Below are 112,706 nucleotides of genomic sequence, written 5' to 3'. Positions count from 1 at the left end.
TTCTTCGATTGGCGTGTCGCTTTCTTAGCGATCGGCCTGCCCGGCGTTATCCTCGCGGTGATCGTAAAACTGTATGCGACCGAACCGATGCGTCGGGCGGAACCGGGCGCGGTCGAGGAGACGAAGACCCCATCCATCGGCGCAGGTTTCCGCTCGATCTTCGGCAATCCGGCAGCCGTCTGGCTCGTCGCGGGCGTCACCATAACCTCGATGATCGGATACGCACTGACCGGATGGACCCCGGCCTATCTCATACGCTCATTCGGGCTCAACACTTTGCAGGTCGGCAATATCGTGGCGCCATTACTCGCCATCGCGGGCGTCGCAAGCGGTCTCGGCAGCGGCTGGCTCGCCAACCGATTGTCCGCAAAGTACGGCCTCAAGGCGCAACCGTTGATGGTTGCCGCCCTCAAGACCATCGCCCTGCCGTTTCTGATCTGGTTCTATGTGGCCGACAGCGCGCCCCTCGCGGTGGGCGTCTACTTTATCGCCGTGCTGTTCCAGTCCTGTTACTTGGGACCGACCTTCGCGCTGATCCAGACGCTTGCACCCTTGCGTATGCGTGCCGTCTGGGCTGCCATTACGCTTCTGGTGATCAACCTCATCGGGCTGGGCCTCGGACCGACCATGGTCGGCGTCCTGTCGGACTATTTCACACCGGAATACGGCCAGGAATCGCTTCGCCAGGCACTGTTCGTCATTGCCTGCGCGACGCCGTTCGCCATCTTTTGCTATTGGCGAGCAGCCAAGTGTCTGGAGAAACAGAACCCGCATCGCCCTTCGTCGGAGGCCGGTGTCGCTAACGCCTGAGCCGCCGGGGGCGCATTAGCGCGAGCCTTTAGCTGCAAGATCGCTCTTGTAGTCGATGTCGACAAGCATCCCCGTGCTGGCCGGCTCCATCATCACAGCATCCGGATTGGCCAGGATGCGTGCGCCCCGGTCCCCTCCCAGTTGCCGCAACTGGTCGAATGACTCCCGCCCGAAGGCTGCGGGACATCCCGCATTGCCGTCCGGTTGCCGGGTGAAAACCGGCCCCGTTCTTTCGGCCAGCGCTCTCAAGTGCGTCGGCGCGACCATGGGCATGTCCCCAAGCGTGATGACAATGCGCTGGCTAGCTTTCGCGGCAGCGACTCCCGCCGCGATAGATGTGCCCATTCCCCGGTCTGCATCGGCATTTACCAACGGCTTCCACCGATCTCCCGGCTCTATCGAGGTCCTTGGCGAGTTCACGATGTAGAGGTCCTGGAAACCTGCTTCTTCCGCCGCCATTGCAGCCCAGGTCCACAGCGGCTTGCCTTTGTATTCGGCCAAAAGCTTGTCGCCGCCAAACCGCTCGCTACGCCCTGCGGCGAGCAGGACCAACGCGATGCCGGAGTCAAGCAGCGTCATGCAATCTTTCATAGCGAGAGACCACTTCCGCCAACGCGGACAGGGCGAGCGCATGGGGAGTCTTGCAGGATGGGATCAGGCCAAGGGGGCTATGGATCCGAGCGATTTGCTCCTCCGCCATCCCGCGGCCGGAAAGACCGAGGGTGCGTGCGATGCGGGCATTCTCGCCGCCTTGCGCGCCGATGTAGAAAGCTTCGGATGCAAGGACCTGTTCGAGCAGGGGCAATTCCCACTCGTGATCGTGGAACAGGAACAGGCAAGCCGTCCATCGGTCCGGGCGGCATTCTGCGGCTCGCTGCCCCAATTGAAGGACCGATTTATCGTAAGGTGTGAGCTCGATATCGAGGGCCTTGGCCAAAACCTCGAGATACTCCAACTCTGGCCCTTCGCCGAATGCGGCAATTCGAAGGGAAGGCAGATAGCGGCGCTCCGCAAGGAGACTGTTTTCAGGAAGGGATATGCTCGAAGGCAGACGCTTCTCAAGCTTCATCATCGCCGCGCGACATGTGCCGCGATCGGGTGAGGGATCGACTAGGATGTCCAGACCGCCGCCGCACGGTAGGCGGAAATCGATTTTCTCGGATCCTGCGCCGTAGCGAATTACCGCGGGCTTCCCGAGCTCGCGCATGTCCGAAGCCAGCTGTGCTTCGAGGCATCCATCGGCCAGGCTGCCGATCGTCGAGCCGTCCGGCAACACTGCCAGTTGCGCTCCGATCCTGCGCGAAAAGCTGCCTTCGATACCGACCACCGTACATAGTCCCGCGCCTGCTTCGCACGCTGCGGCAAGCGCCTCGTGATCGGCGCTACGGGGTGCACGGCTGGCCAGCTGGTCGAGCATCAGTCGGGCATCGCCGCCAGCACACGGTCCGGTGTCATCGGGTAGTCGAAGATGCGCGCTCCGCAGGCGTTGTAAATCGCATTTGCAATCGCCGCCGCGCCGCCGCACATGCCGAGTTCGCCGATCCCTTTCGCCTGGATCGGACTCGCGGCCGGGTCCCGCTCTTCGACGAGAACGACTTCGAGGTCCGGCACGTCCCGATGCACGGGCACGTGATATTCGGCGAGATCGCAGTTGACGAGATGTCCGTCGCGCGGGTCGAATTCGAGCGCTTCGGTCAGGGCCACACCGATGCTCCAGGTGATCCCTCCAAGGCATTGTGACCGTGCAGTCTTGTGGTTGAGCACGCGGCCGAAGCCGAATGCGCCCAGCATTCGGTCGACCCGGGTTTCGCCGGTGAAGCGGTTCACCCTCACCTGCGCGAAGAAGGCGCCGAAGCCGGAAGCGGTAAATTCGTCCTTGATGTCGCCCGGTTCGTAATGACCTTCGCGCGACAGGTCTGCGCCGTCGAGCACCGAGACCAGGCTGTCGCCCGAAGCGGCTTTTCCGTTCGACAATTCCAGTTCGGTTTCGTCGACGCCCAGTCGTTGGCCGAGTTCTTCCCTGATCGCCTTGCACGCGACGTATACGGCCGACCCGATCGAGGCAGCGCCCCAGCTTCCACCCGATCCGGGACCGCGCGGATGCTTCGTATCGCCCAGTTCGACCAGCACTTGGGCCGGATCGAGGCCCAGCATCTCACCTGCAAGCTGGGCGAGGATCGTATAGGTCCCCGTACCGATATCGGTCATGTCCGTTTCGACGATGGCACTGCCGTCGGCTTTCAGCGTGACGCGTGCCTTTGCCTCGGCGATATTGTGAACGCGTGCGGCGCTCGCCATGCCGGTGCCCACCCACCACTCGCCCTCGCACGTGTGGCGCGGGCTGCGGGGGGCGCTGTCCCAACCGAATGCGTCGGCCCCCTGCCTGAGGCATTCGGCCAACTTGTGCGATGAGAAGGGCAGGCCCTCTTCCGGGTCTTCTTCAGGAATGTTTGTCAGGCGCAATTCGACCGGGTCGATACCCGCTTTCTCGGCCAGCACATCCATTGCGCCTTCGAGCGCGGGCATGCCGACCGCTTCGCCCGGGGCGCGGACCGACCCTGCGGTCATCTGGTGGATGCGCGCGACCTCGAGCGTCAGGTCACGGTTCTCTCCGCCGTAAAGGAAGTGCGAGGACTGCAGGACCGGCTCTGCAAAAGTTTCTCCGGGCAAGTTGGAGACGAGTGCGTGATGGCCGAAGCCGATCAGCTTTCCGCTCTCATCAGCCGCAAGCCGCAGGCGTTGTGTCGTTTCCGAACGGCGCATCACGCATTGGAACACCTGTTGCCGGGACATGACGACCCGGACCGGCCGCCCGACCTTCTTGGACGCGATGGCAGCTGCGACCACATCTTCGCTGATACCCAGTTTCGATCCGAATCCGCCCCCGACGAAGCGCGAGACGAGACGGACATTTTCCTCTTCCATCCCGAGCGCGTCGGAAAGTTCGGTGATATTGTAGTTCAGCATCTGGAGCGATGCGTAGACAGTCAGCTTGTCGCCGTCCCAATGGGCTATGGATGCGTGTGGCTCCATGGCAGCCGAGGCATGACCCTTGGTGGTATATGTGACATCGACCGAATGGGCAGCAGTCGCCATCGCATGGTCGAGATCGCCTTGCCGGACGGTCTCGTCTTCCTGCTCCTCTGCTTCGACCGCCTGCGGATCGAGCGGCGCACCCGCATCTTCGCGATATTCGACGACAAGATGCTTGGCCGCATGGCGAGCCTGCTCGAAGGTTTCGGCGACGACCAAGGCGATCGGTTGGCCCCAATAGCAGACCGTGCCCGGTTCCTGTTGAGGAGCCTCGTCGGCCGTGCCCTGCGCGGCGCGGGTGGTCATTGCCGGATCGTCGATCACCGCAATAACGCCGGGCATCGATAGCGCGGCGTCCTTGTCGATCGAGACGACCTTGCCCCTCGTGATCGTGGATGTAACCAGCACACCTTCGGCGCAATCGGCGATCGGATATTCGGCGGAATAAGGAGCGGTGCCCGTCACCTTGGGCATGCCCTCGACGCGGGAGATACCCTTGCCGAGAACGCCCTGTTTCATCCCGTCGAGGCGATTGCTGTCGTCGGGCTTGTCTTGCTTGAGATGCACGGTCATGCCGCAGCCTCCGTTGCCTGTTGCAAGACCGCGTGAAGCGTTCGCCGGGCCAGCGGTATCTTGAAGTCGTTTTCACCGTAGCCGCGGGCATCTTCCAGCAGGATGTCGGCGGCCTTATCGAACACATCGTCGGAAGCGACCTTTCCGATGAGAGTTTCGGCAATGCGCTCGTCGTGCCAGGGCTTGTGTGCAAGTCCCCCGAAGGCGAAATCGGCCCGGGTGAATTTGCCATCGTCCATCTCGATGATGGCAGCGACCGACACGAGTGCGAAGGCATAGGAGGATCGTTCGCGAACCTTGCGATAGATCTGCGTTCCGCCGACCGGCGGCGGAAGGGCTACGGAGGTGATGATTTCGCCCGGTTCCAGAACGTTTTCGCGCCAGGGCGTGTCGCCGGGAAGGCAATGGAAATGGCGAACCGGCACCCTGCGCGTATCGCCGCTGGGGGCTGCTATCTCGACCTGCGCATCAAGGGCACTTAGCGCGACTGCCATATCGCCGGGATATGTCGCGATGCATTGGTCGCTGGTCCCCAGCACGGCATGAAGCTTTGCTATGCCGTCAATGGCGCCACAACCGCTTCCCGGTTCGCGCTTGTTGCAGGGCTGGTCGATATTCGTGAAGTAGAAACAGCGCGTACGCTGGCAGAGATTGCCGCCTGTCGTGGCCTTGTTTCGCAACTGCTGGGTCGCGCCAGCGAGTATTGCGCGCGCCAAGACGGGGTAGTCGGTGCGCACCCGCGGGTGAATGGCCGTTTCCGTATTGGTAGCGAGGCCGCCGATCCAAAGACCGCCATCGTCTGTTTCTTCGATCCCACCGAACCCGATGCGATTGATGTCGGCAAGCGCATCGGGCGTTTCGACCTGCAATTTCATGAGGTCCAGCAGGTTGGTCCCGCCCGCGATGGGAATCGCTCCCTCGTCTCGGGTGAGCCGGGCTGCATCTTCCAAGGTCCTGGCGCGCGCGTAGGAAAACGGTCTCATGCGCTCTCCCCCGCCACTTCGCGAATGGCCGCGACGATATTGGCGTAGGCGCCGCAGCGGCAAAGGTTGCCGCTCATGCGTTCGCGGATTTCCTCGCCGGTGGCGGTCATGTCGCCCTCGAGGGTTTCGCTGGCATCGCTGGGCCAGTTGTTGGCAATTTCCTGGAGCATGGCTGTCGCCGAACAAATCTGCCCGGGGGTGCAATAGCCGCACTGGAATCCGTCATGTTCAAGGAAGGCTTTCTGGAGCGCCGATGGATTGTCCGGGGTGCCGAGGCCTTCGATTGTCGTAACCTCGTCGCCATCGTGCATCGCTGCGAGCGTCAGGCAGCTGTTTATCCGGATGCCATTGACGATGACGGTGCAGGCCCCGCACTGGCCATGGTCGCACCCCTTCTTGGTCCCTGTCAGGCCCAGATCGTGGCGGAGGAAATCGAGCAGCGAGGTTCGCGGATCTGTCGGCAGGGGCTGCAGCTTGCCGTTGACGGAAATTGTATCGGACACAAACGCCTCCTTTGCCTTCCTAACTATCGGGAGGCCGACGGTGTCCGATGGCCGGAAAATAATTCACGTCACCGGCTGTTTCTTGGAGTCAGGGGTAGTGAGGGAACGGGTCGAGCGCCGCTCTCGCCTAGCTTGGGCGAGCGATCATCGTTCGTGCATTTTCCTGAAAGGCGACGTCACGGAGCGTGTCTGCCAGCGCGCTCTGGCCCGGCTCGATCATGCTGTCCCCGATCATGACCGATCCGGAGAGCGGCATAACCTGCACTGGCCCTGCAAAGCGGGACTCAATGTCCTGCGAAGGCTGCCCGATAACTTGTGCGAGGGTGAACTGCGGCCCGTCGACCAGCAGGATTTCCTGGTCGGAGGGGACCGTTTGCGAGAGATCGTCGGGATAGGGTTGCCCCTTGGACACCGCCAGACCTTCGTCGAGGTGCAATTCGCGCGGACGACCGTAGTCGTAGAGCCGATAAGTGATGTCGGTATTCTCCTGAACCTCCAGCAATGTCAGTCCCGCACCGAGTGCATGGACCGTGCCTGCCGGGATATAGAAGAAATCGCCGGTTCTGACTTCGCGCCAGTGGAGCAGATCCTCGATCGTGTCATCGAGCGCCGCTGCGCGCATTTCATCTGCAGAAACTTCGCGAACGAAGCCTACTGCCAGCTTGGCGCCAGGCTGCGCGTCGAGGATGAGCCAGCATTCCTCCTTGCCGCACCCGGTCGGGCTGGCTTCCCCGTTGGGGTGCACCTGGACCGACAGCTTTTCATTGGTGAAAAGGTATTTCACAAGAAGTTCGGTCATCGCCGTCGACGGCTGGAACCATATCTCGCCTATCCGCGCCGATTGGTCGTCCCGCGTAAAGGGTGCGGGCAGGTTGTCCATCCCCCACACTTTCTCGACGGTCTTGATCTCAAGGCGTCCCGAACTCATTGGTTTGTCGCCCCTTCCAGCTTCCCGACTCCCTGGGCGTAATCGCGATTGAGGACCAGGATTTCATCCCCGTCGACGACCACGATCGCATTGTCGAAGCCGATCAAGGACACTCGGGGGCCATCCGTGTCGATCATCACCGATTTTGCCGATTTCACTTCGGCCGCGCCGGAGATGATGGTGTCGGAGGAGCCTTGGGCTGAGCGCGCCTCGAACAGCGCATTCCAGTCGCCGATGTCGGACCACCCCATGTCGGCTGCGACCACTGCGGCCTGGGCGGTGTTTTCCATCACGGCGTAATCGACGCTTTCGCCCGCTATTGCGTCAAAGTGCTGCGCGTCGGGATCGAAGCGATTGCCGGACCAGCTGCCGCCTTCGACTGCAAGGGCAACCGCCTTGGCCATATCGGGCCGGTGAGCGGCCAGTTCATCCAGAAATGTGCCTGCCTGGAAGGCGAATATCCCGCCGTTCCAGACGTAGTCGCCGGATGACAGGAATTCCCGCGCGCGTTCGAGATCGGGCTTTTCTACGAACCGCTCGATCCGGTGGCCATTGCCCAAGCTGTCGCCAAGCTTGATGTAGCCGTAACCCGTTGCGGGCCGGTCGGGCGCGATGCCGAAGCTGACGAGATTGCCATCGGCGGCCAGCGATGCGGCGTGGCGTGCGCCGGCAATGAACGCCTGCTCATCGGCGATGTGATGGTCGCTCGGGCAGACCAGCATAATGGCATCGCGCGGTAGCAGGCTTGCCGCGAGCGCGATCGCTGGGGCGGTATTCTTTGCTGCCGGTTCGACGACAAGTCGATGCTCTCCAGCCTGCTCGGCGATGAAACGCGTATGCGCCTCGCCGGCGACGATCATGGGCTGTGCGAAAAGAGAGGAATCCGAAGCACGGTCGAGAGCCTGCTGGAACAGCGTGCGATCGCCAAGCAGAGGGAGGAAGGGTTTGGGGTGGCTGCGGCGGCTGCGAGGCCACAAACGTGTTCCGCTCCCGCCGCTGAGGATAATGGGATGTATCGTTGGCATGATTGGGTGGCGACTAGCAGCGCTTCATGCCCAAGTCATCGTTTACTTGCCTTGGATTGCGACCAGTCGTTACGGCATCGAATATGTTCTCACCCAAGCTTTCCATCTTCGCCCGTTTGCCAGTGCCGGGAGAGGTGAAGACCCGCCTGATACCCGCGATGGGAGAAGAGGGCGCTGCGCGGATTTACGCTCGGTTACTCGCGCACACGGTGCAAACCGCCAAGGACAGTGGACTGGATTTCGAATTGCGAGTCACCGGAGGGGAAATCGCGGCATTCCATGACCTCTTCGGTGCCAATACCGCGGTTGTCGACCAGGGCGAGGGCGATCTGGGTGCGAAAATGGCCGCGGTAGAAGGCCCCGCTCTCCTGATCGGGAGCGATTGCCCCGGTATCAGCGTACCCTTGCTGCAGGCCGCGGACGGTGCGCTGGAAGATCGCAGCGTGGTTCTGGGGCCTGCAAATGACGGGGGCTACTACCTGATCGGATTTCGTGAGCGCATGCCTTTCCTGTTCGAGGATATGGAATGGTCGACTCCCAAGGTCCTGCCGGAAACTCTCGTGCGCCTCGCAGCGCGCGGTATCGGGCCGGCGATACTTCCCGAACTGGCTGATATCGACACGGCCGAAGACCTTGCAGCCTGGCCGGAATACGAATGAGCACCACGCTCCTTGTGCCGGTGCTTGACGAAGCCAAGGCTCTCCCGGCGCTCGTCGCCCGCTTTGCCGAACTTGTGCCGCCGCCTGCCGAAATCCTCCTCGTCGATGGCGGCAGCGTGGATGAAACGGTGCGGATCGCGAGGGATGCAGGATGGCGGATCCTCTCCGCGGAACGGGGCAGGGCCAAACAGATCAACGCGGGTGTCGAAGCTGCTCTGTCGGAGTACGTCTGCGTCGTCCATGCCGATACTCTGCCGCCCTGTGACATGGTGAAAGTCATCGAGAGCACGCTGGCGGATCGCCGTATTGCGCTGGCCAGTTTCACCCCTGTCATCCGCGGACCGGAGAAGATTCGCTGGGGCACGACCCTGCATAACTGGGCCAAGACCTGGTACGCGCCGCTCCTGACCCGGCCGCATCGCTTCTTTCAGGGCGTGCGCCTGCTGTTCGGCGATCACGCGATGTTCTTCCGACGCGAGGACTTCCTGGCCATTGGCGGCTGCACGCCAGGCGATGCGGTAATGGAAGAGGCCGACCTTTGCGTGAAGCTCGCGCGGCTAGGGAAAGTCCGGATGGTCCCGCGCAAGGTCTACACGTCGGACCGCCGAATAGCCGAATGGGGCGCGCTCAAGGCCAACTGGATCTACTTCAAGGTCGGGATGCTGTGGGCGTTCGGCCTGCGTTCGCGCATGGCGAAACACTATCCCGACGTCCGCTAGTCCCGCTTGAGGAAACCCACCTCGATGCAGTGCTGAATGAGACGGCGGATATAGGCGCGCCCGGTTTGCGGGCATTGCATTCCCAGAAATTCGCGCAGGTTTGCATTATCAAAGTGGGGATCGCGCTGGAAGTAGCTCGCGTAAAGTCCGGCCACGCGCTTGAACAACCGCCGCTCCAATGCAGGCAGGGTGGCGGGGTCGAAATTGCGGGGCTCGACCAGCTCCGGTTCCTGGAATTGCGGGAATTCGCCAATGGCGCCAGTGAATTCCGCAACGGGCAGCGGCTGGGCAGAGACGAGATGGAAGGTCTTTCCTGCGGCTTGTTCCATGGCTTGCGCCAGCGCCGCGATGCCCGATGCCACATGATCGATCGGCACAAAGTCGAGCGTTGCGTCCATGCGGGCAGGCATATGTCTCACCCGTCCTTCCGCAATCAGCTTGAACGCAGCATAGGTGGTGTCGAACTGGCGGATCGCCCCGCTCTCATGCGCACCGACAACGATGGAAGGGCGGGCAATCACCCACCTCAGACCTGACGCGCGGACCAGCCGCTCCCCTGCGGCCTTGCTCGCTTCGTAGCCGTTGGCGAAACCGGTCTCCGGCAGAGGATCGCTTTCGAGGATCGTGCCATCCCGCCTGCCGCACACATAGGCAGTCGAAACATGCAGGAAGTCCATTTCGCCTTTCCGGGCGAGCGACAGGGCGTGCTTCGTACCATCCACGTTGACGGCAGCGTAATCGGCTTCTTCGAGGTCGAAGCGTACCGTCGCCGCACAATGGACCAGCAAGTCATGGGATGCGGCTGCTTGGGCAAATTCGTCCTCTCCCCAACCGAATTGAGGATGGGAAACGTCGCCCGCGATCGTCGCGATTTCGACCGGCGATCCGTCGTTGGCGCGGATATCGCGATTACGGTGGACCAGCCCTGTTACCTGGTGTCCCGCACGCACCAGTCGCGCGCAGATCTCGCCGCCGAGAAGGCCGGCCGCGCCAGTGACCAGCACTCTCATGTGCCGCGCTTTTGCATGATGTAACCGATGGGAATTTTCCGCCGAATAGGAAGGATATTGCGAGAAAGTTCGCATCTTCAGCAAATTCGGTTACGGGACAAGCAATGAAATTTACTCATGACGTTATCGTGATCGGGGGCGGAGCCGCTGGCCTTACAGCCGCCGGAGGCTGCGCGCTTTTCGGGCTCGACGTGGCCTTGATCGAAGGCCGCAAGATGGGGGGCGAATGCCTCAACGACGGCTGTGTACCGTCCAAGGCCCTCATCACCGCAGCCAAGCGCGCCGCAGAGGCACGCGACAGCGAACGCTATGGCGTAACGCTCGCCGCGCCGAAGGTGGATTGGAGCGGGGTAAAACGGCACATCCGCGAGGTGATCGCCGCGATCGAACCGCATGACAGCGAAGAACGGTTCGAAGAAATGGGCTGCGAGGTCATTCGCGACTGGGCGCGTGTCACCGGGCCACAATCGGTCGAAGTCGCCGGCCGTACGCTCACCGCACCGCGCATCGTGATCGCGACCGGGTCCAAACCCGCCGTGCCCCCCATCGATGGCGTCGACGAGGTGCCTTACCTCACTAACGAGAACATCTTCGACATCGAGGAGCTGCCCGATCATCTCGTAATCGTTGGTGGCGGTGTGATCGGGATGGAGATGGCGCAGGCTTTCCGGCGCCTTGGCAGCGCGGTGACCGTGGTGGAACCGGGCGAGCTAATGGGCCGCGACGACCGCGAAAGTGTCGCCATCGTGCGCGAGACGATGGAAAGCGAAGGTGTACGCTTCGTCAAAGGCCTGGCTTCTGCTGTGAAAGGCTCTACCGGAGCCGTCGAGTTGACGGTCGGCGATGAAACAATCGCCGGCTCCCACCTCCTGATTGCCACTGGCCGCTTGGCCAATTGCAGGGGCTTCGGTCTGGAAGACATCGGCGTCGAGATGGGGAAGGGCGGGATCATCACCGACCAGCGCCGCCGCACTTCGGTTAAGGGCATCTATGCTATCGGTGATTGCCGCGATGGTCCCCGTCTCACCCATGTGTCGGGCTATGAAGGTTCCAACGTGGCGCTCGAAATCACACTCGGCGTGCCGACCAAGGTGGATTACACCGCGCTTCCCTGGTGCACCTATACAGAGCCGGAAGTAGCCCAGATCGGTCTCACCGAAACCGAAGCGCGCGAAAAACACGGCGATGCGATACGCGTCGTGACCGAAAGCTTCCACGACAACGAACGCGCCCTGACCGAAGGCAATGACAAGGGCCAGGTGAAGGTCATGTTCAAGGGCAAGAAGGTGGTCGGCGCCAGCCTTGTCGGAAAGAACGTGGGCGAGTTGCTCCTGCCGTTCAGCCAGACGATTACCGGCAAGAGCAGCACATTCGCACTCGGATCAGCGATCATCGCCTATCCGACACGAAGCGAGATTACGAAGGCCACCGCATTTCAGGCGTGGGAGCCAACGGTCTTCGGTCCGATCCCGAAGAAATGGGCTGGTTTCCTCGCCTCGTTGCGCCGCCGGCTGGGATGAGCAGGCAAGCCAAGATGCGCAACGCCCCCGTGGGGCCGTCCCCGTTCGCCGTCGAAGGTGAGCGACTGCCGGCGGAGAAGTTTTCCGATCCGCAATGGACGGCCAAGGGCGAGCCGCGCGCAAGCGTTCCCCTGTCGCGGCTGGACACGCTGTGGCTGAACACCGGGACGCTGTGCAATCTCGCCTGCGCGACCTGTTACATCGAGAGCAGCCCCACCAACGACGCGCTGATATACCTCGGCGCCGATGACGCCCCCCGCTTCCTCGACGAAGCGGAGGCAATGGGGACGCGCGAGATCGGGTTTACCGGGGGCGAACCCTTCATGAACCCCGACTTCCCGGCGATGCTGCAAGACAGCCTCGCGCGGGGCTTCGAGGTCCTGATACTCACGAACGCCATGCGGCCCATGCGACGGCACGAGGCGCTGTTGCTGGACCTGCTCGACACCTATCGCGAGAAGCTGACTTTACGGGTTAGCCTCGATCACCATACGCAGGCCGTTCACGAGGGCGAACGCGGGGCGAACAGCTGGGCACCTGCGATGGACGGGTTGGCGTGGCTGTCGGCGAAGGGTTTTTCGATCGCTGTCGCGGGTCGCCTGCTGCCGATGGAGGGCGAGCAGGATTCGCGCGCAAACTACGCGCGCCTGTTCGAGACCGAGGGGATAGCTATCGACGCGTTCGATCCCGCTCGGCTCGTGCTCTTCCCCGAAATGGACGCAGGCAAGGACATCGCCGAGATCTCGACCGGGTGCTGGGACATACTCGGCAAGTCTCCGTCCGATATCATGTGCGCAAGCAGCCGCATGGTGGTCCACCGCAAGGGCAGGGACGCGCCGGAAGTCGCAGCCTGCACGCTGATCCCGTACGATCCGGATTTCCTGCTCGGCGCTACACTTGAAGAGGCCAGACAGGATGTCGCTCTCAACCATCCCCATTGCGCGCGCTTCTGCGTTCTGGGCGGGGCCAGCTGCTCGGCCTAGGAGCTTATCTGTCGCATGGTCGTTGGTGGGCCATGTTCTTCGATGAAAAATGGCTCGATATTGCCGCGCGCGGCTCCATCCTCACCGCCTTGGCATTGGTCTGGATAGTCCTGCTGATCCGCATTGTCGGATTGCGGTCGCTGTCGAAGATGACCAATTTCGATTTCGTGATGACGGTCGCCCTCGGCTCGTTGCTGGCCAGTGCGAGCCAGGTCACCGAATGGGGCGCCTATGTCCAGATTCTTGTCGGGATCGCGATGCTGTTTGTCGTACAGGTTTCCGCGGCTGTCCTGCGGCGCCAGTCGGAGAGTATCGAGGCGGCCATCCAGAATTGCCCTGTCTATTTGATGCGCGACGGCGTGATTGACGAAGAAGCGCTCGCCAAGACGCGCGTGGCGCACAGCGACCTGATCGCGAAACTGCGCGAAGCCAATGTCATGCATTTCGACGAAGTCCGCGCAGTCGTCCTGGAAGCGACCGGCGACGTTTCGGTTCTGCACGGCGAGACGCTCGACGAGCGCCTCACCCAGGATGTCGAGGAAGCCTAGAGGGTATTCTTGTCGAGGTATTTGGCCAGCGCCACACCGCCCGTGATCAGGAACGGCACGAGGACGATGCTGAGGGCGACCTTCGCCAGGACCTGCCCGATCAGCAGCGGTGTGATGTCGAACTGGCCGTAGAACGCCAGCGTCACGAAGATTACCGAATCGATTGCCTGGCTCAGCGCGGATGCGATCGCACCACGGGCCATGAGCCCCAGCGTATTGGCTTCTCCGGTGCCGCGCAGGCGGGAGAAAATCCACACGTTGAGGAGCAGCGAGACGATATATGCAGCGGGCCCTGCGGCCATGATACGCGGCGTCTGGGCAAGGACGGTGTTGAACGCGTCGAGATCGGTGCTGCGATATGCCAGCATTTCCGGCGAGGCCGGGAGCGACATGACCAGTAAGATCAGCGCCGCCGACACGGCCAGCGGTAGGAAACCCCACCATACCAGCCTGCGCGCCAGTTTCTCTCCGTAGAGCTGTGCGATCGTGCTCGAGATAACGACCAGGCCGAGAAAGGCGAAGATGCCCGATTCGACAGCCAGCTGGGTCGGCCAGAGCTGCACCTGCTTGAACGCAAGGACGCCCGCGATAACGGTCAGGCCGCCATACAGCACGAGGAATACGAATAGGCCCAGCGGCATTGCTGCTGCGGCAAGGCGGGATTCATTAGCCGGTTGGTCGGTCATGTCTGGATTGGGCCGATCTTATCAAACTGGTGACAGCCGAAGCTGGCGGAGCGCGCGAAAATTGACTAAGCGGAGCCGCCGCGCAAGGTAGCGGCTGATTTCATCCGCAACTAGTCGCATCGCGAAGGGGTCCGCAATGCCGCCTTTCATAATTAATATTCTCGGTATCCTCGCGATACTTTTCATCGCCTTCCTGATCTCGACAGGCAAGCGCCGCATCAAGCTGCGTGTCGTCGGGGCAGCCTTCGCGCTCCAGGCGTTGATGGCCTTGCTGGTCTTGCGCACCCCTTGGGGCGTCGAGGCGATCGAGGCGATGTCGAACGGCGTCATCGCACTGCTCGATTATTCGAAGGCCGGTATCACCGCGATCTTCGGCCCGATGGAAGCGAACCCCTTCACCAACACATTCGTGATTGCCGCTCTTCCGGTCATCATCTTCTTCGCAGCCCTGGTCTCGATCCTCTACCACTGGGGCATCATGCAGCGCCTGGTGCGATGGGTCGGCGGTGCGATCGGCTGGATCACCGGCATCAGCAAGGTGGAAGCGCTGGGCAGCGCGGCGAATATTTTCGTCGGCCAGTCCGAAAGCCCACTGGTTGTACGCCCCTATCTCGCCTCGCTCACGCCAAGCCGCCTGTTCACGCTTATGAGCGTCGGCATGGCCGGCGTCGCAGGCACGATCCTGGCAGCCTACGCCAGCTTCATCGGTGCCGAGGCGGTGCCGTTCCTGCTGGCCGCCGCCTTCATGTCCGCACCTGGCGGCATCCTGATGGCCAAGATCATCATGCCCGACGACGAGAGCGATCTGGCAAAGGACGCGGCAGAACTGTCGGATGTGAAGCTGCCCGATGCGCGCATCAGCGGCGACGGACCCGCGGCCCTCACCGAAAGCGGCCGCCCGCACGAAGTCGAAGTGGCCGAGACATTCGAAGAGGGCCACAAACCCGCGAACGTCATCGAAGCAGCTGCGCAAGGTACGCAGACCGGTGTGAAACTTGCCGTCGCCGTCGGCGCGATGGTCATGGTTTTCGTGGCGCTGGTGGCTCTTGCGAACGGCATACTCGGCGGTATCGGCGGCTGGTTCGGTTATCCCGATATCAGCTTCCAGCAATTGCTCGGCTTTGTGTTCGCTCCGGTCATGTACCTCATCGGCATTCCGTGGGACCAGGCGGGGGCGGCTGGCGGGCTGTTCGGCACGAAGATCGTGCTCAACGAATTCGTCGCCTTCATCCAGCTTGGTGGAATGGACGCCGGCATGCTGACCGATCGCAGCCGCGCAATCGTGACATTCGCGCTGTGTGGTTTCGCGAATTTCAGCTCCATTGCGATCCAGATGGCGGTGACGGGCGGCCTTGCGCCAAATCAAAGACCCGTCATCGCAAAACTCGGTATCCGCGCGCTCGCCGCCGGTAGCCTAGCCAATCTGATGAGCGCAGCACTGGCGGGACTCTTCCTGCCGTATTAAGGGCCGCATTCATTATGACCGACTCGAACACCGATATTGCGGTTGTGTCACTGGCACAGCCGCTCGCATCCATTGCCGACGAACTGGGCCGTAGCTTCCAGGAATACGGCTTCGCCGTGGTCCGCGATCACGGCATCCCGCAGGACCTGATCGACCGGGCCGAAGATATGTCGAAGCAATTCTTCGCCCTGCCTGACGATGTGAAGAAAGCTTATCACATCCCGGGTGGTGGCGGCGCGCGCGGCTATACGCCCTTCGGCACGGAGAAGGCGAAGGACGCCAACGTCCACGACCTGAAGGAATTCTGGCACGTTGGACGCGAACTGCCCGAAGGACATCCTCTTTCGCAATTCATGGCCGACAATGTCTGGCCCAGTGAAGTTGACGGTTTCCGCCAGACTTTCAGCGAGCTCTACGCCGCCTTCGAAGAGGCGGGCGGGCGCGTGCTGGAAGCGATTGCGCTTCACCTCGGCCTGCCGCAGGACTTCTTCGCCGCGACTGTCGAAGACGGCAATTCCGTGATGCGCCTGCTGCGCTACCCGCCGCTCGAAGGCAAGGAAGCCGAAGGCGCGATCCGCGCGGCTGCGCACGGCGACATCAACACCATCACCCTCCTACTCGGTGCGGAAGAGGCGGGTCTCGAATTGCTGACCAAGCAGGACGAGTGGAAGGCTGTCGACGTGCCCGAAGGTGCGCTGGTCATCAATGTCGGCGACATGCTCGACCGCCTGACCAACGGCAAGCTGCGCTCGACGACGCATCGCGTGGTCAACCCGCGCGGCGAAGCGGCCTATCGGGCGCGCTACTCGATGCCGTTCTTCCTGCATTTCCGGCCCGATTACACGATCGAGACGCTGGAAAGCTGCATCGACCCGGAGCGCCCCGATGCGCATCCCGAACCGATTTCGAGCCATGATTTCCTGATGCAGCGCTTGCGCGAGATCAATCTGGCCTGATTGCTGCGGCGCAACAAATCTCGAAAGGGAAATTGCGCCGCCGCACATCAATTCATAAAAATTTCCCCGGTGATGCAATTTTGCAACGCACCTAAGCTTCTGTTTTTCAACGCTTAACCGGTAAGTGTTGCCATGGTGAATCAGGGGTGTGGGTTGCTGTCTTGACTCTGTCATAAAACCACCGCTTTGCGGAAACATGCACGGCCTAGCGGGGCTGGGCTTCCAACAAAGCAAATTCACACCCGAAGAGACGAAGGGGTCTTCTCGATGAAGTTCAAATATCTTCTCGCGGCCAGCGCGGTCAGCCTCACGGCTACCGCTGGGATGGTCGCTGCTCCTGCTGCTGCGCAGGAAGTTACCTCGGCCATCCAGGGCGTCGTTACAACCGAAACAGGCGATCCGGTTCCGGGTGCCGAAGTCGTGTTGACCGACACGCGTACCGGTCGCGAGACCCGCGTGCAGACGACCGCCAGCGGCTCGTTCAGCTTCCGCAACCTTGAAGTCGGTGGTCCGTTCACCGTCGTTGCCAACGCGGCAGGCTATCAGGGTGAGCAAGCAGAGGGCGTCTTCGTCACGCTGTCCGACACGGCATCGCTCCGTTTCGAACTGGCATCGGCGACCGCAGTCGAAAGCGAAGACGTCATCATCGTTACTGCACAGTCGATCATGACCAGCCCCCGCGCGCTCGGCCCGGGCAGCGCCTTCGGTCTCGAAGTTCTAGAAGAACAGCCCTCGCTCAACCGCGACATCCGCGACGTCATCCAGACCGACCCCCGTGTTGTCCTTGACTCGTCCTTCCCGGACAGTTCTTCGAACCGCGGTACGGTTTCTTGCCTCGGTGCCTCGACCCGCGTGAACTCGCTGACCGTCGACGGCGTTCGCCAGGATGACGGCTTCGGCCTCAACGACTCCGGCTTCCCGAGCGAATCTCAGCCCTTCCCGTTCGAAGCACTTTCGGCCGTTTCGGTCGAATTCGCTCCGTTCGACGTCCAGTACGGTTTGTTTTCGGGTTGTAACATCAACGTTGTCACCAAGTCGGGCACCAACGAATTTCACGGCGGCGCCTTCTTCTACTATAACGACGACAGCCTCGTCGGGAACACGGTAGACGGAGAAGAGGTCAGCCTCGGAACTTTCGAGACCAAAAAATACGGCGCATACGTCGGTGGCCCGATCATCCGCGATCGCCTCTTCTTCCACATGACCTACGACCGCGAAGACGGCACTGCCGGCCTCGACGATGGTCCGGCCGGTTCGGGCTTCACCAACGAAGCCGACGAGATTACGCAGGCCGAAATCGCCGAGATCCAGCAGATCATGCAGGATGTCTACGGCTATGAGGCTGGCACCATTCTGTCGTCGATCCCGCGCAGCACGGAACGTTTCCTTGCGCGTCTCGATGCCAACATCTCCGACGATCACCGCGTTGCGTTCAACTACCAGCGCACCCGCGAAGACTTCGTGACTCCGCAGAATACCAATGCGCGCTTCAACGAACTCGGCCTGTCGTCGAACTACTACCAGTCGGGTAACGAGATCGACTCCTACTCGCTGCGTTTCTTCAGCGACTGGTCGGACAATTTCTCGACCGAAGTCCGTCTCTCGCGCATCGAGAACAAGGACCTCCAGGACAGCCTCAACGGTGTCGACTTCCAGCAGTTCGAAGTCGTGACCCCGAGCGGCGGTTCGGTCTTCCTCGGCCCCGACAGTTTCCGTCAGGCGAACGACCTGCGCACCAAGACCACCCAGGCGAAGGTTGCCGGTTTCCTCACCGCAGGCGATCACACCTTCACCATCGGCGGTGAATATGACAACTTCGACGTCTTCAACCTGTTCATCCAGGATGCGAACGGCACCGCCGTGTTCGACAGCTTCGATGCGCTGCGCAACCAGACGCCGGACGATTTCGACTTCCGTGGCTCGCCCACGGGCAACCGCGACGATGCGGCAGCGATCTTCGATCGTTCGATCTTCAGCTTCTACATCCAGGACGAGTGGCTCGCCACGCCGGCCCTGACGCTGCAGGCCGGCCTCCGCTACGACTTCTATGATGGTAACGGTCGTCCGGTTTACAACGAGACCTTCGTTGAGCGTTATGGTTTTTCCAACTCGAACGCTTTCGACAAGCTCGATGTGCTGCAGCCGCGCTTCGGCTTCCGCTACGACGCAGGCAATCTGGGCCTCGCAGGTGACACGGTCATCCGTGGCGGCGTCGGCATCTTCTCGGGCGGTGACCCGTCCGTGATCTTCTCCAATAGCTTCACCAACAACGGTGTCGCTCTGGACGATATCGACGAACGCGACCTGCCTGATGGCTTCACCACCGACGGCTTCAGCCCGCCGACTGGCGCGCAGGCCCTGCTGGTTGCGGGTGACGGCGAAGTGAACGCCATCGATCCCGACTTCGAAATCCCGCGCTTCCTGCGTGCGAACCTCGGCTTCGACCACATCTTCGACTTTGGCCCGCGCCTGATGCTCGACTATATCTACTCGAAGTCGTACGATCCGCTCTTCGTGCAGGATTTGACTTTGGCACAGACCGGTACTGCCCCCGACGGCCGTCCGCTCTATCGCCAGGTCGATTTTTCCGACCCGGATTGCGCCACCAACCCCGGCGTCTCGTCGGTCTGCCGCGGTCGCTTCACCAGCGACTATCTGCTGACCAATGGCGAAGGCGGCGAAGCGCATGTCTTTAGCGCATCGCTTAGCGATCGCTGGTATCAGGACAACGGCCCGCTCGGCATCGGAGGTAGCTGGACGCTCGCATATTCGTTCCAGGATGCGACCGAAATCCAGCCGCTCACCTCGAGCCGTGCCGTTTCGAACTACGGCAACTTCTCGAAGATCGACGTGAACAACCCGGAAGCCGGCAATGCAAACGCATCGCGTGCGCACAACGCCATCTTCCGGTTGAACCTGGAGAAGGACTTCTTCGGTGAGAACACCACCGACCTGACCTTCTTCCTGAAGTATCGCAGCGGTCAGCCTTACAGCTACAACTTCGACACTTCGGTTGCTCGCGGCTTCTTCTGCTCGGACGGCACGGACATCAACCCGTTCGGCGACAGCCGCTGCTTCGAAGACCGTGTGCTCCTCTACGTGCCGGCTGAAGGTGATGCGAATGTTACCTATGCCGACGGCTTCGACCTTGAGGCGTTCAACTCGTTTATCGCCGAAAGCGGCCTCGACGAGTATCGCGGTCAGATTGTCGGCCGTAACGAGTTCCGCTCGGACGATTACTGGGATCTGGACCTGCGTCTGTCGCAGGAACTCCCCGGTTTCTTTGGCAGTGACCGGTTCAAGTTCATCTTCGACGTCGAGAATGCTTTGAACCTGATCAACAGCAGCTGGAATACGCTGCGCCAGGTTGGCTTCGAGTATAATCAGCCGGTGGTTGCGACGACGATCGATCCCGTGACAGGAAACTACGTTTTCGAATCGTTCGATGACCCGCGTGACCCGGATACTGGCGAAATCGAGCAGCGGGCGGCGCGCTCGCCGTCAGTATGGCAGATCCAGTTCGGTCTGACCTACGAGTTCTAATTACTAGTATCCCGTAATATCGAAGGGCGGCTCCCACAGCGGGGGCCGCCCTTTTTCTTTGGCTAGGTCAAACGCTCAGGCGGTGGCCAGCAATTCTTCGGCTAGTTTGCGCCGTACGATCGGTTCGACGCCCGAACGCAGCGCCCGTTCGAGCGCAGCAGCCTTCTTGCCCAACGCTTCTTCGCCAAACATGCCGGCGGTCCCGGCGAGTTTGTGCACGGTTCTCGCCAGCTCTTCGACATGCATACCTTCGAGGATGTCCTGCTCGACCGCGGCAGTTACAGCCGCCAGAGCTTCCGACCGCCGCTCCCTCCAGCGCTCCAGCAGTTCTGCGGAAGGTTTCCTCTCGGACGCCTTGATAGGCGCTACGGGCCGGCTTCCGGCTTCTTCTGTCACGATGCGCACGGGCAGCCACCGGGCGAGGGTTGCGGTCAATTCCTCGAAGACGAGTGGCTTTGCAAGATGACCTTGCATTCCGGCCTCCTGTGCGGCGGCGATGTCCTCCGGGAAAGCGTTGGCGGTGAGCGCAATGATCGGAAGCTGGTTGCACGAAACCCCGTTCTTGCGAATTGTATGTGTGGCGGTGTAGCCGTCGCAGCCCGGCATCTGGATATCCATCAGGACAAGATCGAAGGGCGCTTCGCTCTGCGCCGCATCGAGGGTCATTTTCACGGCTTCCGCGCCATCGTGTGCCACGGTTACGCGCTGCCCCAACTCCTCAAGCATGGCCGTCACCAGCATCCGGTTTACATCGTGATCTTCTGCCAGAAGCACGCTGGCCGAAGGCGGTGGCGCAAGCCTGTTTGCGGCGCGTCTCTCCGGTGTATCACCTACCACCTGATCGATGTCGACTTCCTGCAAGGGGATGCGCAACGTAAACCGCGATCCGACGCCAGGCATGGAGTCGACCGTCAGATTGCCGCCCAGCAATTCGGCAAGCTGGCGCGAAATCGAAAGGCCCAGCCCCGTTCCGCCGAACCGCCGGGTGGTGCTGGATTCTTCCTGAATGAAGGGATCGAAAATGTTCTCGAACCGCTTGGGATCGATGCCGATCCCGCTGTCTTCGACCGAAATTGCCAATTGCGCACCGTCTTGCAGAACGCTTACCGAAACGGCGCCGTTCTGGGTGAACTTGACTGCATTGCCGATGAGGTTGAGCAGGACCTGCCGCAAACGCAGCGGATCGCTTTGTATGTGCGTCGGAATGTCATCGGGGCACGAGACGGTTAGTTCGATGCCTTTCTGGTTTGCGCCTGCCATGTGGAGGCGTGCGCAATCTTCCACGAGACGGGGCAGGTCGAACGTCTCGTAATTGATGACGAGCTGGCCGGACTCGATCTTCGAAATGTCGAGAATATCGTTAAGCAGCATCATCATCGAACGGCCGGAGCGCGCGATAAGATCGGCGTACCGTTCCGCATCCGGATCCAGCTTCATCCGCGTCAGCAGGTCGGCGAAGCCAAGGACGCCGTTCATCGGAGTGCGTATTTCGTGGCTCATGTTCGCCAGGAACTGGGCCTTGGCGCGTGCGGCGTTTTCCGCGTGGCGCATGGCCCGCTTCAGCTTCCCTTCCAGCTCCACGCGTTCGGTTACGTCACGGGCGGAGACGACGATGCCCTCCTTGTCGCCCGTGGCGTGGTCGTAGGCGATAGCGCAGTCGGCTTCGATGTAGACGGGCTCTCCATCGATGCCGTCCAGGAATCGCCGGTAGGTGAAGCGCTCGCTGCGACTTTTTCCGGAAAGAAGTCGTTCCTCGGCCCGGGCGACCTTGTCGCGCGCTTCGGGGTGCACCCTCTCCCCCGTAGTCATGCCGAGGAAATCGGTCGGTGGAGCGCCCAGAACCCGTGCGACGGAGGGCGAGGCATAGGTGCACACGCCATGAAGATCATAGCGCAGGATGGCGTCGGTTATATTTTCGGTAAGCAGGGCCAGCTGCTTGCGTCTGGAGACAATCTCGTCGGTCAGTCGCTTGCGTGTGGAAAGGATTGCGGCGACCGGGAAGCCCACCAGAACCGACGATGCGAGGAAGGCCTCAAGGACGAGCAACTGGGCATGGAGGGGCATGGTCAGCAGATTGATCGGACCCGTCCCCAGTTGCGTGGCCAGAATAGCTATCGTCGCGACTTTCATTACGGAGAAAGCCGTCCCGAGCGCACCCAATCGGAAGGCATGGCAGATGATAATCGGCGGGACGAGGAAGAGGAGCGGGTAGGAGGTTTGGATAAACACCATCAAGGTGACCGAAGTGCCCACCATCGTAAGCCCAATCCATTCCGCCGCTTCCCTGCGTGTGGGCCAGCGCGGTTCGGACAGTGCGTCCCACGCGACGAGGACCGCAGGAGCGATAATTACCATCGACAGCGAATCGGATGCTGCCCACTGCAGCACGCCGGACAGCGATGTTATATTGCCCCCGGCGAGCGCGAGTGATGCAACCGTTGCAGAAGCCAGCGGTGCAATCAGGCCGGCGCCCAGCACGAACCAGAGCAAGTCGCTGATATCGTCCATCGTCGGGTGCGCGCTGGCGAATTTGCGGACCAGGTGCAGGGCGATGACAATTTCGACCAAGTTCGCGGTCGACAGGATGGCAGCAGTCGAAAATGGGTCGCCGACAAACAGATTGGCGGTGAGATTGCTGGCGAACAGCGCCAACAGGACGGTTTGTTCATTCCGGACATTCAAGCGCAGCAATGCAGCCACGGCCAGGGCGTTCGGCAACCAGACCACTGCAATGCGGCCGTCTCCGCGCGTCAGTTCGATGCTGATAAAAGCAAGTACGCCAAAGACGGCGAAGCCGACGATAGACGCGATCAGGCTTTTTCGATCGGGCAGGACGGATCGATTGAGGAAATCGGCTCTCGTAGGAAGACTTGCGATATCAGCATCTCCTCGTAGGTTCGGCAATGAACCTTTCGGGCCGTGGAACGCGGCCGCCCGATTTCCCGTTGAGAGGCAATGAGCGAAGCACACTCCCGGTTCAGCACCCAAAAGAGACGGCCCAACGGCTGGGTTATCCTGCTTATATTGCTGATTCACATCGGTATCTTCTACGCACTGATACGTAGCCTCGCGCCCGGCGTTGTCGCCACCGTGGAACGTGAAGTTGTCTCCGCCTTCACGGTGACCGTCACGGCGCCGCCCGAAGAAACGCCGGAAGTCGAACCCGAGCCCGATGAGGGAGCACAGGGCGATCCCGGTCGCGAAGCAGTGCCCCAACCGGTCACTGCCCCGACCCCCAAGCAACAGGTTCGGGAAGATCGTCCTGTCCCGCGTGCATCGTCGACCGGTACGGCGACCGATTCAGGCGCAACCGATAGCGGTACCGGGACTGGCGCGGCGGGGAGCGGCCTCGGAACAGGTGCTGGCCGCGGCGGCGGCGGGCAGGGCGGTGTGGCCGCAACCAAGCCTGTCCTCGTGCGGGCCATCACAGATGCCAGCGCTTTCCCCATACCGCCTGGCGGTCGGGAAGCGCGCATCGGCAAGTCGGTCATCGTCAAGCTGCGGGTTTCGGCAGAAGGCCGCGCCACGAGCTGTTCAGTCTACCGGCCGAGTCCGTTTCCCGAGACCGATGCGAAAGTGTGCGACCTCGCGCTTCAACAGCTGCGGTTTGAACCTGCGCGCAACGCCGAGGGGCAGCCGGTTGCCGCGCCCTTTTATTACCAGCAGCGGTTCTTCAACTAGGGCGCTTCAGCCGGCCGCAAGATCGGACAGCAGCTTTTCGAGCTCTTTCTTGCCATAAGGCTTGGTCAAGAGCCCCCGCGCGCCCAGCTCTTCGACGCGGTCCTTCATTTCGCCATAGCCGGTAGCCATCCAGAACGGAGTCCCGCGTCCAGCCAGCTCTTTGGCGATTGCCTCGCTGTTCTCGCCGCCCAGATTGTAGTCGAGTATGGCGGCTTCGAATTCGTTTTTCGCCAGCGCCTCCATTGCGCCTGCGACCGAACTTTCCACGCGTACCTGCGCCACGCCGAGTTCCTTGAGGCAATCTTCGGCATCGAGGGCGATGATCATGCTGTCTTCGACCAGCAGCACGCTGCCGGGGGCAGGCTTTGTGTCGCTGTCTGTTTCGGAGTTTGAAATACCATCCGCTTCGCTGTCCGCAGGTCCGCTAGTGGCCTCTGCAGCCCCGTCCCACTCGACGAAACGGTCGGGAACCCGGAAACTCGCTTCGACCCCGCTAAGCTTGTAATCAACCCGGGCCTCGCCGCCTAATTCGTGCGGAATCGACCGCTCGATGATGGTGGATCCGAAGCCGCGCCGGGACGGGGGCTTCACTGGCGGGCCCTGGCTTTCCGTCCAGTCGATTACGAGCGAATCGTCGTAGTCGCGCCGCGTGGTGATCTCGAGCAGGCCGGTGCTGTCGCTCAAGCTTCCGTATTTGGCCGAGTTCGTGATCATCTCATGGAGGACGAGGGCGAGCACCGTATAGGCTTCAGGGTTGATCTGGGCCTCGGGGCCTCTCACACGCAGGCGGTCGGTTTTCCCTGCTAGGTACGCCTTCGCCTCGCTGTCGATCAATTCGCCGAGCGGCGCCGATGACCAATTGCCCTTGGTGATATTGTCGTGTGCGAGCGCCAACGCGGAAACCCGACCACCGATTATCTCGGTAAAAGTCTCGATATCGCGTGCATCGCCGCGCGACTGGTTGATCAGGCCGCGGATCAGGTTGAGGATGTTGCGCACGCGGTGGTTGAGTTCCGCGATCAGCAATTCCTGATGCGCTTGCGCCTTGCGCCGTTCTTCCAGGTCCTTGTCGGTCAGGCGCAGGATGATTTCCAGCAGGCTTACGCGCAGCTGGTCTGCCATCTGTAATTCGCCTTCGGTCCAGGGGTTGCTTTTGCCTTCGACCGTTTCCTGCCACGCTTCAAAGCTCTTGCGCGGGGTCAGGCGCGCACCGTTCGGACCCATTTCGACCGGCTTGTCGGGATTGCCCGCCCAGGTGACGACCTGAGCGAGGCTGGAGCGCCAAAGCACGAGATAGTCGCGCGGCGAGCGCGATACGGGGATGATCAAGGCTCCCACAGCGCGGTCTGCAAACCGCTCGGCGCGGGGGAAGCGAGCCGGTAGCTCGTCCACCGCCAATACCCGGCTGGTGGCCGCCGCGTTCAGGGATTTGACGAGCGCCCGGAATTCTTCCTCGTTCGGGCCCTTGCCGCTCAATTTGTAGATATCGTCGACGAAGATGCTGATTCCGTCATGCGGAATGATCTGACCGATCACCGGATCGAGGGTCGGGAGGCTTTGCAACAGGCTTTGCCCGGCGACGATATCGCGCATCAGCCGGTCATGCACCTCGCGCCCGCGATCGCGGAGCTGCCCATGTTTCTTGTTGAGCGCGCGCTCGATCAGCAGCGATACCATTTCGGAATAGAGTTCGGCGGCGGTGCGCTGCGAATAGGGAAGGAACTTGGGGCAATAATGATGGCAGGCGAACAGGCCCCACAGCTTTCCGCCGATTACGATCGAGATAGAGAGCGAAGCCTCGACGCCCATGTTGCGCAGATACTCTATGTGGATGGGCGAGACGGCACGCAATGTGCTCATAGACAGGTCGAGCGGCGCACCTTCTGCGGTCATTCCGGGTTCAATCGCGACCGGCTCGTCGTTTACGTCGCTGATGATGCGAAAACGATTGCGCACATAGAGTTCGCGCGCCTGGGCGGGAATGTCCGACTTGGGATAGCGAAGGCCGTGGAATTTCTCGAGATCGCCGCGCGCCGATTCTGCCACAACTTCGCCGGAAAGATCGCCGTGGAACCGGTAGACCATGACCCGGTCCATGTGCAGCGTCGTGCGCACCTGGCGCGCGGCCTCTTCCAGCAAGGTGTCTAGGTCGTCCAGCTTTTCGAGGCGCTGCATGGCAGGGCGCAGGAGGCCAAGCTGGCGGCTGATGTCGCCTTGCTTGTGCCGCTCTATCTCGATGACCGAATAGGGGCCGGAGCAATGCAGGGCACAATCAAACAGCGTGCCGTCGCCGCGCAGGTCGAGGCCGAACAAGCGTTCGATCTGGTTGTTGTCGATGATCCCGCTAACCGCGCTGCGCAATTGGTCGATTGCCGGGCCGGCCAGCGCATCGCCGAGCCGGCTGCCGATCTCGATCTCCTCGTCGAGCCCGAGCATCTCTTCAAGGTTCGCCGATCGTTGGGAGACCAGCCAATCGGTGTTGACGGCGACAAGCGCGCCGAAACTCTGGATGCGCCCGAGCTGGTGGATCGGTTCACGATCGCAATTGGTCAGATCGACCTGGTAATCGGGGGCGCTCATGCGGCTTCTTTCAATTCGGTTCGGGCAAGCACATCCAGGAAGGTCGTGAAGGCGAGGGTCGCGCCATCGATCATCCGGTCTTGCTCAAGAGTGTCGAAATCGCCCGCTAGCAATGGCAGGAGAGATTGGAAATAGTCAGGCATCCGCGGGTCGGCGAGAAAGGCGTCCGCATGGCCGAGGCCGAGCTTGCGTCGCTGGGCCAGCATAGCGCGATTTCCCATGGACGAACCCGCAAGGACCCAGGCCGCGCCCAACGCCGCAGCTGTCGATTCGAATGAGGCGCCTCCCGCAATTTGCGCCGGGGCACCACCGAGCACCTCGAGATCGCGCGCAATCAGGTCGAGTTGCGAAGGAGGAGCGCCGATCTGCACGGGCCGGTAATCGGAGAAACCCGCGTCGAGATAGCGCCGGCTGGCGTATTGAATGGTGAGGAACCGCGCAAAAGAACTGTCATCACCGACGGGCAGAGCACCCATCGCGTCGTCTAGTCGGTCGTGCAGCGGGGCCGTGGCCGCGCGTAGTCTTTGTCTCAAACCCGCTCCCCCCGCGGTTGTGTTCGGCTGTCGGGGGGCCGCAAGCGAACACGAACGGGCCGCCAGAATGACGGTCCTCACCACCAAGCGACTGAAAGCGAACGGAGTTCCCGCTGTCGCGGAAAAAATTGATGGTCAGGTTTTAGGAGCGCTTAGCAGCTTTTCACCCTTGGAGCGGATCGCGCTCTCGATCATCGGTTTCACGAAGCTCAGGGCCATCGGCAGGTCGACTTCGAACACCACTTGCTTGTCCTCGATCAGGACCCGCGAATTCAGCGATTGTCCCATGGTGACGACGTTCACCGCCATGGTGTCTTCGTCAGGCCAGGACACGTCGACTTCCGCCATGCCGCCCGGCACGACATCGGCGATTTCGTGGCTGCGGCTGGAAAGGCGGTGGCGCACTTCTTCCTTGGGAAGATCGTGGGAGATCGGGACGCGCATCAGCTCTTGTGCTCCAGTTGCGGGCTGGTTTCGGCACCTTCGCCGAACTTGTATTCGAGGAACCGGTGCTTGATCGCCAGATCGTCGAGCGAGCCCTCTGCCAGCTGGCGTGTGATCGAATCGATTTCGCCGCTGATCTTGGAGAGGCTCCCGGTCAGCTGTTCATCGGGCGTTGCGCCGGCGCGCTTTTCGGTGCGGAGATGCGCCGGGATCTTGCGATAGCTGTCGACCATTTCGGGAAGCTGTTCACCGACCAGGCTGCGGATTTCGCGCGCCTTGGGGTGATTCTGGTCCAGGCCTTCGAGCTGGAACCCGAGATTGTCGAGCTGCACGCCGATCTGGTCGACGAGGTTCACGGCCGGCGGGGGCAGGGCGGGGCGCTGCGCTTCGAGCCATAATTCGGTGCGGCTCACCATCTGCTTCACGTCGCCCCTGTTGATGTCGGACCGCTTGGGGACCTTCACCTTGGGGTAATTCGAAAAGACCGCTGCAGCCACGACTACCGCGAGAGCGATCGCCATCACTCCGACGAAACCGATCCCGTCGAGCACCAGCCCCGCGACCGATCCCGCAACGAGGATCGTGAAGACGGCGCCGACGAAATAGGTCAGGCGTTTCGTCCAGTTCTTGCGGCGAACCCGGGCCGATCCTTCACCGATCGACACGGCGCGGCGATGGCGGCCACCTTCTTGGTTGTCGCGCACGAGTGCCCTGCCTTCGGAAAGGATGCGGTCGGAATCTCGGCTGAGGTCGCTCAAGGCTGTTCCCTTATCCCTCGATGCTCAACAGGTCGCTGGTCGCCATCTGCTTCTGCGCTTGGGACTGACCTTCGGCGCGCGCGATATAACCCTTCGACTTTTCGACTTCTTCGCCGAGCAGCGTCACCGTCTGTTTCATGGAATCGAGCGCGCGAATCTTGAATTCGTCGACCTCGTCCATGGTGTCGTAGATGTTCTGGAAGGCGCGTTGCAGCGTTTCCAGCGGGATCGTGCTGGCGGCGGCCTGTTCGTGGATCTTGCCGGTCTGGTCGCGCAACATGGTGCTGGTGCTGTCGATGATGCCCGCCGTCGTGTCGTTCAAGGCAGTGATCTGGCCAAGCACGAGGCGCTGGTTGGTCATTGCTTCGGCCACGGTGACGGCCGTGCGCAGCGCGCCGACGGTCGTGGTGCTGGCGCGGTCGACGCCCTTCACCAGCTCGACATTATTCTTCTTCACGAGGTCGAGGGCGAGATAGCCCTGCACGCTCACAGCCATTTGCGTGAGCAGGTCTTGCGTGCGCTGGCGGACATAGAACAGTGCGGTCTCTCGCACGGCCTTCGCCTTGGCCGGATCGGTCGCGTCGAGTTCGGCGGCCTTTTCCTCCAGCTTGCCGTCGAGCGTGTTGGAGATATGGATCATCTGTTCCAGATTACCCATCGCCTCCCACAGTTTCTGGCGTTCGACGTCGATCGCGGCATTGTCCATGATCAGTTCGTCCTTGCCGCTGGAAAGGTTCGAGAGGATCGACTGGATGTGCGTCTGCGCGCTCTGGTAGCTGCGGAAGTAATTGGTCAGCTTGTTGCCGAAAGGAATGATGCCGAGGATCTTGCGCGTGCCCGACAGCTTGCCGCGCTTGCCCGGGTCGAGGTCTTCCACCACGCGGCGCAATTCGGCGAGGTTCGCGCCGACGCCCTCGTCCTTGTCCATCGCGCGGACAGGGCGGTCGAGGAAGCGATTCGACATGCCCGCTGCCGCCATGATTTCCTTGCGGCCCATGTTGGTCAACTGGTCGACTTTCTTGCCGAATTCAGGCGAGTTTGCGTCCTGCGCGATCAGGTCGTCGACGAAACCGTCCACCTTGCTTTCCAGCTTGCTCTTCACCTCTTCCGACACGGGCACGAGGCCGGCAGCCTTTTCAGGCGCAACGGCCGGCACCGGATCGGGCGGCGTCAGGTCGAATTCCGGCGGCGCCATCGTGGCAGTAGCGGCGGGCTTTGCAGCGGGCGTGGCAGCGGCTGCCTGGGGCTTTTCGTCACTCATGAATTTACGCAGACCTCCCGGAAGATTACTCTTCCCTGTATTAGGTCTCTATAACACGAGTTTCAAGGTGCCATCATGCGATGGCAGCTACAAAGCTTCGCAGTGACAGTATCGAACGCTCAGGCGGCCAGTTCGAGCGGCTGGATTTCACCCGAGAGATAGAGCCTCTTCGCCTTGGCACGGCTCAGTTTACCCGAGCTTGTGCGCGGCAGCGTGCGCGGCGGGACGAGTTCGACGACGCAGCTCATGCCGGTCACGCCGCGAACCTTGTCGGCGATCTGGTCGCGCAGCTTGATCCGCTCTTCCGGTTCCGAAACGCGGCAATGGACGAGCACGGCAGGCGCTTCTTCGCCATTTTCGGTATCGACCGAGAAGGCGGCGATGTCGCCGTGGTTGAAACCGGGCAATTGTTCGACTGCCCACTCGATATCCTGCGGCCAGAGATTCTTGCCGTTGATGATGATCATGTCCTTCGCGCGGCCCACGATGAACAAATAGCCGTCGGCCTGGTAGCCCATGTCACCCGTGTCCAGCCAGCCGTCGACGAGGCATTCCTCGGTCGCTTCCTCGTTCCGGAAATAGGAATGCATGACGCTGGTGCCGCGGCACCAGACCTTGCCGATCTGGTGATCGCTTTTGGCTGCACCCTTCTCGTCGCGGATTTCGACTTCCATGCCGGGCAGGGCCTTGCCGCAATTGACGATCGCCCGATAGCGGGCCGGATGATCGAGGTTGCGCGGGCGACCTGACAGGCGTTCTTCCTCGACCAGTTCGACGCGGATACCTTCCCCCGGGGGCATGACGGTGACTGCCAGCGTCGCTTCGGCAAGGCCGTAGCTGGGCGTGAAGGCGCTGGCCTTGAAGCCGGCCTGCGCAAAGGCGTTGACGAAGCTCTGCATCACGTCGGGACGGATCATGTCCGCGCCATTGCCGGCGGTGCGCCAGCGCGACAGGTCGAAGCGTTCGTCCACATGGCTCTGACTGGAGATGCGGCGCGCGCAAATGTCGTAGCCGAAAGTCGGCGAATAACTGAGCGTATTGCCCTTGTTCCGGCTGATCAGGTCGAGCCACGCCAGCGGGCGGCGAGCGAAATGCTCGGTCTTCAGGTAGTCGACCGATGCCTGGTTCGCGATGGGCGACAGCAAACAGCCGACGAGGCCCATGTCGTGATACCACGGCAGCCAGCTAACCACGCGGTCATTGACGCCAAGGTCCACGCCGGTCGAATGCCCGAAGAGATTGTGCAGCAGCGCCTCGTGCGTCACTGCTACGCCGGTCGGGAAGCGCGTCGATCCGCTGGAATACTGGAGATAGCAGATGTCCTTAGGCTGCGCTTCGGGCAGCTCGCATTCGGGATCGGGGCGCTTGGCGAACTCCTGCCAGCTCTCGCCCTCGCAGCCCTGCCGGTCGGCAGCGGCCTTGGCCATTTCCGCGATCTCTTCGGGGTAGATAAGAATCTTCGGATCGCTGCTTTGGAGCTGGACCGCAAGCTGGTCGATATAGCCTTCCTTGCCGCCGAAGCCGGTGGGCAGGGGCAGCGGCACCGGCCAAGCGCCGACATAGGTGCAGGCGCAGAACAGCGCGGCAAACTCGGGGCAGGTTTCCGCGACGAGCGCGACGCGGTCTTCCTTGCCGATGCCATAGGCGGCCAGCTGGCGCGCGAATTTGAGCGCGTCTTCCCGCATCTCGCTGAAGGGATAGGGGCGAACGAGGTCGCCGCGCATATCGTGAAAATTGAGCCCCTTTTCGCTACGGGCAGCGTAATCCACCGCCTCGTTGAAGGTGGCGAAGTCGGCCCTGCGGCGTGGCAGGTCGCAATCATTTGGCGTCGGCGTCAATGCGGCGTCGGTCATTGGTTTTCGCGATTCCCGTGAAATAACAGAGCCTTGCGGCATCCCTCATGATCCCTATGCGCCACGATCACTGCCGCAACGCTATATCGAGCTTTCCCATTCGGTAAGGACTGTGGCACGAATATGGCCGATGGTTGATCGTAACGCAACACAGCGGCGCGCTCGTCGCAAGCCCAAGCCGCTCGACCGCACGCGGTTGCGCGACCTGGCGCTGTCCTACGTAGCGCGATTTGCGACCAGCGCGGGCAAGCTTGAAACCTATCTCAAGCGCAAGCTGCGCGAACGTGGCTGGGAGGACGAAGGGGAGCCCGGCATCGATGCGATGGTCGCCGATTTCGTGGACAAAGGCTACGTCGACGATCGCGGATACGGAAAAATGAAGGCGGGCGGCCTGCTGTCACGCGGATATGGCGCGCGGCGGGTCGACGAAACGCTGCGTGCAGCCGGCCTCGACGAAGGGTTGCGAAGCGAACTTGCGCCGGGCGAACGTGACGCACGAGAGGCGGCACTGGCGCTTGCGCGACGCAGGCGCTTCGGTCCCTTCTCCAGCCAACTCGGGGGCGAGACGAGCGAGATGCGTCACAAACGGAATGAAAAGCAGCTTGCAGCGATGGTTAGGGCGGGGCACACCTTCGCCCACGCTCAGGCCATCCTTTCCGCTTCCGACGAGGCGGCGCTGGAAGAATGGCTTGAAGAAGCCGATCTGTGGGATTGATGGAATGAAGTTCGAAATTGCTTTGCCGGTACTGCGCAGCGGCGCGATCTGCCTTGCGCTTGCCATGGCCGCATGTGCACCTGCCGGAACCGCCGAGGAACCCGCCAGCGCCGCATCTCAGCAAGCGGAGGCGGTCCACCCGATCTCCGGCTTGCAGATCATTCCGGTAACCGTGCGCAGCGGCGATACGGTCCACACTTTTCGCTCCGAACTCGCTCAGTCGCGCGAAGCGCAGGCGCAGGGCCTCATGTTCCGCACGGAACTGGCGGACGACGAGGGAATGATCTTCCCAAGCGAGCCGCAGACCGCGCGCAGCTTCTGGATGAAGAACACCCCGCTCCCGCTCGACATCATCTTCATCGGGACAGACGGCCGCATTCTCAATATCGCCGCCGAGACCGAGCCCTATTCGCTCGAATCGGTTTATTCGGTCGGCGTCACCAGCGGGGTGCTGGAGATTCGCGGCGGTCTGGCCGAAGAACTCGGCATCGAGCCCGGCGACCTGGTCGAATGGTGAGCGCGAAATACACCACGCATGCGCTTGGCGCGCGCGCGGGAATCAGCTAGGCGCGCGAATTATGAATCCTCTCGCAAAGATCTTCACCTGGTGGAACGGTGCCACCATCGGCACGATGCTGTGGTCCTCGCGCAATGGCGAACACGTCGGCACCGACGCGCAGGGTAACAAGTATTACCGCTCCAAGAAAAAGGGCGAAGGCCAGCGAGAGCGCCGCTGGGTGATCTACGAAGGCGCCAACGACGCTAGCCGCGTGCCCGCCGAATGGCACGGCTGGCTCCACGGATCGGGCGACGACGTGCCGGAAAGCTTCCTGCCAGCACCGCGCATCTGGGAAACCGACTACACGCCTAACGCAACCGGCACCGGTAACGCCTATCGTCCGCAGGGCGCGCTGGAGCGTGGCGGCAAGCGTGCGCGTGCGGTCGGCGATTACGAAGCCTGGTCGCCGGACGCCTGATCATGGCCCGGATCGGCCTGCTCCTAGGCGCTGCGTTGGTCCTTGGCGCGTGCTCGCAGGACCCGCCCGAGCCGGAAGCGGTCAGCACCGAAATTCCTGAAGAGTTGCAGCGTGTCGAGCTGCCCGAAGTCGCCGCTGCGGAAGCGGGGATCGGCACTCCGCTGGAAGAGCGCGTGGCGACCATCGGCCTGCTCAATAAGCGCAACAACGAAACGCAGGATCTCGAAATGCGTCCGGGCGAACAGAAGCGCGTGGGCGATGTGATCATCAGCCTCGCTTCGTGCGAGCGGACCGCTCCGTGGGAAATGCCGCAGGAAACGGGCGCCTTCGTTCAGGTCCTAGTACGCGAACGTGGCAGTCAGAACGAATTCAACCGCGTCTTTTCCGGCTGGCTGTTCAAGAACTCGCCCAGCCTCAACGTGGTCGAGCACCCTATCTATGACGTCTGGGTCAAGGACTGCGCGATGGATTTTCCAGGCGAGGAATGACCGTTCGCCGCAGCGATGCTCTGCGGGATCGAACCTTGCGGCTCACCGCGCGCCGCCCTCAGCAATTGCAGGTAATCCGATTGCGGCATGGCCACTGCGCCCAATGAGGCGAGGTGGTCGGTCATGAACTGGCAGTCGAGCAGGCGGTAGCCCGCCTCGCGCATCGCGGCAACGAGCCAAGAGAGCGCCACCTTGCTGGCGTTGTCCGCGCGGCTGAACATGCTTTCTCCGCAGAACACACGGTCGAAGGCAACGCCGTATAGCCCGCCCACAAGCTCTTCATCGCGCCATACTTCTACCGAATGAGCGTGGCCGGCCTTGTGCAAGGCGATGTAGCTTTCCTCGATCTGGTGGCTGATCCAGCTTTCCGCATGCTCTTCGCGCGGTTCGGCGCAAGCAGCGATGATTGCTGCAAAGTCGGTGTCGCAGGTAACGCGAAAGCGGTTCTGGCGCAGGATCTTGCGCAGGCTCGACGACATGCGAAATCCGTCCAGCGGGATCACCGCCCGCTCGCGCGGCTCGACCCAGTATACCTCCCGGTCGTCCCGGTGATCGGCCATCGGGAACACGCCGCTGCGATAGGCATGCAGCAGCAGATCGACGGGAATCGTTTCGGGAACGGGGGCGTGCATCGTGCCTGGGTCCCTAACAGTTTGCGCAGATATGCGATACGCATCTTGCCAGCGGGGCGCGTTGCGACTAATGCGCCCGCTCGGCTGCAGGGGTGTAGCTCAGCTGGTAGAGCATCGGTCTCCAAAACCGAGGGCCACGGGTTCGAATCCTGTCACCCCTGCCATTCCCTCTCGGGAAGGCCATTTCCTCTTCAATGGCTTGTCGACGATGTCTCCTCGCACTATCGCGCGGGTCATGACAGAAGAAGAAAAGCAAAAGCGCGATCTCGCGGATCGCAAATTCTATCCGGCACAGCAGGAAGCCCAGTTCGAAAAGAAGGGCCTCGAAAAGCACACGCCGCAGACCGAGCATCCCTCCTACAAGCTGGCATTCCAGGACAAGGACTTCCTCCTGCGCGAGGAACTGCGCCCGGTTCGTTTCCAGCTTGAACTCCTCAAGCCCGAGATGATTCTCGACGAAGCCGGTGTCGGCTCGACGCTCGTGATGTACGGCAGCGCCCGCATTCCCCCTCCCGAAGCGGCGGAGGCGGCACTGGAAGGCGCCAAGGAGCTGCCCGAAGACGAGCGCAAGGTCGTCGAAAGTCTCGTCGCCAAGAGCAAGTATTACGCCGAAGCCATGAAGCTGGCGAAGATGGCGACCGAAAAGTCGATCATCGAAGACGGCAAACGCCAGTTCGTCGTGTGTTCGGGCGGCGGTCCCTCGATCATGGAAGCTGCCAACCGCGGCGCCAGCGAAGCAGGCGGCGAATCCATCGGCCTCAACATCATCCTGCCGCACGAGCAGGCTCCGAACCAGTATGTGACGCCATACCTCTCGCTCAACTTCCACTATTTCGCGCTGCGCAAGATGCACTTCCTGCTGCGTGCGCGCGCTGTGGCGGTATTCCCGGGCGGCTTCGGTACGTTCGACGAATTCTTCGAACTGCTGACGCTGATCCAGACCGGCAAGATGAAGCCCATGCCGATCCTCCTTTTCGGCGAGGATTTCTGGAAGCGCGTGGTGAATTTCGAGGCGATTGCCGAAGAAGGCACGATCTCGAAGAAGGACCTCGACCTGTTCCGCTGGTGCGAAACGGCCGAGGACGCCTGGCAGCACATCAGCAATTTCTACGGCCTCTAAGGCCGGCAAACCGGAAGGCTCAGCCCAGCTTGCGCACCGCCTGGTGCCCGAGCGGGCCTGAGCCTTCGCCGAATTCGGGCGCATTCTCGATCGCTGCGTAGACAAACCCGCGCGCCAGCCTGATCGCGTGGGTGGTCGGCTGTCCATAGGCCAGGAACGTCGCCAGCGCGGCCGACAGCGTGCAGCCGGTCCCGTGCGTGTGGCGTGTATCGATGCGATGATGGCCGAAACTGGCGACCTTGCCGGTGGAGGAAACCGCGCGGTCGAGCACCTCGTCACCTTCGCCATGCCCGCCTTTCGCCAGCACCACGGTGTCGTACTTTTCCGCCAGTTCGCGCGCGGCATCGAAGACATCCTCGTCCCCAATGTTCTCGCGTCCCGTCAACGCTGCCAGCTCCGGAAGGTTGGGGGTGACGATGGTGGCGATTTCCATCAGCGCGCCGAACGCACCGATCGTCGCCTCGCTCGCCAGTTCGGAGCCGCTGGTGGCGACCATGACCGGATCGAAGACGATCGGTCCGGCGAAGGTGTCGAGCCGCTCTGCCAATTGCATCGCGATTTGCGGCGATCCCAGCATCCCGATCTTGATCGCATCGGCCCCGATGTCGCCAAGACAGCTTTCGATCTGGTCCATCACCAGTTCCGGATGCATCACCTCGACACCTTGGACGCCGCGCGTATTCTGCGCCGTGACCGCGGTGATCGCGCTCATCGCATAGCCGCCGAGCATGGTGATGGTCTTGATATCGGCCTGGATGCCCGCACCGCCCGAGCTGTCCGAGCCGGCGATGGTGAGAATGCGGGGAGGAGCGCCGCTCATGCCTTGTACTTTCGCGCGGTGCTGGCTGGATATTTTTCCAACAGCTTTTTGGATCGAGTCGGGCGGTCCATCAGCTCGCCCCCGCAATTGGGGCACAGATCGTCCAGTTCATCCGCGCATTGGGTGCAGAAAGTGCATTCGAAGCTGCAAATGAAACTGCCTGGCTTGTCGGCTGGCGTATCCGCGCCGCAGCGTTCGCAATCGGGGCGCATTTCCAGCATCAGGCAGCGTCCTTCACGGCATCGCAAATGCGGTCGACCACGCGCTCGACCTGCGCGGCATCGTCGCCTTCGGCCATGACCCTGATGACCGGTTCGGTGCCGGAGGGCCGGATGACGAGGCGACCGGTTCCTTCGAGTTCCTTTTCCGCCTGGGCGATGACTGCCTTCACGCTGTCGGCCTCCAACGGCTTTCCGCCGGAGTAGCGCACATTCTTGAGAAGCTGGGGAACGGGGTCGAAGACGTGCAGCAATTCGCTGGCCGGCTTGCCCGACCGCACCAGGCTGGCAAGTACGCGGAGCGCGGCGACAGTGCCGTCTCCGGTGGTCGCATGGTCGAGCAGGATCATGTGGCCGGATTGCTCGCCGCCGATATTGAAGCCGCCTTGCTTCATTTTCTCGAGCACATAGCGGTCACCGACCTTGGCGCGCTCCAGGGTCAGGCCAAGGCTTTGCAGGTACCGCTCGAGACCGAGATTGCTCATGACAGTGGCAACCACGCCGCCACCCGTCAGGTCGCCGCGCGCATGAAGGCGCGATGCGATCAGGGCCATGATCTGGTCCCCGTCGACCGCGCGCCCCTTCTCATCGATCACGATCAGGCGGTCGGCATCGCCATCGAGCGCGATCCCGATATCGGCACCTTCCTCGACCACACGGGCCTTGATAGCATCGAGCGATGTAGAACCTACGTCGCGGTTTATATTGGTGCCGTCGGGCTCGACGCCCATGGCGATGACATCCGCGCCCAGCTCCCAAATTGCGGAGGGCGCGACCTGGTAGGCAGCCCCGTTGGCGCAATCGACGACGACCTTTAGCCCGTCGAAGCGGATGTCGCTGGCCACCGATTGCTTGATCGCGTGGATATAACGGCCCCGCGCATCTTCAATCCGGCGCGCCCTGCCGATCTTGTCGGCCCGGACGAGCAGCGGTTCCTGCTCGAGCAGCAATTCGATCGACGCTTCGGCCTCGTCCGAAAGCTTGAACCCGTCCGGGCCGAACAACTTGATGCCATTGTCTTCGTACGGATTGTGACTGGCCGAAATCATCACGCCGAGGTCAGCCCGCATTTCACGGGTGAGCAGGGCGATTGCCGGAGTGGGAAGCGGGCCGGTCATGATCACATCCATGCCCACGCTGGTGAAACCGGCCACCAGCGCGCTTTCCATCATGTATCCGGAAAGGCGTGTATCCTTCCCGATGACGACCCGGTGGCGATGCCCGCCGCGCAGGAAATGTGTTCCCGCCGCCTGGCCAACCCGCATGGCTGTGGCGGCGGTCATCACGCCCTCGTTCGTGCGTCCGCGAATGCCGTCGGTGCCGAAGAACTTGCGTGACATCTCTCTATGCGCTCCCTTGTCTGCCACCGCTTCTTGGCCGTGATTGATGCGGAATAAAAGCCATGGCGCCATTTTTCCGAGCCGCTATGCAACCTCGTGCCTGCCCATGCGTTGTAAGGGCAAACCGAAAGTTCAACACGAATACCGAAAAGGGGATCCATTCATGGCATTTCAGCTGATCGACCTGCCGTACGACGACACCGCGCTCGAGCCGGCCGTGTCTGCGAAAACGCTGTCCTACCACCACGGCAAGCACCACCAGGCCTATATCGACAAGACCAATGCCGCCATCGAAGGCACCGATCTTGCCGGCAAGAGCCTGGAAGAAGTGATCGCCGCCGCGCGTGACAGCAACCAGGGCCTGTTCAACAACTCGGCACAGAGCTGGAACCATGGCTTCTACTGGCATTCGATGGCTCCATCGGAAACCTCGCTTTCCGACGAACTCAAAAGCATGATCGAAGCGTCCTTCGGTTCGGTCGACGAACTCAAGTCGAAGCTCAAGGATCGCGGCGCAGGCCACTTCGCCAGCGGCTGGGTCTGGCTCGCCGAAAAGGACGGCAAGCTGTCCATCGAGGAAACCCATGACGGCGACACGCTTGCCGACCACGAGGGTGTGAACCCGCTGCTCGTCATCGACTTGTGGGAGCACGCCTACTACCTCGACCACCAGAATGCGCGCCCCGCGTACCTAGATGCCGTCAGCGGCAAGCTCAACTGGAGCTTCGCGCATGACAATTTGTCGCGCGGCTCGACTTGGTCCTACCCCTCGTAAGTCCGGCAGGAATACGGACCTATCGAAAGGCCCGTCGCACCAGTTGCGGCGGGCCTTTTCGTGTCAGGATGTGGATTGTTCGTCGTTTTCGTCGCTGAACACGCTGGCGGTGAATAGCGGCTCGCCGAAGATGAACCCGACCAGGTTCGGCCTGCCGATATGGTCGAACAATGCCGTCAGCATCAGCAGGATCGGCACCGATAGCAAGGCACCGAATGCGCCCCAGATCCACGTGAAGTAGGACAGGGCTATCAGGATCATGACGGGGTTCATCGTGAAGCGTGCGCCAAGGATGGACGGCGTGATCGCATTTGCTTCGATCGTGTGCAGTCCCAGATAGGCAAGCGCCGGAACCAGCCCCAGCAGTACCGTGTCCGCAGTTCCGATCCCGAACAGCGCGAGCAGGCCCACCATCAATGTCGGGCCGATGTACGGCAGGAAATTCAGGATCGCCGCAAGGCCGCCCCACATGATCGGCGCATCGACGCCTAGCGCCCACGCACCAAGCGCCACGATTATACCGACCAGTGCATTAATCCAGCCGACAGTGAGGATGTATGCGGCCACGCGGTCCTGCACTTCGCGCAGCACGCGCGCCGCCTTGATGCTGGTCCCGAAACTCGTCCGGCCGAAGAGCAATTTCTGGCGCAGGCGAATGCGCGATTCGATCATGAAGAAAGCCATCAGGAGGGTCAGGATCACCTCGATCACCACCGTGGGAGTGGCGAAGGCGATTTCCTCTAGAAAGCTAGGGGTTGCGAGCACGACTTCGCGCGGCTGTCCTTCCCGAGCCATCAGGTCTGCCAGCTGGTCGTTAACCTGCGCTACCCAGGAGAAGCGCTCCTGCAATTCGCCGAAGCGTTCACCGACGCGTTTCACCAGCGCAGGCAATTCGTCGAAAAGCGTGATCGCCGGCTGGAGAATCAGCGCGAGCGCGAGAAGCAGGATCGCGAAGAAGATGAGCAAGGATATCAGGGAGGCCAGCGCGTTGGGCAGCCCCCAGCCATTCAGTTTATCCGCCAGCGGCGAGAGAATGACGGTCAGGATGACCGCTGTTACAACGGGCAGAAAAACGATTGCCCCGATCGACAGAACGAAGGGCAAGGCGAGGAACAGGCCGACCCCGAGGAGCAGGACGAGAGCCGAAATAAGGCGCAATTCCTGCTGCGCAAAAGCGTTGCGCTGGCCCGGCCGGCGAACCGGGGGCGGGGATTGCGAGGCTGGATCCTGATTGCTCATCTTTAGCCTATTTGCCGTGCAGCGGTCGGCGGGACAAGCGCGGGATCACCCGTCAGTTGCGCGAAGCCACGCCGTGGCCGGCAGCAACTTCGTCCAGCTCTTCCAGGATGGCGCGATGGGCCGTGTCGTCGTCGATGGAACGCTTCGGAATGGATCCGTCGGCGAGCATCGAGTTGAGTGTGGCGCGGGCGCGGCCCACGCGGCTCTTGATCGTTCCAACGGCGCAGCCACAGATGTTTGCCGCCTCCTCGTACGAGAAGCCGCCTGCACCAACCAGCAGGAGCGCTTCGCGGCGTTCCGGAGGAAGGGTCAGCAAGGCGCGGTGCATATCCGACAAGTGGATCGGTTCTTCCTGCCCTGCGGGCGCGGTCAGTACACGTTCGGCAACCGTCTCGTCATATTCGCCGCGGAATCGATTGCGGCGCATGTCGGTCAAATAGGCATTACGCAGGATCACGAAGGTCCAGGCGCGCATGCTGGTGCCGGGTTGGAAGCGTTCCTGTGCGGCCCAAGCCTTGAGCAGGGTTTCCTGCACGAGGTCGTCGGCCATGTCGGCGCGGCCGCAAAGCCCGCGCGCAAACGCACGAAGGTGCGGCACGACGTCAGTCAGTTCGCGTTTGAAGTCGGCTTTCTCGGAAGCCGTCCGCTGCTCACTTTCCATCAGTCCTTCGAGTCCAGTTTCGACAAGAGGTCCTTGAATGTATCAGGAAGTGGTTCATCGACAACGGAATCGTAGAGCTGACGCAAGCCATTGGCCCATTCGGGCTGGCCTTCTTTCTCGCTTTTCGACATCCGGGCGGTGCCCTTGGGCAGCTTTCCTTCGGAAGATGCAGGGGAAGTCATCGTGCTACAAATACGTCCTTGTCCTCGCAACCTGGGGCCCGATCGGTTCTTCGCCAAGTCGCTGGTTATGATCCCTCTAGTGCACCCGTAACGTTGCAGGGGGGATCGGGTTCCAGTCCGGACAATATAAATAAGACAGGTGTTAGCAGGGTCGGAACCAACCCTTGCGCGAGGGATATTACCAAAGCAAACCGCAAGACCAGACGGGGATGATAGGTGGTTGAGGACAGGCTTAAGCGCAAAGGGGTGCGCCAGCGTTGGCTGGTCGACTATCCGCGCGCAGTCCCCTTGGCCATCTTCCTGCTGGTTGCCGCGGTCACGGCGCTGAGCGTTTTTGCGATCGAAAGCGGGCAACGTATCCGCGAAGATGCGGAACTCACGCGGAAAGCGCAAGCCATGGCCTTCGCGATCGAGCGGCGGGCCTACTCCAATTCAGCGTTCCTGAGAGCCGCAGGTGCCTTGTTCGGGTCGCAGGACAAAGTGGATGGCGAAACATTCCGTCAATTCGTGGCAGAGCTCAGGCTGGACTCCGATTATCGCGGCGCCGAAGGCATTGGCTGGGCGCCGGCAATCGATTCCACGGTGGTCGCGGAAACCGAAGCGGTTCTAAACGAGGGCAAGCTGCACTCGATCAGGATCACGCCGAGCATCGTTGCCGAACCCCGTTCGCAATTGGTCCCGGTTCTTTTTCTTCAGCCCGATACCCTTCGCAACCGACGTGCGCTTGGCTTCGACATGTATTCCGAGCAGGTCCGTCGCAAGGCGCTCGACGAGGCGACGCGCACCGAACGTCCGACTGCGACCGGGCGCGTGACGCTGGTTCAGGAGGGAGGCGGCGAGGAGCCGGGCTTTCTGATCTACATGCCTGTATTCGAGGGCAGTATCGGTAATCGCACTCTGAAAGGCTTCGTCTACAGCCCGTTCACCGCAGCCCAGTTCCTGACATCGGCGGCAGAGCTGGTGTCGGGTGAAGAAACTCCCGTGAGGCTTTTCGACATTGGCGATGGGGACCGTGTCCTGATGGCAGAGCGCCAGGGCTGGGCGCCCGATCGTGCGACGGTGGATCGCCAGGTAGATATGGCAGGTCGGGAAATGCTGCTGGTCGTACAGGCTAGCAATGACAATACGCTGTCCTCTCTCTCGATGATCACGCTCTTGTTCGGATTGGCAGTCGCGAGCCTTCTCTTGGTCGTTGCGCGCCTCTTGACCCAGCAGGCGCAGGAAGACAGCCGGTCGCTCGACTGGTTCGCCGAACAGAACTCGATCCGCAACTCACTTACCCGCGAGCTTAACCACCGTGTCAAGAATACGCTCGCCAATGTCCTGTCGATCGTTTCCCTCACACGCCGCAGGGCAGACAACCTCGACGATTTTGCGGAAGGCATCGATCAACGCATCAGGGCGCTATCGGCCACGCATGACCTGCTGACGCAATCGGAGTGGGGTACCACCCCCATCCGCTCGGTCATCGAAGTCGAGCTTGCGCCTTATGCAAACGATGCCGAGCACGAGGTCGTGACGGAGGGCCCGCAGGTCGAGCTCGCGCCGAACGACGCGCTCTCGCTCGGACTCGCGATCCATGAACTCGCGACCAATGCAGCGAAATTCGGTGCGCTGAGCACGGTGGGCGGCAAGGTTTCCATCGTCTGGACACTCGTCAACGAACGATTGGCTCGGATAGACTGGACAGAAAGCGGTGGTCCGCGTGTGACCGAACCGACAAAGCGCGGCTTCGGTACGGACCTTATCGAAAAGATCGTGGCGCACGAACTGCGTCACCCTGTCGATCTGGAGTTCCTTCCGACTGGTGTCCGTTGCAAGCTGCTCGTCCCGGTGCGTGAGCCGAGCGAATTCGCCCTTAGAAGTCCGCCGGCCCAACACGACGTGGGGTAGGCTCTCCCCTGGGGGCTCCTGAGTCAAACAAACAAAAACGCCGCCGGGACCTGGGTCCGGGCGGCGTTCTTGATTTGAGGGACCGATTAACCCAGCGGGCGGCTGGACCCGAAGAAGAGTGCCTGGCTGATGGCAGCCCGGACAGTCTGCTCCTGGAACGGCTTGGTCACGAGATACGTCGGTTCAGGACGATCGCCAGTCAGCAGGCGCTCGGGATAGGCGGTGATGAAGATCACCGGGACACTGTCGATAGCCAGAATGTCGTCGACTGCATCGAGACCCGATGAGCCGTCTGCCAGCTGGATGTCGGCAAGCACCAGTCCGGGTGTCTTCTGAGCGACAACTTCCTGAGCCTGTGTACGGGTCGCAGCGGTGCCGCAAACCTCGTGACCCAGCGACGTGACCAGATCTTCCAGTTGCATCGAAATGAGCGGTTCGTCCTCGATGATGAGGACGCTGGTCGAACTTTCACGGTCGATTTCGCTGACCGCTTCCTGGACCAGGCTCTCGATTTCGGATGGCTCGACTTCCATGATCTCGCTCGCCTGTTCGACGGAGAAATCTTCGAGCGTGGTCAGAAGCAGAGCCTGCCGGTTCATGGGGGTGATGGATTTCAGGCGATCCTGTGCGGCACTTTCGTGATCGCCATCGGACGGCTCCTGAACGTCCAGGTAAGCGCTGGACCAGACCTTGTTGAAAGCACGATAGAGAGGGACGCGACCACCCTCCAGCGATGCCTTCAGATCGTCGTCGGCCAGAGCAGCCTCCAAGGTTGCGCGTACGAACGCATCACCGGTAGCCTGAGATCCGGTCAGTGCCCGCGCATAGCGGCGCAGGTAAGGCAAGTTTTTCGCGATTTGGTCACCAAGCGACATATAACCCCTTCCGTGGTTTGCGCGCATTGAACGCGCCGCCGAGCGAACGGTTCCTCGCTTGGCTCCCGAAATCATCTTGTTTGACAAATGTTTCAATCGCAGCGACGAGGTTGGTCTTCGAGAGGGTTAACGAGGGGGTGCGAATGTTCGAGATTGCTGAGCCCTATGCTTGCCAGGAATGCCCCCTGCAGAGCTGCCCCGGGCTGCGACCGCTAGATGCTGCGCAGCAAGAATACATGCAATCGGTCAAGCAGGCGGAAGTCAGCTTCGAGCGAGGCGACATCGTCTTGAAGGAAGGTGAGGAAACCGACCATCTTTTCACCATCCTCGACGGCGTGGCCATTCGCTATCTCGAACTTGAAGATGGTCGCCGCCAGATCATCAATTTCATGTTCCCGGGCGATCTCGTCGGCTTGCAGGGCGCATTCGACGAAGCGCTGAGCCATTCGGTCGAAGCCGTCCTTCCGCTTCGCCTTTGCCGGTTCCGTCGCAACGATTTCGTGCACCTGATCAGGGAACACCCACGCCTCGGTTTCGATATCACCTGGCTCGCCGCCAAGGAAGAAAACGCGCTGGAGGGACATATCGTCTCCCTCGGGCAACGCAGCGCGCGCGAGCGCGTCGTTTACCTGGCTGCCTGGCTTCTCGACCGGGCACTGGCCACAGGCATCGCGCGCGACGGCAACAAGCTTTCGATGGCCATAACCCAATCGCAGATCGCGGATATGCTGGGATTGTCCCTGGTCCATACGAACCGAACGATCAAATCGCTCGACCGCGACGGTCTGGTCCAGTGGAGCTCCCGCGAAATCTGCGTTCCTGACATGGATGCCGCCGCGAAATACGCCAGTTTCGAGCGGTCGGAAAAGGGGCAGCGACCGTTCGTCTGAACAGGATCGAAAAAAATTCAAAAAATTTTTGCGGGGCAGGGAACCCCATTCCGGTCGAGACATTTCTACTATGTCACCGCCGAGACCCCCCTCCCGTCCAAGCGGCTGGTGATACGATCCCGAAAGGCCTTCGCTCCAAGAGAGCGGAGGCCTTTTTTCTTGTCGCTATAGAATTGAAGGAAGTGGGGCCTGCTTCGCTTGCCTCACGGCAGTGCTCAGCCTGGGCGCAGCGCCCCGCGCAGACGCGAAATCATGCCGCGCTTTTCGGGCTGGCACAGCACATCGACCAGGACTGCGGGATCGTAAGGCTTTTCGAGAACGCTTCCCATTTCCGCGATGTGTTCAGGAATGTCTTCGGGCTGACCGGTAGAGAAAATGATCCGGGGGCTATCCGGCCCCAATTCCCTGACAAGTTCTGCAATTGCCCAGCCGTCGTCGCGGTCGGCGAGATGCACGTCGAGTACGATGGCGTCAGGCCGCTTGCGGCGTAGCGCCTCAAGGGCCGTCTCGGTTGTCGAACAGATATCCACCTGCTTCACACCCGCCGCCTGGAGAGCATCTTCGAGCATTACGCCAAGAATTGCCTCGTCCTCGACGACAAGGACATGCTCGGGCATTTTGCAAACGGAAGATGAAGCGCGTGCGATGGTGTTCGATCCCGATAGAAAGGTCCGTTTATTCGGCACCTACTTTCGAAAGGCAGTAACGGCCAACCGGTTCCCACCGGCCACACATTCGAACGCGGCGTTGCTTCGGGGCAACGGATTTGGGGCTACAGGGTCTTCTCGTACACTACGTATTCGCGATTAACCCGGCTGTCGATTGCGTCCGCGATTGCTTTCATCCCCTGGTTGTCATCGAGGATCCAGCCGATCTCGCCGCGGCGAGCCTTGTATTTGGTCGCAGCGATATCGCGGATTTCGCTGATCATCATGAAAGCAAGCTGGCTGGCGAGCCGCGAATTGTGCAGTTCCTTGAGGACACCCATCAAGGGCACGCGCATGTCCGCCTGCTTGGGCTTCTTCAGCCAGCGCAGCAGCTTGAACCAGCCGAAGGGCAAAAGCTTGCCTCCGATTTCCTTCAGGGGACGGTTGATGTCGGGGAAGGTGAGCATGAATGCGACCGGCTTGCCGTCCAGTTCGGCGATCATGTTGAGGTCTTCGTGGATGATCGGCTTCAGCTTCTTTCCGGCCTGCTCGATCTCGGCTTCGGTGAAAGGGATGAAGCCCCAGTTCTTCGACCATGCATCGTTGAGGATGTGCAGGATCGTCTCGACTTCCTCGTCCCACTTTTTCTTGTCGACCTTGCGCACATGGATACGCTCGTTGCGTTCGCCGGATTTCACGATGCGGCGGATCAGCGGCGGAAATTCCTGCTGTACGTCGAGGTCATAGGTCAGGAGGCGCTTGGCTTCGCCGTAGCCGGACCGTTCGATCCACTGCGCATAATGCGCCGGATGGTGTCCCATCATGATCATGGGGGGGTGGCTCTGTCCGATGACGAGCAGGCCCGGTTCTTCCCAGATCGACAGGGAGATCGGGCCGAGGACGCGCGTCATGCCGCGCGACCGCAGCCAGTCCTCTGCCTTTGCGAATAGGGCGGCGGCTACGGCTTCGTCTTCGGCATCGAAATAGCCGAAGAGGCCAGTCCCGGGACCCATCCCCTGCTCCGTCGGCAATTCGAGGGCGAGGTGGTCGATATGCGCTGAAATACGCCCGACCGGCTTACCGCCACGCAGAGCAATATATAGCTGAACGTCGGCGTGCTCGAAGAATGGGTTCTTCGCCGGGTTTACAAGCTCGAGCTGCTCGGAACGCAATTGCGGAACGAAATGCGGCTCCCGTGCGGCAAATTCCCTTCCGAGGTCGACGAAGGCAGCGCGCCCTTTCTTGTCATTTGCCTCTACGATCACGATATTCTGGTCAGCCACGCAGCACTTCCCTTGTTCAGCCGGGGTTAGCCCTGCGTATGGCATATGATCTTTGTCAAGGAATCGCGCGCGGTCGATCACTATGATCGAGACCCGAGACTGTCATTTTTCGCGCCGATCCACTAAGGCTCCCCCCAGGAAACGACCATGAACGCTGAACAGACCATTCCTGCTGCAAATCCTGCGCCTTCGCGCGATATGCGCGGCTGGCATTCGCAAATCGCCGACGACAAGGCGATGCTTCGCGGTGCGCGCGATTTGACCAAGGATATCGCCGAACACCGTGCTTCGATCTACTGGACCGACATGGTCGGCTCGGCCTTGCTGGGTTACGCGTCGCTCGCCGGTGCCATCCTGACGCAAAGCACTGCGCTGGCGGTCGCTCTGTCGATCGTGTCGGTGCTGGCGCTTTATCGCGCACTTCTGTTCATCCACGAGATCTCGCACTTCCGGAACGGGGCATTGCCCGGTTTTCGCGGAGCGTGGAACGCGCTGGTCGGCATTCCCATGCTGACGCCGTCCTTTATGTATGAGCAGGTTCACACGCTGCACCACAAGCGCACGCAATACGGCACGGTAGAGGATCCGGAGTATCTCCCGCTCGCCCTGATGAAGCCGTGGAGCCTGCCGCTGTTCGTCATTGTCGCAATCCTTGCGCCAGTGGCCCTGCTGTTCCGCTTTGCGGTGCTGGTGCCGCTGGGCGCGATCATCCCGCCGATCCGCCGCCTGACCTGGCAGCGTGCCAGCGCGCTGGCGATCAATCCGGAATTCCGCCGTCGCCCGCCCGAAGGCGACCTGCGTCCGCGGGTCATGCTGCTGGAGCTGGGCGGGTTCGTCTGGTCGTGGATGCTGGTCGGCAGCGTCTTCGCCTTCGGCTGGAAGCCGCTCCTCTTCGCACTGGGCGTTGCATCCGTCGTCGCGCTCCTCAACCAGTTGCGCACACTCGTCGCGCATTTGTGGGAGAACGAGGGCGAGGCGATGACCGTGACCGCGCAGTTCCTCGACAGCGTGAATGTGCCGCCGCCAGGCGTTGTCGCCGAAATCTGGGCCCCGGTGGGCCTGCGCTATCACGCGCTGCATCACCTTATGCCTTCGATGCCCTACCACTCGCTGCCCGAGGCGCACCGCCGCCTCGTGCGCGAACTGGGCACGGAATCGACCTATCACGGTGCGAACCACGCCGGGATGGGCGTGCTGGTTGCGCGCATTGCCCGCAGCACGATGGGTGGCCGCAAGGGCTGAGTGCCCTCAGCTTAAAAACCTGATCATCGCGCAGCGGCGCTCACGCGGGAGGCCGTGCGCGACCTCTTGCTCGATATCGGCTTTCAAGCGCGGATGGGCATCTAGGTCCTCGACCGTCTCGAAACCCAGCCGTGCATAGAAGGGCGCGTTCCACGCGACGTCGGTAAAGGTCGTTAGCGTGAGCGCGGCAAACCCGCTGTTGAGGGCATCGACGCCGATAGCCCGCAGCAGCACCGCACCGATCCCCCGCCCCTGCATGTCGGGATGAACGGAAAGCTCGCGTATGTGCAGTTCGCGGCGGTGCGGCTGGGTGGACAGGAAACCGACGACGCGCCCGTCGCTTTCAGCCACCAGGCAATGACCCTTGCGGATCATGGCGCGCTGCGCGTCCGCCGGGATCGGGTCCATGCCGGCTATGCCGGACAGGCCGTCCACTTCCAGGAAGAGCCTGCCTGCCGCGCTTTCGATCGCCGGCAGGTGCTCGGCATCTTCCGGCTTAGCGAGCCGGATGCTCCAGCCGGTCATTCCTCGGTCCGGATCAGGACGGTTTCACCGATCAGGAGGAACAGGAAGAACGGCGCCCATGCCGCGAGGAAGGGCGGGTAACCACCGAAATTGCCCATTGCCAGCGCGGCATTGTCGACCACGAAATAGGCAAAGCCCAGCGCCATGCCGATCAGGGCGCGCACGAAAAGCTGGCCCGATCGCGCCAGTCCGAAAGCGGCCACTGCGCCGAGCAGCGGCATGAGAAAGGACGACAGCGGGCCGGACAGCTTGTGCCACCACTTGGCGCGCATTTCACCCGTGCGCCTGCCGGCTTCTTCATAAGCATCGATGGTCGGCCCCAGCTCCCAGAAGGGCACCGCATCGGGATCGATTCTGGCAAGATCGATCTGGTCGGGGGTGAGGCCTTCACCCACCACGATCTCGTCGCTCGTCGCGTAATTGGCCGTGGCGACCTCGAAGCGCTGGACATCTTCCAGCTTCCAGCCCGGTGCCGCGTAGGTGGCGCGGTCGGCTACGATCTGTTCGAGGATCGCGCCGTCTGCGTTGCGGCGGTAAAAGGTAACCTTGCGCATGGCGATGGCATTGCCTTGCCCCGCCAGCTGGGCCGCAGTCATCACGTTCTCGCCATCGGTCAGGTAGACGTTGGCTCGCACATTGGATTCTTCGGGAATGGGCCCGTATTCGGCCGCCTCCCAAGCCTTGAGGGTGGCCGTCGCGCGGGTCACCAGACGTTCGTTGAAGACGAAGCTGAACGCTGCAACGACCAGCGCCGTCAGCAGCAGCGGGGCGAGGACTTGGTGAGCCGACAATCCGGCCGCCTTCATCGCGATAACTTCGCTGTTCTGGTTGAGCGTAACCAGCGAAATCAGCGTCGCGAGGAGCACCGAGTAAGGCAGGAAACGCTGGATAAGCTGCGGTATCCTGAGGCTGGCATAGGTCAGCAATTCGCCTTGCCCGTTACCGTCAACCGCCAGGATCTTGCCGCTGTTCGACAACAGGTCGAGCATCATCAGCACGAGCACGAGCATGACCAGTACCGCCAGGATGCGGACCACGAACAACTTCGCGAGGTAGAGCGTCAGCGTGCGCGAGGGGAAAAAGTCGAGTTGCATCGATCAGCCCTCCGCCGCCAGGTCGTCATCCGCAAGGACATGGTGTCGGCGCTTGCGTTTGAAGAGCTTGCCAATCTTCTTGGAAATCTTGGCGAACCAGTTCTCCAGCGCGCCGATTGCCTGTCCGCCCGGCACGAAGGCCACGCGCCAGTACATCCACAATATCAGCGCGGCGAAAATCACGAATGGCCCCCATAGGGCGAGGATCGGGTCGGCAAGGCCCAGCGCGGCCACGTCCTCTCCGTATTGGTTTATCTTGTGATAGGCGACGACCATGATGATCGACAGGAAGACGCCCAGCGCGCTGGTCGATCGCTTGGGCGGTATGCCAAGCGCCACGGCGAGCAATGGCATCAGCGCCATCATTACGACCTCGACCAGCCGGAAATTGAAGCTCGCCTGGCTGGCGTCGCGCTTGGTTTCGGTCTGGTTGTCCGCCCAGCCGACGCGCAGCAGTTCGGGCAGGATGTATTCGCGTTCATCCTCGCCGCGCGCCCGGAATTCCTCGATCGCGGGCAAGTCTATGGGCAGGTCATGGCGTGTGAAGGTGAGGACGCGGGGCGTCTGGTTGCCCGTGTCCTGGACGATGGTGCCCTCGGTCAGGCGCAGGATGATCGTGTCGGGATCGTCGGTAGTGGCGAGGAATGAACCCTCGCGCGCCGAGATCGACAGTACCTGGCCCTTGTCGTTGGCAACACGCGCAAAGATTCCGATCAGCCGCCGGCCATCGTCTTCGCTTTCCTCGATCCGCAGCGCCATGCGATCGGCGAGCGTGGTGAATTCTCCCACCTTGATCGATGCCCCCAGAGCGCCGGAGCGAAGCTCGTATTCGAGCCGCTCGTAGGTGAAGCGGCTGACGGGCTGGACGAAGAAGACCAGCGCCACATTGATGGCCATGAAGACCATGGTGATGATGTAGGGCACCCGCAGCAGGCGGCCGTAGCTGAGACCGACTGCGCGGAACACGTCCAGCTCGCTCGTGGTGGCGAGCTTGCGGAAGGCGAGCAGGATGCCCAGCAGCAGGCCAAGCGGAATCGCAAGGCTGGCATATTCGGGAACGAGCGTCGCCAGCATCTTGAAGACGACACCGATCGGTCCGCCTTCCACCGCCACGAAGTCGAGCAGGCGCAGCATCTTGTCGAGGGTCAGGAGCGATGCCGCGAGGGCGAATACGCCCAGCATCGGCACGATCACCAGCCGGAAGATATAGCGGTCGATGGCAGGAAGGAAGTTGAGCACGCGGTTTCCGGTTTCTTGGCGTTCGGGCGGCTCTAGCGAGAAATTACCCGCGCGTCATGCCCTACCGGAAACGAGAAAGGGGATGGCGATCAGGCCTTCTCCAGCGTGCACTGCAGCGGGTGCTGGTTCTCGCGCGCGAAATCCATCACCTGGTTCACCTTGGTCTCGGCCACTTCATACGGAAATACGCCGCAGACGCCGACACCCTTCTGGTGGACGTGCAGCATCACGCGGGTCGCCTCTTCCATGTTCATGCGGAAGAAGCGCTTCAGCACGATGACGACGAATTCCATCGGCGTATAATCGTCGTTCAGCAGCAGGACCTTGTACTGGCTCGGCTTCTTGGGCTTGGTACGGGTCTTTGTCGCGAGACCGGTCTGGCCTTCGCCCTCGCGGTTGTCGTCATCCTCGCCATTGGCGGCGCGAATTGGGGGGAGGGCGGTGTAATCGATCATCGGTAGCGGCAATATCGTATCGTTTCACCAAATCGCAAGGCATCAGTCAGCCCCTGCGCCGTCGCGAGTTAAGAAAACGTCGAAACGGACATCTTGGGACCGAAAAAGGAAACGGGCCGAACGACAGTGATGTCGTCCGACCCGTCCTGTCCAACCACCGGGCGAGGGAGAGAGGAGAGAGAGCCCGGCGGATTGAAGTCAGTTTGCCTTAGGCAGCCTTGCGGACCTTTTCGGCAGCGAGGCTGAAGCGGCTCGAAAGCGGAGCGAAAGCTTCGTTGGCCAGCTTGACCATGGCTTCGGTGTTCTTCGAAGTGGTCGAAACCATCGCGTCGAAGTTGCGACGTGCGATTTCACCCTGGAGCTGGAAGAGTTCGGTCGGCGACTTGATCGCAGCGAACTTCTTGACGTCGCCCTGGACGGTTTCGGCAGCCGACTTGGCTTCTTCGACATAGGTGCGGCCCATGTCCTGCATGCCGTTGGCGAGGATCTTGCCCGATGCGACGAGAGCTTCGAGGTTGCCCTTCTGGAATTCGACGACGTCCTGGGTCATTTCTGCACCCTTGTCGTAAGCGGCCTTGGCGCGGGTCTGCACGTCGGCAGCAACTTCCTTCGCCTTGGCGGTGTAGTCGGTGGTCTTTGCGTTCTTGGCAGTAGCCATGATGGTATCCTTCAACTTGGAAATCGGAGTGGTGGCGGTCGCGGGCTTCTTGGCTGCGGCCTTCTTCTTTGCAGGTGCTGCCTTCTTGGCGGCGACCTTCTTAGGAGCGGCCTTCTTCGCCGGTGCCTTCTTGGCAGCGACCTTCTTGGCCTTGGCCGGAGCGGCCTTCTTCTTTGCGACCGGCTTCTTCTTGGCAGGAGCGGCAACGGCCTTGGCGACCTTGTCGGCCTTGACCGGTGCGCTCGTGTCCGCTTCGACTGCCTTTTCGACGGCCTTCACGTCCACGTCGCCCTTGGCCGCGTCAGCAGCCTTCTTTTCCGCTGCGTCGGCAAATGCCTTCTCGGCAGCGGCGTCAATTTTGCTCTGGCTATCAGCCATGGGAAACCTCACTTTGTTGCAGTGCACAAAATAGGCATTGCAACTGCGAAGTCAAGGATTTTTTGTGCAGTGCACAATAAACCGCGACGAGGCGTATTTTCAGCGAGTTATACCGGGTTTACCGAGTGGCGACGTAGCGTCCAGGCGCATTTTCGATGACCCTGTCACCTTTCGCACCGGGCTTGCGCTTGCCTTTTGCGGGCACGGTTTCGCCGTCCTGTTCGCGCAGCCAGTCGATCCAGTCCGGCCACCAGCTTCCCGGATGCTCTTCGGCCCCTTCGCGGAATTCGGCGAGGCTTCGCGGGGAGCCGTCATTGGTCCAATACTGGTATTTGCCGGAGGACGGCGGATTGACCACGCCTGCGATATGGCCCGATCCGGCCAGCACGAATCGCAATGGGCCGCCGAAATGTTCGGTGATCCTCCAGACGCTTTCGGCCGGCGCAATGTGGTCTTCCTTGCCCGCCTGCACATAGGTGGGGGTGTTTACCCGGCCGAGATCGACCGGCGTATTGTCGACCGTCAGCGCGTCGCCTTCGACGAGCCTGTTGTCGCGGTAAAGATCGCGCAAATACTGCTGGTGCCACTTGGCGGGAAGGTTGGTTACGTCCCCGTTCCAGTGGAGAAGGTCGAAGGCCGGATAGTCTTCGCCCAGCAGGTAGTTGTTGACCACATAGTTCCAGATGAGGTCCGTGCCGCGCAGCAGGTTGAAGGTCGCCGCCATATACCGCCCGTCGAGATAGCCGTCGGGCGACATTCCCTTGATCGCGGCCAGTTGCTGGTCGTCGATGAAGTTGAGCAGCTCGCCCGCCTTTTCGAAATCCACCTGGGCGGTAAAGAAGGTCGCGCTCCTGACCTTGTCTTCCTGTTCGCGGCGGTGGAGGATCGCCAGCGTGGCGGCTAGCGTGGTTCCGGCAACGCAATAGCCGATCGCATGGACGCTCGGCACGTCCAGCCGCTCGCGCACATGGTCGATCGCATCGATTTGCGCGCGCACGTAATCGTCCCAGATCACGTCCTTCATGCTGGCGTCGGCCGATTTCCAGCTGACCATGAAAACGGTCACACCCTGGTCGACCGCCCATTTCACGAAGCTCTTCTTCGCGTTGAGATCGAGGATGTAGAACCGGTTGATCCACGGCGGGAAGATGATGAGCGGCGTCTCCATGACCTTGTCGGTCGTGGGGGAATACTGGATCAGCTGGTAGAGCGGGGTCTCGTGCACCACCTTGCCGGACGTGGTGGCGATGTTCTCGCCCAGCGTGAACGCGCTTGCGTCCGTGTGGGACAATTGGCCCCGGCGCATGTCTGTGAGCAGATGCTCCATGCCCTTCACCAGATTGTCGCCCCGGGTTTCGAGCGTCCGCTCCATCACCACCGGATTGAGCAGCGGGAAATTGGCAGGGCTCGCCGCCTCGGTGATCGCCTTGGTGGTGAAGCGCAATTGTTCACGCTGCTGCGGATTAAGATTGTCCGCCTTTTCGACCATTTCCGCCACGCGTTCCGCCAGGAACAGATAGGTCTGGTGGATCAGGGCGAAGGCAGGATGTGCGCGCCATTTTTCGTCGGCGAAGCGGCGGTCCTTACGTGGCAGCTCGACCTCGCCGCCGTGCTTTTCCGCTGCCTTGGGGCCAAGGCCGTACTGCCCCAGCACGTCTTCCCACAGGCGCATGCCCTCTTCCATCAGGGCTTTCTGTTGTTCCGCCTGCGCCAGCGGCATCTTCTGGTACCAGTCGGTTGCCAGCGCCATCCAGCGCGCGGGATCGAAATAGGGCACCAGCGCCTGAGGATTGGACAATTGTTCCGACTGGTACTGCAGCCACATGGCCTGGAGCTTCGCGCCGACCTCTGCCCAATGCTTTGCATCTTCGGGCGATACCGCGCCGTCGATTCCCTTGGCCGCATCCATCGTGCCCATCATCGGCGCGAACATGGCGCGCATCAGCTTGGCGGGGCCTTCGTACATATTGGTGAAGGGATCGGGCGTATCGTTCATGGCAATCCTCTGGCGTCGAAGCGCGTCTTTAGTCACTTACACGATAATTCGCACACTTGTGATAGCGAGCGGCTTTGCGCTTGCATCGTGAATAGGTAATCAATGTGACGACGCAAATCACTTTCGGCCAGCATTTCGGCCGGCGTCGCAGGAGCAATGGATGTCCGACGAATTCTACCGCATCAAACGTATGCCGCCCTATGTCATCGCAGAGGTCAATGCGATGCGCCACGCGGCACGTCAGGCGGGTCGCGACATCATCGACCTCGGCATGGGCAATCCCGACCAGCCGCCGCCGCAGCATGTGATCGACAAGCTGTGCGAAGTCGCGGCCAAGCCCGATGCGCACGGCTATTCGCAGTCGAAGGGCATTCCCGGCCTGCGCCGCGCCCAGGCGAATTACTACCAGCGCCGCTTCGGGGTCGAACTCGATCCCGAACGGGAAGTGGTCGTCACGATGGGTTCCAAAGAGGGGCTGTCGTCGATGGCGACGGCCATCAGCGCGCCGGGCGATGTCATCCTCGCGCCGAGCCCGGCCTATCCGATCCACACCTATGGCTTCATGATCGCAGGGGCGACGATCCGCAGCGTACCGACGACGCCTGACGAGAACTATTGGCGCGCGCTCGACAATGCGATGGCCTATACGGTGCCGCGTCCGACCGTGCTGGTGTGCAACTATCCCAGCAATCCGACTGCCGAGACGGTCGACCTCGAATTCTACGAGCGGCTGGTCGCCTGGGCGAAGAAGAACGAGGTCTGGGTGCTGTCCGACCTCGCCTATTCGGAACTCTATTACGACGGCAAGCCGACGCGCTCGATCCTGGAAGTGCCCGGGGCGAAGGATGTCGCTGTGGAATTCACCTCCATGTCGAAGACCTTTTCCATGGCGGGCTGGCGGATCGGGTTCTGCGTCGGCAACCAGAAGCTGATCGCGGCGCTGACCCGCGTGAAGAGCTATCTCGACTATGGCGCTTTCACGCCGGTGCAGGCGGCTGCCTGTGCTGCACTCAACGGCCCGGAAGACGTGATCGCCCAGAACCGCGCGCGGTATCAGGCTCGCCGCGATGTGATGGTCGAAAGCTTTACGCGGGCCGGCTGGGCAATCCCTTCGCCGCCCGCCAGCATGTTTACCTGGGCCAAGCTGCCTCCCGGTTTCGAGCACATGGGCAGCCTCGAATTCTCCAAACAGCTGCTTCAGCACGCCGAGGTCGCGGTCGCCGCCGGAGTGGGATTCGGTGAAGAGGGTGAGGGATACGTCCGCATCGCCATGGTCGAGAACGAACAACGTATTCGCCAGGCGGCCCGGAACGTGAAGCGGTTCCTTGCCGAACACGCGAGCTAGCAAGAGGTTTGCGTATCGCCGCTAGGTATTCGTCCGGATTGGGCCGGAGATAAACCTTTCATATTGGGTAACACGACGGGAGGCCTTAGGAGAAGGGCCGTGTCGCAACCTAATTTTACCTGGCTCTCCATGTCCACCAGTCCGCCGGGGCGGTGGGACCTGCGCCTGCTCGACTGGCGGATGACGCCTGCATTCCGCGCCGACGATACGATCGCAGGCCAATCGCTTTTGATCGACTGCCGGATCGGGGGACGCTGTACGGACTGGAACCTTGTCGCCGACAAGAAGAGCGCCTTGATCGTCGGCGTCGACGATGCCGGGACCCGCGCCAAACTCCTCGAACAAGGGTTTGCCGATGCTCTCTCCACGCAGGTCGCGCTGGTCGAGCTCGGCGCCAGGATGCTGAAGCTGGAAGGCTTGCGGGAATTGATCCCGCAATACCGTATCATCGGTCCGGTCCGGCTCGATCTTTTTTACCGCGATGCCTATGTCGACGGCCGCTGGATAGGGCTGCACCCGCGCGAATTCGCCCTGATGTGGCGGCTGGCCGCGGATCCGGGGCAAAGGGTCGACAAGGCGGCATTGCTCAAGGACGTCTGGCGTCTGCGCCACGAACCGGAAACCAATTCGCTCGAAGTCCATGTGTCGCGCCTCAGGGCCAAGCTGGCCGTGTCGGGTCTTGGCTGGCTGGTCCAGACACATTCCGACGGCGGCTATTTCATCTGTACCGAAGCGCGCTCGACCTTTCCCGCATTCGCCCGGGAGCGCAGGTCCATGCTGGACAGCGCATCTACCATGTCGCAAGGTCGCCGGCCCGATCAGTCAAACCTTGCGGAGTATCATGTCCAGCGAACGCGTAACGATTGAACTCGCCGATAACGGCGTTGCCCAGGTCCGCCTGAACCGTCCGGACAAGATGAATGCGCTGGACCCGGCGATGTTCGAAGCGATCATCGCTGCAGGCGAGGAATTGCGCACGATGAAGGGCCTGCGCGCCGTCGTCCTGGCGGGCGAGGGACGCAGCTTTTGTGCCGGCCTCGACGTGTCGAGCTTCACTGCCGCGCCGGATGGAGAGCGCAAGCCGCTGACCGAGCGAACGCACGGCAATGCCAACACCTTCCAGGAAGTGGCGATGACATGGCGCAAGTGCCCGGTGCCGGTCATCGCGGCGGTGCACGGCGTCTGCTTCGGCGGCGGTATGCAGATCGCGAGCGGGGCGGACATCCGCGTCGTCCACCCGGCCAGCCGCATGGCGATCATGGAAATGAAATGGGGCCTCGTGCCCGACATGGGCGGCTATCACCTGTGGCGCGGCCTCGTGCGCGACGACGTGCTGCGCGAACTCGTCTACACCAACCGCGAATTCACCGGCGAAGAAGCGCAGGGATACGGCCTCGCAACCTTCGTCAGCGAGGATCCGCTCGGCAAGGCGAACGACATCGCCAAGGAAATCGCCAACCGCAATCCCGAGGCCATCCGCGGCGCCAAGCGCCTGTCCGAAGCCATGCTGGAAAAACCGGGCGACGACATCCTGATGGAAGAAAGCGTCGAACAGGCCGCTATCATGCGCAAGCCCAACCAGGTGGAGGCCGTGATGGCGGGCATGCAGAAACGCCCGGCGAAGTTCACCGACGTGTGAGGTAGCGCGGCAAACGGCCCGATTGCGGCGCTGGCGCAACCGACGAATTATCTGACCTTTATGACCTTTGGTGTGCCATGCATTGGGTGGCAGGAATTTGGAGGACAGGTGTCAAAAGAGTCTATCCATTTCCGTCCAGTACGTCCTCGCTTGAAGGAAAACTGGGCGTTTTTGGTCATCTCGGTGATTTTGATAGCCCACATGCTGAGTGCCATCCTCGCCCCCAAGCCTCCGTCTGCCTATCTCCTTCTGGCAACCTTCGTGCTCTGGAGCGGCGGCCTCTATCTGATATGTAGAAACCGTTTTCCAGGTGACCCGACTTTAGTGGTTAGCGAGGAGGGAGTCCTATATAAAAGGGGGCGTCGTGTTCAGAAGCTATCATGGGATGAGGTTGATCAGATAGTTTCTGACGGAGCGTTGAATCTCATGACTTTCGTTGCGAAGCCGGGCAGAACCTCAATCAGTATGTATCCGGAAATGGTATCTGCAGATGGCAGGAACTGGTCGATGTTGATCGAGGACTACTGGCAACCGAACGACGCTCTCGCCCGCGCAGAATAGAGAAGCCTCTTTGCGGACGGCACGCATGCCGGAACGTCCGCTTCCCTCCCACTTTCCTGCCGTTTCATCGTGCTGGCGATGTGCCAGGAGCTGACGGGCAGCTGACGACCCGATAGCGGATATTGCTGGATCGAATTATCACTTGAGCGTTCGAAATTCCATCAAACTTATCGTAATGTCATGTAGATAACGAATGGCTTGTTGCATCCAGGATCACGCGGACTGTTTCCTGTGGCTGATCCCACATCGGGAAGTGTCCGCTATGCTCAAACCAGTGCATCGCTGCCTTGGGGAATGCCGCTGTCGCACGTTGCGCTTGCTGCGGCAGGCACAGCCGGTCCTTGCAGCCCCAGCCGATTGTAATTGGCGCGGGCGTGTTCGCAGAGCCCTTCTGATTTTCGCCGTTGGCAAGATCCTTCACGAGCGATCCGACTGTGTGCGTATCTGCCAATGCCCTGAGTTCCTGCGAGATGAACGCGGGATCAAGCGCCCACGGTTTCGCGGAGAGCTGGGCCATGAGCGCGGTCCGACCCGCAACATTGCGGGTGATCGCGGGTAGCGCCGGTCGCAGTGCCCGAACCAGAGCAATTGATGCCGTTATAGTGGTCCTGAAGAACGTACGCTCCCACCCTTGCCAAAAGCCGCCCGGATCCAAGGCAACAACCGCGCCGGAGTGACCGCGCCGCGCCATCTCAAGCACCAGGCGGGCCCCCATGGAGCTGCCAACCATATCGATACCTCTAAGATCCTCAGCGCCGAGCCATTTGTCCAAGCTGCGCGTCAGCCCGTCAAACGTGCCACTGTCGACCTCTTCGGGTGTCTTTCCGTGGCCTGGCAAGTCCAAGGCGATTACTTCCCTGGATTCAGCAAGTGCCTGCAAGATCGTATCCCAAGAGTGGCAAGTACCTCCAAGCCCGTGGACAAGGAGGAGGGGTTTTCCGCGGCCTGTGCGCGTGTGGTGCATGGTCATGTGAGAGTAACGCTTGGAACCGGCTTACGGTCCGCTCGGCCAGTGGATGTCCACGTCGGCGAGTATTCCGCCAAGTGCGGGAAGCTCGCGATCAGCCCTACCCTGACTTCTAAGCGAATTGCATTCACGTCCGCTCCCCGCCAATTTCCTGACCGCATTGCTGAGCTAGCGATGAGCCATGAGCGGTCATTCCGCTAACGACCCGATTGCGGACATCAGCTTTGAATGCCAAAACTACCGAGAATGAACACACGCCTTTCCTTCTCCTATCAATTTAGCAGAGACCCAAACGATGATTTCGGTTGGCTGGGTGTTAAGGTCATCGGTGAGAAGTTTTCAGGCGAAGGCGGATTTTGGGTTCAATGGCAGGACGTAAAAGAGTTTGGCGAGCAACTTACGACCTATCCAATCTCGCCCGAAGCTCCGCTCAAAGCCGCTTGGGGATATGAACCTTGGGAGGGTGACGCTCTTGTCGTGAGCGTGGAAGTGGCCCCTGCTGACAAGCGAGGCAATTTGTCAGTGCAGGTCTGGCTGCGGGACAACCTAGAAATGGGTGAAGGAGTGCCGCAAAACTGCGTTCGCACGACTTTCAAGACGAACTATCCCGAACTTGAAGCCTTCAGCCAAGCTATAGCACGCCTGATGGACGGAAAAGTCGAAGAGGCATCTCTTGCCGGGCAGTAGATGACCGCTTTCCACCCATCTCGTGACGCTTTCACCGAGCTAGAGATGCGCCAGGAGCGGACGGGCTGCTAACGACCCGTTTGCCGACGTTCCCTTGCCGTGCCACTAACCACCCATGAGCGACGAGTCCTTTATCGAGCGTATCTTCGACAGCGGTGACCAAAAAGTCACGGCCCGCTTTCTGAAACCGTTATTAGCTCCCGGTGGTGAGTATCAATGCCGATGGGCCATCGTTTGGCCTGATCACGTTCAGGAACGCTACGCTTGCGGCTTAGACGGTGTTCAAGCGCTTATGCTGGCAATGAAATCCGTCCATTCCGAACTGAAGGAAAGCGACCTCTACAAAGCGGGGAAGCTAACCTACATCGATCAGTATGACTTGGATCTTCCGCCAGATTGGGGTGAGGGGCAACTATACGTGCCTCCCGACGAGAACGGCAGCTAACCACCCATTTCCAGACGTTCTCGCGCTTTTCAGGTTTCGTCAAAAGCAGACGTCGATGCGCGATCGGGCTTAGGTCTCCGCGCCCCTACCGCCTGCCCCCTTTCCTACTCGCCCGGAATTTGCCTTATCCTGGTGAATGACCAAGCATCAGCCCATCGCATCGCTCGTGCCTGCAGGCAAAGCCGCCTGTGCGCCCGCTCCTTCCTCCCTCCAGATCGAAACCCAGCGCCACGACGGCTGGACGCCCGCCCGACAGGCAGCGTTCCTGCGCGAACTGGCGGCAACGCATAATGTCACTGCCGCCGCGCGGGCGGTGGGGATGAGCCGCCAGTCGGCCTACAAGCTGCGCGCGCGCCTGCAAGGCCAGCCGTTCGACAAGGGGTGGGAAGCCGCCTTCATCCAGCGCTTCGACGTGCTTGCCGAAGCTGCGCTCGACCGCGCGCTGAACGGCGTGGAAGTCCCGCATTACCACAAGGGCGAGCTGATCGGCACTTCACGCCGCTTCGACGAGCGACTGACGCTGGGGTTGCTCGCCATGAGGTCCCACTTCGTGCGACGGCCGGAGTGGGCCGATCATCCCGCCTATGCCTATGAACCCGACGAAGTGCGAGAGCTCGCCGATCGGGTCGAGAAGGGGCCGGAAAGCTGGCTCGAGGACGCCGATGCGGAACTCGAGCTGCGGTATGAGGAGGATGGGGAGGCAGGCGCCGATTGAGGCTAGTGAAAACGGGGCGCGTAGGTGTCACCCCGTCCTGCATCGGGTTATCGCCCGGTTTTCAGTGCCTTGAGATGCGAAACCGAAGGCGACACACTGTCGCCTTCGTCACCCGAAAATTGCGACGCTCTGCAATCCGTCCATCACCTGCTTGCCGTCCGCATTCCACAGCCGCAGCCGTTCCGACGAATAGCCGTCGTCGGCGTGCTGGCTGGCGTTTTCGGAAAGCCACCAGCCGTCGCGTGTCGTCGGCGCAGGCTCGAGCAGGTTGAAGGACCAGTTGATCGAACTGATCGGGCCCTGCCGTTTCATGGCGCGCATGGCGCCCGGCGGCATGACATCGCCCAGCAGGATGAGCTCGCTCACCGGGTCGAGGCCCTCGCGGTCTTCCAGCCTTGCCCAGCGGCGCACGACCGGCTCGCCGGGGCCCCGTATTTCCTGGGCGCGGCGGATCTCGAAATTATGCTGGATGAAAGCCGGCCCCTTGCCGTTCATCGCGCTTTCCGCCTCCTCGGGCGGTCCCGGCCAGTCGGCGACCGGGGCTGCAGGATGGGTCGCATTGGCTTCGCGCGATGTGCCGAAAAGCCAGAAAGCGGTGAGCGTGCATTTGCCCTCGCACCAGATCTCGCTGCGCACCTGGGCGACGTTGCGGCCCTGGCGCACGATTTCCCGGCGCAATTCTGCCTCGGGCGCAGTCGGCGCTACGAAGGCCACCTGTGCGGCGCGCAAGGGGGGCAGGTCGGGGAAGGCCCGGACGGCGGCCGTATAGGCGATCAGCGCGGAGGCGCCGCCATATAGCGTGCGGCCCTGCAACCAGTGGTCGAGGTTGTCGAAACGGGCGTGACCGCCCTCGGGAGTGATCGGATCGATCAGGCTGGCTATGCTCATGCCCGCTTCATTGCCGCTGGCCGCGCCTGCGTCCAGACTGACGTTACGGAAGGCAGTTCGAGCAAAGCCGATTGCAAACCCTTTACAGAATCGCTAGTGGGCCGCTTCCCGTTCCGAGAGGTCGGGCGAGGCCCGATGGCGGAGTGGTTACGCAGAGGACTGCAAATCCTTGCACGCCGGTTCGATTCCGGCTCGGGCCTCCATTTCCCCTTTTGTGGGAATGTGCCGCTTTAGCTCAGTTGGTAGAGCACATCATTCGTAATGATGGGGTCACGTGTTCGAGTCACGTAAGCGGCACCACCAACTCGTCTCTCAATTTCTCTCGAAGCCTTGAAAATCAGACGTTTTTGCGGGATACATCGGTTCTCGACGGCGCTAGTTGTATCTGTCGGTGCCCCCAAAATTCAGCGAATTTGGGGGCACTAGTGGGGGCACTGGCCGCATTACTGAACTCAGGTGCCCCCAGATGCCCCTCAAAGCATTATCGATGAAAGCATTGTCGCCCTCTGAAAAGGCTTTCCGGAGGAGCGATGAAAAAGGCCTCTACATTGAGGTGCGTCCAAACGGATCAAAGCTTTGGTTTCTGAAATACCGCGTGAACGGCAAAGAAAAGCGGCTGGGCCTTGGAAGCTATCCAGATGTCAGCTTGGCAGATGCACGCAAGGCTAGGGATGCAGCTCGGATCGAAATTCAGGCGGGCCGCGATCCACTATTCGATCGCAAGATGGCGAAGATCGAGAAGCGCATAGGAGCGGGCAATACCTTCCAGTCGGTCGCAGAGGATTTCATCGCGACAAAGCTGGAGGCAAATAACAAGGCAGGGTCCACGATATCGAAGGCGCGTTGGTTCTTGTCCCATCTAAGCCCATCGATCGGTAACCGACCCATCGCCGAGATTGAGCCAGCGGAGCTTCTGGCTGCACTAAAAAAGATCGAAAAGCGTGGGCATCGTGAGACAGCCGTGCGCACGAGGAATTTTGCCAGCCGCGTTTTCCGGCACGGAGTAGCAACCGCCCGCTGCACATCGGACCCGGCGCACCTCTTGTCTGGGGCTTTGTCTACGCCGGTCGTCAAACATCACGCTGCAATCGTAGAGCCGAAGCTTTTAGGCGAGTTTTTGCGTGCAATCGATGAGTTCAATGGCTCGCCTGTCGTTCACTTAGCGATGCGAATCAGCCCACACGTATTCTTGCGACCTGGCGAATTGCGCCAAGGGCGTTGGGAAGAGGTAAACTGGGAAGAGGCCAATTGGACCATTCCAGCCGACCGAACGAAACTTCGCCGTCCGCACACCGTACCGCTGTCCGGCCAATCCCTCAGACTATTGCGTGAGTTGAAGCAACATTCAGGAGGCTTCGACTTAATGTTCATTGGTCAACGTAGTCACTTGCGACCGATGAGCGAGAATGCGTTGAACGCTGCTTTTCGCCGTATGGGGTTTGGCAGTGATGTCGTCACCGCCCACGGATTGCGTTCGACTGCCTCCACCCTGCTGAATGAGAGCGGCAAGTGGCACCCGGATGCCATTGAGCGTGCTTTGGCCCACGGGCAAAGTGACCAGACGAGGGGCACTTACGCCAGAGGACAGCATTGGGACGAGCGCGTCTCCATGGCTCAGTGGTGGAGTGATTATCTGGATACACTGAGGGTTGGCGGGGAGGTCGTGAGTTTTCGCCCCGTAAGCAGCGGTGAAGGAAGATAAGCCCTTAGCGGCCTCAATACTCCCCGCTATCCACAGGGTATTTTCCCCGGATCATGAGTCCAACCCCTTGTCGTGTGCCGTGAGGGCGCGCAGAGATATTTGTGCACGCATCGTGAACAGGCGGGGAACATCTGCCCTGCGATGCGATGCGTTCACTGGCCCCTCGTGGTCGCAAAGCAAGGTGAAATAGATGGCAGCATTGCTGACAATCAGAAACTTCTGTGACGAGTACAACGTCAGTCGATCAACCGCATACCGCCTGCGCGACAGCGGCGCTGTTCCTCACGTTCATATCGGACGAGCGGCGCGTATACGTCGCGAGGACGCCGAGCGTTGGTATCAGTCTCTTTTCGACGAGGCTGCGAATGATTGACCCGGTGGCAGATAAGCAAGAGCGCCGACAAGGCTAGTGACCTTATCAGCGCTCGTATCCAGTGGTTAGCTCCCAGTTGGATGCAGCTTCAATGCCAAAGGAAAACGAGGTCGTCCACACAAATTGTGTAGCGACTGACATGATCGGGGCGGCTGGCCGAATGGCTGGTCGCCCCGGTTGAAACACGTCTGTGTAGTGCCACAGTGTATCTCACCGTTCCTTTGAAACTTGCGGCGGATCGTGCCTCATTGTCGCAACCCGCAAAAAGAGAAATCTTTTAGATCAGTGGGTTGCTAGAGACATCGTATCTTCCCCCTATTATAGGGCCTTTATCTTTGCCTCCAGCCGGATTGAAGCAGGGCGGTGCGCGCAATCGAGCGGACAGGGTGAGCTGGCAATTGAGCAAGCGCCAGTGCCAGCTACTTCTGGATCGCAGCCATGACGCATGGGAAGCCGGAATGCCGCTCAATCGGTTCATTACCCTGGCTTGGGGCAAAGCGGGGAAAGGAGGATGCGAGGCAACTCAGGCCACGGGTAAATTCATCAAGACCTCACGCGACTGGATGCGTTGGCACGGTCACCCCATGCCTTGGGTCTGGGTGCAGGAGCACGGGAATACATTCGGCCAGCACGCGCACGTTCTGCTGCACGTTCCCGCCGAACTGGACTTGCTCTTTCGACCCATGCCGCTTCGCTGGGGCAAGGCGTTGCTGAAAGGCGGCTATGTTGCGGGAACTATTCAATCGCAGCGACTGGCTTCGGCCTACACTCACAAGGTCAATCCCGAGCTTTATCGGGCGGTCATGCTCGGGAAGCTGCACTACATGCTGAAGTGCACCCCCACTCACTTGGAAGGGGCACTCGGCATGATCAGCTGGGGGCACAAGCCATGGGGTCAGTCGAGCCGGGTCGTTGGCAAGAGAGCGGGGGCCTGGCAGCGAAGTTGCGGGGGAGGGGGTGGGGCAATCTCTCAGCCTCCGCAGATCGCTGGCGGTACGACAGCTTCAAGGAAGCGCTAATACAGTTTCTCGCCCGCGCGCGCGAGGGCCGCTAAAATAGGATGGAATAGCCGTCGCGGGTCTTTGCGTCCCGACGTTCCTGATCGGACCAGAAATGCAATTCTTCCAATTGATTTCGGAAAATCTGGAAACGGGTTAGCGAGGAAGGAAGTAGCCCTCTTCGCTGTCGCGGGCCGCCCCTGTTTCGACGAGGGTTTCCAGCACCTCCTCGACACGCTGTCTGCGTTTGGATGTCGTCCGGCCTTTGAAGAGGGTGGCTAGTGCGTCGGCTGGCAGCGGCGCTTCTGCTTCGGACAGCACATCGCGCAAGGCACGGATCTGTTCGAGACCATCCTTGGGCCAAGCCCGCTCCTCGACTACGCCTGCTTCGACAAGGTCCATGTCGAGATCGTCCTGACCCTTCACCTTATGGGCGAGACGCGGCTTCTGGTATTCGGGGCGCAGCCAACGGACGAGGCCGCGCTTTTCCTCCGCTGCGCGTTCCTGATTGAGCGCAACCAACCGCGTGAGCAGTTCCTCCTCGGCAGCTTCCTGGTCTTCGGATTTGTGCGGACTGGGCGTGGTCGCGCCGGGGCGGCCGACCAGCCGCGCGCCAAGGTCTTCCCAGCCATAGGCGGCGAAAACTTCGCGGTCGATATCGTCGTGGATATCCTTGAGCACCGAGATCAGCCCCGCCTCGTGGATATCGCGCTCCTTCTGGCTGAACGGCTCTCCGACATTTTGCTCCAGCTCGCGCAGGCGTTCGAGCACATTGTACATGTCGGTCATGGTGAGGAAGTCGTGTTCGGCGAGCCGCTCCTTGCGGAAGGCATCGAGCCGCTCGCCGAGCTGGTCGAGCTTGGAGGATTGCGCGTCGGTGAGGATTGGGAATGGGAAAGGGTCGAAACAACGCGTTTTCACGTAGACAGAGTCCATCGCATACACACCGATTTTCCCCGCATTCGCTTGAAACCAATAGCAATGTACGGAGGACGAGAGGACTGCAAACTGGCCCGCTTCCTCCATGGTGAGGCAAATCAGTTTGTTATCTGGGAGTATTGTACTTTCTAAGAACTGGAAAACCCTGTGCTTTGCCGTTTCGATGGTAGCAACATATCTCTCGATCCCTGCAATTGCGGGCCGAAGTTCCGACCTCGGCTCGCCAAAAATCCACCAATTCTCCCGATACTGCTTGCGATTGTTTTGATCGCGCTCTGGTTTGACGGTTTCGACAACGTGCTGATATGTTGCAGGAAAGCGACGCTGTACATCTGGTGCCGTTAATCCGAACAGGTCGATTGCCATCACGCCTCGCGGTCGAGAAGCGAGATCACGGCCGTGTCGATACTGCCGAATATGCGCGTCCAATCCATCGACAGTCCCAAGCCCCAAATTCGCAGCAGTCTTCGGTTCAACAATGAACCCGGAACCGTGAAGTTTTACCCCGGCGCTTGATAAGGCTTCATTGGCCAGTAGCGGCTCAACTTTCGACATGTCGGGACCAATTCGAAGCCCGCTCGTAATCTTCCCTTCATCCACCTCCAGTCGCACTTCGGGCGTATCGGTGTTCAGCCCGCTCTCGTGCACCACTTCCGCCAGCTTGCCCTGCCGCTCGCCGCGAACCGCGACAGTCATGGCAATGCGCACCGCTGCCTTGTCGCTCGCCTTAAGCCAGGGGTGATCGGGAATGGCATACACCAACGATAGCGGCAGCTTGGCGTTCATGTGCCGCTCCACCACGCGGCGGCTGAAGGTCTGGGTGATCGAATTGGTGGTGATGAAGCCGAAACGGCGCAGCGAGTTTTCGCCGTTGGCACCCTTGGGCGGCTTGGCGAGCAGGCGCGTCGCCGCCTCGTCCCAGAAATGCATCACGAAATCCGCACCACCGGGTACGTCCTTGCGCACCTTCCACGCGGCCTCGGCATAACCATCACCCAGTTCGGCGCGCATGTCCTTGCCGCCGATAAAGGGCGGGTTGCCGACGATGAATTCCACCTCCGGCCAGTCGGCGCGGCGCGGGTTCACATATTGGTACAGCTCCATCTTGGCATCGGGATCGGGGATTTCCTCGCCCGTGATCGGATGCAGCTTCATCGTCTCGCCGTCCCAGCGAGACAACGGCTTGCCCTTGTCGTCGCGCAGCATTTCCATGCTGTCATAGGCGAGAAGCGCATCCTGTTCCTTGATCGTGCCATAGGCGTGCAGGATCGGTTCGGGCAGGTTCTTGGCCTCGGTCGTGCGTAGCTGCCATTTCAGGAAGCCGATCCACAGCACGAGGTCGGCAATCGGCACGGCGCGCGGGTTTATCTCCAACCCGTAGAACTGGCGCGGATTGACAGTTTCGCCATCGAGCAGCAGTCGCGCCTCGTCATCGCCCAACGATTCCAGCGTGTCGAGCACTTCACCCTCCAGCCGCTTCATCAGTTCGAGACTGACATAAAGGAAGTTGCCCGTACCGCATGCCGGGTCGAGCACGCGGGTAGTGCAGAGCTGGTGGTGGAATTGCCTCACCGCTTCGATCGCAGCTTCGTTTTTCCCTGCGCGACGCAGGTCGGCGACCAGAGCCTGAACTTCGTCCCAATCTTCGCGGAGTGGTTCGATGATCGTCGGCACGACCAGCCGTTCGACGTAAACGCGCGGTGTGAAGTGGGCACCCAACTTGCCGCGCTCCTTCGAGGCCAAGGCACGTTCGAGTAGGGTGCCGAAGATGGCGGGTTCGACCTCGTGCCAATCCTTACGTGCGGCGAGCCAAAGCTCCCTGATGTCATCGGCCTCCAGCTTAAGCGCTGTGCGCTTCTTGAACAGCGACCCGTTGAAGCGTTTCAGGGGCCTGCCAAACTCGCCAGCGTAGCCGCCTGCATCCATCGTTGCCCAAAGGCTTTCGAGCGCCTGCGGGAAGTAGTCGGGCGTCTCCACCATTCGTTCGAGCATCGCTTCGAACGGGCCGACGCCTGCGCGCTTTTCCTCGTCGGTTTCCTCGATCAGGCCGATGTCTTCTGCAAACATCGTGAAGAGGCAGCGCATGAGGAATTCTGCGATGTCCTTGGGGTCGTATTTCCTTTCCAGGCTCTTTGCGATCTTGGCGAGCCGGGTAGCGATATCCTCGGTTACCTCTGCACTGATACGCGCGGGATCGAGGGCATGAGGTTCGGTCCAGATGGCTCGCAATCGCTGCTGGACTTCTTCCTCTAGCAGATCATCCATTGAGAGCCGATAGCTCTGTCGATCCGGAAAATGCGCATAGTTGCGGCCCTGTCCGCTGAAGTCGGCATAGACCTCAATGACATTCCCGATGTCTGCAATGAGCAGGAACGGTGGATAGGCGTGGTCGTCGGGAAGGGAGCGAGCATAGTCTTCCGCCTGCTTCTTGGCAGCGATCATGACCTTGTCCCAGGTCTTCGTGCCACGCTTGGCATGCCCGAGCTTCTGCGAGGTTTCTATGCCAGCCAGTTCGAGTTGCTCGCTTTCGCGGGCTTTCTTGCGCTTGGCTGACTGCTTTGCCTCTAGAATGAAGCAGTCGCGCTTGTAGCAGTCGATACGACCGGTTGATGTAGAGCCGCCCGTGTGGCGGAAGGTCACTGGACGTTCGAAGACGTAGTCGCTGGTTGCGGTGTCTTCTTTTTGAAGTTTGGGCGAAGGCAGACCCAACGCTACTGTCAGCCTCTCAATAAAGAGCTGGGCATTGGCCATTTCGGAACCGCCCGAGGCCTTCGCTTCGTCGATAAGGTCCGCAATCTTGGTTAGGTCGATTTCCCCCATGGCCAGTGCATGGCGCGCCAAAGAAAGCCGTTCAAGCAAAAAGACTTGGAGCGAATCTTTCGGGTGAGAACGCTCGTCTCGGGCTCGCAATTTGCGTGTTATTAGTGTAATACACCAGCATGGGTGGATTTGGATCGGGACGGAGCGGCGGCAGGCCAACGGCGGAGCAATCGCTCCGTATCGATTTGTCTTGGATGATGCGCGCAGGCTTGGCGCGCGAAGGGTGTGACGTGCCGGGCACCCTTCGCTGGGACCGTGGGGGGCAACCGGCTGGTATTGTCAGCTATGTCGCGAAAATGAGCGAATCTGGCGAAGAGACGCTTCTGCTCAGCTTCTCGCGCGGGACAGGTGAGGAGCGCGAAAGCGTCGAGCAATCTGTGCGACTAACTCACACGGAGCCCCACTTCGGTGGGAAGCGCTGGTGGATGATTTGCCCTTATCGCGGCATTCGTGTCGGCAAGCTCTACCTGCCTCCAGGGGGCGATCGTTTCGCCTCGCGAAAGGCATGGCAAATTGGATATCAGTCCCAGCGTATCGCGAACCGAGACCGCCCTTTCGAGGCGCTGTTCCGCATCCAGAAGCGGTTGGGGTGCCCTCAGGGTTGGGAGCAACCAATCCGCCGACCGAAAGGCATGCATCAAAGCACCTTCGCCCGGCTGGAAGAAGAGTATTGGCGGCTTGATGAACTTTGTGCGGTCGAAATGATGCGGGTGATAGGTTTGCTCGCAAGATAGCCAGGAACGCCAACCGAATGACCAAAAGCGGACCAGCCGCTTACGACCCGATTGCGGACATTGGCTGGCACCACATCCTAAGTCAGCGTTCCACCCCAATCACAGCCAAACCGATCTCCGATCTACGATCCGCTGAAAGCCTGCCGCGAAGGATGAAGCTCTTGCTCGCAGCAAAGCTCGCCTGCCTTCCGCAGTCCGTGTGAACACTAGTTTTGATGAGCCAACACTCCCACGCCATAATTCGGCAAATCGTTCAGCATTTTCCTTGCGAGCACCGAGCACAGCGGGGACAGCGTGGTAATCGACCCGCTTCTTGAGGCCGAGCCATGAATTGCGCACCAGCAGGTATCGTGGGTTCTGTACCGGCCCGAGAATTTCAGCGATTGCCTGCATGACTTGCCGTTCGGCGGCCCGGCTGACTCCGGTCAGGACGATATCCTTTCGCCCGTCGAGGCTAGTGCGAATTTCGACGTTAGCGGCATCCAGTTCGCGCCCGCTAATGACGTCGACATCGACCAGCGAACGCAAGACAACACGGGTCACCGATTCCAGACTGCCCTCCAAAGAACCATTGCGCCAAATGAGCATCCCGGCCTTTGCCAGACGAGGCAGGCTTGCGAGCGTGGCAACACCGGCAAGCCCCGTCGCGATGATCCCAATTCCTTCGTATGACGCAATGCCCCGCAGTTCGATGGCCGCTGCAAAGGCTCCACTACCCGCCGCGCTCCAAACCAATGCCTGCAGGGTATCGAACCAGCTTAAAGCGCGCGGTGCGTAACGGGGAGCCGCGGTTTCGCGCACCTGCGCTCGCTCGGCTCCTTCACCGAGAGACACTTTCCAGCGTTCTGCAATGGCTGGACGGTCTGCTGCGGCTGCAAATGTCTTGAGATTCGCGAATGCCGCCGGTCTTGATGGATCGAGGCCTAGGCGGGCAACACCGTCTTCGATGAGGGTGGACGCACCATTGGAAATCCCTTCGAACGCCTTGAAGCGGCGCGCGACCACTTCAATATCAGACAACCCAGGTGCGCCCCCATCATTGAGAAAGCCCCAGTTGAACGTCGAGACGACCGCATCCCAGCTTTCGCGATCCTGCGGATCGACCGTCGCCAGATGCCAGATGTTGGCTACCTTGTCGGGCCTGGCCGGATCGATCCGGATTGCTCGTCCGCGCATCTGGTTGGACAGCATGAAAGAAGCCGTATTGCTCGCAAGTACCAAGCTGTTGAGCGCTGGCGCATCCCATCCCTCGCCGAGCAGCGACTGCGTGCCAACGAGTATGCGAATGAAGCCGCGTGTGAACAAGGCCGTGACGAGGCGGACCAGTTCAGCGGTGCCACCGGTCCTACATTCGATACGCACGTGTTCCGGGCAACCCGGCAAATCGCTTGCTCGAAAGTTGCCAGGATCGATGTGCAAGTCTGCTGCGACCTGGTCGAGCTTAGACAGAGTGCGCTTGGGAAGGATGACCAGACTGCCTGTTAGAACCCCGAGATAATCATCAGCGATGCCTGAGCGTCTTAGCTTCTCGAAGATTGGCACCACGCCGAGCTTGGCAGGCTTGAACTCCGCATCGGGTCCGTTCGGCAGCTCACCAGCGCGAATATGATCGGACAACACGACCATGCGCAAATCGCCATCCAACGCATTCTGTTCGGCTTTCGCGATGTCCACTATCGAATCCAGCTTCCCGAGGCTGGAAGTCATCAGTTTGAAGACTGAGCGTGTGTGCTGCAGCAGAACGCGGCCGCCTTCGATCAGTCCATGACGATTCAGCAGGTCGCGCAGAGTCCTGAGCCGCACCGGATCAAGCGGAAACGAGGCGGTGTGTTGCGATATCACGCCGTCAAGAAAGCGTTCGAGCCAGAACAACGATGGCTGCGGTACATTGCGCGCCGACACACCAAGCAACTTGAGCGGAGGGCGGGGCAGATCCCGTCCGGCTGATGCCAGCAGAACGAGCGCTGCCGACAACATCTCGGGCGCTTCGAGGATCTCTTCGACATGCGCTTGCGATTCCGTCAACCAAGGGTGCGCTGCCAGCCAGTCCAGCAACCCGTCATTTTGGCGCAATTCTATGTGCAACGAACCAATGGCCGCCCGCCTTCTATCGAGTTGCACCAGAGCATCTTCGGTCGGTTCCGACAGGATGAGGTGATCCTGATGAGGACAGAGATCGCCATTGCGCACCAGTTCGGGAATGCCAATTTCGAGGTCTATTGGCCCGCACAGTTCCTCGTAGCGAGACCATTCGGCGAAGCTGGCATCGTAAGGGGGTGTCGCAGTCAGTGCGACCAGACGGACATCATCCAGTCGGTTGGCCAGCTCTTTGAGACATTTCCACCACTCCCGCCGCAGGTGATGTGCTTCGTCCAGAACCAGCGTCAGCGGCCCCCGGTAATTCAGCTTATCAATCAGCGCATCGAGCTCCTCGCCGCGTCGCAGGCTATCGAGCGCCTGATAGGTCGCCAGCGTCAGTTCGCGGATGTCTGCCAGATCGCGAGAGATTTCCTCCGCTTTCGGCGGCGTGTCGAGAAACAGCGGGCAAAGCCGGTGTGTCCACTGTTCGCGAATGGCGATCGTTGGAGCAAATACAAGCGCAGGCCTTCCAATACGGCGCACGATCTCCAGACCGAGCACCGTCTTCCCGGCACCAGGGGCGGCTACGACATGCAGTCTTCCGTCATCAAAATGCTCGCCCATCTCTTCAAGGATTCGGGCTTGATAGTCCCGCCAGTTCCCCTTGAAATTCATATCCTTGAGCATCGCACATGGCCTAACACCTTGGGAAGCTTCCGCCTATTGCAATGTTAGATATCGCCCTCGGCCCAATTGCAGCCACTGGATCACACAGATCGCTTAGTCCGCTTTCCACCCCATCTCGTGACGCTTTCACCGAGCTGGAAATGAGCCAAGAGCGGACGGGCTACTAACGACCCGGTTCCATCAGTCGCGAATTGATTGATCTATCCAGAGGTCAATCAACTCCGCTTGACCATCACACGAATCTCCACAATTAATTGCGCAACTTATTGCGGAGATTCGTGTCGACAATGCCTGGCGAGCCAAATCAGGATCAATTTCACGCGGCCTATCTGGGGAAGCGACTGCAAGACATGATGGATCTTGCCCACGAGCAGATGCAGGATGTCTATGCTCAACGCGGATTGAATATCCCCGTGCAGGGATCTTCGACGCTTCAGGCGATTAAGCCGGGCTCTTCGGTATCACTCAGCGATCTGGCACGGGATCTTGGCCAGTCCCATCAACTCGTCGCGCAGCGTCTGCGAAAGCTGGAGAGCCGCAGACTCGTCTACCGGGCAGCTGACCCCACCGATGGCCGCAAGACGCTATACACCTTGACCGCTGAAGGCGAACGAACATGGCGTCTGCTCGACGAGACGATGGCGTTGGCTACGCGGATGAATTCCGACCTGTTCTCAGAGATTGGCGTGGATCTGGTCGCTGCGCTCGATGATGCCATCGCGCGTTTGCATGTGCGCAACATGAGCACGCGATTTGCCGATCTTGACGCCCCAGCCCCTGACTAAGGACCAAAGATGGCAAAGCTTACTCGATTTCTTGGCCTGATAGTCGCAACGACATTGCTTACTGCAAGTTTCAGCGTCTCTGCGGGCAAGCCGGCTGAACAGGCCATTTCACAGGACTACCGGCAAAAAGCTGCCGCCATCGCGCAGTCGTACCACGACGCCGGGATTCTTGATGGCGTCGTGATCGTCGCCACTCAGTCCGAGATACTCTACCAAGGTGCCTTCGGCCCTGCGAACATCCCGTTCGATATTTCTTACACCACAAATACGAAAGTGCGTCTTGCTTCGGTGTCAAAACCGTTCACGGCGGCACTCATACTCAGGCTCGAAGAGGTTGGTTTGCTCTCGACCGAACAAACGATTGCAGAGCTGCTGCCAGAGTTTTCTTCCAGTCCGGCAGCTGAGGTGACGGTCGACCAGTTGTTGAGCCATCGCTCAGGTATTCCGAATTACCAATATACGCCGCCTTATCAGGCGATTCAGACCCGAGTGCTGACGTCCGGCATGACCAGCTTGCCCGTTGATCTGGATGATATGATCGGGACCTTCATTGACAGACCCCTGACTTTCACGCCCGGCGAGGATTACGGTTACAGCAATTCGAACTACGTCCTGCTTCAGGCGATTGCCGAAAAGGCCACGGGGCAATCATTCGCGCAGCTATTGCGGACTTTCATTTTCGATCCTCTCGCAATGGAGGGTTCCGGAATCCTGACCTATCGGTCCGTCAATCGCGATCTGGCCGATGGTTATGTGGTCGTCCCAGGCGGATTTGAAGCGCCGCTACAGGCTCAGTTTGTCGGGGCCGCAGCGCCGGGCGGCCTTTATTCCACCGCTGGTGACATGGCCAAATGGTTTCAGGCGCTCTTTTCGGGCGGATTCTTCCGTAATCCGGGCACTCTGGAGAAAATGACCGTGCCCCGCGCAGTCGCCTATAATGAGACAAGTTTTATTGGCTATGGGCTGTTTACCTCGCTCATTTCTGTTGGCGATGAACAGGTTAAGGCGATTGGCCATGATGGCTGGGGCCCGCCGTTTACCGCCAACCTTCAATACATTCCCGAGAAAGGGCTGATTGTTTTTGCAGCGGACAGCATCAGCGGCACCGGCAGCAGGACATACGGAGAAACGGTACGGCTGGGCGAAGATTTGGTCCGGGCGGCATACGGCCTCGAAACAAACGTACCCTCCCAGCCTGCAGATTTGCGTCTGGCACAGCTGTTGGCAAGCGAAGGCATCGTCGAAGGCATCAGCCACTTCGAGTCACTCGTGAAATCCGGCAAGATCGAAAAGCCGCGGGAGCAGGACATTAACGGATTTGGCTACGCTCTGTTGGGCGCGGGTGATTTGGATCGGTCAATCGCTGTTTTCCGGCTCAACTCTCGGCTTTTCCCAGATTCGACGAACGCGTTTGACAGCCTTGGAGAGACTTATGAGAAGGCAGGCCAGTGGGCCAATTCCATTTCCTCATATCAAGAGGCGTTGCGGCTCAGTCCCGATAGTTCCCGCTTACAGGAAGCGCTTCAGAGGATCGAAGCGTTGCAAGAATCAGCGAGGGATAGCCCTTGAAACACGGAAGCGGTGCTTTGTAAAATAGGCACTCCGTCAATTGCATTTCAAGTCGGACAGCCGTCTACCGGACGACAAATTGACCATCCCGATCCTTTCGTCGAGAGTCCGCTTGCCACCCACAAGCGGTCACTGATCTTGCCTTTGATGGCTGCCGAAAGCTGACAGTGCTGTGGACATTCGGTCAGTCAAATCCGTAGTATTGGGGGCACTTTTGGGGGCACTGCCCAGACCTCTCTAGAATAAGCATAACTAAATCAGTTACATAGGTATCATGTGCGGGTCACGTAAGCGCACCACTTCTCGTGGGCCGCTGAAAATCGCCATTCCTCGGCCACGCCCGATGTGGATGCCGACAAGCCTGAGGCGAGCCGTGCCTCTCGGTCGAAGGTGGGCAGGTCTCCCTCCATTCATTCTGGCGCCCCTCCGACAGCCTGATAGAGCCCGACCAGAGTAGTAAGCTCGTCGGCCTTCACCTGCACCAGTGACAGCTCGACGCCCAGCAAGGCGCGCTGTGCATCGACCTGCTCGATATAGGGCGAATAGCCGGCGCGATACCGGTTGCGTGCATGACGCAGAGCATCGGCCACGGCCAATTGCTGGGCTTCGAGTGCAGCTTCCTGCTCTTTCAGATTGGCCAGCACCGCCATGCGATCCTCTACCTCGCGGAAGGCGTTGAGCACGGTCGCGCGGTAGGACCAGGCCGCCTGGTCCCGCTGCGCCGTGGCTCCGTCGAGCTGCGCCTGCAGCTTGCCGCCCTGGAAGATCGGGGCAAGGATGCTGCCGCCCAGCGACCAGACGCCCACGGGATCGGCGAGCAGGTCGGATAGCGCCAGTCCCGCCGCCGCGCCCAGATCGATCGAGGGCATGAAGTCGGCGCGCGCCATGCGCATTTTCGCGTCGGCTGCGGCAATGCGATATTCCGCTGCTGCCACATCCGGACGGCGGCGAAGCAGCTCGGACGGCAGGGTCGCAGGCGGAGGTGGCCGGCGGAGGTCCTCCAATGTCCCGCCTCTTACGATCGCACCCGGCAGTTCGCCGGTCAGGACCGAAAGGGCGTTTTCCTGCCGCGCGATCTGCGCTTTCAGTTGCGGGACCAACTGCGCGGTGGCCTGGTGCTCGGCTTCGGCCTGCCTGAGGGGAAGCTGCGAAGTGTAGCCGACCTCGGCCCGGTCGCGGGCGAATTTCACCGCCTCCTGCCGCTTGGCAAGCGTTTCTTCCAGCACCGAGAGCCGCCGGTCGAGCGCCAGCAGGGTGATATAGCCGGTCGCGGTTGCCGCGCTCACCGACAGCCGCGCCGCCTCCGCGCCCGCAGCGCTGGCAGCGACACCCGCCTCGGCGGCATCGATGCGGGCGGCGTTCTTGCCGAACAGATCCACTTCGTAGGAAGCGCGAAAGGCAGGCTGCGCAGCGACGGAAGTCTGCGCCTGTCCGAAGGGGGAAACCTCGCGCCGGACCCCGCCCTCTACGCCAGCACCCACCGAAGGCAGGAGGTAGCCACGTGAGCCCCGTTCGGTCGCGCGCGCCTCTTCGACGCGGGCTGCGGCGACCTGCATGTCCGCATTGTTGGCCCGCGCCTTTTCGACGAGGACCGAGAGATGCGGGTCGCCGAAAGCGTCCCACCAGTCACGCTCGATGGGGGTGGTCTCTTTGAGGTCTGTGCGCCATTCGGTCGGCGGGGCGACGGCGCTACCGATCGGGGCCTCCTGCAACGCGGGTGCACAGGCGGAGAGGGCAAGCGCGGTGGTGGCCAACAGGGCGAGCGATATGCGCTTCACGATCAATCCTCCGTATGGACTTTGGCGATGACCGACATGCCCGGGCCGAGGCGCCTTGCCGCCTCCTGCCCCTTGTCGAGCACGATGCGCACGGCGATGCGCTGCGGCACCTTCACGAAATTGCCTGCTCCCGTGTCGGGCTTCACGAGGCTGAATTCGCTGCTGGCCGCGGGCGCGATGCTCTGCACGCGGCCGGTGAGTTCGACGCCGCCCAGCGCGTCGATTTCGAGCGTGGCGCGCTGGCCGACCGCCATGTTCGCGGTTTGCGTTTCCTTGAAATTCGCCACCACCCACAAATCGTCCGGCACGATATACATGAGCTGGGTCCCGGCAGTGACCAGCTGGCCGACGCGCGCGCTGACCTCGCTCAGGCGTCCGGCCCGCGGCGCGCGGATCTCGGTGCGGGAAAGCTCGAACTCGGCGAGGCCTTTGGTAGCCTCGGCGCCAGCCACCTGCGCTTCGAGCGCGCCGCGCCCGACTGTGACGGAGCGCACGTTTTCAGCCGCGATCGCGCGCTGCGCCTGCGCCTGCCGGACGCCCGCCTGTGCCTGTTGCAGCGCTGCGCGGGCCTGGTCGCGTTCGCGTAAGGAGACCGAGCCTTCGCCCACCAGTTCGGCGATGCGGTTCATGTCGGCCTGCGCTTTCTGCAATCCTGCGCGGGCGGCAGCGACGGCGGCATCCTGCGCTTCGAGCTGCGCCTGAGCCGAGCGCAGGCTCTGGGCGCTGTTGGCCAGCGTGGCTTGCTGCGCCGCCGTGTTGGCCGCGCCCTGCTGGAGTTTTTGCTGGTAGGGTGCATCGTCGATCCGGGCGAGCAGATCGCCCTTCTTCACGCGCTGGAAGTCCACCACCGGCACATCGACGAGGTAGCCTGCGACCTGCGGGCTGACGACCGTGGTACGCCCGCGGACATAGGCGTTGTTCGTTGTCTCGTCGCCGCCTGCGAAAGGTGGCAGGCCCCAGGCGAACAGCGCCACAACTACGCCGATCAGGATCGCTCCGACCGCCACCACGATGCGGCGGCGGGAGGGATTGGGCGACCACCCTGTCTCCTGCCCGGAAGCGGGCGCGTCTTCGGTCATGGTTTCGGTTTCGGAAGGGTTCGGTTCGGTCATTGTCTGGTCCTTGCGAGCATGGCCTCCATGAAGGCCAGTTCCTTGGCGAGCGGGTTGCGCCCGCGGATCTTGTTGATGAGCCACGGCACGAAGACGACGGCGAACGTCACCGCCGACAGCGTGCCGATGAGGAAGAAAACATCGTTGAAGGCGAGCACTGCGGCCTCGCGGCCGACTTCCTGCGAGACGCTCGCGGCGGCGGCCTGTTGCTGAAGGGCGGGGTCGCCCTGGAGCGGCGCGGCGCGCTGTGCGGCATTGCCGAGGGCCTGGCCCAGCTGCTGGTTGGCGAGCGTGAGCGTACTGCCCGCATCGATGAGATGCGTCTTCAGGCGCACGGTGTGGAAGGCGGACAGCAGCGAGATACCCGCGAGGCCGCCGATCGATTGCGAGAGCGAAAATATCGCGATGAAACTGATGACGTAGCTCTGGCCTGCCGCAAGCGCGCGCAGCATGCCCTCCATCATGATCGGCCCCATCGCGAAGACCGCCGCGAAGGCGATGGCGGCCTGCGTGAGGTAGAGGTCCTGCGGCCGCGTCATCACCCCGGTGCGTGTATCGGTAAAGGCGGCGATGCAGATGACGAGAATCGCGAAGAGCACGGGCCGCGTGAGGTCCTTGGGGTCCAGCCGCACGACCGACAGCGCCATGCCGCCGAATGTCGCCCCGGCAAGCACCCAGAAATAACCCGTCAGCTGCTCGCTGCCGTAACCCAGAGCGGCGAACATCCCGCTCGCCCCGAAGCCCTGTTCGGCAACGAGAATGCGCACCGTCGCCCCGATCAGCGCGAGCGCGAGGATGGAGCGGCTCGACAGCCAGCTGAGGTCGAGCATGGGGCTCTTGCGGTTGGCCTCGATCAGGAAGCAGCCGCCCAGCGCGAGGATGCTGGCGGCCAGCGCGTAGCCGAGCCATGGCGTGTCCCACCACTGGATGCGGCCCTGGATGAGGAAGGCGCAGAGCGCGGCGACGCCGACGACGAACAGGGCGATGCTCGGGATATCGAGCTTCTCGAAGGTCTGCTTGCGGATGCCCGGCGGCAGGCGCAGCCAGTAGACCATCCCCAGGCCGAGCAAGGAAAGGGCGAACTGGAACTGGAAGATATGGGTGATGTCGCCATCGACCAGCAGCGCTGGCGACAGCGCACGGGTCAGCGGGAAAGCGACCTGTGTCAGGCCGAGCGAGATAACCAGCCCGCCGACGCGCATGGCGGCGGGCAGGCCCTGCATGAGGTAATAGATGGCGAGCGCCGACAGCCCGCTGGCGGTGATGCCCGCAACCGCACGCGCGGCGAGTTCGGGATGGTAGCCGGGACCGATCATCTGCACGAAATTGGCTGCGACCAGTCCTGCCATGGCCCAGCGCACGAAGGGCTGGATGCCGAATTCCTGGCGCACGCGGAACAGCAGCATGCTCATCGTGGCATAGGTCGAATAGAAGGCCACGGTCAGCCAGCCCGCCTCGACCGGGGTCAGCGCAAACTCGGCCTGGAGCGCGGGCCCGTTGGCGAGCAAGAAGCCGTTTTGCGCACCGCCCACCAGCGCCATGAAGACACCGATGGCGAGATAGGCCGCGCGGCGCGCCGGGGGGTGGTCGGGATTGGCCGGAGAGCCGGGGAGGATCGGCATCTCATGCGGCTTGAACAGATAGCCGTCCACAGTGTCGATGAGGGTATCGCGTCCGGTCATGGCACCAGCGCTCCTGCGACGAGTACCTCTTCGAGCGCGGCTGCAAATTGCGCATCGTCTTCCATGCCGCCGACAAGCTTGCCGAGGCGTTCGCGCCGGGCGACGGTGCTTGCGGCGGAATAGATGAAATTCGCCACCCTGAACTCGAGATGCGCGGGTGCGTCACCCCGCTCCTGTGCCGCCGCCTGAGCCAGATCGATGAAATGCCGGTGCAGCGGCAGCGAAAGCGTTTCGAGCAGCCATTGCGAGCGGTCGCTGTCGATGGTGATATCGCGCAGCAGCAGGCGCGGGACCTCGGGCCGGTCGAGGAGGTAGGCGAGGAAGGTGCGGGCCGAATGGTCGAGCCGCTGCTGCGCGCTTGCCTCGCCGCCATTACCGGGAGCCTGTTCCAGCGCCTCGCGCAGGTCGGCTCCGGCCTGCGAGACGATATCCTTCCACAAGCCCTGCTTGCCGCCGAAACGATAGGAAATCAGCGCGACGTCGACCTCGGCATCGCCCGCGATCTCGCGGAGCGAGGTGGCCTCGAAACCCTGCGCGGCAAAGCGCTGCAGCGCGGCGCGAGAAATCGCTTCACTGGTGTCGGTATCGGTTTGTTTGGGGCGTCCCCGCCCGCGTCGCTCGGCCATTCACCGCTCCTTGTGCGCTGCAACATAAGGCCCGGCAAATGATTATTCAATGGGTGTTGAATAAATCGACATGGGCCGGCTGCCAACCGCGCGGAGCGACCCATTCTCTTTGGATAAACACCGTCGCGCGAATGGTTCCGCCCGACAGGGAAAATTGCTTATCGAAACCGAACTGCCGCTGGCGTGTTCACATCACGAAGCCCGCTTCGATTGCGACGGGCGCAGTTCCCTCGATAAAAGGACTACTCGCATGAAAATCCTCATGGTTCTCACCAGCCACGACAAGCTGGGCGATACCGGCAAGAAGACCGGTTTCTGGCTCGAGGAGTTTGCGGCGCCCTATTACGTGCTCAAGGATGCGGGCCACGAGATCACGCTGGCGAGCCCGGCCGGCGGACAGCCGCCGCTCGACCCCAAGTCCGACGAGCCCGACGCGCAGACCGATGCGACCAAGCGGTTCAAGGAAGACGAGGAAGCGCAGGCCCACCTCGCGTCGACCCACAAGCTTGCCGATATCGACGTCTCCAAATTCGACGGGGTGTTTTACCCGGGCGGCCACGGCCCCTTGTGGGACCTGGCCGAAAGCGCCGATTCCAAAGCGATCATCGAAGGCGCGCTTAAGGCGGACAAGCCGGTGGCGCTCGTTTGCCATGCGCCTGCCGTGCTCAAGAATGTAACGTCTCCTGAAGGCGATCCGATCGTAAAGGGCCGGAAGGTCACCGGCTTTACCAATGCGGAAGAAGAAGCGGTCGGCTTGACCGACGTGGTGCCGTTCCTGCTCGAGGATGTACTGAAGCAACAAGGCGGCGACTTTTCGGAAGGAGGCGTTTTCGAACCTCACGTGGTCCGGGACGGGCTGCTGATTACCGGCCAAAACCCTCCGTCCAGTGAGCCGGCTGCCGAAAAACTGCTCGAAGCGCTGGCCAAGGACGGGTGATCTTGGCGGCAGGCGCGTCAGTCGAGCCTGGGGGATTGCTCAGAAGAAGGCTGCCGACCCTGTGAACATGGAGATCATCGCATTTGAAAAAGGCTTGGTGCAGGCTTACTGCGCCAGTTCCTCCAGCCGTCCTCGTTGCTGGATCACGGCTTCACGACGCGAGGGCAGGTCGATCAGGCCCTGCTTGCGGAATTTCGTGAACTGGCGGCTTACGGTTTCGATGGTCAGGCCCAGTACGTCCGCGATTTGCTGGCGAGACAAAGGCAGCTCGAAAGAATTCGATACTTGGTCGATGGGCACGCAGCCCTTGGGCGCAAGGCGGTCCGCCATGTCGAGAAGGAAGGTCGCGAGCTTTTGTTCCGCGTTCATGCGGCCGAGCAGGAGCATCCAGCGCCGCGTCCGGTCGAGTTCCGACAGCGTGCGTTCGAGCAATTTGTGTTCAAGCCGAGGATGTTCGCGCGCAAAGCGGTCGAAATCGGATCGCTGGAAAGTGCACACCAGTGCCGGAGTAAGTGCTTCGACGCCGTAAGGGGTCGATGGACCGAAGGGTCGGCCCATGAAATCGCTTGGATAGGCAAGACCCAGGATCTGCTCCTTGCCGTCGCTCGTCTGGGTCGAAAGCTTCAGCAGTCCCTCGATGACATTGGCGACGACGACTGCCTCGTCGCCTTCCCAGAACAATTGTTCACCGGCTTCGAGCTGGCGCCTGCGACCGATGGAATTGAGAACGCGAATTTCGCCGTCGTCCAGATCCGCGCAAATGGCGCGGTTGCGGACGGCGCAAGCCTGACAGAAGTTCAGGGCAGCTTCGGATGGGATGCTATCCATGCCTCTTCGATACCGACCGCCGGCCCTCATGCCAAGGAGCGACCGCAGCCTAGTCAGATTTCGGGCGGGATAATCAGAAAATGGCGGAGACGGAGTCCGTCTAACACCGAAGCGTGAGAGTTCGCGCGCGACCGTTTAAAAGACTAGAATCGCGTTTTTTTCAGGGGTGGCGTGAGTGATCCTTTCCGTAGCTGTTCGTATCCTATCGTTGCGGATGTCCTAAAACCGCAGTACCTTTGGTGCATCTGTTAGGGCAACGGAGCCAATTTCATGCCGCGCCAACTGCACAACGCGTTGACCCCCGTAACCGTGAAGAATGCTAAACCGGGGATCGGCCCGAGTGGATCGGAATACGTAAAGCGCTACGCAGACGGCGGTGGACTCTATCTCCAGGTCAAGCCGGGTGGCGCGAGAAGTTGGGTTTATCGCGGCACCGTGGCGGGCAAGGTGCGCTATGTAGGGCTGGGCAGTGCAGCAGGCGCGGGAGCATTGTCACTAGCCGATGCCCGCGAGGCAGCGCGGGAGAAGGCGAAGGAGGTAGCCGCTGGCGTCATACCTGTGTCCAACTGGCGCAAACGCCAGCGGGAAGCCAAAGCAGCGGAGCAATCAGCACGCATATCGAGCACGACCTTTCGGGATGCGGCAGCTAGCTACCTCTCGCTAAACGAAGGCGGCTGGAAAAATGACAAGCATCGTAAGCAGTGGCACTCAACTCTGGAGACGTATGCCTATCCGCATTTCGGAGACCTCCCCGTTGGCGAGGTCGCTACCGAACACGTGATGGCAGCACTCAAGCCGATCTGGAATGAGAAGCCGGAAACCGCCAATCGGGTGCGTGGTCGCATTGAGAGAATTCTTGACGCCGCGAAAGTCGAGGGCTTGCGGGACAGTGAAAATCCAGCGCGTTGGAGGGGGCATCTGGAGAATGTGCTCCCGAAACCAAGCAAGGCGAAGAGGCGACGCAATGAACGGCTGGGCCGATCGGGCCACCATGCGGCCATGCCCTATGCGGAGGTCCCTGCCTTTATGGCCAAGTTGAGGGAGCGCGAGGGCATCGCTGCAATGGCGCTGGAGTTTACCATCCTTACTGCTGCGCGAACCGGTGAGACGGTAGGTGCTACGTGGAGTGAGATTAATTTGGAAGCGGCAGTCTGGACCATTCCTGCCAACCGCATGAAAGCGGAGTCGGAACATACCGTTCCCTTACCGTCACGCATCACTGAATTATTGGGTGCCCTACGGCAGCTTGCACGATCAAAAGGCGACGTCAGCAATCGACCGGTATTCCCAGCAATCCACGGCGGCAGCCTCTCGAATATGGCAATGCTGATGCAGCTTCGCCGAATGACCACTGGGGTGACCGTACATGGGTTTCGTTCCAGTTTCCGCGATTGGGCGGCGGAGACGACCGGCTTTACGCACGAGGTTTGCGAGATGGCGCTTGCCCATACGATTGGGAGCAAAAGCGAGGCTGCCTATCGGCGTGGGGTCTTGCTACCAAAGCGCCGCAAGCTGATGGAGGCTTGGGCAGATTACTGCGGAGGCAGCGGAGCCTCTGATGGTCGGCAGGATAACGTCACTCCGATTCGCGAAGTGGCTGCCTGAAGACCAATATCCCTCGTGCATCTGGATGGAATTTCTCCGGTTTGCTGGTGCACATCGGGCAATCCTTCCACAGGTGGGTGCCAGAGCTCTGCGCAGGTGTCTGCCGAGGCAATTCATACAGAACTGCTGAAATGCCATCCGCGCGGCCAAGGAATAATCCCCAGACAAAATGAGAACATCCTAGCGCTACAGTGCGGTCGCAAATATCTTTCTGGCGTGCCCACGAACGACCGCGCGGTCATGCACGGCGGGGAAGGGAGCACAGAAAGACAGACACATGAGTGTGTTGAAAGAAGCACTATTGTGCAGCGTGCCGGAGTGCGCGCAAGTACTCGGTATTGGAAAAACCAAGGCGTACGAGTTGATCTCGGACGGCTCCCTGGAGACAGTTTCTATCGGCTCTCGGCGGCTGGTCAAAGTCGCCAGCATTCATCGCCTTGTCGAGTCCTTCGACATCGGAAGGGCCGCGTGACATGGCGGGCCGGACTGATGGGCCCAAGGCCGAGTATGTAAAAGGCCCTGCCTCGATTGCCGTCGAGAACAGGGCCGGAATTGTCGAAGCTCCAAAGCTGACAAATCCACATACACACACGAGAAAGGCAGGACAAACGATTCTTGCTTGCAAAGGTACGGCAGGTAGCACGTGTCCTTTCTCAGCGCAGCTAGGGGGTCTCGCATGAGCAGGCGATCGTTGCGCGCGTCGATTGACGCCCACTGCCGCGACTGTGGAGCATGCGATGCGGGAGCCAACTGGCGCGAGCATGTCTCTTGCTGTCCTGCCGTAGCGTGTCCTCTGTGGGCAGTAAGGCCAATGTCCCGCTATGTGCCGGATTGGTTGGCCAGCCGCGATCCAACGGCTTTGCCCGACGGCTGGTGCCAGCTTCCATTGGAAGATGCGCTGCCCCGGCTTCGTCTCGGTATCTGTCGCCGCACACATGACGCCGATACGTTGTCATGTGAAGTAGGTCCGATGCTGAATGGGGATGCGGGTCCGCAAAGGAGGGGATCGCTTTCAGGTGCCTCTCTAGCTGTCACGAGGAGGTCCTCCGTTGGTCGTCTTTGAGCAAGAGCACGGGCGTCACGTCTGGAGGATTGAAGCGACCGAGTGGAATGGCCAGCCGCGCCTCCAGTTCTGGCCATGGTTTCGCGACAAGCAGACAGGCGATCTTCGTCCAGGCAAGCAACAATACGGCGGCGGTTTCGCGGTCCCGTTTGATCGGCTCCCCGAATTGATCGAAGCACTGCGGTCAGTCGAGGCAAACGACGCCTGATTTAACAGGCAAGATACAGGCGAGGGCGGTGCGAAATACGCCCTCGCTAACCCTTCCGCCGCAGTTCACTTGAAAAACAAGACAGGTCCCCAGCCATGCCGGATGCTGCAAACGCGACAAGTCGCGTAAATGCGCGTATTTTGCGGGACGAGAGCAACGGCCATGCTCGGCAGGGTTCAGAGTTTCCGGAGGCCATAAAGAAGCCTGAGATAACGGCAGCTTGCGGAACTGACTCCCCGTTTGGCACGGGCCTTGCAAATTTACCTCTACATGTAGGGTGCGCGCAGTCTCCCGCCTCCAAGACCATCTTCCCGCACGGTGGAGCACGCAATAGCGCCAACCGCACGAGCGATTACTTAACCCCTAAAAAGGCTCAAAAGCTGATCGAAGCGGCCCATCGCGCAATTCAAATCGGGCGACCACTCAATCGACACATTACGATCCATTGGGAAGCGGCTGGCCTTAGCGACCGGGAGGCGATGCAAGCGACAACGGCCTTCCTTAAGTACCTGCGCGAATGGCTCAGAGGAGATACGGCCTATCTCTGGGTGCGCGAGAATGGCGAGGGGAAAGGTTCGCACGTTCATATTCTGGCACATGTTCCAAGGGGAAAGGCGATGAGTGGCGCAATTTCTCAGCGCTGGATAAGGCGGTGCACGGGAAAGCCATACCAGCGGGATTTGATCCACACGCGCAAAGTCAGAGGCTCCGATCATCCGGACTCGCTTCTCTATACCGAGAACTTCGGCACGGTCTTTTCCTACGATCTGAAGGGAGCGGAGCCGTCCGTGACAATGGCTTTAGGACGAGAGCACAAGCCCGGCGGCACAATAATAGGCAAGCGTTGCGGGACGAGCCGAAACATCGGCGGCGACTGAGTTTCTCTAAGCCTTAACGCGCTGGCGCTTTTCTATTCGAGCGGCTTCACCAATTGGGCTTAAAGAGCAGTACGCGCGGGCGCGCCTAGACTAAAGATAGAGCATACACCTGCTTTGCCGTCCGTGTCGGCGGCGGTCAATCGGTGCTGCTCTAAATGGTAGGCTAGCGCAGTTTAGGGACGGTAAGCTGAGCGAACTCCGAGTAGCCTACGCGGCGAGACATAGTTCCCAACTAATCACATCGTCAGCAACTTCGCCAAGTGCTGGGTAGCAGAAGCTTTTACGCTGCTTCTGTTTACGCTATTTGCCTCAGGATGGATTTATTCGTAACTCGCAAATGGCCACCTGCTGTCGGTGGCATGGAAACATACAGTGTCGAACTCACAAATGAGCTCGAAAGACACACGGAGCTTCGGAAAGTTGTTTTGCCAGGAAAGGACGACGGTTCCCCGCCGTCTCCGGCATCACTTATTGGTTTCGCTGCGCGCTTCATTTTTCGCTACCTTCGGTCAAAGCCGCCTCGGACTTTGCACATCGGAGATTTAGCTTCCTGGCCCTTGGCGTTGGTAACGTTGGTTCGATCACCCCGGCCAAATATCGTTATTTCGGTTCACGGCACGGATGCAGGGTACGCTCAGCGAAAGCACTTAAAGGGGAAGCTGTACCGAGCCTACCTAAAGGCTGGATCAAGATTGCTGCGAAGTGCAAAGCTTATATCCAATTCGACCGCTACCAAGGATGCGGCCGCAGAGACAGGATGGTGTACGCAAAGGATCATCCCGTTGGCAACGAACTTGCAGGCAGCCAGTCCGCCGACTTCCTGTGAGGGACACATTCTTTTCGCTGGTCGCCTAATCCCAAGAAAGGGGTGCAGGTGGTTTGTCGAAAATGTACGCACCGAAATCCCGATTAAGATCGCTGGAACGATCTGGGACGAAAAAGAAAGCGAGGTATTAAAACACCCTCGGGTCGAATTCCTCGGACCGCTTTCTCAGGAAAAGTTGTTGTCGGAATATCGGCGCGCCTTATGCGTTGTCGTCCCGAATATCGAGATAGACGGAGACTTCGAGGGATTCGGATTGGTCGCTCCGGAAGCAGCAGCAGTCGGCGGAGTCGTATTGGCAGCGCGAACGGGTGGACTTGTTGAGGCGGTGCAAGATGGTGTGACAGGGTTCCTGTTGGCATCAGGAGAGCCAGCAGAGTGGGAGTCAAAACTAGGCGAAATTGCAGCGTGGGATTATCAGAGACGACACGAATTTATTGCGCTCTCAATGGCAAAGGCGCAGCGGCGCTACAGCTGGTCCCGTGTCGCCGAAGAAGTATTGGAAGTATATCGGAGTCGCTAAATGCTCCCAGGTGAAGCGCCATTGCGGATTGAATGTTAATACGTTTCTGCCAAGCTCTTCCCATGATCAAAGAAATCATCAAGAAGACGCCGATCGTCAGAAGCGTGGCTAGGGCGATCATGGCAATGACGGTCGAGCAAAGGCGCAAAAATTTTGACTCCGGTCGATATTGGGAATCGAGATACCGTAAAGGTGAAAATTCCGGACCGGGATCATACAGCAGGCTTGCAGCTTACAAAGCCGAGTTTCTCAACGATTTCGTCAAGCGCCATGATATTCAGAGCGTCATTGAATTCGGGTGTGGGGATGGGGCTCAACTACAGCTCCTGAAATTCCCAGATTACATCGGGATCGATGTGTCTTTGACGGTTCTCGATCAGACGATCAAAATGTTTGCCGGCGACACGTCTAAACGCTTCATGCTGTTGCAGGACTACGACGGATCACAGGCGGATTTGTCGATGTCTCTCGACGTGATTTATCACTTGGTCGAAGATCAAGTTTTTGAGGCCCACATGCGCCAGTTGTTTGAGGCTGCAAAGAGCTTTGTGATTATCTATTCAAGCAACATTGATGACCGATCAGTGTCAGCGCATGTCCGGAACAGAAAATTTACCGATTGGGTCGCTACCAACACGGATGCCGAACTCGTGTTACACGACGCCAACCCCTATCCATTTAGTGTATCGGACCCAGACGAAACCTCCCCGGCAGACTTCTTCGTTTTCAAGGTCAGGGAAGCCACCGTCGCGACCAAAGCGTCCACGACAACGGTCATAAGGCGGTGAATAATGATTGGAGCCATATTGGGTCCGAGCATTGCAACCAAAGCAGCCTCTCGCACCCCAAGACCTCCGGGTGCGCCGGGCACCAGAAAACCGAGTAACCATGCCAAAGCAAATGCAGGCAGAGCCCAAGTGCTGCCTTCCACGAGCTGGAACGACAAACAATTGAGCGCTGTACTCACAGTAAGGTAAGGCAGCGACCAAAGAGCAGGTTTCCAAGGCGAGAAATAGATAGCAATCGCTGCAAGAAGGACGAGAACGAAAGCGATCATCGCTGAGGTTGGAATCTCAGGTAGAATCACGAGTGCTGCTGCACCAACAAATGCTGATGCCAAGATGGCAGAAGCCATCTCAATTCCGGTTGAGATGGCGGACACTTTCAAAGGAACATTCATGCGTTTGGCCAGCGCCGCTCGGCCGACATGATGAGCGACGTTGCCTGGAAGGTACTTTCCGACTTGGGAAATAAGCACGATCCGGCCTCCGTCCTTAAGCGAAAGCTGCGAGCCGAGCGCTCGCACGATTGCTAGCCACGATAGAACGTTCGTCAGATGGGCGGTAAAATAAACTAAGGCGGCTGCCAACACTACGCTAATGCCAATGTCGATCCGCGATGGCCAATTGGTAAATACGAAATATCCGATGAGGCCAAGGCAGGCCAAGAAGATCGCAGTTCCTGCAATATGCGCCAATCGCTTCATGAGTTGATCTCCGTTCATGCGGCGACGCGTCAAAACCGGATTACAGCTTGTTTGCTCGAAAAGTAATTTGTCCAGAAAAGCGCAGCTTCAAATAATTCCGCATTTGCACGTCCCACCCCTTCAATCGCGCTGCCATTTCAATCACCGGGTAGACTGCCCCGATTGACAAGCGGCGCATCGTCAGTTGACGAGTGATCACTGCCAATCCCTCGGGGCCTGGGCGCATTTCTTGGATGTAAAAGCCATTGTCTTCCAGCAAGCGGAAGACCCCGTATGGTGTAAAATTGAAGATCGAATACGAGTGGTAAGGTTCAAGGTTTGACATCGATCCAATAAAGCTGCCGCCGGTCTTTAGAACGCGATGTGCTTCTTCTGCCACCCGATCAGGATGCCTAATGTGCTCGAAAACCTGCTTGCTAAAAATAATGTCGAAGGTCTCCGTTTTGAACGGCAGATTTTTACCATCGTATGTCTTGAATATAGCATCTTTGCGGCTGCGCGCGTCGACCTCTGGAGACCCTTCAATGTCCACACCAATGTAAGCAGCATTGGGGAAGAAGGCGCGTGCTTGGTCTACGGCACCGCCTTCGCCGCAACCTAAATCGAGGAAGCGAACCGGATCAACGCACCCTGCCTTCTCCAGAAGATCCAAAGCCTGAGTTGGACGAGCATGGTCATTAGGGATGCAACGGCTTATCTGGTCGAATTCAGGACCTCGAACGTTCACTGCAAGCTCCACTGTTTACAAGGGCTACGCGATAAAGGTCATGCTGAGTGCTCCGAACTTAGTTAGTCTCTCAGCGGTACAACCGATCGTGCTGTGCCTGCGGCTCAATAGGGCTTGACCCCATGTGTATAGCTCGCAGGCAAGTCGCTTAAAAGCAAGGTGAACATAGTGGTTCGCCCCAAAACGGAGGCTATCGACGTTCTCCTACCTAATGGGCCGCTTGCATGCATCGCCAAAGCAATGTGGTATAATCTATCTGGACGCGGTGGCGGTGAGGATGCTGATGAATGGCTTTCCCAAAAACTACTCCATACGCCGACCGGCCCGCTAAAGAGCAAACTGATCCCTTGATCCATAATGGATTACCGCAGCAAGGGAGGTAAGAGCATGAGGGCTCAAACCAAAGAATTGCTGAATGGGTCTCGGTCCGTAGGTCAGCATTCGCTGATCTCACCCCGATATTAGCCGGTCCGCAGGCGGCCCAACCTTTTCAGCAAACGACTGGCCGGTTTGTATAGACAAGGTTCCAACGCTGACCGTCACCCTCTAGCCAAGTCCAGCCGGTGCGGTTTTCACTTCACTCGCAGGATTAGCTATCGCCCGGGGGGGTGGGATTGTTGAATATGCAGACCAGGAGGGCGGTCGGAGTCCATAGCCGGACCGCTAATACAGCTTCTCGCCCGCGCGAGGTTGCTAAAGTAGTGAGATTTGGAAACTGGAAATTGGGTCAAAATACACTGTGCGAACACGGACGCCCGCATGAACAACACTCAAGATGTATCGATTATCCACGCCGCCTATGAGCGCGTTATCGGCGCACCCATTAGCGCATCGTCAGTCGAATCTAGCTCTAAACCCACGTTTTTCGGCAGGATATGGCGGAGACGGAGGGATTCGAACCCTCGATACCCGTTACCAGGTATGGCTCCTTAGCAGGGAGCTGGTTTCAGCCACTCACCCACGTCTCCGCATCGCAAGCCTCGGCTGCGAGGGGCGCGCTATAGCTAGGGGTTGGGATGCCATCAAGGGTGAATCCGCCGTCATCTTCTTACCGTGCGAAAGACTCGCTTCGCCGCGAATTCGATTCGGTTCATCGCCCTGTCATTGCCCACCTGCTCCAAAGCGATTCTCCTCATCGGCGCAGCCTTGTCGGCTCGATCGACGATGGGGCACAGGAAGGGATTTCGAAATGAACACCGCACGCACGCTTTTGGTGAGTTTCGCCGCCGGGTTGGGGCTCATCGCAGCCCCACTGTCCGCGCAGGTCGAAACCGTCGACCCGGATGCGGCCTACGACGCTGCAATCGATGGCGACCTGGAAGAGACCCCGGGTGAGCCATCACCCTACGAGGCTCCGGCAGCCGATGCGCCGCAAGACCCGGCATACGGGATAGAGGACGAGGCTGATGCCGGGGTGCCGCCGGTCTGGTCGGAACAGCAGGCTGAGGAGGCCGCATCGGCTGCAGTCGATAGCGCCAATGTCGACAATCCTGCCACGACGTATCGCGAAGACGATCTTATCGGTGCGGCAGAGGGCGTATTTGGCAAGGGTGCCGAAGGTGTCGCCAATATGATCCGCAAGCTCCTGGCCGATCAGGGCGAGCCGAACGGATACATCGTAGGCCGCGAGGCGGGCGGCGCGTTCGTGGTCGGCGCGCGCTATGGTTCGGGCACGCTCTTCCACAAGATCGAAGGCGAAATGCCGGTTTACTGGACAGGCCCGTCCGTCGGGTTCGATGCCGGGGCCAATGCGGGCAGCACCTTCGTGCTGGTCTACAATCTCTATGACACCGAAGAACTCTACGAACGCTTCCCTGCAGCCGAGGGCCAGGCCTATGTGATCGGCGGCCTGCATGCGAGCTATGTGCGCAAGGGCGACGTGGTCCTGATCCCGATCCGCATGGGTGCCGGCCTGCGGCTCGGTGTGAATGCGGGGTATCTCCGGTTTTCCAAGAAGCAGCGCTGGCTGCCCTTCTGACCCGGTGCGATTCCGCAAAAAATAGGCAATCTTGAAGGGCCGCAACCGTATTTCGGTTGCGGCCCTCGGCTTGTTGGGCGAAAGGGCTTTCCATGCTCGATAGACTAGACGCCCAGCCGCCTGACGCCCTCCTCGCACTCATCAAGATGTATGCAGCCGACGAGCGTGAGGACAAGATCGACCTCGGTGTCGGAGTGTATCGTACGAATGACGGCGCGACGCCGGTTTTCCGTTCGATCAAGTTGGCGGAACAGCGCCTGATCGACGAGCAGGACAGCAAGTCCTACCTCGGGCCGGAAGGCGATACCGGCTTCGTGAAAGCGCTGATGCCGTATATTTTCGGCGACGACGAAGCTCTCGCCGCGCGCATCGAAGGGATGCAGACGCCCGGCGGTACAGGCGCGGTTCGCCTTGCGGTCGCCCTGGCTGCAAAGGCCGGTGTGAAGCGCGTCCATCTGGGCGTGCCAAGCTGGCCCAACCACGCCCAGATCCTCGACGATGTAGGTGTCGAGACCGTCACTTTCCGCCACTCGACCGACGAAGGCACCGCCGATCTCGATGCTGTGCTGGCGACGATCGAGGCGGCCGGCGCGGGGGACGCCGTGCTGCTCCACGGGTGCTGCCATAACCCGACCGGCATCGATTATACGCCCGACCAATGGGCAGAGATTGCAGAGGCGTTTGTAGCTTCCGGTGCGTTGCCGATACTCGATATAGCCTACCAGGGGCTCGGACAGGGCATGGAAGAAGACGTCGCGGGCGTTCGCACCGTGCTCGATCACGTGCCCGAGGCCTTGATCGCTTATAGCTGCGATAAGAACTTCGGCCTGTACCGTGACCGCGTGGGTGCGTTCTACATGATGGCCAAGGAGCCGGGCCAGCTTGCCGCGATCGCTTCCAATGCCAATGCGCTTGCCCGCGCGAACTGGTCCATGCCGCCCGACCACGGTGGAGCGGCCGTCAGGATCGCGCTTTGCGACGAGCACATGACCAAAGTCTGGCAGGACGAACTCGACGAGATGCGCTCGCGCATGCGCCGCGTTCGCGCGCGGCTCTCCGAAGCCGACAGCGAAGCGCCGGGTCTCGGCCTCGCATCACTTGGCGACCAGAATGGCCTGTTCGCAATGCTCCCGCTTTCCAAGGACCAGATCGTGCAGCTTCGCGAGGAGCATGCGATCTACATGGCGGGTTCGGGCCGGATCAACGTGGCCGGACTTCACGCGGGCAATACCGAGAAGTTCATCGCTGCGCTTGCGGACGTGACCAAGGGCTGATCCCGCATGGATCGCCAGCCGGTACTTGAAACACAGCGCCTGCTGATCCGCCCCCTGCAGGAGGAGGACCGCAGCACCCTTTTCGAGGTCGCGAGCGATCCGATGGTGTGGGAACAGCACCCGGTCCACGACCGCTGGAGGCGCGAGGTCTTCGACGCATTCTTCGACGAATGCCTCGCCAGTGGCGGCGCACTGGCCGTGATCCGCAAGGACAAGGATCGCATCGTCGGGCACACGCGCTTCGATAAGTTTGATCCGGACGAAGGCGGCGTGGTCGAGATCGGCTGGACCTATCTGGAACGCGTTTGCTGGGGGAAGGGCATAAACTCTGAAATGAAAGCGGCGATGCTGCAGCACGCTTTTGCCAGTGTTGCGCTCGTCGAATTCCGCGTCGGGGACACGAACTACCGATCGCGCAACGCGCTGGAGGCAATCGGAGCGGTGCGCACGGACCGGTACGAATTGGGTCGGTATGACGGCAAGCGTATCGTCCATCTGGTTTACGAAATTACGCGGGACAGCTTCGCCGAAGGGCCGCTCGCGGAGGCCGGATAGGCCGGTTTCGGCCAAATTCAGCCGATTCTTGCTGACCTGTTTACGTCTTTCGTTCTCACCAAATTTAACGGTTCATCGCACCTTCCGACCAGACCGCCTGCCGGTTTGGAGGACTCGCGCAATATGTTCACCTAAGCGAAAGGTGGCTCTGAACAGGGGGCGAAATCCATAGCGTCGACGTGCGGCATTCGGGTCGCGGGCGCTTACAGCCAAACGCATGGATTTATGATAGCCGGGTGCGCCATCAGGGGGCGAACGGACCTAATTGGCGTATTCGCGGGGTCGGCTGTCAGAGTTTGAAGGAGGATTGCAATGACTACTATTTCCAAGAAGCCGAAGACGCTTGTCTGGCTTGCCGCGCTTTCGCTGCCGCTTTCGGCCAGCCTTTCGGCCCAGGAACTCCGCCCCGTCGGCGAAGCTCAGGCCGAAACCGAAGAAGCCGAAGTGCTGACCATCGTCGAGGGCAGCGTGCCCAGCGACCTTACCGGCCTGCCCGAAGGTCCCGAAGTCGAAGGCTTCATCTCGGCCCGCAGCGGCAACCGCATGCAGGTCACCACGCTGGGCGGCCAGAACACGCTGATCGTGATCAGCGAAGGCACCGAAATCCGTGCCAAGGGCGGTTTTCTCGGTCTCGGCAGCAAGGAGCTCACCGCTTCGTCGCTGCTAAATGGCTTGCCGGTTACTGTGAAGACGGTCCAGTGGGGCGGCCGCGGCCTGATCGCGACCGACGTGCGCCTGAAGGATGACGATCTCGAAACCGCAGCCATGATCCGCAACGGTACTTCGCAGCAGTTCGCCGAACAGCGCGAAGACATCGACGCCAACGCGGCGCTCGCTGAATCGCTGCGTGGACGCATGGGCGATATCGACAAGTACAACATCAAGGGTTCGACGAACGTGTTCTTCGACACCGGCAAGTACAATCTGTCGGCAGAAGCCCGTCAGGACCTGTGTGCAGCAGCCGACCAGGCGAACGCGATGGACAACGCTCTCCTGCTTGTCGTCGGGTACACCGACTCGACCGGCAGCTACGAGATCAACCAGGAGCTCAGCGAACGGCGTGCAGGACGCGTGGTCAACTTCCTTCAGCAGGAATGCGGCTGGCAGCCCTGGCGTATGCTGAGCCCGACCGGCATGGCAGCGTCGGACCCGCTGGCAGACAACAGCACGCCCGAAGGCAAGGCGCAGAACCGCCGCGTTTCGGTCAACATTCTCGTCAGCAAGAGCGTCGACGGAATGTAATCCATCTCCGGAACTGACCGGAATTATGGAGCGGGGCGGTCCAGTGGGCCGCCCCGTTTTGCATTCCGGGAATGTGGCTTCAGCCCTTCAGGCTCTGCATCCGCATGAGATAGCGGGCGAGCACGTCGATTTCGAGATTGACGCTATCACCTTGGCGAAGGGCACCCAGCGTCGTGACCTCGCCGGTATGGGGGATGATGTTGAGCGCGAAGTCGCAGGCGCCATCTTCGCGGTCGCGAACGTCGTTTACCGTCAGCGAAACGCCGTCGACGGTGATCGACCCCTTTTCGGCCACGAACGGCGCGAATTCGCGCGAGATGCGAATGGCCAGCATTGTCGACCCGCCGGCATCCTTGACGGCCACGACCTGTCCGACGGTATCGACATGACCGGTAACGAGATGGCCGCCGAGTTCGTCGCCCAGCCGCAGGGCCGGTTCGAGATTGAGTATGCGGCCCTCCTGCCACATCGCAGGCACCGTACGGCGGATAGTTTCGTCGGAGACGTCGAAGCCGATCCGTGCCGCTCCGGCCTCGCCTGCAAGACCTACCACGGTCAGGCAGACGCCAGAGCAGGCAATCGATGCGCCGATGTCGATCGCTCCGGGGTCGAACGGACAGGCGACGGTGACGCGCGTATCCTGGCGCTTCTCGACCTTTTCGATTTTGCCTATCGCCGTGACGATACCGGTAAACATTGCGGTCAATTCTCCTCTTGGCGCGAGCGGCTGTAGGCTTCGAAGCAATCGCTGCCAAGCTGGCGGCGTTCGGTCAGTTTCCAGCGCCCGTGCGCTTCGTCGAGGCTTCCGAGCCCGATGTCGCCCAGCGCCGAGCGTCCTTCGCCGATAAGGACAGGTGCGCGGTATAACTCGATGCGGTCGACGAGATCTTCGGCAAGGAAACTGCCCGCCGTCTGCGCGCCGCCTTCGACGTAAAGGTATTGCACCTCGTCGAGGCGGCCGATCTGAGAAGGGGTGTTGATGACGGTGACGCCGTCGGGCGCAATGCCACGCGACAACAAGATCCGGCGCGGAGACTGGTGCTCAAGGCCGGCCAGGCGAACATCAAGGCGCGGCTGGTCCGCGCGCCATGTGCCACCGCCGACAAGAATGGCGTCGTGCATGGCTCTGCGGGAATGGACATGTGCGCGGGAGGTTTCGCCGGTGATCCACTGGCTCTCGCCAGAAGCGGTTGCAATCTGGCCGTCCAAAGAGACAGCGAGCTTTAGTGTTACGAACGGGCGGGCAAGGCGCGCGCGGGTCAGATACCCGGTAAGGCTGTCTCCGACCTCGGGAGTTGGGAGTAAATCCACCTCGATCCCGGCATCGCGTAATCTTGCGACACCTTCACCTGCTGTGCGAGGATCCGGGTCGGGCGAGCCGACTACTACGCGGGCAACTCCCGCTTCGCGAAGCAGGTTGGCACAGGCCGGACCGCGAGGCGAGACATGGGCGCACGGTTCGAGCGTGACGTAAGCGGTCGCCCCTGCCGCCAAATCGCCGGCCTCTTCCAGCGCGGCTGCCTCGGCATGGGGGCGTCCGCCACCGTGGGTCCACCCGCGACCGACGACTGTCCCTTCCTTTACGATCAGGCAGCCGACAGCCGGATTCGGGCGCGACATGGGGCGTCCGCGCGCAGCCAGACGCGCTGTTGCATTCAGCCAGCGGATGTCATTCCCCCTGGTCGACAACCGTTGCATCCGTGTCTTGGTTCTGTTCGCCGAAGAGACGCTCCAGCCGTTCGCGCTCGGCCTGCTCGGCAGCATCGCGTTCCGCTTCGGCCTTCGCCTCGGCAGCGGTTGTATCGACGCCCGTCGCCGCTCCGACACGGCGGTAGAGGTCGCGTTTTTCCTCTTCGATCCGGTCAAGCTCGGCCTGGCGTTCTTCCTTCAGGCGCTGGTTTTCGAGATTCGACTGGCGAATTTCCTCATCCGTGCGGTCAGCCGCGAAGGTGCGGATATATTCCACCTCGGGTTGTTCCGGCGGCATGAACACCCGCTCGTGCGTGAGGATGGAGATGAGGCCGAGGCAGGCGAGCAGCGATACCAGCAGGAAGGCCCAGCGATAGGGCTGCGGCTGCCGGATATAGCTCCAGAAATCGGAAATGCCCCCGACGGGGTTCACTCTGCGAAAATAGCGCATGCTATACAGATAGTAGGGTTGTGCGCCCGGCGCTAGGTGAAGCAGGCATAGAGTTTGCGCCCGCTTGCGGACAGCCAGCGATTGGCCCGCTCTATGTCGTCTTCGTAAAGGTCGTCGAGGAGGGTGTGGAACGCCTCGCTGTGATCGAAATGCACGAGATGGGCGACTTCGTGCGCGACGACCGAACGGCGCACGAAATCGGGGGCCATGATGAGCCGCCAGTTGAGCCGCAGCACGCCCTCGCTTGAACAACTGCCCCAGCGGCGCCGGGCGCGGGTCAGCTTCACCGGCGCGACTGGGAGGGAGGCGCGCCTGCAATAGAACGCAGCGTCTTCGGCGAAATGGGATTGAGCCTCGGTTTCGAGGAACCGCTGCAACCGCTTCTCGAGCGTTTCTTCCGGCCCGCCCAGATTGAGCGTCTCTGAAACTAGCTCGGGCTTGCGCGGCGCGTCCTCTCGCCAGTCGATGGCAATCTCGCCGCCCTTGTAGGGCAGCAGGCGGGTGGCGACAGGATCGAAGGCTTCGGGCACCTTGCCGAGTTGCGCCTGCAGCCAGGCTGCACGCGCATGGGCAAAAGCGATCGCTTCCTTGCTGGCACACCAGCGCGGCAGGGTGATGAGTACGGCCCGTCCATCGGGCGCGAGACGCAGGGTCAGGCGCTTGGCGCGGGCGTGGCGGCGCAGTTCGATGGGGATTTGCCGACCGCCGAGATCGATGGCAGGCTCGAGCGATTCGGAACGGAGCCACTCGATCACGCCGGCTCCTCCTCGCCGTCACCCCATTCGACGATGTGGTGTTCAAGCGGGCCCGCTTCGTCCTCGCTGATTACGCGGCCCGCGACCGAGATTCCTGCGGCAATTACGGCCTCGCGATCGCCTGAAATCAGGTAATGCCAGCTTGGCAATGGGCGGTCGTCAGCCCTGCGGCGATAGGCGCAGGTGTCCGGGAGCCATGGAACCTTGTCGACCAACTTGAGCGTAAGGCGCAGGCAGTCCGGCACGAAGGCCTTGCGGTTCTTGTAGTCCTTGCAACGCGCCGTCGAGCAATCGAGCAAGGTGCAGGCGACGTTGGTCTCCTCGATCTCGCCCGTGTCCTCATATTCGACCTTGTGCAGGCAGCAGCGTCCGCATCCGTCGCACAGCGCTTCCCACTCTTCCTGGTTGAGCTTCGCCAGCGGAAGCTCCCAGAAGCGGGCCCTCAACGCACCCATTTCGCCAGTTCCGTGGCCACGGCATCGGGCCCCTCGTCGGTCGGCAGCATGGCGATCGGTTCGCCTGCGGGACCGAACAGGTAAGTGATGTTGGAATGATCCATGAGGTAACCGCCCGCCTCGCTATCCGCACCGCGCGCATAGTATACGGCGAACTTGCCTGCTGCGGCCTTCACCTCTTCAGGCGAACCGGTCAGCCCGATCAGCCGGGGGTGGAAGGCGTCGGTGAATTCCGCGACGACTTCCGGCGTATCGCGTTCCGGATCGATGGTCACGAACAGCGGCTGGATCTGTGCGCCCAGGTCGGGCTCGCTTTCCTCGAACTGCTTGAGACCGGCCATGGCGCGCTGCACGTCGGTCGGGCAGACATCGGGGCAAAAGGCATAACCGAAGTAGACGATCCGGTATTTGCCGTCGAAGTCGCTCCAGCTGACCGGCGAATTGTCTTCTCCCGTCAGCGTGAAATCGCCGCCAAGAGCCGCACCAGCCAAGGGCGGTTCTTCAGCGGGTTGGGCGTTGCAGGCAGTCAGTAAGAGTGCGGCCAATACGGCAGGAAACTTGTAGGGCATGACAGGTTGGTTCATGGTCTGCTAAGCGCCCGCATTCAAGGGCATGCAGACTGTTCTCAGACGGAAAAATCACGGGAGTTCCCTAAGGTGCGCGTAAATCCGGTCACTCGTTTCCTGACCCTCACCATCGGCATGGCGAGCCTGGTGGCGACTCCGCTCGCCGCGCAGGGGCAATCCGATGGGTACAAGTTCATCAAGGCGGTCCGCGACCGTGACGGGACCGAGGCCACGGCCCTGCTCGACCAGCCGGGCAGCACAATTGTCAACGCGCGTGAAATCACCTCCGGCGAAACTGCCATGCACGCAGTGGTCCAGCGGCGCGATCTCACCTGGGTGCGGTTCCTGCTCCAGCGCGGTGCCAACCCGAACATTGCCGACAACAATGGCGTCACGCCGCTGCAGATCGCCGTGCAACTCGGCTTCATCGAAGGGGTCGGGCGGCTGATCAAGGGTGGGGCTGATGTCGATGTTGCCAATTCTACCGGCGAGACCCCTCTTATGACTGCGATCCATCGCCGCGACACCGGCATGATCGAAGTCCTGATCGAAGCTGGCGCCGATCTCGACCGGACCGACAACAGCGGCCGCACGGCGCGCGATTACGCCAAGCTGCTTGCCTCGAACGAAAAAGTGATGGCCGCCATCGAAAAGGCCGAAACCGCGCGCGACGGCGAACCCGAAACATACGGACCGAGTTGATGACCGACACGCAGGCAGCCGATATCGCCGATCTCACGCTGGACGAGCTGAGGCTCGTGCTAGCCCCCGCGATAGCGGATGCCGCCATTTTCGACGGCTGGAGCGATGCGGCCCTGGAAATGGCCGCCGACCAGATGGGTGCGGACATCGATGTCGCGCGTCTCGCCTTCAAGGGCGGTGCGATCGACATGGTCTTCGCCTGGATTGAGGCGGTCGACATGGCGATGGCAGCAGCTTTCCCTGATGAGAAGGTCGCGCAGATGAAAATCCGCGAGCGAATCCGCAGCCTGGTCCAGTTCCGGCTGGATGCCGTCGCCGGACAGGAAGAGGCGCTTCGACGCGCGCTCGCGATTATGGCAATGCCGCAGAACGCCCCGGCTTCCGCCAAGCGCGGCTGGCAAACCGCCGACCTGATGTGGCGGCTCGCTGGAGATACGGCGACCGATTACAATCACTATACCAAGCGCGCGATCCTCGCATCTCTTTACGGTGCAACTCTCGCAGTGTTCGTAGAAGACGAAAGCGAAGGCAAGGCCGAGACCAAGGCCTTTCTCGATCGCCGAATCGAAGGCGTGATGAAGTTCGAAAAGGTGAAGGCCAAATGGCTAAACCCCGATCGCGAAACTTTTAGCCTGTCACGTTTCCTCGGCCGGCTGCGCTACCCGGCGCGCTAATTCGCTATTGATAACCAGTTGCAATTAGCTGTGCGCTCTGACAGGGCGTCAGCATGACTCTGGACGTTCTCGACAGCGGAAAACCGGCGCGCATCGTCGCCGTGAACTGGGCCGGTCTGGCCGAAGACGAAGGCAAGCGACTGAAGGCGCTTGGCGTGGACGAAGGTGCCGAAATCGCCGTGGTCCATCGCGGCGTGTTCGGCGGACGCGATCCTCTGGCGCTTCGGCTCGGCAACATGACCATCGCCATCCGCCGCGTCCACGCCCGTGCAATCGAGGTGGAAGCAGCATGAGCGCGAAACGCACAGCGGCGCTTGTCGGTAACCCCAATTCGGGCAAGTCGGCCCTTTTCAACGCACTCACCGGTGCGCGTCAGAAGATAGCCAATTATGCCGGCGTGACGGTCGAGCGTAAGGCAGGACGCCTTTCGTTGCCGAACGCTGCGCCGGTCGAGCTGCTCGACCTGCCGGGTTCCTACAGTTTCGATGCGGCAAGCCCCGACGAGGCAGTCACCCGCGATGTGGTGAAGGGCGCCTTCGACGGGGAGGCGGCACCCGATGTGCTGATCCTCGTGCTCGATGCAGCAAATCTCGAACAGCACCTCGTCTTCGCGCAGGAAGTGCTGGAACTGGGCAAGCCGACGGTCGTGGCGCTCAACATGGTCGACCTGGCCGAGCGCGACGGACTGACCCTCGACCCCGAAGCCCTGTCCGAAGCCTTGGGCGTGCCCGTTGTGCCGACCGTCGCCGTGCGTCGCAAAGGCATTGCAGAACTGACCGATGCTATCGCCGAGGCGCGCACCCATGCCGACGAAGAAGCACATACGCGCTGGCATCTGACGCTGCCCGAGCGCCGCCTGACGGCAAAGCACATCGCCCGCAGCGCGATCCTCTCGAAGTCGACCCGTCACACCATCGAGAACGGAGTCGACCGCATCCTTCTCAATCCGTGGATCGGGCCGTTCATTCTGTTCGGCCTGTTATTCGTAGTCTTCCAAGCCGTATTCGCGTGGGCCACCCCCTTCGCCGATGCGCTTGAAGGCGGCGTGGGCGCGATTTCGGGAGTGGTTTCAGAGCGGCTTCCCGAAGGCCTTTTACGGGATTTCCTCGTCGAAGGCGTACTTGCCGGCGTCGGATCTGTGGTCGTCTTCCTGCCGCAGATTGTGATCTTATTCTTCTTCATCCTGGTGATGGAAGCGAGCGGATACATGGCGCGCGCCGCGTTCCTGATGGACCGGCTGATGGCACTGGTCGGCCTTTCGGGCCGTAGCTTCATCCCCCTTCTGTCCAGCTTCGCCTGCGCCATTCCCGGAATCATGGCGACGCGCTCCATTTCCGATCCCAAGGACCGGCTGACCACGATTCTGATCGCGCCGCTGATGACCTGCTCGGCGCGCCTGCCGGTCTATGCCGTGGTCATCGCCGCGGTCATTCCGCAAACGACGGTAGGGCCGGGTATCGGCCTCCAGGGCCTTGTCTTGTTCGCGCTTTATGTAGCAGGCATCGTGGGTGCGATGCTCGTCGCCCTCGTTCTGCGCAGCACAGTGACGAAGGGTGCGGCGTCGGGCTTTATCATGGAGCTGCCGCGCTACCAGCTGCCGCGCCTCAAGGACCTTGCCATCGGCCTGTGGCAGCGCGCCTGGGTGTTCCTGCGCCGTGCGGGTACGATCATTTTCGTGGCGACGATCGCGCTGTGGGTGCTGCTCAGCTTCCCCAAGGCGGAACCTGGCCAAAGCCAGCTCGACGCAAGCCTCGCAGGCGCGGTGGCCGATACGCTGCACCCGGTTCTGGAACCGGTGGGCTTCAATCGTGAAATGAGCCTTGCGATCATTCCGGCACTGGCCGCGCGCGAAGTCGCCGTGTCCGCGCTCGCGACGACCTATGCCGTTGATGCGGAAGACGAGGACATCGCCGCCGAGGGCGTGACCGCGAAGATCGCTGCGCTTTGGAGCCTGCCGACCGCGCTGGCCTTCCTCGCGTGGTTCGTCTTCGCCCCGCAATGCCTATCGACCATCGCTGTCGCCCGCCGCGAAACGAACGGATGGAAGTGGCCGACTGTTATGGTGGTCTACCTCTTCGCGCTCGCATGGCTCTCTGCCGGAGCGACATACTGGATAGCGACAGCGGCGGGTCTTTAGCTCCGCTTCGGTGGAAAGCTCGTCTGCGACCTAGAACCTGTGCGCTGGCTCGGTTAGGCCACGGCTAACAGTTACGAAGGAACGATTCGATGGCAGGTAGCCTCAACAAAGTCATGCTGATCGGTAATCTGGGCGCAGACCCGGAAATCCGCAGCTTCCAGAACGGCGGTAAGGTCGCCAACCTACGCATCGCCACCAGCGAGACGTGGAAGGACCGCAACACCGGCGAACGCCAGGAACGCACCGAATGGCACACCGTCGCGATCTTCTCCGAAGGCCTGATCGGCGTGGTCGAGCGTTTTCTGCGCAAGGGTTCGAAGGTTTACATCGAAGGCCAGCTCCAGACCCGCAAGTGGCAGGACCAGAGCGGCAACGACCGTTACTCGACCGAAATCGTCCTACGCGGCCTCAATGGCACGCTGACCATGCTGGACGGTGCCCAAGGCGGTAATCGCGGCGGCGGCGGCGGCGGTTCCAGTTGGGACCAGGGCGGCGACCAGTCTTCGGGCGGCGGCGACAATTGGCGCAGTGGCGGCGGTTCGTCGGGCGGTGGCTCGCAGGGCGGCAGCTCGGGCGGCGGATCGAACTACGACGATCTCGACGACGACATCCCGTTCTGATCGCGAAGGCGACAGGATTTTGCAAAGGGCCGCCATGGAGCGGCCCTTTTCTTTGGTCGCTTACTTCTTGAGCGCCGCCAGGGCTTCCGCGAGCGGTCCGCTAGGGGCCCTGTCCTCGTCGCTCTCGATGCCTTTCTCGGCCCGGATGCGGTCCGCGTCGGGACCTTCACGAAAGGGATCGATGGCGAGGCCGAGCGTCTGTGCGATGGCTTCGCCGATGTCGAAAGTCTCGCCCTCGTATTCGATTTCGTCGAGGTCTTCGAGACTGAGCTCGAACTCCTCGTCGGGCTCGTGCGCTACCGGCGCGCTCTCGGGGACAAAACGAAGTTCGAAGCTCTCGGTCACCGGATAGGAAATGTCCTCGCGGCTGACGGCGCAGGGCTGGACGATGATGGCATCCAGCGAACCCTTGGCGATAGTCGCGCCGTCTTTCTCGTCGAAATCGACTGCAGCGGTCAGCTTTTCGATCGCGGTAACGGAGAACCGTTCGGCCAAAGCGGCGCGTTCGCTGTCGGTCGCGTTGATGGTGAGCGTATCGGCAGGAAGTGCGCGTGGCTTGATCGGGCGGGAAAGCTCGGCTGTACTCATGCGGCAAACTCCCCTGCGCGGAGCTGAGTTGCGTCCGAGCGCGCCAGCCGCTTGTGCAGGCGGATCATGCGCTCGGCGAGGGCTTCCGCTTCGTCTTCCTGCGCCATGGTGACATTGCGCCTCAACGCATCGGCCAGTGCGACGCGGTCTTCGGCGGCAAGCGCCGTGCGATAGGCGCCCAACCGGCCGCCCATGCTGCTCATAAGATTGCCGATTTTCTTGCCAACGGTGGGATCGCCGATGCCGGCCTCGCGCAGCTGGCCTTCCATGTCCTCCACGAACAATTCGGTCAGCAGCGCTGTGTGCGGCGCAAGCTCTTCTTCCGTTTCCATCTTCAGGATGGAAAGGCTGAGAACCAGCGTGACCATGTCGAAACGGCCTTCCAGTGTATCGGCCACCCCGCACATACGGTACCAGTCCGGATCGCGGGCTTCCTCAACGACACGGTGCCAGAGCGGGCGCCATTGTTCGCGCGGGTCTTGCTGGGTGCCGAACAGGCGGGCAAAAAAGGTCATCGGGTAAAAGCGCTTTCTTCGACTATCGTTCAGCGGCAATTAAAGCCGCCATCCCCACCGGTTCGCGATACGCACGTTGCAAGGCGCGCGCCTTTCGGTTTAGGGCGTGAGCCGCATATAGGATGCGCTGGCGAGCACGCCAAGCGCACACCAGGATGGAGACATGCTGTTCCCATGAACAGGTCCAAGATTTTCGGTATCGCTGCCATTCTCGCAGCGGGTCTCGCAACGACCGCCTGCTCGTCGATTCGCGAGCCGCGCGGTTACATCGTCGATTCGCTCCTGCTTGGAACGGTCCAGCCCGGCATCGACAACCAGCGCAGCGTGGAGGAGACGCTCGGCCGACCGACCTTCACCAGCCAGTATGGCGAACCAACCTGGTATTACGTGTCCAGCACGACGGGGCGTAAGCCCTTTGTCCGCCCCTCTATCCGCGAACACCAGGTGCTGGCGGTCAAGTTCGACGCGGCAGGCAATGTCCTGTCCGCCGATCGCAGCGGAATGGAAAAGGTCGTCTACCTTTCGCCTGATGGCGACGAGACGCCGACCTTGGGCCGTGAGCGCAGCTTTCTCGAAGACCTGTTCGGCAATATCGGCACGGTCGGCCAGCCGGGTCTTGGCGGTCAGGGCGGTCCGGGTCGCTGATCGCTTGACCCCTTCGCTCGGCACCCCATATCCGGCGGCATGAGTGAACAAGACAATCGCCACGGGCTTACCCAGTGGCATGGCACCACGATAATCGGCGTACGCAAGGGCGATCGGATCGTCGTTGCCGGAGACGGACAGGTCTCCATGGGCAACACGGTCATGAAGCCCAATGCCCGCAAGGTCCGCCGGATCGGCGAGGGCGGCAAGGTTGTGGCCGGGTTCGCCGGGGCGACGGCGGATGCCTTCACGCTTTTCGAGCGGCTCGAAAAGAAGCTGGAACAGTATAGCGGACAGCTGCTGCGTGCTGCTGTCGAGCTGACGAAGGACTGGCGCACGGACAAATACCTGCGCAATCTCGAAGCCCTGATGATCGTGGCGGACAAGGAAAACCTCCTCGTCCTAACCGGCAATGGTGACGTGCTGGAGCCCGAAGGCGGCATCACGGCCATCGGCTCGGGCGGCAATTATGCGCTCGCCGCTGCCAAGGCGATCGCCGAATACGAAGACGATCCCGAGGTGATCGCGCGCAAGGCGATGAAGGTCGCCGCCGACATCTGTGTCTTCACCAATGGCAATGTGACCCTCGAAGAGGTCTGAGAGAATTCATGGACAATCTGACCCCCAAGGCGATCGTCGCGTCGCTGGACGAACACATCATCGGCCAGAAGGACGCCAAGCGCGCCGTCGCCGTGGCGCTGCGCAATCGCTGGCGCCGCCAGCGCCTTGATGCGGATCTGCGCGACGAGGTGACGCCCAAGAACATCCTGATGATCGGCCCCACGGGCTGCGGCAAGACCGAGATCAGCCGCCGCCTGGCAAAGCTGGCCGAAGCGCCTTTCGTGAAGATCGAGGCGACCAAGTTCACCGAGGTCGGCTATGTTGGCCGCGACGTCGAACAGATCGCGAGAGACTTGGTGGAAGAGGCGATTCGCCTCGAAAAAGAACGCCGCCGCGAAGCTGTGCGCGAGGCAGCCAGCAAGGCCGCCATGGACCGCCTGCTCAACGCCCTTGTCGGAGAGAACGCCAGCGAAGCGACGCGCGAGGCCTTCCGCGAGCGCATTGTCCAGAACGCGATGAACGACACCGAAGTCGAAATCGACGTGAAGGACCAGCCGAGCAGCAATATGGAAATCCCCGGCATGCCCGGCAATGTCGGCATGATCGACCTTTCCGACATGCTCGGCAAGGCGATGGGCAAGGCGCCGACCAAGCGCCGGAAGCTCAAGGTTCCCGACGCGTGGGACAAGCTGGTCGAAGAAGAGGCCGAAAAGCGCATGGATCAGGATGACGTGCACCGCGTCGCGCTGGAAAATGCGGAAACCAATGGCATCGTGTTCCTCGACGAGATCGACAAGATTGCCGTCAGCGACGTGCGTGGTGGTTCGGTGAGCCGTGAAGGCGTGCAGCGCGACTTGCTGCCGCTGATCGAAGGCACGACGGTTGCGACCAAGTACGGCCCGATGAAGACCGATCACGTGCTCTTCATCGCCAGCGGCGCGTTCCACGTGGCCAAGCCTTCCGACATGCTGCCCGAACTGCAGGGTCGCCTGCCGATCCGCGTCGAACTGCGTGCGCTGACCGAAGAGGATTTCGTCCGCATCCTTAGAGAGACACGCGCGAATCTGGTGGACCAGTATCGCGCGCTAATCGCCACCGAGGAAGTGACGCTCGACATCACCGAGGACGCGGTTGCCGAAGTGGCGAAGATTGCGGCCCGCGTTAACGAGAGCGTCGAGAACATCGGCGCCCGCCGTCTGCAGACGGTTATGGAGCGCCTGCTCGAAGACATCAGTTTCGAGGCGGAAGAGCACAAGGGCGAGACGATCACGGTCGATGCAGCCTATGTCCGCGAACGGCTCGAAGATTTGTCGGGCGACACTGACCTCAGCAAGTATATCCTGTGAGCCGCGATACTGTCCGTGATCTTGCCGCGATGCTCAAGCAGCTATCGCCGCAGCTGGACCCGGACCGTTATCGCTATGTGCAGATCGTTCCGTCAAACGCCCCGCAATTGCTTGGCGCGGCCATAGCCACCTTCCGCGAAGACGAGGGCGTATCCGCCATCGTCCCGGCGGCGATCGCCGACCAGGCGGATGTCGATGGCCCCGATATGGCTCGCATCACTCTGGGGGTTTATTCAGACCTCGAGGGCGTGGGGCTGACCGCTGCGGTCGCTACGTGCCTCGCCGATGCCGGGATCGCCTGCAACATGGTCGCCGCGATGCACCACGATCACGCGTTCGTGCCTGCCGCGAGGGGCGAGCAAGCGCTGTCCCTGCTGAGGGATCTGGCCAGATCTTCCGCCTAGGTTGCGGTCAGGATTTCAGGAGTTCGTCCAGTCGCTGCTGCAGTTCGACCAAGATGGCCTCGCGCTTTTCGTAACCGACCAAGACATGCCCGTTGCGGCCCATATTGTCGAAAAGCTCGTTGAGGAACTGCTGGTTGGCGCGCATCTCTTCGACATTGCATTGCGGAGCGAAGCGCAGGTCCGGATTATTCAAGAAACCCCAATCGAGTTCCGTATCCGCCATCCTAGGGAGCGCTGCGATCTCGATCGCATCTGGATGGCGGCTGTAGAGACGGAACAACTCGTTCGTGCGTTCTTCATGATTGGCGCGCTCGCGGTCCCTAAAGAGGATATAGCGTCGCAGCTGGCTCTTGACGCTCTCATCTTTCAAGCGATCGAAACGCCCGGTCGCTAGCAATTCTTCGACAATCGGTAACTGGTCAGCTGCGAGGCGATGGATATGCGAGGCGGCGAAGACGTTGCACTCCTCCGGTGTTAGCTCTCGCGGGTTAGCCGAGGTGTAAATGACGTCTTGGGCCTGCACGTAGAGGTCCGCTCTCGCTTGCAGCCCTGCGCGTTCCTGACGGACAGCCTCGAGCAGCGTGCCGGTTTCCGCCTGGAGCCGCGTCAGAATCTTCGCTTCGTCCTCGCGCTCCTGTCGTGCCTCTTTCCAGTTCGCGGCCTGCAGGCCGAGGAAGACGCCGCTCACGACGATCAGGAACTCGGCCACTAGGGCGAACCAGTTCTGATCGCGCAGATGCGCAGCGATCCTGTTCAGAAATACCGGTGCCTTCCCCTCCGCCATGCGCCGAGTATGGAACACCTGCCGCGATGCGCAAGGGCAAACTGAGCCTAGGGGTGCGGTGCCAGCCCGATCTCTACACCGGTCTTGTCGGTCAGCGCGAACTTGTCGACCAGGTCAGAGCTAGCCCTGTTCAGGCCGCGTACCTGTACGCTGCGGCCGTTGCGGCGCATGCGCTCCACCACCTTGTCGAGCGCTCCGATTGCGCTGATGTCCCAGAAGTGGGCCTTGCGCACGTCGATGATAACGTGGTCGGCGGGGTCCGGCATGGAGCTTTCGGGGCCGAGCGCGGCTTCGAAGCGTTCGACGCTGGCGTAGAAGATCTGGCCCTTGGCACGGTAGATAGCAGTGTCGCCCTCGCGCTCGCGCACGACCTCGAACATGGTCATCACCTTGTGGGTGAAGAACACGCCCGACAGGATCACGCCCGCCAGCACGCCAAGCGCAAGATTGTGCGTCGCGACCACCACCACGACAGTGGCGAGCATGACGACGCTCGACTGCCACGGGTGCTTGGAGATGTTGGGTATCGAGTTCCACGAGAAGGTGCCGATCGACACCATGATCATGATCGCCACCAGCGCCGGCATCGGCACCTGGCCGACAAGGCCGCCAAGAACGGCGAGCAGGATGAGCAGCGACAGGCCCGCCGTGAAGGTCGAGAGGCGTCCGCGACCACCGCTGGTCACGTTGATGACCGACTGGCCGATCATGGCACAGCCGCCCATACCGCCGAACATGGCGGCAACGACGTTGGCGATACCCTGGCCTGCGCTCTCGCGGCGCTTGTTCGAGCCAGTGTGCGTCATGTCGTCGACGATCTGCGCAGTCAGTAGCGACTCAAGCAGGCCGACAGCGGCCATTGTGGCCGCATAGGGCGCGATGATGGCGAGTGTCTCCCAGGTAAGCGGCACGTCGGGCAGGGCGAAATAGGGCAGGCCTTCGGGCAGCTCGCCCATATCGGAGACAGTATTGACCGGTGCATCCAGCCAGATCGTCAGCGCGGTCAGCACGATAATCGCGATCAGCGGGCTGGGTATGGCGGTGGTGAAGCGCGGAATGATGTAGATCATCGCGAGCGCGGCCGCGACCATGGCATAGGTCATCCAGCCGATGCCCGCGGCGGTCGGATCGAGCTGCGGCAGCTGCGCCATGAAAATCAAGATGGCGAGCGCGTTGACGAAGCCGGTGATCACCGATCGCGAGACGAACTGCATCAGCAGGTCGAGACGAAGCAGCGCCGCGATGCCCTGGAAGATGCCCATCAGGATCGTTGCTGCGAACAGGTATTCGACCCCGTGGTCGCGTACCAGCGGCACAACGACCACGGCAACCGCGGCCGTGGCCGCGCTGATCATGCCCGGCCGACCGCCAGTGAACGCGATGACCATCGCAATCGCGACAGAGGCATAAAGACCCACGCGCGGATCGACGCCCGCGATGATCGAAAAGCCGATCGCTTCGGGAATGAGGGCCAGGGCCACAACGATGCCGGCAAGGATGTCTGCGCGGATGTTGGAGAACCAGTCGCGTTTGATCGCGCTGCGGTCGAGCATGCTTTGTCCGTTCGTCTTACGTGGAGTTGGGCAGGCGGCGGCCTGCATGTGAGGCCCCTTTGGCCTATGTTGCGCTGCAACACAACCTTCGGGGGTAAAGGCCGCGTGGTGTGGTTCGCAGAACCTGCTTGCCTCTCCGTCGAGCCGGGGTCCGTTTACAGGCTGCCGTTTGCTAGCCAGATTCGGGCAAATCAATCGACAGGGGTAGGGACATGATGAAATCCGCCATTCTGAGCGCCGGTGTAGCGACGCTCGCGATCCTCGCTGCAAGTCCGGCCATCGCCGACGATCGTGCAGACGCTGGCGGAGCCATTTCCGCACCCGCCATCGAGTACGAGCGCTGGACGCTGGACAACGGCCTCCAGATCATCGCCATTCCCGATGCTTCCACCGGCACGGTGACGACCTCCATGTGGTATGAGGTCGGCTCGAAGCTCGACCCCGAAGGCCGCAGCGGCTTTGCGCATCTGTTCGAGCATATCCTCAGCCGCAAGACGCGGAACATGCCGTACAATATGATCTACGGCCTGACCGCCGATGTCGGCGGGACCCGCAATGCTTCGAACAGCTCCGACCGCACCAATTATTACGAGACCGTCCCTGCGGAATATCTCGAAGCGATGTTGTGGACCCACCGCGAACGCATGGGCTTCCCTGTCATCGACCAGGAGGTGTTCGACAAGGAACGCGACGTGGTGAAGGAAGAGCTTCGCCAACGCGTGCTGGCGCCGCCCTATGGCCGCTTCAGCCGGTTCGTCCTTCCCGAAAGTGCCTATGACACCCTGCCGTATCGCCGCCCCGGCATCGGCAGCATCGAGGAACTGGACGCCGCGACGCTCGACGATGCGCGCGCATTCTATCAGGCCTATTACGGGCCGGACACGGCGACCCTGATCGTTGCAGGCAATTTCGAGATGGATCGTCTGCGCACGATGGTTTCGGATTATTTTGCAGATATTCCGCGCCGTTCCGATCCGGTCGAGGTAACCGTCGATGCCGCGGCGATGGAGCGCACCGCGCCGCGTACGGTCAATGCGACAGCTCCCAACGTTCCGCTGCCGCTGGTCGGGACCGTGTGGAAGCTGCCCCCGCTGACCCACCCCGACGCTGCGCCGCTTGAAGTGATGGATGCTATCATGTCGCGCGGAGACAACAGTCGGATGCACGCGGCCCTCGTTCGCACCGGCAAGGCGGTCGAGGCAGTTCACTTCGCCAACCTTCAGGAAGAGGGCGGGATGCTGGCCCAGTTCGCGGTGACCAATCCGCAGGCCGATGCAGAGGAGGTACGTTCGATCCTAGGGGCCGAACGCAGGCGCATGATGGAGCAGCCGGTCTCCGCTGCCGAGCTTGCGGAAGCAAAGAACGAACTGATCGCTTCAGCCTTGCGCCAGCGCGAAACGGCACGCGGCCGCGCTTTCGAATTGGGCGAAGCGCTGGTCAGTACCGGGGATCCCGGCTTTGCCGACAAGCGCCTTGCCGCCATCGCCGCTGTGAGCATTGAAGATGTCCAGCGCGTGGCCCGCACCTATTATCGGGAAGATGCGCGCACGGACATTACCTATACGGCAGGCGAAGACGATCCTTCCGCCTACGCCAATCCCGTCCCCATGCCGAAATTCCGCAGCTTGCCGCCCGCCGACGGCGAGCCGCTGTCGGTTGCGCCCGAAGGTGAGCGCGAGCCTGTGCCCGGACCCGGCGAACGCCCGGTAGTCGAGGCCGCCGCAATCGTCGAACGCACGCTCGATAACGGTATCCAGGTGGTCGCTGCGCAAACCGGCGACGTTCCCCTCGCAACGATGACCGTGTTGGTGCCCGGCGGTTCCATCAGTGATCCGCGCGCCAAGGCCGGTATCGCCGAGATGGCAGCGACGCTGGCGGACAAGGGCGCGGGCGGCATGGAGGAGAGCGAGATAGCCCGCCGACTCGAAAGCCTCGGCGCGAGCTTCGGTGCGACAGCCGGTTCGCAAGGTTCTTTCTTCAGCCTAACCGCACCGGTCGAGAATATGGACGAAGCGGGCAAAGTGCTGGCGGCAATCATTACCAGCGCGGACTATCCGCAGGAAGCCTTCGAGCGCGAGCGCAAGCGCGCCGTCGATGGCCTTGCAGTCCAGTTGAAGGACCCCGGCGGACTTGCCCGCATGGTTGCGCGACCTGTCCTTTATGGCGATGCGCCCTTCGGAACTATCCCGAGCGGGACACAGGAAAGCCTGGCGTCGCTCACTCGCGAGGATCTTGTCACGCATCGCGCAAGATACTGGCATCCGCAAAGGACGCAGATCATCGTGAGCGGAGGCATCGCGCCAGAGCGTGCGGTCGCGCTGGCCGACACTTTGCTGGGCGACTGGATTGTCGATACTCCGCCGCCGGCCGAGATCGCCGATCCGACCGGGCAGGGCGAGCCCGTCCGGACGATCGTCATCGATATGCCCGATGCAGGGCAGGCTGCTGTCTATGCCGGCATGCGCGCGCCCTCGCGCACGGATGCTGAGTATCACCCGCTGGAAATCGCCAATGCCATTCTTGGAGGCGGGTCGAGCGGGCGTCTTTTCGAAGAGGTCCGGACCAAGCGTTCGATCAGCTACGGTGCGGGGAGCGGGCTCGGCACCGATATGCTGCTCGCTTCCGCGCAGACTCAGAACAGCACTGCGGACGAGGTCGTACAGGTCTTCCTCGACGAATTCGACCGGCTCGGCGATGAGGCCATCGATGACGAGCTGCTCGGGAAAAGGCGCCTTTACCTGAGTGGTGGCTATGCCCGCAGCCTCGAAACCTCCTCGGGGTTCAATTCGATCGTCGCGAACTTGCTGCTCGACGGCTTGGAGCCTGCAGAGGCGGCTCGGTACGCCGACCGTCTCGCTGCCGTATCACCGCAAGCCGCCACGAAGGCTGCAGCGGATTACGTTGGTTCGGAAAAAGCGACCATAATCGTAGTCGGTAAGGCGGACGAATTTCTCGATGACCTCAGGGCCATCCGTCCCGATGTCGAAGTTATCGATGCCGAGGCGATCGACCTTTCGACCCCCGCCCTTACTATGGCTGGAGAATAATCAGCTGACGGGCTCCGCCTGGCTTTCTGCCGCCTGGCGGGCCCACATCTCCGCGTAGAGGTCGTCCCGCGCCAGAAGTTGAGCATGGGTGCCGCTTTCCGCAAGCTGGCCGTGATCGAGGACAAGGATCCTGTCGGCGTTCGCGATTGTCGACAGGCGGTGAGCAATGGCGAGAGTGGTGCGGTTTTCACTGACCCGGTCGAGGGTCTGGAGGATGTCCTGCTCGGTTCTCGTGTCGAGCGCACTGGTCGCCTCGTCCAGCACCAGGATCGGCGGGTTCTTTACCAGCGTTCTGGCAATGGCGACCCGCTGCTTCTCACCGCCCGACAGCTTGAGTCCGCGCTCGCCGACTTCGGTGTCGAAACCTTCGGTCAGGCTTGCGATGAAGGGCAGGATTGCGGAATCGCGTGCGGCCGCAATTATGTCCGCCTCGCTCGCGCCTTCCCGGCCATAGGCAATATTGTACCCGATGGTGTCATTGAACAGGACGCTGTCCTGCGGGACGATGCCGATTGCGGCACGCAGGCTTTCCTGTGTGACCTCGGCGATGTCCTGTCCGTCGATAAGGATGCGCCCCGATAGCGGGTCGTAGAAACGGAACAGCAAGCGCGCGATGGTGCTCTTTCCCGCACCCGAGGGGCCGACGATGGCGACATGACTCCCTGCCGGGACTTCGAAGGACAGGTCCTTCAGGATCTGCCGGTCCTCGTCATACCCGAAAGATACCTTCTCGAATGCAATGGAAGGCTGGCGGACGACAAGGGCAGGCGCCCCCGGCCTGTCGGCCACTTCCACATTGGTGTCGATAAGATCGAACATGGCGGCCATGTCCACAAGGCCCTGGCGGATGGTGCGATAGACCCAGCCCAGCATATCGAGCGGACGGAAGAGCTGCATGAGGTAGGTGTTCACGAACACCAGGTCGCCCACGGAAAGCTCGCCTTTGCTCCAGCCCCAAACAGTATAGGCCATTGCGCCTGCCATCAGGGCATTGGTGATGAAGGCCTGCACTATGTTGAGAAGGCCGAGCGAGGAATCGGATTTGATCGCGGCTTCGCTGTATGCCTTGGCGGCGCGGGCATAGCGCGCCTCCTCGCGCTTCTCGGCGCCGAAGTATTTGACTGTCTCGAAATTGAGAAGGCTGTCGACGGCGCGCGACAAGGCGAGGCCATCGAGATCGTTCATGTCGCGCCGCAGTTTGGTGCGCCATTCCGTGATCTGCCGCGTCACTCCTATATAGGCGACAACCGTGAATGCCGTTGCAGCCACGAGGCCCCAACCGAAGTTCAGGTAGAAGATGACGCCGACCGCAACCAGTTCGATGATGGTGGGCGCGATATTGAAGAGCAGGAAATAGAGCATGGAATCGATGCTCTTCGTACCCCGCTCGATAATCTTGGTTACCTCCCCCGTGCGCCGGGAAAGGTGGAAGCGCAGTGACAGGCGGTGAAGCCGGTGAAAGACGTCTTCGGCCAGATGGCGCGTCGCTTCCTGTCCGACCCGCTCGAACACGATGTTCCTCAGATTGTCGAAAGCGGTCCCGGCAAACCTTCCGAGGCCGTAAGCGAGGACCAATGCCATGGCGACCATCGCCGCCTCGTTGGCCGGGCCGGTCATCGCGTCCACTGCCTTCTTATAGGCGAAGGGCAGGGCGAGGACCGTGCCCTTGGCCAGAAGGACCAACCCCATTGCGATGACGATCCGCCGGCGCAGGCCCGGATTGTCCTTGGGCCATAGATAGGGAAGGAAGCGCTTGAGCGTCGCCCAGCTATCGGCGTCGTGCCGCTGGTCTGATGTTATCGTGTCTGGCGGCATGGGGCGCTATGTGGGGCGCGCGGCCCGCGCCGACAAGTTCAGGGGCCGGGACTGTCGCGAAAGATGCCGTTCTGGATGAGCGATGGTCGGCCAACACCATTCGGCAGATCGAACAATACCGTGCGGCTGGAGAAATCGATCGCGACGCGTTCGAACATCGACAGGTTGCGAAGACCGAGGATGAGCGCCGGCTTGTCCGTATAACCCAGCGCATGGAAGGCCGGACTATCGGCGAAGCCTATAGGCGCTCTCTTGATGGTCACTCCGCCGATTACGATTTCCCTCGCATACGCAAGGTCGCTGCTCAGGTGCACTCCGTTGACGTCGGAGATGAAGAGCTCGTCACGTTCGCCCTTGCGCCGTGACAACCGCTTGAGGAGAGCGGGATTGCCGAAGGAGTGCTGCGCGCCCGTGTCGATGATCACTGCCGTGCGGATGCCATTCACCCGGGCATCGGTGATTATCATCTGGCCCAGCTTGTTTCGCGCGCGCACGATGATCTCGTAGCCGCGATTGCCGCCGAGTTGTTCAGCGTCGGCCACAGCGATGCGGTCTTCGCGGAAATCCATTGCCACTCGCAGGTCCTGCAGGCTGTCGAGCCCCAGGATGCCGTCGGCTCCTATATGGTGGCCGTCCAGAAGGGGGGCGACCATCCCGTTGAATACGCGATCGGCAAATTCCAGCCCGTCGAGTTCCACCGTATCCACCGTCTCGGTCGAGCCCATGGCGACAAGCAGGGCGCGCC

At 61.1% G+C, this 112,706-nt stretch carries 107 protein-coding genes, 4 tRNA genes and 1 pseudogene (2 of these 112 cut by a window edge); 56 read left to right on the top strand and 56 right to left on the bottom strand.

The features are described 5' to 3' along the window. A protein-coding gene (locus CVE41_RS05210) for a spinster family MFS transporter (protein WP_100259699.1) crosses the window boundary here: on the top strand, positions 1 to 810 show its 3' portion. 513 nt of this gene lie to the left of the window's left edge; 810 of the gene's 1,323 nt are visible here — the last part of the coding sequence; its start codon lies off the left edge, out of view; it ends in the stop codon at positions 808 to 810. 15 nt (positions 811 to 825) lie between these two features. On the opposite strand, the gene CVE41_RS05205 is transcribed toward CVE41_RS05210, so the two are convergent. From CVE41_RS05205 to CVE41_RS05175, 7 genes are all read right to left on the bottom strand, one after another. After that, positions 826 to 1,389, bottom strand: coding sequence for a nucleotidyltransferase family protein (locus CVE41_RS05205; RefSeq protein ID WP_157799415.1), 564 nt, complete (start codon positions 1,387 to 1,389; stop codon positions 826 to 828). Beyond that, positions 1,376 to 2,227 (bottom strand): XdhC family protein, encoded by an 852-nt coding sequence (locus CVE41_RS05200; protein WP_100259697.1) that lies wholly within the window; start codon positions 2,225 to 2,227, stop codon positions 1,376 to 1,378. The genes CVE41_RS05205 and CVE41_RS05200 overlap by 14 nt, the downstream gene beginning before the upstream one ends. Then, the gene (locus CVE41_RS05195) at positions 2,227 to 4,416 is read right to left on the bottom strand and encodes a xanthine dehydrogenase family protein molybdopterin-binding subunit (protein WP_100259696.1); all 2,190 of its coding nucleotides are present in this window, start codon (positions 4,414 to 4,416) and stop codon (positions 2,227 to 2,229) included. Before CVE41_RS05195 ends, CVE41_RS05200 begins: the two co-directional genes overlap by 1 nt. Continuing rightward, positions 4,413 to 5,399 (bottom strand): FAD binding domain-containing protein, encoded by a 987-nt coding sequence (locus CVE41_RS05190; protein WP_100259695.1) that lies wholly within the window; start codon positions 5,397 to 5,399, stop codon positions 4,413 to 4,415. The genes CVE41_RS05195 and CVE41_RS05190 overlap by 4 nt, the downstream gene beginning before the upstream one ends. Further along, positions 5,396 to 5,902: a 2Fe-2S iron-sulfur cluster-binding protein gene (locus CVE41_RS05185; RefSeq protein WP_100259694.1), complete on the bottom strand. Its 507-nt coding sequence runs from the start codon at positions 5,900 to 5,902 to the stop codon at positions 5,396 to 5,398. Before CVE41_RS05185 ends, CVE41_RS05190 begins: the two co-directional genes overlap by 4 nt. 127 nt (positions 5,903 to 6,029) lie before the next feature. Next, on the bottom strand, positions 6,030 to 6,830 hold the full coding sequence (locus CVE41_RS05180) for a class I mannose-6-phosphate isomerase (RefSeq protein WP_100259693.1): 801 nt from the start codon (positions 6,828 to 6,830) through the stop codon (positions 6,030 to 6,032). Next, complete coding sequence (locus CVE41_RS05175) at positions 6,827 to 7,855, bottom strand: mannose-1-phosphate guanylyltransferase (protein WP_100259692.1); 1,029 nt, start codon at positions 7,853 to 7,855, stop codon at positions 6,827 to 6,829. The genes CVE41_RS05180 and CVE41_RS05175 overlap by 4 nt, the downstream gene beginning before the upstream one ends. An 83-nt stretch (positions 7,856 to 7,938) precedes the next feature. On the opposite strand from CVE41_RS05175, the gene CVE41_RS05170 reads away from it, so the two are divergent. After that, positions 7,939 to 8,514 (top strand): TIGR04282 family arsenosugar biosynthesis glycosyltransferase, encoded by a 576-nt coding sequence (locus tag CVE41_RS05170; protein ID WP_100259691.1) that lies wholly within the window; start codon positions 7,939 to 7,941, stop codon positions 8,512 to 8,514. After that, positions 8,511 to 9,233 carry a glycosyltransferase gene (locus tag CVE41_RS05165; RefSeq protein ID WP_100259690.1) on the top strand — a complete coding sequence of 241 codons (723 nt, stop codon included), beginning with the start codon at positions 8,511 to 8,513 and terminating at the stop codon, positions 9,231 to 9,233. Before CVE41_RS05170 ends, CVE41_RS05165 begins: the two co-directional genes overlap by 4 nt. On the opposite strand, the gene CVE41_RS05160 is transcribed toward CVE41_RS05165, so the two are convergent. Next, the gene (locus tag CVE41_RS05160; RefSeq protein ID WP_100259689.1) at positions 9,230 to 10,243 is read right to left on the bottom strand and encodes an SDR family oxidoreductase; all 1,014 of its coding nucleotides are present in this window, start codon (positions 10,241 to 10,243) and stop codon (positions 9,230 to 9,232) included. The two genes, CVE41_RS05165 and CVE41_RS05160, sit on opposite strands and share 4 nt — an antisense overlap. A gap of 104 nt (positions 10,244 to 10,347) precedes the next feature. Between CVE41_RS05160 and CVE41_RS05155 the strand changes: the two genes are divergently transcribed. Genes CVE41_RS05155 through CVE41_RS05145 form a run of 3 tightly spaced genes read left to right on the top strand, consistent with a single transcriptional unit; the run spans position 10,348 to position 13,294 of the window. Further along, positions 10,348 to 11,763 (top strand): dihydrolipoyl dehydrogenase family protein, encoded by a 1,416-nt coding sequence (locus tag CVE41_RS05155; protein WP_100259688.1) that lies wholly within the window; start codon positions 10,348 to 10,350, stop codon positions 11,761 to 11,763. Beyond that, positions 11,760 to 12,746 (top strand): radical SAM protein, encoded by a 987-nt coding sequence (locus CVE41_RS05150; protein ID WP_100259687.1) that lies wholly within the window; start codon positions 11,760 to 11,762, stop codon positions 12,744 to 12,746. The genes CVE41_RS05155 and CVE41_RS05150 overlap by 4 nt, the downstream gene beginning before the upstream one ends. A 32-nt stretch (positions 12,747 to 12,778) precedes the next feature. Further along, a complete protein-coding gene (locus tag CVE41_RS05145; RefSeq protein WP_100259686.1) occupies positions 12,779 to 13,294 on the top strand; it encodes a DUF421 domain-containing protein in 516 nt (171 codons plus the stop codon). On the opposite strand, the gene CVE41_RS05140 is transcribed toward CVE41_RS05145, so the two are convergent. Further along, positions 13,291 to 13,980: a queuosine precursor transporter gene (locus CVE41_RS05140; RefSeq protein ID WP_100259685.1), complete on the bottom strand. Its 690-nt coding sequence runs from the start codon at positions 13,978 to 13,980 to the stop codon at positions 13,291 to 13,293. The two genes, CVE41_RS05145 and CVE41_RS05140, sit on opposite strands and share 4 nt — an antisense overlap. 136 nt (positions 13,981 to 14,116) lie before the next feature. Between CVE41_RS05140 and CVE41_RS05135 the strand changes: the two genes are divergently transcribed. The 3 genes from CVE41_RS05135 (at position 14,117) to CVE41_RS05125 (ending at position 19,944) form a co-directional block, all read left to right on the top strand. Then, a complete protein-coding gene (locus tag CVE41_RS05135) occupies positions 14,117 to 15,445 on the top strand; it encodes a NupC/NupG family nucleoside CNT transporter (RefSeq protein ID WP_100259684.1) in 1,329 nt (442 codons plus the stop codon). A gap of 14 nt (positions 15,446 to 15,459) precedes the next feature. Then, positions 15,460 to 16,401: an isopenicillin N synthase family dioxygenase gene (locus tag CVE41_RS05130; protein WP_100259683.1), complete on the top strand. Its 942-nt coding sequence runs from the start codon at positions 15,460 to 15,462 to the stop codon at positions 16,399 to 16,401. A gap of 267 nt (positions 16,402 to 16,668) precedes the next feature. Continuing rightward, positions 16,669 to 19,944 carry a TonB-dependent receptor gene (locus tag CVE41_RS05125; RefSeq protein WP_100259682.1) on the top strand — a complete coding sequence of 1,092 codons (3,276 nt, stop codon included), beginning with the start codon at positions 16,669 to 16,671 and terminating at the stop codon, positions 19,942 to 19,944. Positions 19,945 to 20,019: 75 nt separating this feature from the next. Here the strand turns inward: CVE41_RS05125 and CVE41_RS05120 are convergent, their stop codons facing one another. Next, entirely contained in the window at positions 20,020 to 22,848 is a 2,829-nt protein-coding gene (locus CVE41_RS05120) for an ATP-binding protein (protein WP_198507727.1), read from the bottom strand. A 51-nt stretch (positions 22,849 to 22,899) separates the two neighbouring features. Between CVE41_RS05120 and CVE41_RS05115 the strand changes: the two genes are divergently transcribed. Beyond that, positions 22,900 to 23,625: an energy transducer TonB gene (locus CVE41_RS05115; protein ID WP_100259680.1), complete on the top strand. Its 726-nt coding sequence runs from the start codon at positions 22,900 to 22,902 to the stop codon at positions 23,623 to 23,625. Positions 23,626 to 23,631: 6 nt separating this feature from the next. Here CVE41_RS05115 and CVE41_RS05110 read toward each other — a convergent pair whose 3' ends face one another. The 6 genes from CVE41_RS05110 to CVE41_RS05085 all read right to left on the bottom strand — a co-directional run bounded on the left by CVE41_RS05110 (position 23,632) and on the right by CVE41_RS05085 (position 31,054). After that, complete coding sequence (locus CVE41_RS05110; RefSeq protein WP_100259679.1) at positions 23,632 to 26,205, bottom strand: HWE histidine kinase domain-containing protein; 2,574 nt, start codon at positions 26,203 to 26,205, stop codon at positions 23,632 to 23,634. Further along, positions 26,202 to 26,738, bottom strand: coding sequence for a biliverdin-producing heme oxygenase (locus CVE41_RS05105; protein ID WP_157799414.1), 537 nt, complete (start codon positions 26,736 to 26,738; stop codon positions 26,202 to 26,204). Before CVE41_RS05105 ends, CVE41_RS05110 begins: the two co-directional genes overlap by 4 nt. Before the next feature lie 135 nt (positions 26,739 to 26,873). Continuing rightward, positions 26,874 to 27,182, bottom strand: coding sequence for a polyhydroxyalkanoic acid system family protein (locus CVE41_RS05100; RefSeq protein WP_100259677.1), 309 nt, complete (start codon positions 27,180 to 27,182; stop codon positions 26,874 to 26,876). Further along, a complete protein-coding gene (locus CVE41_RS05095; RefSeq protein ID WP_100259676.1) occupies positions 27,182 to 27,940 on the bottom strand; it encodes a hypothetical protein in 759 nt (252 codons plus the stop codon). The genes CVE41_RS05100 and CVE41_RS05095 overlap by 1 nt, the downstream gene beginning before the upstream one ends. 10 nt (positions 27,941 to 27,950) lie before the next feature. Next, complete coding sequence (locus tag CVE41_RS05090) at positions 27,951 to 29,201, bottom strand: toxic anion resistance protein (RefSeq protein ID WP_408633963.1); 1,251 nt, start codon at positions 29,199 to 29,201, stop codon at positions 27,951 to 27,953. A gap of 119 nt (positions 29,202 to 29,320) precedes the next feature. Next, on the bottom strand, positions 29,321 to 31,054 hold the full coding sequence (locus tag CVE41_RS05085) for a fatty acyl-AMP ligase (RefSeq protein WP_100259675.1): 1,734 nt from the start codon (positions 31,052 to 31,054) through the stop codon (positions 29,321 to 29,323). A 130-nt stretch (positions 31,055 to 31,184) separates the two neighbouring features. On the opposite strand from CVE41_RS05085, the gene CVE41_RS05080 reads away from it, so the two are divergent. From CVE41_RS05080 to CVE41_RS05065, 4 genes are all read left to right on the top strand, one after another. After that, positions 31,185 to 31,769: a regulatory protein RecX gene (locus tag CVE41_RS05080; protein ID WP_100259674.1), complete on the top strand. Its 585-nt coding sequence runs from the start codon at positions 31,185 to 31,187 to the stop codon at positions 31,767 to 31,769. Between the two features lie 4 nt (positions 31,770 to 31,773). Beyond that, on the top strand, positions 31,774 to 32,286 hold the full coding sequence (locus CVE41_RS05075) for a DUF192 domain-containing protein (RefSeq protein WP_100259673.1): 513 nt from the start codon (positions 31,774 to 31,776) through the stop codon (positions 32,284 to 32,286). Between the two features lie 61 nt (positions 32,287 to 32,347). Next, a complete protein-coding gene (locus tag CVE41_RS05070) occupies positions 32,348 to 32,746 on the top strand; it encodes an NADH:ubiquinone oxidoreductase subunit NDUFA12 (protein WP_100259672.1) in 399 nt (132 codons plus the stop codon). A gap of 2 nt (positions 32,747 to 32,748) precedes the next feature. Continuing rightward, positions 32,749 to 33,234, top strand: coding sequence for a DUF2155 domain-containing protein (locus CVE41_RS05065; RefSeq protein WP_100259671.1), 486 nt, complete (start codon positions 32,749 to 32,751; stop codon positions 33,232 to 33,234). Here the strand turns inward: CVE41_RS05065 and aat are convergent. After that, positions 33,183 to 33,866, bottom strand: coding sequence for a leucyl/phenylalanyl-tRNA--protein transferase (gene aat, locus CVE41_RS05060; RefSeq protein ID WP_100259670.1), 684 nt, complete (start codon positions 33,864 to 33,866; stop codon positions 33,183 to 33,185). The genes CVE41_RS05065 and aat overlap by 52 nt on opposite strands. Before the next feature lie 88 nt (positions 33,867 to 33,954). Between aat and CVE41_RS05055 the strand changes: the two genes are divergently transcribed. Next, positions 33,955 to 34,030, top strand: a tRNA-Trp gene (locus tag CVE41_RS05055). Positions 34,031 to 34,101: 71 nt separating this feature from the next. Further along, positions 34,102 to 34,986, top strand: coding sequence for an LOG family protein (locus CVE41_RS05050; protein WP_157799413.1), 885 nt, complete (start codon positions 34,102 to 34,104; stop codon positions 34,984 to 34,986). A 19-nt stretch (positions 34,987 to 35,005) separates the two neighbouring features. Here CVE41_RS05050 and thiD read toward each other — a convergent pair whose 3' ends face one another. From thiD to glmM, 3 genes are read right to left on the bottom strand one after another with little or no spacing between them, the layout of a single operon-like run. After that, entirely contained in the window at positions 35,006 to 35,806 is an 801-nt protein-coding gene (gene thiD / locus CVE41_RS05045) for a bifunctional hydroxymethylpyrimidine kinase/phosphomethylpyrimidine kinase (RefSeq protein WP_100259668.1), read from the bottom strand. After that, positions 35,803 to 36,027 (bottom strand): DUF1272 domain-containing protein, encoded by a 225-nt coding sequence (locus tag CVE41_RS05040; protein WP_100259667.1) that lies wholly within the window; start codon positions 36,025 to 36,027, stop codon positions 35,803 to 35,805. Before CVE41_RS05040 ends, thiD begins: the two co-directional genes overlap by 4 nt. Beyond that, the gene (gene glmM, locus CVE41_RS05035; RefSeq protein WP_100261378.1) at positions 36,027 to 37,364 is read right to left on the bottom strand and encodes a phosphoglucosamine mutase; all 1,338 of its coding nucleotides are present in this window, start codon (positions 37,362 to 37,364) and stop codon (positions 36,027 to 36,029) included. The genes CVE41_RS05040 and glmM overlap by 1 nt, the downstream gene beginning before the upstream one ends. A 163-nt stretch (positions 37,365 to 37,527) precedes the next feature. Here glmM and CVE41_RS05030 point away from each other — a divergent pair, with 163 nt between their 5' ends. Continuing rightward, positions 37,528 to 38,139, top strand: a complete 612-nt coding sequence (locus CVE41_RS05030; protein WP_100259666.1) for a superoxide dismutase — start codon at positions 37,528 to 37,530, stop codon at positions 38,137 to 38,139. 63 nt (positions 38,140 to 38,202) lie between these two features. Here the strand turns inward: CVE41_RS05030 and CVE41_RS05025 are convergent, their stop codons facing one another. The 3 genes from CVE41_RS05025 to CVE41_RS05015 are packed head-to-tail and all read right to left on the bottom strand — an operon-like array spanning position 38,203 to position 40,221. Continuing rightward, positions 38,203 to 39,378, bottom strand: coding sequence for an AI-2E family transporter (locus CVE41_RS05025; protein ID WP_100259665.1), 1,176 nt, complete (start codon positions 39,376 to 39,378; stop codon positions 38,203 to 38,205). Between the two features lie 52 nt (positions 39,379 to 39,430). Beyond that, positions 39,431 to 40,039: a sigma-70 family RNA polymerase sigma factor gene (locus CVE41_RS05020; protein ID WP_100259664.1), complete on the bottom strand. Its 609-nt coding sequence runs from the start codon at positions 40,037 to 40,039 to the stop codon at positions 39,431 to 39,433. After that, positions 40,039 to 40,221 (bottom strand): NepR family anti-sigma factor, encoded by a 183-nt coding sequence (locus tag CVE41_RS05015; protein WP_100259663.1) that lies wholly within the window; start codon positions 40,219 to 40,221, stop codon positions 40,039 to 40,041. The genes CVE41_RS05020 and CVE41_RS05015 overlap by 1 nt, the downstream gene beginning before the upstream one ends. A gap of 216 nt (positions 40,222 to 40,437) precedes the next feature. Between CVE41_RS05015 and CVE41_RS05010 the strand changes: the two genes are divergently transcribed. Further along, entirely contained in the window at positions 40,438 to 42,114 is a 1,677-nt protein-coding gene (locus CVE41_RS05010) for a CHASE domain-containing protein (RefSeq protein ID WP_100259662.1), read from the top strand. 86 nt (positions 42,115 to 42,200) lie between these two features. Here the strand turns inward: CVE41_RS05010 and CVE41_RS05005 are convergent, their stop codons facing one another. Continuing rightward, a complete protein-coding gene (locus CVE41_RS05005; RefSeq protein WP_100259661.1) occupies positions 42,201 to 42,989 on the bottom strand; it encodes a response regulator in 789 nt (262 codons plus the stop codon). 143 nt (positions 42,990 to 43,132) lie between these two features. Here CVE41_RS05005 and CVE41_RS05000 point away from each other — a divergent pair, with 143 nt between their 5' ends. Beyond that, positions 43,133 to 43,879, top strand: a complete 747-nt coding sequence (locus tag CVE41_RS05000; protein WP_100259660.1) for a Crp/Fnr family transcriptional regulator — start codon at positions 43,133 to 43,135, stop codon at positions 43,877 to 43,879. Between the two features lie 215 nt (positions 43,880 to 44,094). Here CVE41_RS05000 and CVE41_RS04995 read toward each other — a convergent pair whose 3' ends face one another. Together CVE41_RS04995 and CVE41_RS04990 are read right to left on the bottom strand one after the other, a co-directional pair. After that, positions 44,095 to 44,496, bottom strand: coding sequence for a response regulator (locus CVE41_RS04995; RefSeq protein ID WP_100259659.1), 402 nt, complete (start codon positions 44,494 to 44,496; stop codon positions 44,095 to 44,097). A 155-nt stretch (positions 44,497 to 44,651) separates the two neighbouring features. Then, entirely contained in the window at positions 44,652 to 45,809 is a 1,158-nt protein-coding gene (locus CVE41_RS04990; protein WP_100259658.1) for an N-acetyltransferase, read from the bottom strand. A gap of 147 nt (positions 45,810 to 45,956) precedes the next feature. Here CVE41_RS04990 and CVE41_RS04985 point away from each other — a divergent pair, with 147 nt between their 5' ends. Beyond that, complete coding sequence (locus CVE41_RS04985) at positions 45,957 to 47,051, top strand: fatty acid desaturase family protein (protein WP_100259657.1); 1,095 nt, start codon at positions 45,957 to 45,959, stop codon at positions 47,049 to 47,051. 6 nt (positions 47,052 to 47,057) lie between these two features. Here CVE41_RS04985 and CVE41_RS04980 read toward each other — a convergent pair whose 3' ends face one another. From CVE41_RS04980 to CVE41_RS04955, 6 genes are all read right to left on the bottom strand, one after another. Next, complete coding sequence (locus CVE41_RS04980) at positions 47,058 to 47,576, bottom strand: GNAT family N-acetyltransferase (protein WP_100259656.1); 519 nt, start codon at positions 47,574 to 47,576, stop codon at positions 47,058 to 47,060. Continuing rightward, the gene (gene lptG, locus CVE41_RS04975) at positions 47,573 to 48,670 is read right to left on the bottom strand and encodes an LPS export ABC transporter permease LptG (protein ID WP_100259655.1); all 1,098 of its coding nucleotides are present in this window, start codon (positions 48,668 to 48,670) and stop codon (positions 47,573 to 47,575) included. The genes CVE41_RS04980 and lptG overlap by 4 nt, the downstream gene beginning before the upstream one ends. A gap of 3 nt (positions 48,671 to 48,673) precedes the next feature. Next, positions 48,674 to 49,909, bottom strand: a complete 1,236-nt coding sequence (locus CVE41_RS04970; RefSeq protein WP_100259654.1) for an LptF/LptG family permease — start codon at positions 49,907 to 49,909, stop codon at positions 48,674 to 48,676. An 89-nt stretch (positions 49,910 to 49,998) separates the two neighbouring features. Next, positions 49,999 to 50,364 carry an ATP-dependent Clp protease adapter ClpS gene (gene clpS / locus CVE41_RS04965; protein ID WP_100259653.1) on the bottom strand — a complete coding sequence of 122 codons (366 nt, stop codon included), beginning with the start codon at positions 50,362 to 50,364 and terminating at the stop codon, positions 49,999 to 50,001. A gap of 208 nt (positions 50,365 to 50,572) precedes the next feature. Beyond that, the gene (locus CVE41_RS04960; RefSeq protein WP_100259652.1) at positions 50,573 to 51,400 is read right to left on the bottom strand and encodes a phasin family protein; all 828 of its coding nucleotides are present in this window, start codon (positions 51,398 to 51,400) and stop codon (positions 50,573 to 50,575) included. 118 nt (positions 51,401 to 51,518) lie between these two features. After that, entirely contained in the window at positions 51,519 to 53,396 is a 1,878-nt protein-coding gene (locus CVE41_RS04955) for a PHA/PHB synthase family protein (protein WP_100259651.1), read from the bottom strand. A gap of 160 nt (positions 53,397 to 53,556) precedes the next feature. Between CVE41_RS04955 and CVE41_RS04950 the strand changes: the two genes are divergently transcribed. The 4 genes from CVE41_RS04950 to CVE41_RS14720 all read left to right on the top strand — a co-directional run bounded on the left by CVE41_RS04950 (position 53,557) and on the right by CVE41_RS14720 (position 56,941). Further along, positions 53,557 to 54,741: an LL-diaminopimelate aminotransferase gene (locus CVE41_RS04950; protein ID WP_100259650.1), complete on the top strand. Its 1,185-nt coding sequence runs from the start codon at positions 53,557 to 53,559 to the stop codon at positions 54,739 to 54,741. A 99-nt stretch (positions 54,742 to 54,840) separates the two neighbouring features. Then, positions 54,841 to 55,608, top strand: coding sequence for a winged helix-turn-helix domain-containing protein (locus tag CVE41_RS04945; protein WP_157799412.1), 768 nt, complete (start codon positions 54,841 to 54,843; stop codon positions 55,606 to 55,608). Beyond that, entirely contained in the window at positions 55,583 to 56,380 is a 798-nt protein-coding gene (locus CVE41_RS04940; RefSeq protein WP_100259648.1) for a crotonase/enoyl-CoA hydratase family protein, read from the top strand. The genes CVE41_RS04945 and CVE41_RS04940 overlap by 26 nt, the downstream gene beginning before the upstream one ends. Before the next feature lie 60 nt (positions 56,381 to 56,440). After that, positions 56,441 to 56,941, top strand: coding sequence for a hypothetical protein (locus CVE41_RS14720; RefSeq protein ID WP_198507726.1), 501 nt, complete (start codon positions 56,441 to 56,443; stop codon positions 56,939 to 56,941). Between the two features lie 178 nt (positions 56,942 to 57,119). On the opposite strand, the gene CVE41_RS04930 is transcribed toward CVE41_RS14720, so the two are convergent. Then, entirely contained in the window at positions 57,120 to 57,905 is a 786-nt protein-coding gene (locus tag CVE41_RS04930; RefSeq protein WP_232725843.1) for an alpha/beta fold hydrolase, read from the bottom strand. A 249-nt stretch (positions 57,906 to 58,154) separates the two neighbouring features. Between CVE41_RS04930 and CVE41_RS04925 the strand changes: the two genes are divergently transcribed. From CVE41_RS04925 to CVE41_RS04915, 3 genes are all read left to right on the top strand, one after another. After that, positions 58,155 to 58,595: a hypothetical protein gene (locus CVE41_RS04925; RefSeq protein WP_100259645.1), complete on the top strand. Its 441-nt coding sequence runs from the start codon at positions 58,155 to 58,157 to the stop codon at positions 58,593 to 58,595. Positions 58,596 to 58,710: 115 nt separating this feature from the next. Next, positions 58,711 to 59,040, top strand: a complete 330-nt coding sequence (locus CVE41_RS04920) for a DUF6968 family protein (RefSeq protein ID WP_100259644.1) — start codon at positions 58,711 to 58,713, stop codon at positions 59,038 to 59,040. A gap of 136 nt (positions 59,041 to 59,176) precedes the next feature. Then, positions 59,177 to 59,755 (top strand): hypothetical protein, encoded by a 579-nt coding sequence (locus CVE41_RS04915; protein ID WP_100259643.1) that lies wholly within the window; start codon positions 59,177 to 59,179, stop codon positions 59,753 to 59,755. Positions 59,756 to 59,863: 108 nt separating this feature from the next. Here CVE41_RS04915 and CVE41_RS04910 read toward each other — a convergent pair whose 3' ends face one another. After that, entirely contained in the window at positions 59,864 to 60,643 is a 780-nt protein-coding gene (locus CVE41_RS04910; RefSeq protein ID WP_100259642.1) for an acyl-CoA thioesterase, read from the bottom strand. Positions 60,644 to 60,772: 129 nt separating this feature from the next. Here CVE41_RS04910 and CVE41_RS04905 point away from each other — a divergent pair. The 5 genes from CVE41_RS04905 (at position 60,773) to CVE41_RS04885 (ending at position 63,737) form a co-directional block, all read left to right on the top strand. Then, positions 60,773 to 60,846, top strand: a tRNA-Cys gene (locus CVE41_RS04905). A 21-nt stretch (positions 60,847 to 60,867) separates the two neighbouring features. Then, positions 60,868 to 60,943, top strand: a tRNA-Thr gene (locus CVE41_RS04900). Positions 60,944 to 61,109: 166 nt separating this feature from the next. Beyond that, entirely contained in the window at positions 61,110 to 62,345 is a 1,236-nt protein-coding gene (locus CVE41_RS04895; protein WP_100259641.1) for a tyrosine-type recombinase/integrase, read from the top strand. A 190-nt stretch (positions 62,346 to 62,535) separates the two neighbouring features. After that, a complete protein-coding gene (locus CVE41_RS04890; RefSeq protein ID WP_100259640.1) occupies positions 62,536 to 62,718 on the top strand; it encodes a helix-turn-helix domain-containing protein in 183 nt (60 codons plus the stop codon). A gap of 386 nt (positions 62,719 to 63,104) precedes the next feature. Beyond that, positions 63,105 to 63,737, top strand: a complete 633-nt coding sequence (locus tag CVE41_RS04885; RefSeq protein WP_100259639.1) for a rolling circle replication-associated protein — start codon at positions 63,105 to 63,107, stop codon at positions 63,735 to 63,737. Between the two features lie 135 nt (positions 63,738 to 63,872). Here the strand turns inward: CVE41_RS04885 and CVE41_RS04880 are convergent, their stop codons facing one another. Then, on the bottom strand, positions 63,873 to 67,475 hold the full coding sequence (locus CVE41_RS04880; RefSeq protein WP_100259638.1) for a class I SAM-dependent DNA methyltransferase: 3,603 nt from the start codon (positions 67,473 to 67,475) through the stop codon (positions 63,873 to 63,875). Positions 67,476 to 67,771: 296 nt separating this feature from the next. Here CVE41_RS04880 and CVE41_RS04875 point away from each other — a divergent pair, with 296 nt between their 5' ends. Further along, positions 67,772 to 68,209, top strand: coding sequence for a hypothetical protein (locus CVE41_RS04875; RefSeq protein ID WP_198507725.1), 438 nt, complete (start codon positions 67,772 to 67,774; stop codon positions 68,207 to 68,209). A 99-nt stretch (positions 68,210 to 68,308) separates the two neighbouring features. Here CVE41_RS04875 and CVE41_RS04870 read toward each other — a convergent pair whose 3' ends face one another. Next, positions 68,309 to 70,975: a DEAD/DEAH box helicase family protein gene (locus CVE41_RS04870; protein ID WP_100259636.1), complete on the bottom strand. Its 2,667-nt coding sequence runs from the start codon at positions 70,973 to 70,975 to the stop codon at positions 68,309 to 68,311. A gap of 350 nt (positions 70,976 to 71,325) precedes the next feature. Between CVE41_RS04870 and CVE41_RS04865 the strand changes: the two genes are divergently transcribed. Together CVE41_RS04865 and CVE41_RS04860 are read left to right on the top strand one after the other, a co-directional pair. After that, positions 71,326 to 71,760: a MarR family winged helix-turn-helix transcriptional regulator gene (locus tag CVE41_RS04865; protein WP_157799411.1), complete on the top strand. Its 435-nt coding sequence runs from the start codon at positions 71,326 to 71,328 to the stop codon at positions 71,758 to 71,760. 9 nt (positions 71,761 to 71,769) lie between these two features. Continuing rightward, positions 71,770 to 73,329, top strand: coding sequence for a serine hydrolase domain-containing protein (locus CVE41_RS04860; protein ID WP_100259634.1), 1,560 nt, complete (start codon positions 71,770 to 71,772; stop codon positions 73,327 to 73,329). Positions 73,330 to 73,739: 410 nt separating this feature from the next. Here CVE41_RS04860 and CVE41_RS04855 read toward each other — a convergent pair whose 3' ends face one another. The 4 genes from CVE41_RS04855 to CVE41_RS04840 are packed head-to-tail and all read right to left on the bottom strand — an operon-like array spanning position 73,740 to position 78,527. Next, positions 73,740 to 75,107 (bottom strand): efflux transporter outer membrane subunit, encoded by a 1,368-nt coding sequence (locus tag CVE41_RS04855; protein ID WP_198507724.1) that lies wholly within the window; start codon positions 75,105 to 75,107, stop codon positions 73,740 to 73,742. Between the two features lie 2 nt (positions 75,108 to 75,109). Beyond that, entirely contained in the window at positions 75,110 to 76,219 is a 1,110-nt protein-coding gene (locus CVE41_RS04850) for an HlyD family secretion protein (RefSeq protein ID WP_100259633.1), read from the bottom strand. Further along, positions 76,216 to 77,901 carry an MFS transporter gene (locus tag CVE41_RS04845; RefSeq protein WP_100259632.1) on the bottom strand — a complete coding sequence of 562 codons (1,686 nt, stop codon included), beginning with the start codon at positions 77,899 to 77,901 and terminating at the stop codon, positions 76,216 to 76,218. The genes CVE41_RS04850 and CVE41_RS04845 overlap by 4 nt, the downstream gene beginning before the upstream one ends. Continuing rightward, positions 77,898 to 78,527 carry a TetR family transcriptional regulator gene (locus tag CVE41_RS04840; protein WP_100259631.1) on the bottom strand — a complete coding sequence of 210 codons (630 nt, stop codon included), beginning with the start codon at positions 78,525 to 78,527 and terminating at the stop codon, positions 77,898 to 77,900. Before CVE41_RS04840 ends, CVE41_RS04845 begins: the two co-directional genes overlap by 4 nt. 250 nt (positions 78,528 to 78,777) lie before the next feature. Here CVE41_RS04840 and CVE41_RS04835 point away from each other — a divergent pair, with 250 nt between their 5' ends. Further along, positions 78,778 to 79,464: a type 1 glutamine amidotransferase domain-containing protein gene (locus tag CVE41_RS04835; RefSeq protein WP_100261376.1), complete on the top strand. Its 687-nt coding sequence runs from the start codon at positions 78,778 to 78,780 to the stop codon at positions 79,462 to 79,464. A 105-nt stretch (positions 79,465 to 79,569) separates the two neighbouring features. On the opposite strand, the gene CVE41_RS04830 is transcribed toward CVE41_RS04835, so the two are convergent. After that, positions 79,570 to 80,292, bottom strand: coding sequence for a Crp/Fnr family transcriptional regulator (locus CVE41_RS04830; RefSeq protein WP_198507723.1), 723 nt, complete (start codon positions 80,290 to 80,292; stop codon positions 79,570 to 79,572). A gap of 270 nt (positions 80,293 to 80,562) precedes the next feature. Here CVE41_RS04830 and CVE41_RS04825 point away from each other — a divergent pair, with 270 nt between their 5' ends. The 6 genes and pseudogenes from CVE41_RS04825 to CVE41_RS04800 all read left to right on the top strand — a co-directional run bounded on the left by CVE41_RS04825 (position 80,563) and on the right by CVE41_RS04800 (position 86,180). Continuing rightward, positions 80,563 to 81,897 (top strand): tyrosine-type recombinase/integrase, encoded by a 1,335-nt coding sequence (locus CVE41_RS04825; RefSeq protein ID WP_100259629.1) that lies wholly within the window; start codon positions 80,563 to 80,565, stop codon positions 81,895 to 81,897. Positions 81,898 to 82,174: 277 nt separating this feature from the next. Continuing rightward, on the top strand, positions 82,175 to 82,369 hold the full coding sequence (locus CVE41_RS04820) for a helix-turn-helix domain-containing protein (protein WP_198507722.1): 195 nt from the start codon (positions 82,175 to 82,177) through the stop codon (positions 82,367 to 82,369). Positions 82,370 to 83,263: 894 nt separating this feature from the next. Beyond that, a complete protein-coding gene (locus tag CVE41_RS14590) occupies positions 83,264 to 84,046 on the top strand; it encodes a hypothetical protein (protein WP_157799410.1) in 783 nt (260 codons plus the stop codon). Positions 84,047 to 84,360: 314 nt separating this feature from the next. Beyond that, positions 84,361 to 84,792, top strand: a pseudogene (locus CVE41_RS15030) (glycosyltransferase family 4 protein); the annotation flags it as partial. Positions 84,793 to 84,828: 36 nt separating this feature from the next. Further along, positions 84,829 to 85,392: a glycosyltransferase family 4 protein gene (locus CVE41_RS14855; RefSeq protein ID WP_232725798.1), complete on the top strand. Its 564-nt coding sequence runs from the start codon at positions 84,829 to 84,831 to the stop codon at positions 85,390 to 85,392. Positions 85,393 to 85,454: 62 nt separating this feature from the next. Beyond that, a complete protein-coding gene (locus CVE41_RS04800; protein WP_198507720.1) occupies positions 85,455 to 86,180 on the top strand; it encodes a hypothetical protein in 726 nt (241 codons plus the stop codon). Here CVE41_RS04800 and CVE41_RS04795 read toward each other — a convergent pair. The 3 genes from CVE41_RS04795 to CVE41_RS04785 all read right to left on the bottom strand — a co-directional run bounded on the left by CVE41_RS04795 (position 86,063) and on the right by CVE41_RS04785 (position 88,573). Continuing rightward, positions 86,063 to 86,878, bottom strand: coding sequence for a lysylphosphatidylglycerol synthase domain-containing protein (locus CVE41_RS04795; protein WP_198507719.1), 816 nt, complete (start codon positions 86,876 to 86,878; stop codon positions 86,063 to 86,065). The two genes, CVE41_RS04800 and CVE41_RS04795, sit on opposite strands and share 118 nt — an antisense overlap. Before the next feature lie 40 nt (positions 86,879 to 86,918). Next, complete coding sequence (locus tag CVE41_RS04790; protein ID WP_100259624.1) at positions 86,919 to 87,617, bottom strand: class I SAM-dependent methyltransferase; 699 nt, start codon at positions 87,615 to 87,617, stop codon at positions 86,919 to 86,921. 864 nt (positions 87,618 to 88,481) lie between these two features. Then, positions 88,482 to 88,573: transfer RNA gene (locus CVE41_RS04785), tRNA-Ser, on the bottom strand. A 221-nt stretch (positions 88,574 to 88,794) separates the two neighbouring features. Between CVE41_RS04785 and CVE41_RS04780 the strand changes: the two genes are divergently transcribed. The 4 genes from CVE41_RS04780 (at position 88,795) to CVE41_RS04765 (ending at position 92,654) form a co-directional block, all read left to right on the top strand. After that, complete coding sequence (locus CVE41_RS04780; protein WP_100259623.1) at positions 88,795 to 89,583, top strand: DUF1134 domain-containing protein; 789 nt, start codon at positions 88,795 to 88,797, stop codon at positions 89,581 to 89,583. A gap of 92 nt (positions 89,584 to 89,675) precedes the next feature. Beyond that, a complete protein-coding gene (locus tag CVE41_RS04775) occupies positions 89,676 to 90,857 on the top strand; it encodes an amino acid aminotransferase (protein WP_100259622.1) in 1,182 nt (393 codons plus the stop codon). 6 nt (positions 90,858 to 90,863) lie between these two features. Then, positions 90,864 to 91,412 carry a GNAT family N-acetyltransferase gene (locus CVE41_RS04770; protein ID WP_100259621.1) on the top strand — a complete coding sequence of 183 codons (549 nt, stop codon included), beginning with the start codon at positions 90,864 to 90,866 and terminating at the stop codon, positions 91,410 to 91,412. 312 nt (positions 91,413 to 91,724) lie between these two features. Continuing rightward, positions 91,725 to 92,654 (top strand): OmpA family protein, encoded by a 930-nt coding sequence (locus CVE41_RS04765; protein ID WP_100259620.1) that lies wholly within the window; start codon positions 91,725 to 91,727, stop codon positions 92,652 to 92,654. Positions 92,655 to 92,733: 79 nt separating this feature from the next. Here CVE41_RS04765 and CVE41_RS04760 read toward each other — a convergent pair whose 3' ends face one another. From CVE41_RS04760 to CVE41_RS04735, 6 genes are read right to left on the bottom strand one after another with little or no spacing between them, the layout of a single operon-like run. After that, complete coding sequence (locus CVE41_RS04760) at positions 92,734 to 93,351, bottom strand: riboflavin synthase (RefSeq protein ID WP_100259619.1); 618 nt, start codon at positions 93,349 to 93,351, stop codon at positions 92,734 to 92,736. 5 nt (positions 93,352 to 93,356) lie between these two features. Further along, positions 93,357 to 94,274: a bifunctional diaminohydroxyphosphoribosylaminopyrimidine deaminase/5-amino-6-(5-phosphoribosylamino)uracil reductase RibD gene (gene ribD / locus CVE41_RS04755; protein ID WP_232725797.1), complete on the bottom strand. Its 918-nt coding sequence runs from the start codon at positions 94,272 to 94,274 to the stop codon at positions 93,357 to 93,359. A 49-nt stretch (positions 94,275 to 94,323) separates the two neighbouring features. Next, positions 94,324 to 94,794, bottom strand: coding sequence for a hypothetical protein (locus tag CVE41_RS04750; protein ID WP_100259617.1), 471 nt, complete (start codon positions 94,792 to 94,794; stop codon positions 94,324 to 94,326). Positions 94,795 to 94,826: 32 nt separating this feature from the next. After that, positions 94,827 to 95,549 (bottom strand): M48 family metallopeptidase, encoded by a 723-nt coding sequence (locus CVE41_RS04745; RefSeq protein WP_100259616.1) that lies wholly within the window; start codon positions 95,547 to 95,549, stop codon positions 94,827 to 94,829. Beyond that, positions 95,546 to 96,004, bottom strand: coding sequence for a YcgN family cysteine cluster protein (locus CVE41_RS04740; RefSeq protein WP_100259615.1), 459 nt, complete (start codon positions 96,002 to 96,004; stop codon positions 95,546 to 95,548). The genes CVE41_RS04745 and CVE41_RS04740 overlap by 4 nt, the downstream gene beginning before the upstream one ends. Further along, the gene (locus CVE41_RS04735) at positions 95,992 to 96,588 is read right to left on the bottom strand and encodes an SCO family protein (protein WP_100259614.1); all 597 of its coding nucleotides are present in this window, start codon (positions 96,586 to 96,588) and stop codon (positions 95,992 to 95,994) included. The genes CVE41_RS04740 and CVE41_RS04735 overlap by 13 nt, the downstream gene beginning before the upstream one ends. Before the next feature lie 72 nt (positions 96,589 to 96,660). Here CVE41_RS04735 and CVE41_RS04730 point away from each other — a divergent pair, with 72 nt between their 5' ends. The 5 genes from CVE41_RS04730 to ssb all read left to right on the top strand — a co-directional run bounded on the left by CVE41_RS04730 (position 96,661) and on the right by ssb (position 100,703). Then, positions 96,661 to 97,272 carry an ankyrin repeat domain-containing protein gene (locus CVE41_RS04730; protein ID WP_232725796.1) on the top strand — a complete coding sequence of 204 codons (612 nt, stop codon included), beginning with the start codon at positions 96,661 to 96,663 and terminating at the stop codon, positions 97,270 to 97,272. Further along, positions 97,272 to 97,946, top strand: coding sequence for a COQ9 family protein (locus CVE41_RS04725; protein WP_100259613.1), 675 nt, complete (start codon positions 97,272 to 97,274; stop codon positions 97,944 to 97,946). The genes CVE41_RS04730 and CVE41_RS04725 overlap by 1 nt, the downstream gene beginning before the upstream one ends. A 53-nt stretch (positions 97,947 to 97,999) precedes the next feature. After that, positions 98,000 to 98,239, top strand: a complete 240-nt coding sequence (locus CVE41_RS04720) for a FeoA family protein (RefSeq protein WP_100259612.1) — start codon at positions 98,000 to 98,002, stop codon at positions 98,237 to 98,239. Then, positions 98,236 to 100,083, top strand: coding sequence for a ferrous iron transporter B (feoB, locus tag CVE41_RS04715; RefSeq protein WP_100259611.1), 1,848 nt, complete (start codon positions 98,236 to 98,238; stop codon positions 100,081 to 100,083). The genes CVE41_RS04720 and feoB overlap by 4 nt, the downstream gene beginning before the upstream one ends. A gap of 89 nt (positions 100,084 to 100,172) precedes the next feature. Next, on the top strand, positions 100,173 to 100,703 hold the full coding sequence (gene ssb / locus CVE41_RS04710; RefSeq protein ID WP_100259610.1) for a single-stranded DNA-binding protein: 531 nt from the start codon (positions 100,173 to 100,175) through the stop codon (positions 100,701 to 100,703). Between the two features lie 60 nt (positions 100,704 to 100,763). On the opposite strand, the gene CVE41_RS04705 is transcribed toward ssb, so the two are convergent. Continuing rightward, positions 100,764 to 101,291 (bottom strand): YceD family protein, encoded by a 528-nt coding sequence (locus tag CVE41_RS04705; protein ID WP_100259609.1) that lies wholly within the window; start codon positions 101,289 to 101,291, stop codon positions 100,764 to 100,766. After that, positions 101,288 to 101,806 (bottom strand): ubiquinol-cytochrome C chaperone family protein, encoded by a 519-nt coding sequence (locus tag CVE41_RS04700; protein ID WP_100259608.1) that lies wholly within the window; start codon positions 101,804 to 101,806, stop codon positions 101,288 to 101,290. The genes CVE41_RS04705 and CVE41_RS04700 overlap by 4 nt, the downstream gene beginning before the upstream one ends. Before the next feature lie 174 nt (positions 101,807 to 101,980). On the opposite strand from CVE41_RS04700, the gene CVE41_RS04695 reads away from it, so the two are divergent. From CVE41_RS04695 to CVE41_RS04680, 4 genes are read left to right on the top strand one after another with little or no spacing between them, the layout of a single operon-like run. Further along, positions 101,981 to 102,451, top strand: a complete 471-nt coding sequence (locus tag CVE41_RS04695; RefSeq protein ID WP_100259607.1) for an outer membrane protein assembly factor BamE — start codon at positions 101,981 to 101,983, stop codon at positions 102,449 to 102,451. Between the two features lie 39 nt (positions 102,452 to 102,490). Then, positions 102,491 to 103,051: an ATP-dependent protease subunit HslV gene (gene hslV / locus CVE41_RS04690; protein WP_100259606.1), complete on the top strand. Its 561-nt coding sequence runs from the start codon at positions 102,491 to 102,493 to the stop codon at positions 103,049 to 103,051. Between the two features lie 8 nt (positions 103,052 to 103,059). Next, positions 103,060 to 104,358 (top strand): ATP-dependent protease ATPase subunit HslU, encoded by a 1,299-nt coding sequence (gene hslU / locus CVE41_RS04685; protein ID WP_100259605.1) that lies wholly within the window; start codon positions 103,060 to 103,062, stop codon positions 104,356 to 104,358. Then, entirely contained in the window at positions 104,355 to 104,762 is a 408-nt protein-coding gene (locus CVE41_RS04680) for an ACT domain-containing protein (protein WP_232725795.1), read from the top strand. The genes hslU and CVE41_RS04680 overlap by 4 nt, the downstream gene beginning before the upstream one ends. A gap of 7 nt (positions 104,763 to 104,769) precedes the next feature. Here the strand turns inward: CVE41_RS04680 and CVE41_RS04675 are convergent, their stop codons facing one another. Together CVE41_RS04675 and CVE41_RS04670 are read right to left on the bottom strand one after the other, a co-directional pair. Next, entirely contained in the window at positions 104,770 to 105,546 is a 777-nt protein-coding gene (locus tag CVE41_RS04675) for a hypothetical protein (protein ID WP_100259604.1), read from the bottom strand. 47 nt (positions 105,547 to 105,593) lie between these two features. Next, positions 105,594 to 107,099 carry a SulP family inorganic anion transporter gene (locus CVE41_RS04670; protein WP_100259603.1) on the bottom strand — a complete coding sequence of 502 codons (1,506 nt, stop codon included), beginning with the start codon at positions 107,097 to 107,099 and terminating at the stop codon, positions 105,594 to 105,596. Between the two features lie 212 nt (positions 107,100 to 107,311). Here CVE41_RS04670 and CVE41_RS04665 point away from each other — a divergent pair, with 212 nt between their 5' ends. Next, on the top strand, positions 107,312 to 110,146 hold the full coding sequence (locus tag CVE41_RS04665) for a M16 family metallopeptidase (RefSeq protein WP_100259602.1): 2,835 nt from the start codon (positions 107,312 to 107,314) through the stop codon (positions 110,144 to 110,146). On the opposite strand, the gene CVE41_RS04660 is transcribed toward CVE41_RS04665, so the two are convergent. Both CVE41_RS04660 and CVE41_RS04655 read right to left on the bottom strand, forming a co-directional pair. Then, complete coding sequence (locus CVE41_RS04660; RefSeq protein WP_100259601.1) at positions 110,147 to 111,961, bottom strand: ABCB family ABC transporter ATP-binding protein/permease; 1,815 nt, start codon at positions 111,959 to 111,961, stop codon at positions 110,147 to 110,149. Positions 111,962 to 111,999: 38 nt separating this feature from the next. Then, positions 112,000 to 112,706, bottom strand: partial view of a retroviral-like aspartic protease family protein gene (locus CVE41_RS04655; protein WP_232725794.1) — the 3' portion only. The gene runs 286 nt beyond the window's last position; the window shows 707 of its 993 coding nt (coding positions 287-993); its start codon lies beyond the right edge, outside the window — the gene reads right to left on this strand; it ends in the stop codon at positions 112,000 to 112,002.

The organism is Qipengyuania seohaensis (assembly GCF_002795865.1).
In the GTDB taxonomy this organism is placed as follows: domain Bacteria; phylum Pseudomonadota; class Alphaproteobacteria; order Sphingomonadales; family Sphingomonadaceae; genus Qipengyuania; species Qipengyuania seohaensis.
The sequence above is the reverse complement of the archived record's forward strand: the minus strand, read 5'-3'. Positions and strand labels throughout refer to the sequence as shown.

Coding starts and splice junctions, on each gene's coding strand:
- CVE41_RS05130 (WP_100259683.1), top strand. CDS start 15,460: ATGACCGACTCGAACACCGATATTGCGGTTGTGTCACTGGCACAGCCG.
- CVE41_RS04675 (WP_100259604.1), bottom strand. CDS start 105,546: ATGGCGGAGGGGAAGGCACCGGTATTTCTGAACAGGATCGCTGCGCAT.
- CVE41_RS04780 (WP_100259623.1), top strand. CDS start 88,795: ATGAACACCGCACGCACGCTTTTGGTGAGTTTCGCCGCCGGGTTGGGG.
- hslV (WP_100259606.1), top strand. CDS start 102,491: ATGAGTGAACAAGACAATCGCCACGGGCTTACCCAGTGGCATGGCACC.
- CVE41_RS04890 (WP_100259640.1), top strand. CDS start 62,536: ATGGCAGCATTGCTGACAATCAGAAACTTCTGTGACGAGTACAACGTC.
- CVE41_RS05175 (WP_100259692.1), bottom strand. CDS start 7,855: ATGCCAACGATACATCCCATTATCCTCAGCGGCGGGAGCGGAACACGT.
- CVE41_RS05070 (WP_100259672.1), top strand. CDS start 32,348: ATGAATCCTCTCGCAAAGATCTTCACCTGGTGGAACGGTGCCACCATC.
- CVE41_RS04705 (WP_100259609.1), bottom strand. CDS start 101,291: ATGAGTACAGCCGAGCTTTCCCGCCCGATCAAGCCACGCGCACTTCCT.
- CVE41_RS04850 (WP_100259633.1), bottom strand. CDS start 76,219: ATGACCGAACCGAACCCTTCCGAAACCGAAACCATGACCGAAGACGCG.
- CVE41_RS04735 (WP_100259614.1), bottom strand. CDS start 96,588: ATGAACCAACCTGTCATGCCCTACAAGTTTCCTGCCGTATTGGCCGCA.
- CVE41_RS04770 (WP_100259621.1), top strand. CDS start 90,864: ATGGATCGCCAGCCGGTACTTGAAACACAGCGCCTGCTGATCCGCCCC.
- CVE41_RS05025 (WP_100259665.1), bottom strand. CDS start 39,378: ATGAGCAATCAGGATCCAGCCTCGCAATCCCCGCCCCCGGTTCGCCGG.
- CVE41_RS05140 (WP_100259685.1), bottom strand. CDS start 13,980: ATGACCGACCAACCGGCTAATGAATCCCGCCTTGCCGCAGCAGCAATG.
- CVE41_RS04980 (WP_100259656.1), bottom strand. CDS start 47,576: ATGACCGGCTGGAGCATCCGGCTCGCTAAGCCGGAAGATGCCGAGCAC.
- CVE41_RS05180 (WP_100259693.1), bottom strand. CDS start 6,830: ATGAGTTCGGGACGCCTTGAGATCAAGACCGTCGAGAAAGTGTGGGGG.
- CVE41_RS04925 (WP_100259645.1), top strand. CDS start 58,155: ATGAACACACGCCTTTCCTTCTCCTATCAATTTAGCAGAGACCCAAAC.
- CVE41_RS05165 (WP_100259690.1), top strand. CDS start 8,511: ATGAGCACCACGCTCCTTGTGCCGGTGCTTGACGAAGCCAAGGCTCTC.
- CVE41_RS05205 (WP_157799415.1), bottom strand. CDS start 1,389: ATGACGCTGCTTGACTCCGGCATCGCGTTGGTCCTGCTCGCCGCAGGG.
- CVE41_RS05085 (WP_100259675.1), bottom strand. CDS start 31,054: ATGACCGACGCCGCATTGACGCCGACGCCAAATGATTGCGACCTGCCA.
- CVE41_RS04795 (WP_198507719.1), bottom strand. CDS start 86,878: ATGAAGCGATTGGCGCATATTGCAGGAACTGCGATCTTCTTGGCCTGC.
- CVE41_RS05040 (WP_100259667.1), bottom strand. CDS start 36,027: ATGCTGGAAATGCGCCCCGATTGCGAACGCTGCGGCGCGGATACGCCA.
- CVE41_RS04870 (WP_100259636.1), bottom strand. CDS start 70,975: ATGCTCAAGGATATGAATTTCAAGGGGAACTGGCGGGACTATCAAGCC.
- glmM (WP_100261378.1), bottom strand. CDS start 37,364: ATGTCACGCAAGTTCTTCGGCACCGACGGCATTCGCGGACGCACGAAC.
- CVE41_RS05015 (WP_100259663.1), bottom strand. CDS start 40,221: ATGACTTCCCCTGCATCTTCCGAAGGAAAGCTGCCCAAGGGCACCGCC.
- CVE41_RS04835 (WP_100261376.1), top strand. CDS start 78,778: ATGAAAATCCTCATGGTTCTCACCAGCCACGACAAGCTGGGCGATACC.
- CVE41_RS04845 (WP_100259632.1), bottom strand. CDS start 77,901: ATGACCGGACGCGATACCCTCATCGACACTGTGGACGGCTATCTGTTC.
- CVE41_RS04695 (WP_100259607.1), top strand. CDS start 101,981: ATGAACAGGTCCAAGATTTTCGGTATCGCTGCCATTCTCGCAGCGGGT.
- CVE41_RS05115 (WP_100259680.1), top strand. CDS start 22,900: ATGAGCGAAGCACACTCCCGGTTCAGCACCCAAAAGAGACGGCCCAAC.
- CVE41_RS04775 (WP_100259622.1), top strand. CDS start 89,676: ATGCTCGATAGACTAGACGCCCAGCCGCCTGACGCCCTCCTCGCACTC.
- CVE41_RS04820 (WP_198507722.1), top strand. CDS start 82,175: ATGAGTGTGTTGAAAGAAGCACTATTGTGCAGCGTGCCGGAGTGCGCG.
- CVE41_RS04995 (WP_100259659.1), bottom strand. CDS start 44,496: ATGCCCGAGCATGTCCTTGTCGTCGAGGACGAGGCAATTCTTGGCGTA.
- CVE41_RS04860 (WP_100259634.1), top strand. CDS start 71,770: ATGGCAAAGCTTACTCGATTTCTTGGCCTGATAGTCGCAACGACATTG.
- CVE41_RS04825 (WP_100259629.1), top strand. CDS start 80,563: ATGCCGCGCCAACTGCACAACGCGTTGACCCCCGTAACCGTGAAGAAT.
- CVE41_RS05170 (WP_100259691.1), top strand. CDS start 7,939: ATGTTCTCACCCAAGCTTTCCATCTTCGCCCGTTTGCCAGTGCCGGGA.
- CVE41_RS04840 (WP_100259631.1), bottom strand. CDS start 78,527: ATGGCCGAGCGACGCGGGCGGGGACGCCCCAAACAAACCGATACCGAC.
- CVE41_RS05200 (WP_100259697.1), bottom strand. CDS start 2,227: ATGCTCGACCAGCTGGCCAGCCGTGCACCCCGTAGCGCCGATCACGAG.
- CVE41_RS04915 (WP_100259643.1), top strand. CDS start 59,177: ATGACCAAGCATCAGCCCATCGCATCGCTCGTGCCTGCAGGCAAAGCC.
- CVE41_RS04750 (WP_100259617.1), bottom strand. CDS start 94,794: ATGCGCTATTTTCGCAGAGTGAACCCCGTCGGGGGCATTTCCGATTTC.
- CVE41_RS04660 (WP_100259601.1), bottom strand. CDS start 111,961: ATGCCGCCAGACACGATAACATCAGACCAGCGGCACGACGCCGATAGC.
- CVE41_RS05030 (WP_100259666.1), top strand. CDS start 37,528: ATGGCATTTCAGCTGATCGACCTGCCGTACGACGACACCGCGCTCGAG.
- CVE41_RS04800 (WP_198507720.1), top strand. CDS start 85,455: ATGATCAAAGAAATCATCAAGAAGACGCCGATCGTCAGAAGCGTGGCT.
- CVE41_RS14720 (WP_198507726.1), top strand. CDS start 56,441: ATGACCTTTGGTGTGCCATGCATTGGGTGGCAGGAATTTGGAGGACAG.
- CVE41_RS04920 (WP_100259644.1), top strand. CDS start 58,711: ATGAGCGACGAGTCCTTTATCGAGCGTATCTTCGACAGCGGTGACCAA.
- CVE41_RS04875 (WP_198507725.1), top strand. CDS start 67,772: ATGAGCGAATCTGGCGAAGAGACGCTTCTGCTCAGCTTCTCGCGCGGG.
- CVE41_RS04930 (WP_232725843.1), bottom strand. CDS start 57,905: ATGCACCACACGCGCACAGGCCGCGGAAAACCCCTCCTCCTTGTCCAC.
- CVE41_RS05000 (WP_100259660.1), top strand. CDS start 43,133: ATGTTCGAGATTGCTGAGCCCTATGCTTGCCAGGAATGCCCCCTGCAG.
- CVE41_RS05080 (WP_100259674.1), top strand. CDS start 31,185: ATGGTTGATCGTAACGCAACACAGCGGCGCGCTCGTCGCAAGCCCAAG.
- CVE41_RS05020 (WP_100259664.1), bottom strand. CDS start 40,039: ATGGAAAGTGAGCAGCGGACGGCTTCCGAGAAAGCCGACTTCAAACGC.
- CVE41_RS04725 (WP_100259613.1), top strand. CDS start 97,272: ATGACCGACACGCAGGCAGCCGATATCGCCGATCTCACGCTGGACGAG.
- clpS (WP_100259653.1), bottom strand. CDS start 50,364: ATGATCGATTACACCGCCCTCCCCCCAATTCGCGCCGCCAATGGCGAG.
- CVE41_RS05155 (WP_100259688.1), top strand. CDS start 10,348: ATGAAATTTACTCATGACGTTATCGTGATCGGGGGCGGAGCCGCTGGC.
- CVE41_RS05075 (WP_100259673.1), top strand. CDS start 31,774: ATGAAGTTCGAAATTGCTTTGCCGGTACTGCGCAGCGGCGCGATCTGC.
- CVE41_RS04910 (WP_100259642.1), bottom strand. CDS start 60,643: ATGAGCATAGCCAGCCTGATCGATCCGATCACTCCCGAGGGCGGTCAC.
- ribD (WP_232725797.1), bottom strand. CDS start 94,274: ATGTCGCGCCCGAATCCGGCTGTCGGCTGCCTGATCGTAAAGGAAGGG.
- CVE41_RS05125 (WP_100259682.1), top strand. CDS start 16,669: ATGAAGTTCAAATATCTTCTCGCGGCCAGCGCGGTCAGCCTCACGGCT.
- CVE41_RS05090 (WP_408633963.1), bottom strand. CDS start 29,201: ATGAGTGACGAAAAGCCCCAGGCAGCCGCTGCCACGCCCGCTGCAAAG.
- CVE41_RS04740 (WP_100259615.1), bottom strand. CDS start 96,004: ATGGGTGCGTTGAGGGCCCGCTTCTGGGAGCTTCCGCTGGCGAAGCTC.
- CVE41_RS05195 (WP_100259696.1), bottom strand. CDS start 4,416: ATGACCGTGCATCTCAAGCAAGACAAGCCCGACGACAGCAATCGCCTC.
- CVE41_RS05050 (WP_157799413.1), top strand. CDS start 34,102: ATGACAGAAGAAGAAAAGCAAAAGCGCGATCTCGCGGATCGCAAATTC.
- ssb (WP_100259610.1), top strand. CDS start 100,173: ATGGCAGGTAGCCTCAACAAAGTCATGCTGATCGGTAATCTGGGCGCA.
- CVE41_RS04895 (WP_100259641.1), top strand. CDS start 61,110: ATGCCCCTCAAAGCATTATCGATGAAAGCATTGTCGCCCTCTGAAAAG.
- CVE41_RS04760 (WP_100259619.1), bottom strand. CDS start 93,351: ATGTTTACCGGTATCGTCACGGCGATAGGCAAAATCGAAAAGGTCGAG.
- CVE41_RS04985 (WP_100259657.1), top strand. CDS start 45,957: ATGAACGCTGAACAGACCATTCCTGCTGCAAATCCTGCGCCTTCGCGC.
- CVE41_RS05160 (WP_100259689.1), bottom strand. CDS start 10,243: ATGAGAGTGCTGGTCACTGGCGCGGCCGGCCTTCTCGGCGGCGAGATC.
- CVE41_RS05150 (WP_100259687.1), top strand. CDS start 11,760: ATGAGCAGGCAAGCCAAGATGCGCAACGCCCCCGTGGGGCCGTCCCCG.
- CVE41_RS05005 (WP_100259661.1), bottom strand. CDS start 42,989: ATGTCGCTTGGTGACCAAATCGCGAAAAACTTGCCTTACCTGCGCCGC.
- CVE41_RS05100 (WP_100259677.1), bottom strand. CDS start 27,182: ATGCGCGTCCCGATCTCCCACGATCTTCCCAAGGAAGAAGTGCGCCAC.
- CVE41_RS04880 (WP_100259638.1), bottom strand. CDS start 67,475: ATGGGGGAAATCGACCTAACCAAGATTGCGGACCTTATCGACGAAGCG.
- CVE41_RS04665 (WP_100259602.1), top strand. CDS start 107,312: ATGATGAAATCCGCCATTCTGAGCGCCGGTGTAGCGACGCTCGCGATC.
- CVE41_RS04960 (WP_100259652.1), bottom strand. CDS start 51,400: ATGGCTGATAGCCAGAGCAAAATTGACGCCGCTGCCGAGAAGGCATTT.
- CVE41_RS04940 (WP_100259648.1), top strand. CDS start 55,583: ATGTCCAGCGAACGCGTAACGATTGAACTCGCCGATAACGGCGTTGCC.
- CVE41_RS05110 (WP_100259679.1), bottom strand. CDS start 26,205: ATGAGCGCCCCCGATTACCAGGTCGATCTGACCAATTGCGATCGTGAA.
- CVE41_RS05190 (WP_100259695.1), bottom strand. CDS start 5,399: ATGAGACCGTTTTCCTACGCGCGCGCCAGGACCTTGGAAGATGCAGCC.
- CVE41_RS04720 (WP_100259612.1), top strand. CDS start 98,000: ATGACTCTGGACGTTCTCGACAGCGGAAAACCGGCGCGCATCGTCGCC.
- CVE41_RS04700 (WP_100259608.1), bottom strand. CDS start 101,806: ATGACCTTTTTTGCCCGCCTGTTCGGCACCCAGCAAGACCCGCGCGAA.
- lptG (WP_100259655.1), bottom strand. CDS start 48,670: ATGCAACTCGACTTTTTCCCCTCGCGCACGCTGACGCTCTACCTCGCG.
- CVE41_RS04830 (WP_198507723.1), bottom strand. CDS start 80,292: ATGGATAGCATCCCATCCGAAGCTGCCCTGAACTTCTGTCAGGCTTGC.
- thiD (WP_100259668.1), bottom strand. CDS start 35,806: ATGAGCGGCGCTCCTCCCCGCATTCTCACCATCGCCGGCTCGGACAGC.
- CVE41_RS05145 (WP_100259686.1), top strand. CDS start 12,779: ATGTTCTTCGATGAAAAATGGCTCGATATTGCCGCGCGCGGCTCCATC.
- CVE41_RS14590 (WP_157799410.1), top strand. CDS start 83,264: ATGCCGGATGCTGCAAACGCGACAAGTCGCGTAAATGCGCGTATTTTG.
- CVE41_RS05065 (WP_100259671.1), top strand. CDS start 32,749: ATGGCCCGGATCGGCCTGCTCCTAGGCGCTGCGTTGGTCCTTGGCGCG.
- CVE41_RS04865 (WP_157799411.1), top strand. CDS start 71,326: ATGATGGATCTTGCCCACGAGCAGATGCAGGATGTCTATGCTCAACGC.
- CVE41_RS04670 (WP_100259603.1), bottom strand. CDS start 107,099: ATGCTCGACCGCAGCGCGATCAAACGCGACTGGTTCTCCAACATCCGC.
- CVE41_RS04950 (WP_100259650.1), top strand. CDS start 53,557: ATGTCCGACGAATTCTACCGCATCAAACGTATGCCGCCCTATGTCATC.
- aat (WP_100259670.1), bottom strand. CDS start 33,866: ATGCACGCCCCCGTTCCCGAAACGATTCCCGTCGATCTGCTGCTGCAT.
- CVE41_RS05135 (WP_100259684.1), top strand. CDS start 14,117: ATGCCGCCTTTCATAATTAATATTCTCGGTATCCTCGCGATACTTTTC.
- hslU (WP_100259605.1), top strand. CDS start 103,060: ATGGACAATCTGACCCCCAAGGCGATCGTCGCGTCGCTGGACGAACAC.
- CVE41_RS04765 (WP_100259620.1), top strand. CDS start 91,725: ATGACTACTATTTCCAAGAAGCCGAAGACGCTTGTCTGGCTTGCCGCG.
- feoB (WP_100259611.1), top strand. CDS start 98,236: ATGAGCGCGAAACGCACAGCGGCGCTTGTCGGTAACCCCAATTCGGGC.
- CVE41_RS04955 (WP_100259651.1), bottom strand. CDS start 53,396: ATGAACGATACGCCCGATCCCTTCACCAATATGTACGAAGGCCCCGCC.